The 113950-nt window shown below is 43.6% G+C and carries 117 protein-coding genes, 16 tRNA genes, 1 pseudogene and 2 riboswitches; of the genes and pseudogenes, 97 read left to right on the forward strand and 37 right to left on the reverse strand.

Annotated features, from left to right (window positions below):
• Window positions 1-110 precede the first annotated feature (110 nt).
• The 16 genes from H9659_RS05290 (at window position 111) to H9659_RS05365 (ending at window position 1584) form a co-directional block, all read left to right on the forward strand.
• Window positions 111-192: transfer RNA gene (locus H9659_RS05290), tRNA-Leu, on the forward strand.
• An 8-nt stretch (window positions 193-200) separates the two neighbouring features.
• Window positions 201-275: transfer RNA gene (locus H9659_RS05295), tRNA-Gly, on the forward strand.
• A gap of 38 nt (window positions 276-313) precedes the next feature.
• A tRNA-Arg gene (locus H9659_RS05300) sits at window positions 314-390 on the forward strand.
• An 18-nt stretch (window positions 391-408) separates the two neighbouring features.
• Window positions 409-485 (forward strand) — tRNA-Pro (locus H9659_RS05305).
• A gap of 11 nt (window positions 486-496) precedes the next feature.
• Window positions 497-572: transfer RNA gene (locus H9659_RS05310), tRNA-Ala, on the forward strand.
• A gap of 20 nt (window positions 573-592) precedes the next feature.
• Window positions 593-666, forward strand: a tRNA-Met gene (locus tag H9659_RS05315).
• A 6-nt stretch (window positions 667-672) separates the two neighbouring features.
• Window positions 673-749 (forward strand) — tRNA-Ile (locus tag H9659_RS05320).
• A 19-nt stretch (window positions 750-768) separates the two neighbouring features.
• Window positions 769-861 (forward strand) — tRNA-Ser (locus tag H9659_RS05325).
• 43 nt (window positions 862-904) lie between these two features.
• Window positions 905-979, forward strand: a tRNA-Met gene (locus tag H9659_RS05330).
• Between the two features lie 3 nt (window positions 980-982).
• A tRNA-Asp gene (locus H9659_RS05335) sits at window positions 983-1058 on the forward strand.
• A gap of 33 nt (window positions 1059-1091) precedes the next feature.
• Window positions 1092-1167: transfer RNA gene (locus H9659_RS05340), tRNA-Phe, on the forward strand.
• Window positions 1168-1172: 5 nt separating this feature from the next.
• Window positions 1173-1246: transfer RNA gene (locus H9659_RS05345), tRNA-Gly, on the forward strand.
• 4 nt (window positions 1247-1250) lie between these two features.
• Window positions 1251-1324 (forward strand) — tRNA-Ile (locus H9659_RS05350).
• Window positions 1325-1331: 7 nt separating this feature from the next.
• A tRNA-Asn gene (locus H9659_RS05355) sits at window positions 1332-1406 on the forward strand.
• Between the two features lie 6 nt (window positions 1407-1412).
• Window positions 1413-1503 (forward strand) — tRNA-Ser (locus H9659_RS05360).
• A gap of 9 nt (window positions 1504-1512) precedes the next feature.
• Window positions 1513-1584: transfer RNA gene (locus tag H9659_RS05365), tRNA-Glu, on the forward strand.
• A gap of 51 nt (window positions 1585-1635) precedes the next feature.
• On the opposite strand, the gene H9659_RS05370 is transcribed toward H9659_RS05365, so the two are convergent.
• On the reverse strand, window positions 1636-2364 hold the full coding sequence (locus H9659_RS05370; protein ID WP_191688912.1) for a TraR/DksA C4-type zinc finger protein: 729 nt from the start codon (window positions 2362-2364) through the stop codon (window positions 1636-1638).
• Window positions 2365-2575: 211 nt separating this feature from the next.
• A complete protein-coding gene (locus tag H9659_RS05375) occupies window positions 2576-3493 on the reverse strand; it encodes a 1,4-dihydroxy-2-naphthoate polyprenyltransferase (RefSeq protein ID WP_191688913.1) in 918 nt (305 codons plus the stop codon).
• A 157-nt stretch (window positions 3494-3650) separates the two neighbouring features.
• Here H9659_RS05375 and H9659_RS05380 point away from each other — a divergent pair, with 157 nt between their 5' ends.
• From H9659_RS05380 to H9659_RS05400, 5 genes are all read left to right on the forward strand, one after another.
• Window positions 3651-5039, forward strand: coding sequence for an isochorismate synthase (locus H9659_RS05380; protein WP_191688914.1), 1389 nt, complete (start codon window positions 3651-3653; stop codon window positions 5037-5039).
• Entirely contained in the window at window positions 5032-6750 is a 1719-nt protein-coding gene (gene menD, locus H9659_RS05385; protein ID WP_191688915.1) for a 2-succinyl-5-enolpyruvyl-6-hydroxy-3-cyclohexene-1-carboxylic-acid synthase, read from the forward strand. The genes H9659_RS05380 and menD overlap by 8 nt, the downstream gene beginning before the upstream one ends.
• Window positions 6740-7564, forward strand: coding sequence for a 2-succinyl-6-hydroxy-2,4-cyclohexadiene-1-carboxylate synthase (gene menH, locus H9659_RS05390; RefSeq protein ID WP_191688916.1), 825 nt, complete (start codon window positions 6740-6742; stop codon window positions 7562-7564). The genes menD and menH overlap by 11 nt, the downstream gene beginning before the upstream one ends.
• 17 nt (window positions 7565-7581) lie before the next feature.
• Window positions 7582-8400: a 1,4-dihydroxy-2-naphthoyl-CoA synthase gene (menB, locus tag H9659_RS05395; RefSeq protein ID WP_191688917.1), complete on the forward strand. Its 819-nt coding sequence runs from the start codon at window positions 7582-7584 to the stop codon at window positions 8398-8400.
• A gap of 63 nt (window positions 8401-8463) precedes the next feature.
• The gene (locus tag H9659_RS05400) at window positions 8464-9912 is read left to right on the forward strand and encodes an o-succinylbenzoate--CoA ligase (RefSeq protein WP_191688918.1); all 1449 of its coding nucleotides are present in this window, start codon (window positions 8464-8466) and stop codon (window positions 9910-9912) included.
• A 53-nt stretch (window positions 9913-9965) separates the two neighbouring features.
• On the opposite strand, the gene H9659_RS05405 is transcribed toward H9659_RS05400, so the two are convergent.
• Together H9659_RS05405 and yidD are read right to left on the reverse strand one after the other, a co-directional pair.
• The gene (locus tag H9659_RS05405; protein ID WP_191688919.1) at window positions 9966-10931 is read right to left on the reverse strand and encodes a metal ABC transporter solute-binding protein, Zn/Mn family; all 966 of its coding nucleotides are present in this window, start codon (window positions 10929-10931) and stop codon (window positions 9966-9968) included.
• A 92-nt stretch (window positions 10932-11023) separates the two neighbouring features.
• Entirely contained in the window at window positions 11024-11251 is a 228-nt protein-coding gene (yidD, locus tag H9659_RS05410) for a membrane protein insertion efficiency factor YidD (RefSeq protein WP_191688920.1), read from the reverse strand.
• A gap of 104 nt (window positions 11252-11355) precedes the next feature.
• Here yidD and H9659_RS05415 point away from each other — a divergent pair, with 104 nt between their 5' ends.
• The 6 genes from H9659_RS05415 to H9659_RS05440 all read left to right on the forward strand — a co-directional run bounded on the left by H9659_RS05415 (window position 11356) and on the right by H9659_RS05440 (window position 15169).
• The gene (locus H9659_RS05415; protein WP_191688921.1) at window positions 11356-11805 is read left to right on the forward strand and encodes a Dps family protein; all 450 of its coding nucleotides are present in this window, start codon (window positions 11356-11358) and stop codon (window positions 11803-11805) included.
• A gap of 60 nt (window positions 11806-11865) precedes the next feature.
• A complete protein-coding gene (locus tag H9659_RS05420) occupies window positions 11866-12039 on the forward strand; it encodes a putative motility protein (protein WP_191688922.1) in 174 nt (57 codons plus the stop codon).
• A gap of 131 nt (window positions 12040-12170) precedes the next feature.
• A complete protein-coding gene (locus H9659_RS05425) occupies window positions 12171-13490 on the forward strand; it encodes an NAD-dependent malic enzyme (protein ID WP_191688923.1) in 1320 nt (439 codons plus the stop codon).
• 61 nt (window positions 13491-13551) lie between these two features.
• Complete coding sequence (locus tag H9659_RS05430; protein ID WP_225217679.1) at window positions 13552-13902, forward strand: transposase; 351 nt, start codon at window positions 13552-13554, stop codon at window positions 13900-13902.
• 33 nt (window positions 13903-13935) lie between these two features.
• Complete coding sequence (locus tag H9659_RS05435; RefSeq protein WP_191688924.1) at window positions 13936-14391, forward strand: NUDIX domain-containing protein; 456 nt, start codon at window positions 13936-13938, stop codon at window positions 14389-14391.
• Window positions 14381-15169, forward strand: coding sequence for an alpha/beta hydrolase family protein (locus H9659_RS05440; protein ID WP_191688925.1), 789 nt, complete (start codon window positions 14381-14383; stop codon window positions 15167-15169). Before H9659_RS05435 ends, H9659_RS05440 begins: the two co-directional genes overlap by 11 nt.
• 41 nt (window positions 15170-15210) lie before the next feature.
• On the opposite strand, the gene pckA is transcribed toward H9659_RS05440, so the two are convergent.
• Complete coding sequence (gene pckA, locus H9659_RS05445; RefSeq protein ID WP_191688926.1) at window positions 15211-16797, reverse strand: phosphoenolpyruvate carboxykinase (ATP); 1587 nt, start codon at window positions 16795-16797, stop codon at window positions 15211-15213.
• Between the two features lie 167 nt (window positions 16798-16964).
• A riboswitch (SAM riboswitch) is annotated at window positions 16965-17081 on the forward strand.
• A gap of 194 nt (window positions 17082-17275) precedes the next feature.
• Between pckA and metK the strand changes: the two genes are divergently transcribed.
• A complete protein-coding gene (gene metK, locus H9659_RS05450) occupies window positions 17276-18481 on the forward strand; it encodes a methionine adenosyltransferase (RefSeq protein WP_191688927.1) in 1206 nt (401 codons plus the stop codon).
• Window positions 18482-18534: 53 nt separating this feature from the next.
• On the opposite strand, the gene H9659_RS05455 is transcribed toward metK, so the two are convergent.
• A complete protein-coding gene (locus H9659_RS05455) occupies window positions 18535-19047 on the reverse strand; it encodes a gamma carbonic anhydrase (RefSeq protein WP_191688928.1) in 513 nt (170 codons plus the stop codon).
• Window positions 19048-19152: 105 nt separating this feature from the next.
• On the opposite strand from H9659_RS05455, the gene H9659_RS05460 reads away from it, so the two are divergent.
• From H9659_RS05460 to nhaC (H9659_RS05520), 13 genes are all read left to right on the forward strand, one after another.
• Entirely contained in the window at window positions 19153-19947 is a 795-nt protein-coding gene (locus tag H9659_RS05460; RefSeq protein WP_191688929.1) for an alpha/beta hydrolase, read from the forward strand.
• A 17-nt stretch (window positions 19948-19964) separates the two neighbouring features.
• Window positions 19965-20492, forward strand: a complete 528-nt coding sequence (gene lepB, locus H9659_RS05465) for a signal peptidase I (protein WP_191688930.1) — start codon at window positions 19965-19967, stop codon at window positions 20490-20492.
• 92 nt (window positions 20493-20584) lie between these two features.
• A complete protein-coding gene (locus H9659_RS05470) occupies window positions 20585-20764 on the forward strand; it encodes a hypothetical protein (RefSeq protein ID WP_191688931.1) in 180 nt (59 codons plus the stop codon).
• Window positions 20765-20890: 126 nt separating this feature from the next.
• Window positions 20891-23032 carry an ATP-dependent helicase gene (locus H9659_RS05475; RefSeq protein ID WP_191688932.1) on the forward strand — a complete coding sequence of 714 codons (2142 nt, stop codon included), beginning with the start codon at window positions 20891-20893 and terminating at the stop codon, window positions 23030-23032.
• Window positions 23029-23400 (forward strand): fluoride efflux transporter FluC, encoded by a 372-nt coding sequence (locus tag H9659_RS05480; RefSeq protein WP_191688933.1) that lies wholly within the window; start codon window positions 23029-23031, stop codon window positions 23398-23400. Before H9659_RS05475 ends, H9659_RS05480 begins: the two co-directional genes overlap by 4 nt.
• Window positions 23397-23786 carry a fluoride efflux transporter FluC gene (locus H9659_RS05485; RefSeq protein WP_191688934.1) on the forward strand — a complete coding sequence of 130 codons (390 nt, stop codon included), beginning with the start codon at window positions 23397-23399 and terminating at the stop codon, window positions 23784-23786. The genes H9659_RS05480 and H9659_RS05485 overlap by 4 nt, the downstream gene beginning before the upstream one ends.
• 44 nt (window positions 23787-23830) lie before the next feature.
• A complete protein-coding gene (locus H9659_RS05490) occupies window positions 23831-25870 on the forward strand; it encodes a catalase (protein ID WP_191688935.1) in 2040 nt (679 codons plus the stop codon).
• Window positions 25871-26203: 333 nt separating this feature from the next.
• Window positions 26204-26551: an ArsR/SmtB family transcription factor gene (locus H9659_RS05495; protein ID WP_191688936.1), complete on the forward strand. Its 348-nt coding sequence runs from the start codon at window positions 26204-26206 to the stop codon at window positions 26549-26551.
• A 13-nt stretch (window positions 26552-26564) separates the two neighbouring features.
• Complete coding sequence (locus H9659_RS05500; protein WP_225217680.1) at window positions 26565-27860, forward strand: arsenic transporter; 1296 nt, start codon at window positions 26565-26567, stop codon at window positions 27858-27860.
• 26 nt (window positions 27861-27886) lie between these two features.
• A complete protein-coding gene (gene arsC / locus H9659_RS05505; RefSeq protein WP_191688938.1) occupies window positions 27887-28306 on the forward strand; it encodes an arsenate reductase (thioredoxin) in 420 nt (139 codons plus the stop codon).
• Window positions 28307-28532: 226 nt separating this feature from the next.
• On the forward strand, window positions 28533-29855 hold the full coding sequence (locus H9659_RS05510; protein ID WP_191689196.1) for an FAD-dependent oxidoreductase: 1323 nt from the start codon (window positions 28533-28535) through the stop codon (window positions 29853-29855).
• A 296-nt stretch (window positions 29856-30151) separates the two neighbouring features.
• The gene (locus H9659_RS05515; protein ID WP_191688939.1) at window positions 30152-30904 is read left to right on the forward strand and encodes a thermonuclease family protein; all 753 of its coding nucleotides are present in this window, start codon (window positions 30152-30154) and stop codon (window positions 30902-30904) included.
• Window positions 30905-31214: 310 nt separating this feature from the next.
• The gene (gene nhaC / locus H9659_RS05520; protein ID WP_191688940.1) at window positions 31215-32615 is read left to right on the forward strand and encodes a Na+/H+ antiporter NhaC; all 1401 of its coding nucleotides are present in this window, start codon (window positions 31215-31217) and stop codon (window positions 32613-32615) included.
• Between the two features lie 45 nt (window positions 32616-32660).
• Here nhaC (H9659_RS05520) and H9659_RS05525 read toward each other — a convergent pair whose 3' ends face one another.
• Complete coding sequence (locus tag H9659_RS05525; RefSeq protein ID WP_225217681.1) at window positions 32661-33191, reverse strand: isoprenylcysteine carboxyl methyltransferase family protein; 531 nt, start codon at window positions 33189-33191, stop codon at window positions 32661-32663.
• A 10-nt stretch (window positions 33192-33201) separates the two neighbouring features.
• On the reverse strand, window positions 33202-34278 hold the full coding sequence (locus tag H9659_RS05530; RefSeq protein ID WP_191688941.1) for a type III polyketide synthase: 1077 nt from the start codon (window positions 34276-34278) through the stop codon (window positions 33202-33204).
• A gap of 187 nt (window positions 34279-34465) precedes the next feature.
• Between H9659_RS05530 and H9659_RS05535 the strand changes: the two genes are divergently transcribed.
• Window positions 34466-34765, forward strand: a complete 300-nt coding sequence (locus H9659_RS05535) for a cupin domain-containing protein (RefSeq protein ID WP_191688942.1) — start codon at window positions 34466-34468, stop codon at window positions 34763-34765.
• Window positions 34766-34822: 57 nt separating this feature from the next.
• Here H9659_RS05535 and H9659_RS05540 read toward each other — a convergent pair whose 3' ends face one another.
• On the reverse strand, window positions 34823-35260 hold the full coding sequence (locus H9659_RS05540) for a YaiI/YqxD family protein (protein WP_191688943.1): 438 nt from the start codon (window positions 35258-35260) through the stop codon (window positions 34823-34825).
• A gap of 145 nt (window positions 35261-35405) precedes the next feature.
• On the opposite strand from H9659_RS05540, the gene H9659_RS05545 reads away from it, so the two are divergent.
• The 11 genes and pseudogenes from H9659_RS05545 (at window position 35406) to H9659_RS05585 (ending at window position 46084) form a co-directional block, all read left to right on the forward strand.
• Window positions 35406-35636 carry a hypothetical protein gene (locus tag H9659_RS05545; RefSeq protein WP_191688944.1) on the forward strand — a complete coding sequence of 77 codons (231 nt, stop codon included), beginning with the start codon at window positions 35406-35408 and terminating at the stop codon, window positions 35634-35636.
• Between the two features lie 383 nt (window positions 35637-36019).
• Window positions 36020-36154, forward strand: a pseudogene (locus tag H9659_RS15380) (IS5/IS1182 family transposase); the annotation flags it as partial.
• Window positions 36114-36263 (forward strand): hypothetical protein, encoded by a 150-nt coding sequence (locus tag H9659_RS05550; RefSeq protein WP_191688945.1) that lies wholly within the window; start codon window positions 36114-36116, stop codon window positions 36261-36263. The pseudogene H9659_RS15380 and the gene H9659_RS05550, both read left to right, overlap by 41 nt.
• A gap of 259 nt (window positions 36264-36522) precedes the next feature.
• The gene (locus H9659_RS05555) at window positions 36523-37905 is read left to right on the forward strand and encodes a leucyl aminopeptidase family protein (protein WP_191688946.1); all 1383 of its coding nucleotides are present in this window, start codon (window positions 36523-36525) and stop codon (window positions 37903-37905) included.
• 496 nt (window positions 37906-38401) lie between these two features.
• On the forward strand, window positions 38402-39355 hold the full coding sequence (locus tag H9659_RS05560; RefSeq protein WP_191688947.1) for a calcium/sodium antiporter: 954 nt from the start codon (window positions 38402-38404) through the stop codon (window positions 39353-39355).
• A gap of 266 nt (window positions 39356-39621) precedes the next feature.
• A complete protein-coding gene (locus tag H9659_RS05565; RefSeq protein ID WP_225217682.1) occupies window positions 39622-40230 on the forward strand; it encodes a protein kinase family protein in 609 nt (202 codons plus the stop codon).
• A 216-nt stretch (window positions 40231-40446) separates the two neighbouring features.
• Entirely contained in the window at window positions 40447-42717 is a 2271-nt protein-coding gene (locus H9659_RS05570) for an ATP-binding cassette domain-containing protein (RefSeq protein WP_191688949.1), read from the forward strand.
• A gap of 328 nt (window positions 42718-43045) precedes the next feature.
• Window positions 43046-44320 (forward strand): helix-turn-helix domain-containing protein, encoded by a 1275-nt coding sequence (locus H9659_RS05575; RefSeq protein ID WP_191688950.1) that lies wholly within the window; start codon window positions 43046-43048, stop codon window positions 44318-44320.
• Window positions 44321-44430: 110 nt separating this feature from the next.
• On the forward strand, window positions 44431-44829 hold the full coding sequence (locus H9659_RS05580) for a DnaJ family domain-containing protein (RefSeq protein ID WP_191688951.1): 399 nt from the start codon (window positions 44431-44433) through the stop codon (window positions 44827-44829).
• 34 nt (window positions 44830-44863) lie between these two features.
• Window positions 44864-45049 (forward strand): hypothetical protein, encoded by a 186-nt coding sequence (locus H9659_RS15640; protein WP_318240691.1) that lies wholly within the window; start codon window positions 44864-44866, stop codon window positions 45047-45049.
• A gap of 12 nt (window positions 45050-45061) precedes the next feature.
• Window positions 45062-46084 carry an MFS transporter gene (locus H9659_RS05585; protein WP_318240700.1) on the forward strand — a complete coding sequence of 341 codons (1023 nt, stop codon included), beginning with the start codon at window positions 45062-45064 and terminating at the stop codon, window positions 46082-46084.
• Between the two features lie 177 nt (window positions 46085-46261).
• On the opposite strand, the gene H9659_RS05590 is transcribed toward H9659_RS05585, so the two are convergent.
• Genes H9659_RS05590 through H9659_RS05600 form a run of 3 tightly spaced genes read right to left on the reverse strand, consistent with a single transcriptional unit; the run spans window position 46262 to window position 48739 of the window.
• Window positions 46262-47209 (reverse strand): TRM11 family SAM-dependent methyltransferase, encoded by a 948-nt coding sequence (locus tag H9659_RS05590; protein ID WP_191688952.1) that lies wholly within the window; start codon window positions 47207-47209, stop codon window positions 46262-46264.
• Window positions 47206-47784, reverse strand: a complete 579-nt coding sequence (locus H9659_RS05595; RefSeq protein WP_191688953.1) for a hypothetical protein — start codon at window positions 47782-47784, stop codon at window positions 47206-47208. The genes H9659_RS05590 and H9659_RS05595 overlap by 4 nt, the downstream gene beginning before the upstream one ends.
• A 52-nt stretch (window positions 47785-47836) precedes the next feature.
• Window positions 47837-48739 (reverse strand): cation diffusion facilitator family transporter, encoded by a 903-nt coding sequence (locus tag H9659_RS05600; protein WP_191688954.1) that lies wholly within the window; start codon window positions 48737-48739, stop codon window positions 47837-47839.
• Window positions 48740-49019: 280 nt separating this feature from the next.
• On the opposite strand from H9659_RS05600, the gene argH reads away from it, so the two are divergent.
• Window positions 49020-50345, forward strand: a complete 1326-nt coding sequence (argH, locus tag H9659_RS05605; protein WP_191688955.1) for an argininosuccinate lyase — start codon at window positions 49020-49022, stop codon at window positions 50343-50345.
• 279 nt (window positions 50346-50624) lie between these two features.
• Here the strand turns inward: argH and H9659_RS05610 are convergent, their stop codons facing one another.
• The gene (locus H9659_RS05610) at window positions 50625-51404 is read right to left on the reverse strand and encodes an enoyl-ACP reductase FabI (protein ID WP_191688956.1); all 780 of its coding nucleotides are present in this window, start codon (window positions 51402-51404) and stop codon (window positions 50625-50627) included.
• 173 nt (window positions 51405-51577) lie between these two features.
• Here H9659_RS05610 and H9659_RS05615 point away from each other — a divergent pair, with 173 nt between their 5' ends.
• Both H9659_RS05615 and H9659_RS05620 read left to right on the forward strand, forming a co-directional pair.
• Complete coding sequence (locus H9659_RS05615) at window positions 51578-51985, forward strand: YugN family protein (protein ID WP_191688957.1); 408 nt, start codon at window positions 51578-51580, stop codon at window positions 51983-51985.
• A gap of 90 nt (window positions 51986-52075) precedes the next feature.
• Window positions 52076-53629 carry an NlpC/P60 family protein gene (locus tag H9659_RS05620; protein ID WP_191688958.1) on the forward strand — a complete coding sequence of 518 codons (1554 nt, stop codon included), beginning with the start codon at window positions 52076-52078 and terminating at the stop codon, window positions 53627-53629.
• A 654-nt stretch (window positions 53630-54283) separates the two neighbouring features.
• Here H9659_RS05620 and H9659_RS15385 read toward each other — a convergent pair.
• Window positions 54284-54418, reverse strand: a complete 135-nt coding sequence (locus H9659_RS15385) for a hypothetical protein (RefSeq protein ID WP_404828973.1) — start codon at window positions 54416-54418, stop codon at window positions 54284-54286.
• A gap of 143 nt (window positions 54419-54561) precedes the next feature.
• Window positions 54562-54930, reverse strand: a complete 369-nt coding sequence (locus H9659_RS05625; RefSeq protein ID WP_191688959.1) for a putative periplasmic lipoprotein — start codon at window positions 54928-54930, stop codon at window positions 54562-54564.
• Window positions 54931-55126: 196 nt separating this feature from the next.
• Here H9659_RS05625 and brnQ point away from each other — a divergent pair, with 196 nt between their 5' ends.
• Both brnQ and H9659_RS05635 read left to right on the forward strand, forming a co-directional pair.
• Entirely contained in the window at window positions 55127-56455 is a 1329-nt protein-coding gene (brnQ, locus tag H9659_RS05630) for a branched-chain amino acid transport system II carrier protein (protein WP_191688960.1), read from the forward strand.
• 78 nt (window positions 56456-56533) lie between these two features.
• Window positions 56534-56947, forward strand: coding sequence for a pyridoxamine 5'-phosphate oxidase family protein (locus H9659_RS05635; RefSeq protein WP_191688961.1), 414 nt, complete (start codon window positions 56534-56536; stop codon window positions 56945-56947).
• A gap of 33 nt (window positions 56948-56980) precedes the next feature.
• Here H9659_RS05635 and H9659_RS05640 read toward each other — a convergent pair whose 3' ends face one another.
• Window positions 56981-58258: a GTPase gene (locus H9659_RS05640; RefSeq protein ID WP_191688962.1), complete on the reverse strand. Its 1278-nt coding sequence runs from the start codon at window positions 58256-58258 to the stop codon at window positions 56981-56983.
• Between the two features lie 166 nt (window positions 58259-58424).
• Here H9659_RS05640 and H9659_RS05645 point away from each other — a divergent pair, with 166 nt between their 5' ends.
• Together H9659_RS05645 and H9659_RS05650 are read left to right on the forward strand one after the other, a co-directional pair.
• Window positions 58425-59711 (forward strand): purine/pyrimidine permease, encoded by a 1287-nt coding sequence (locus H9659_RS05645; RefSeq protein ID WP_191688963.1) that lies wholly within the window; start codon window positions 58425-58427, stop codon window positions 59709-59711.
• Window positions 59712-59793: 82 nt separating this feature from the next.
• Window positions 59794-60987: an NAD(P)/FAD-dependent oxidoreductase gene (locus H9659_RS05650; RefSeq protein WP_191688964.1), complete on the forward strand. Its 1194-nt coding sequence runs from the start codon at window positions 59794-59796 to the stop codon at window positions 60985-60987.
• Window positions 60988-61043: 56 nt separating this feature from the next.
• Here the strand turns inward: H9659_RS05650 and ypfJ are convergent, their stop codons facing one another.
• Window positions 61044-61886, reverse strand: a complete 843-nt coding sequence (gene ypfJ, locus H9659_RS05655) for a KPN_02809 family neutral zinc metallopeptidase (protein ID WP_191688965.1) — start codon at window positions 61884-61886, stop codon at window positions 61044-61046.
• A 101-nt stretch (window positions 61887-61987) separates the two neighbouring features.
• Window positions 61988-62485, reverse strand: coding sequence for a TspO/MBR family protein (locus H9659_RS05660; protein WP_225217684.1), 498 nt, complete (start codon window positions 62483-62485; stop codon window positions 61988-61990).
• 130 nt (window positions 62486-62615) lie between these two features.
• Between H9659_RS05660 and H9659_RS05665 the strand changes: the two genes are divergently transcribed.
• Window positions 62616-63242, forward strand: coding sequence for an SIMPL domain-containing protein (locus H9659_RS05665; RefSeq protein ID WP_191688966.1), 627 nt, complete (start codon window positions 62616-62618; stop codon window positions 63240-63242).
• A gap of 167 nt (window positions 63243-63409) precedes the next feature.
• Complete coding sequence (cyoE, locus tag H9659_RS05670; protein ID WP_191688967.1) at window positions 63410-64324, forward strand: heme o synthase; 915 nt, start codon at window positions 63410-63412, stop codon at window positions 64322-64324.
• Window positions 64325-64742: 418 nt separating this feature from the next.
• Here the strand turns inward: cyoE and H9659_RS05675 are convergent, their stop codons facing one another.
• The 4 genes from H9659_RS05675 to H9659_RS05690 form a co-directional block, all read right to left on the reverse strand.
• Window positions 64743-65312: an SLOG family protein gene (locus H9659_RS05675; protein ID WP_225217685.1), complete on the reverse strand. Its 570-nt coding sequence runs from the start codon at window positions 65310-65312 to the stop codon at window positions 64743-64745.
• A gap of 15 nt (window positions 65313-65327) precedes the next feature.
• Window positions 65328-67280 carry a GTP-binding protein gene (locus tag H9659_RS05680; RefSeq protein ID WP_191688968.1) on the reverse strand — a complete coding sequence of 651 codons (1953 nt, stop codon included), beginning with the start codon at window positions 67278-67280 and terminating at the stop codon, window positions 65328-65330.
• Between the two features lie 81 nt (window positions 67281-67361).
• Entirely contained in the window at window positions 67362-67697 is a 336-nt protein-coding gene (locus tag H9659_RS05685; protein WP_191688969.1) for a DUF5658 family protein, read from the reverse strand.
• A 325-nt stretch (window positions 67698-68022) separates the two neighbouring features.
• Window positions 68023-68886: a YitT family protein gene (locus H9659_RS05690; protein WP_191688970.1), complete on the reverse strand. Its 864-nt coding sequence runs from the start codon at window positions 68884-68886 to the stop codon at window positions 68023-68025.
• 224 nt (window positions 68887-69110) lie between these two features.
• On the opposite strand from H9659_RS05690, the gene nhaC (H9659_RS05695) reads away from it, so the two are divergent.
• Window positions 69111-70589 carry a Na+/H+ antiporter NhaC gene (gene nhaC / locus H9659_RS05695; RefSeq protein WP_191688971.1) on the forward strand — a complete coding sequence of 493 codons (1479 nt, stop codon included), beginning with the start codon at window positions 69111-69113 and terminating at the stop codon, window positions 70587-70589.
• A gap of 56 nt (window positions 70590-70645) precedes the next feature.
• On the opposite strand, the gene H9659_RS05700 is transcribed toward nhaC (H9659_RS05695), so the two are convergent.
• Window positions 70646-71887, reverse strand: a complete 1242-nt coding sequence (locus H9659_RS05700) for an HTH domain-containing protein (protein ID WP_191688972.1) — start codon at window positions 71885-71887, stop codon at window positions 70646-70648.
• An 87-nt stretch (window positions 71888-71974) separates the two neighbouring features.
• On the opposite strand from H9659_RS05700, the gene H9659_RS05705 reads away from it, so the two are divergent.
• The 3 genes from H9659_RS05705 (at window position 71975) to H9659_RS05715 (ending at window position 75564) form a co-directional block, all read left to right on the forward strand.
• Entirely contained in the window at window positions 71975-73090 is a 1116-nt protein-coding gene (locus tag H9659_RS05705; protein WP_191688973.1) for a mandelate racemase/muconate lactonizing enzyme family protein, read from the forward strand.
• Window positions 73087-73773, forward strand: coding sequence for a GNAT family protein (locus H9659_RS05710; RefSeq protein WP_191688974.1), 687 nt, complete (start codon window positions 73087-73089; stop codon window positions 73771-73773). The genes H9659_RS05705 and H9659_RS05710 overlap by 4 nt, the downstream gene beginning before the upstream one ends.
• Window positions 73774-73881: 108 nt before the next feature.
• Window positions 73882-75564, forward strand: coding sequence for a methyl-accepting chemotaxis protein (locus tag H9659_RS05715; RefSeq protein ID WP_225217702.1), 1683 nt, complete (start codon window positions 73882-73884; stop codon window positions 75562-75564).
• Window positions 75565-75601: 37 nt separating this feature from the next.
• Here H9659_RS05715 and H9659_RS05720 read toward each other — a convergent pair whose 3' ends face one another.
• Both H9659_RS05720 and thpR read right to left on the reverse strand, forming a co-directional pair.
• On the reverse strand, window positions 75602-75769 hold the full coding sequence (locus H9659_RS05720; protein ID WP_191688976.1) for a hypothetical protein: 168 nt from the start codon (window positions 75767-75769) through the stop codon (window positions 75602-75604).
• A gap of 48 nt (window positions 75770-75817) precedes the next feature.
• Window positions 75818-76381 carry an RNA 2',3'-cyclic phosphodiesterase gene (gene thpR / locus H9659_RS05725; RefSeq protein ID WP_191688977.1) on the reverse strand — a complete coding sequence of 188 codons (564 nt, stop codon included), beginning with the start codon at window positions 76379-76381 and terminating at the stop codon, window positions 75818-75820.
• A gap of 112 nt (window positions 76382-76493) precedes the next feature.
• Here thpR and H9659_RS05730 point away from each other — a divergent pair, with 112 nt between their 5' ends.
• The 3 genes from H9659_RS05730 (at window position 76494) to H9659_RS05740 (ending at window position 79674) form a co-directional block, all read left to right on the forward strand.
• Window positions 76494-78578, forward strand: a complete 2085-nt coding sequence (locus tag H9659_RS05730) for a catalase (RefSeq protein WP_404828975.1) — start codon at window positions 76494-76496, stop codon at window positions 78576-78578.
• Window positions 78579-78677: 99 nt separating this feature from the next.
• Window positions 78678-79193 (forward strand): DUF3231 family protein, encoded by a 516-nt coding sequence (locus H9659_RS05735; protein WP_191688978.1) that lies wholly within the window; start codon window positions 78678-78680, stop codon window positions 79191-79193.
• A 163-nt stretch (window positions 79194-79356) separates the two neighbouring features.
• A complete protein-coding gene (locus H9659_RS05740) occupies window positions 79357-79674 on the forward strand; it encodes a thioredoxin family protein (protein ID WP_191688979.1) in 318 nt (105 codons plus the stop codon).
• 64 nt (window positions 79675-79738) lie between these two features.
• Here the strand turns inward: H9659_RS05740 and H9659_RS05745 are convergent, their stop codons facing one another.
• Window positions 79739-80014, reverse strand: coding sequence for an AbrB/MazE/SpoVT family DNA-binding domain-containing protein (locus H9659_RS05745; protein WP_191688980.1), 276 nt, complete (start codon window positions 80012-80014; stop codon window positions 79739-79741).
• A 208-nt stretch (window positions 80015-80222) separates the two neighbouring features.
• On the opposite strand from H9659_RS05745, the gene H9659_RS05750 reads away from it, so the two are divergent.
• From H9659_RS05750 to H9659_RS05775, 6 genes are all read left to right on the forward strand, one after another.
• Complete coding sequence (locus H9659_RS05750; protein WP_191688981.1) at window positions 80223-81083, forward strand: YitT family protein; 861 nt, start codon at window positions 80223-80225, stop codon at window positions 81081-81083.
• Window positions 81084-81173: 90 nt separating this feature from the next.
• Window positions 81174-81279: riboswitch (SAM riboswitch) on the forward strand.
• Window positions 81280-81355: 76 nt separating this feature from the next.
• A complete protein-coding gene (metA, locus tag H9659_RS05755; protein ID WP_191688982.1) occupies window positions 81356-82264 on the forward strand; it encodes a homoserine O-acetyltransferase MetA in 909 nt (302 codons plus the stop codon).
• A gap of 101 nt (window positions 82265-82365) precedes the next feature.
• Window positions 82366-82947 (forward strand): TetR family transcriptional regulator, encoded by a 582-nt coding sequence (locus H9659_RS05760; RefSeq protein WP_191688983.1) that lies wholly within the window; start codon window positions 82366-82368, stop codon window positions 82945-82947.
• A 131-nt stretch (window positions 82948-83078) separates the two neighbouring features.
• Window positions 83079-83426, forward strand: a complete 348-nt coding sequence (locus H9659_RS05765; RefSeq protein WP_191688984.1) for a DMT family transporter — start codon at window positions 83079-83081, stop codon at window positions 83424-83426.
• A 1-nt stretch (window position 83427) separates the two neighbouring features.
• Window positions 83428-83742, forward strand: coding sequence for a DMT family transporter (locus H9659_RS05770; protein ID WP_191688985.1), 315 nt, complete (start codon window positions 83428-83430; stop codon window positions 83740-83742).
• 58 nt (window positions 83743-83800) lie between these two features.
• Entirely contained in the window at window positions 83801-84697 is an 897-nt protein-coding gene (locus H9659_RS05775) for an RluA family pseudouridine synthase (protein ID WP_191688986.1), read from the forward strand.
• 81 nt (window positions 84698-84778) lie between these two features.
• Here the strand turns inward: H9659_RS05775 and H9659_RS05780 are convergent, their stop codons facing one another.
• Window positions 84779-85411, reverse strand: coding sequence for a spore coat protein (locus tag H9659_RS05780; protein ID WP_191688987.1), 633 nt, complete (start codon window positions 85409-85411; stop codon window positions 84779-84781).
• Window positions 85412-85558: 147 nt separating this feature from the next.
• Between H9659_RS05780 and H9659_RS05785 the strand changes: the two genes are divergently transcribed.
• The 3 genes from H9659_RS05785 to H9659_RS05795 all read left to right on the forward strand — a co-directional run bounded on the left by H9659_RS05785 (window position 85559) and on the right by H9659_RS05795 (window position 89928).
• Window positions 85559-86842, forward strand: coding sequence for a glycoside hydrolase family 18 protein (locus H9659_RS05785; RefSeq protein WP_191688988.1), 1284 nt, complete (start codon window positions 85559-85561; stop codon window positions 86840-86842).
• Window positions 86843-86986: 144 nt separating this feature from the next.
• Window positions 86987-88369 (forward strand): NADP-specific glutamate dehydrogenase, encoded by a 1383-nt coding sequence (gene gdhA, locus H9659_RS05790; protein ID WP_191688989.1) that lies wholly within the window; start codon window positions 86987-86989, stop codon window positions 88367-88369.
• A gap of 344 nt (window positions 88370-88713) precedes the next feature.
• On the forward strand, window positions 88714-89928 hold the full coding sequence (locus H9659_RS05795; RefSeq protein WP_318240692.1) for an argininosuccinate synthase: 1215 nt from the start codon (window positions 88714-88716) through the stop codon (window positions 89926-89928).
• A gap of 741 nt (window positions 89929-90669) precedes the next feature.
• Here the strand turns inward: H9659_RS05795 and H9659_RS05800 are convergent.
• A complete protein-coding gene (locus H9659_RS05800; protein WP_191688990.1) occupies window positions 90670-91470 on the reverse strand; it encodes a histidinol-phosphatase HisJ family protein in 801 nt (266 codons plus the stop codon).
• A gap of 99 nt (window positions 91471-91569) precedes the next feature.
• Between H9659_RS05800 and hisZ the strand changes: the two genes are divergently transcribed.
• The 11 genes from hisZ to rlmN all read left to right on the forward strand — a co-directional run bounded on the left by hisZ (window position 91570) and on the right by rlmN (window position 100389).
• The gene (hisZ, locus tag H9659_RS05805) at window positions 91570-92532 is read left to right on the forward strand and encodes an ATP phosphoribosyltransferase regulatory subunit (protein WP_191688991.1); all 963 of its coding nucleotides are present in this window, start codon (window positions 91570-91572) and stop codon (window positions 92530-92532) included.
• A gap of 15 nt (window positions 92533-92547) precedes the next feature.
• Entirely contained in the window at window positions 92548-93201 is a 654-nt protein-coding gene (hisG, locus tag H9659_RS05810) for an ATP phosphoribosyltransferase (RefSeq protein ID WP_191688992.1), read from the forward strand.
• Complete coding sequence (hisD, locus tag H9659_RS05815; RefSeq protein ID WP_318240693.1) at window positions 93179-94456, forward strand: histidinol dehydrogenase; 1278 nt, start codon at window positions 93179-93181, stop codon at window positions 94454-94456. Before hisG ends, hisD begins: the two co-directional genes overlap by 23 nt.
• A complete protein-coding gene (gene hisB, locus H9659_RS05820) occupies window positions 94453-95034 on the forward strand; it encodes an imidazoleglycerol-phosphate dehydratase HisB (protein WP_191688994.1) in 582 nt (193 codons plus the stop codon). The genes hisD and hisB overlap by 4 nt, the downstream gene beginning before the upstream one ends.
• A 25-nt stretch (window positions 95035-95059) precedes the next feature.
• Complete coding sequence (hisA, locus tag H9659_RS05825; protein ID WP_191688995.1) at window positions 95060-95770, forward strand: 1-(5-phosphoribosyl)-5-[(5-phosphoribosylamino)methylideneamino]imidazole-4-carboxamide isomerase; 711 nt, start codon at window positions 95060-95062, stop codon at window positions 95768-95770.
• Entirely contained in the window at window positions 95771-96523 is a 753-nt protein-coding gene (gene hisF, locus H9659_RS05830; protein WP_191688996.1) for an imidazole glycerol phosphate synthase subunit HisF, read from the forward strand.
• The gene (gene hisIE / locus H9659_RS05835; protein WP_191688997.1) at window positions 96513-97142 is read left to right on the forward strand and encodes a bifunctional phosphoribosyl-AMP cyclohydrolase/phosphoribosyl-ATP diphosphatase HisIE; all 630 of its coding nucleotides are present in this window, start codon (window positions 96513-96515) and stop codon (window positions 97140-97142) included. Before hisF ends, hisIE begins: the two co-directional genes overlap by 11 nt.
• The gene (hisC, locus tag H9659_RS05840) at window positions 97139-98224 is read left to right on the forward strand and encodes a histidinol-phosphate transaminase (protein WP_191688998.1); all 1086 of its coding nucleotides are present in this window, start codon (window positions 97139-97141) and stop codon (window positions 98222-98224) included. The genes hisIE and hisC overlap by 4 nt, the downstream gene beginning before the upstream one ends.
• Before the next feature lie 71 nt (window positions 98225-98295).
• Entirely contained in the window at window positions 98296-98637 is a 342-nt protein-coding gene (locus H9659_RS05845; protein ID WP_191688999.1) for a zinc ribbon domain-containing protein YjdM, read from the forward strand.
• 3 nt (window positions 98638-98640) lie between these two features.
• Entirely contained in the window at window positions 98641-98829 is a 189-nt protein-coding gene (locus tag H9659_RS05850) for a hypothetical protein (protein WP_191689000.1), read from the forward strand.
• Window positions 98830-99324: 495 nt separating this feature from the next.
• Window positions 99325-100389, forward strand: coding sequence for a 23S rRNA (adenine(2503)-C(2))-methyltransferase RlmN (gene rlmN, locus H9659_RS05855; RefSeq protein WP_191689001.1), 1065 nt, complete (start codon window positions 99325-99327; stop codon window positions 100387-100389).
• A 71-nt stretch (window positions 100390-100460) separates the two neighbouring features.
• Here rlmN and H9659_RS05860 read toward each other — a convergent pair whose 3' ends face one another.
• The 6 genes from H9659_RS05860 to H9659_RS05885 all read right to left on the reverse strand — a co-directional run bounded on the left by H9659_RS05860 (window position 100461) and on the right by H9659_RS05885 (window position 104370).
• A complete protein-coding gene (locus tag H9659_RS05860) occupies window positions 100461-100829 on the reverse strand; it encodes a hypothetical protein (protein ID WP_191689002.1) in 369 nt (122 codons plus the stop codon).
• Between the two features lie 108 nt (window positions 100830-100937).
• On the reverse strand, window positions 100938-101258 hold the full coding sequence (locus H9659_RS05865; protein WP_191689003.1) for a general stress protein: 321 nt from the start codon (window positions 101256-101258) through the stop codon (window positions 100938-100940).
• Between the two features lie 134 nt (window positions 101259-101392).
• Window positions 101393-101692 (reverse strand): hypothetical protein, encoded by a 300-nt coding sequence (locus H9659_RS05870; RefSeq protein ID WP_191689004.1) that lies wholly within the window; start codon window positions 101690-101692, stop codon window positions 101393-101395.
• Between the two features lie 20 nt (window positions 101693-101712).
• A complete protein-coding gene (locus tag H9659_RS05875; RefSeq protein ID WP_191689005.1) occupies window positions 101713-102282 on the reverse strand; it encodes an SCO family protein in 570 nt (189 codons plus the stop codon).
• Window positions 102279-103694, reverse strand: coding sequence for a sensor histidine kinase (locus tag H9659_RS05880; RefSeq protein ID WP_191689006.1), 1416 nt, complete (start codon window positions 103692-103694; stop codon window positions 102279-102281). The genes H9659_RS05875 and H9659_RS05880 overlap by 4 nt, the downstream gene beginning before the upstream one ends.
• 4 nt (window positions 103695-103698) lie before the next feature.
• Entirely contained in the window at window positions 103699-104370 is a 672-nt protein-coding gene (locus H9659_RS05885) for a response regulator transcription factor (protein ID WP_191689007.1), read from the reverse strand.
• A 174-nt stretch (window positions 104371-104544) separates the two neighbouring features.
• On the opposite strand from H9659_RS05885, the gene H9659_RS05890 reads away from it, so the two are divergent.
• From H9659_RS05890 to H9659_RS05900, 3 genes are all read left to right on the forward strand, one after another.
• On the forward strand, window positions 104545-105309 hold the full coding sequence (locus tag H9659_RS05890; protein WP_191689008.1) for a FixH family protein: 765 nt from the start codon (window positions 104545-104547) through the stop codon (window positions 105307-105309).
• A 73-nt stretch (window positions 105310-105382) separates the two neighbouring features.
• A complete protein-coding gene (locus H9659_RS05895) occupies window positions 105383-105712 on the forward strand; it encodes an ASCH domain-containing protein (RefSeq protein ID WP_225217686.1) in 330 nt (109 codons plus the stop codon).
• 10 nt (window positions 105713-105722) lie between these two features.
• A complete protein-coding gene (locus tag H9659_RS05900) occupies window positions 105723-106163 on the forward strand; it encodes a hypothetical protein (protein ID WP_191689010.1) in 441 nt (146 codons plus the stop codon).
• Window positions 106164-106265: 102 nt separating this feature from the next.
• On the opposite strand, the gene pepF is transcribed toward H9659_RS05900, so the two are convergent.
• The gene (gene pepF, locus H9659_RS05905) at window positions 106266-108092 is read right to left on the reverse strand and encodes an oligoendopeptidase F (protein ID WP_191689011.1); all 1827 of its coding nucleotides are present in this window, start codon (window positions 108090-108092) and stop codon (window positions 106266-106268) included.
• A gap of 89 nt (window positions 108093-108181) precedes the next feature.
• Entirely contained in the window at window positions 108182-108631 is a 450-nt protein-coding gene (locus H9659_RS05910) for a hypothetical protein (protein ID WP_191689012.1), read from the reverse strand.
• 156 nt (window positions 108632-108787) lie between these two features.
• On the opposite strand from H9659_RS05910, the gene H9659_RS05915 reads away from it, so the two are divergent.
• The 4 genes from H9659_RS05915 (at window position 108788) to H9659_RS05930 (ending at window position 111818) form a co-directional block, all read left to right on the forward strand.
• On the forward strand, window positions 108788-109270 hold the full coding sequence (locus H9659_RS05915; protein WP_191689013.1) for a PaaI family thioesterase: 483 nt from the start codon (window positions 108788-108790) through the stop codon (window positions 109268-109270).
• 62 nt (window positions 109271-109332) lie between these two features.
• Window positions 109333-109650 (forward strand): DUF4870 domain-containing protein, encoded by a 318-nt coding sequence (locus tag H9659_RS05920; RefSeq protein WP_191689014.1) that lies wholly within the window; start codon window positions 109333-109335, stop codon window positions 109648-109650.
• Between the two features lie 195 nt (window positions 109651-109845).
• Window positions 109846-111066 (forward strand): dicarboxylate/amino acid:cation symporter, encoded by a 1221-nt coding sequence (locus tag H9659_RS05925; protein WP_191689202.1) that lies wholly within the window; start codon window positions 109846-109848, stop codon window positions 111064-111066.
• Between the two features lie 134 nt (window positions 111067-111200).
• On the forward strand, window positions 111201-111818 hold the full coding sequence (locus H9659_RS05930; protein ID WP_191689015.1) for a YitT family protein: 618 nt from the start codon (window positions 111201-111203) through the stop codon (window positions 111816-111818).
• Here the strand turns inward: H9659_RS05930 and H9659_RS05935 are convergent.
• Window positions 111813-112187, reverse strand: coding sequence for a hypothetical protein (locus H9659_RS05935; protein WP_191689016.1), 375 nt, complete (start codon window positions 112185-112187; stop codon window positions 111813-111815). The genes H9659_RS05930 and H9659_RS05935 overlap by 6 nt on opposite strands.
• Window positions 112188-112336: 149 nt before the next feature.
• Here H9659_RS05935 and H9659_RS05940 point away from each other — a divergent pair, with 149 nt between their 5' ends.
• The gene (locus H9659_RS05940; RefSeq protein WP_191689017.1) at window positions 112337-113917 is read left to right on the forward strand and encodes a BCCT family transporter; all 1581 of its coding nucleotides are present in this window, start codon (window positions 112337-112339) and stop codon (window positions 113915-113917) included.
• The last annotated feature ends 33 nt before the right edge of the window (window positions 113918-113950 follow it).

Below are 113950 nucleotides of genomic sequence, written 5' to 3' on the forward strand. Positions count from 1 at the left end.
GCCATTAGCTCAGTTGGTAGAGCATCTGACTTTTAATCAGAGGGTCGCAGGTTCGAATCCTGCATGGCTCACCATTTCTGTAATTAGATTACAGATTATTTAGAGATTATGCGGGTGTGGCGGAATTGGCAGACGCGCTAGACTTAGGATCTAGTGCCTTCGGGCGTGGGGGTTCAAGTCCCTTCACCCGCATCTCTTATGCGGAAGTAGTTCAGTGGTAGAATACGACCTTGCCAAGGTCGGGGTCGCGGGTTCGAATCCCGTCTTCCGCTCCACTGCAATTTACTTAGCATACTTTATCAGTATCATATTTGCGCCCGTAGCTCAATTGGATAGAGCGTCTGACTACGGATCAGAAGGTTGTGGATTCGACTTCTGCCGGGCGCGCCAATTTTTATTTTTTTGGAACGGGAAGTAGCTCAGCTTGGTAGAGCACTTGGTTTGGGACCAAGGGGTCGCAGGTTCGAATCCTGTCTTCCCGACCATCTTTTAAAGAGGGGCCTTAGCTCAGCTGGGAGAGCGCCTGCCTTGCACGCAGGAGGTCAGCGGTTCGATCCCGCTAGGCTCCACCAATTTCAATAATCCATTTCATGGCGGCGTAGCTCAGCTGGCTAGAGCGTACGGTTCATACCCGTGAGGTCGGGGGTTCGATCCCCTCTGCCGCCATCCAAAGGACCTTTAGCTCAGTTGGTTAGAGCAGACGGCTCATAACCGTCCGGTCGCAGGTTCGAGTCCTGCAAGGTCCACCAGTATTGCTTACTATCGCACGGAGGTATACCCAAGTTCGGCTGAAGGGATCGGTCTTGAAAACCGACAGGGGTGTCAAAACCCGCGGGGGTTCGAATCCCTCTACCTCCTCCATTTTTATCAAGAAATTCTAAATGAGTTTTACAATTAACATTATCGCGGGGTGGAGCAGTGGTAGCTCGTCGGGCTCATAACCCGAAGGTCACAGGTTCAAATCCTGTCCCCGCAACCAAATGGTCCCGTGGTGTAGCGGTTAACATGCCTGCCTGTCACGCAGGAGATCGCCGGTTCGATCCCGGTCGGGACCGCCATTTCTTTTCATACATAGTCTATTGACACTATGTGGCTCAGTAGCTCAGTCGGTAGAGCAAAGGACTGAAAATCCTTGTGTCGGCGGTTCGATTCCGTCCTGAGCCACCATTCATGCGGGTGTAGTTTAGTGGTAAAACCTCAGCCTTCCAAGCTGATGATGAGGGTTCGATTCCCTTCACCCGCTCCATATTGGGCCTATAGCTCAGCTGGTTAGAGCGCACGCCTGATAAGCGTGAGGTCGGTGGTTCGAGTCCACTTAGGCCCATCATTATTCCGCAGTAGCTCAGTGGTAGAGCAATCGGCTGTTAACCGATCGGTCGTAGGTTCGAGTCCTACCTGCGGAGCCATATTACGGGGAAGTACTCAAGTGGCTCAAGAGGCGCCCCTGCTAAGGGTGTAGGTCGCGAAAGCGGCGCGAGGGTTCGAATCCCTCCTTCTCCGCCATATTTGTTTGGCCCCTTGGTCAAGCGGTTAAGACACCGCCCTTTCACGGCGGTAACACGGGTTCGAATCCCGTAGGGGTCATACTTAAAAGTTCCTGGATGCGATTTCGCATCCAGGAACTTTTTTTGTTTCTTATTTATCGATATAGCTGTCTTTACGGCGATATGGAATGTCGCCTAATTCGGATTCAAGGCCTTCTTCATCCAGTTCTTCTTCGTAAGCCAATGTTGTAGCTCCACGAATTATTCCTGAAGGTTCACCTTCTAAATTACTTGTCGCAATCACATCTATATCTTCCGTACTTTCGTCTTCAATCGAAGTGTCGTATAACGTTTCGTAGTCATCATGGTCTCCTGTGAAGTCGGATGGAGTTTCGGATGTTCCTGATTTTGCGATTTCTTCAAAGCTGTCTATGGGATCTTTAAATGCCCCTTCACGTCGATCCGCAAATGTATTTGGATTGGCCATCTTCAACAAGTCATCCTCCACTGGGCGGTCATCCGGCACTTCTTGTACAGCGTCATCGACACAAAACGTCGTATAGGGAATTGCTTCTAACCGTTCGAAAGGGATTTCTTTGCCGCATTCTTCGCATACTCCATATGAATCATTCTTCATCTTCTCTAATGCTTTCTGGACCTTCTCCAGCTCTTCATTTGCATGTGCATTCAGGGCTCTGTCTTTTTCACGGTCATACAATTCTGTTCCCATATCTGCAGGATGGTTGTCGTAAGTGGAAAGTTCGCCTATTTCTTCTTGTGGACTATCCTCTACGTCGGTCCTCTCTTTGGTCAGGGTTAGTTCATCCTGGAGACGAAGCAGCTCTTTTTTTAAAGTTGTCGTTTGTTCTTTTGTTAACATTACGTTCACGTCCTTTATGGATTTACGTTCTAGTATGATTCAGAACAGCAAAATTACTAGTACTTCAGCTGTTAATTCAATGATTTCCTTTTTCGCGGAGTTGTTAAACCTTTTGTTTTATCTTTGTGACATCTATAATTTCAGCCAAACGAAAGAGGCTGATACAGCAATCAGTTTTCACTGACTGTGTACAGCCTCTTTTAACAGGTCATTAGTTAGTTGTAAGATGCCCAATAAGTAACCCGATCGCGAGTAACAGACAAAAGAATGTGTTCGTTTGGGCAGTGTACTTCATTGCTGGCATTACCTGCAGAGGGAGCTCGAAATTCTTAAAGATTTGAATGGCGCTAATCGGTTTCTTAACACATAGGATTACAAGTAGGCTCCATGGCGTCAACCCGCCAAAAAGGACTAACGCAATAATCCAAGCGAATGCAAGGACAAAAAATCCGGTTTGAATGCGGATCGCATTGGCTCGTCCTAACAGAATGGCTAATGTTTTTCTTCCGCCTAGCTTATCGCCTTCCAAATCGCGGATATTGTTTGCCATCATGATTGCAGCAACGAGCAATACACTAGGAATCGACAGCAACACAGATCGTTCTGTAACCGTACCCGTCTGGATGTAGAATGCAATGAGGACCAATAGCATCCCCATAACAACACCAGAAAACAATTCGCCGAGTGGAGTGTAAGCAATCGGATAAGGTCCTCCTGTGTAGAAGTAGCCGATTGCCATGGAAATCAGTCCGACAACTGCCAGCCACCAGGAAGTCTGCATGCAGATGTAGACACCCAGTAGAACGGATACACCATATAAGAGAAGCGCCAGATTTAGAATCGTCTTCGGATTGACTTTATTACGTACGATTGTTCCGCCAATGCCGACCGAATCTTCTGTATCGAGCCCGCGCTTAAAATCGTAATACTCGTTAAACATATTTGTCGCCATCTGGATGAATACACTTGCGAGTAACATGGCAGCAAATAATAAGAAGTCCAGTTTCCCAAACGGCAATGCGAGCATCGTGCCCAGGAATACAGGAGCAAAAGCTGCAGTTAACGTGTGCGGACGTGTAAGCTGCCACCACATTCTCCAGCCCGTTTCAATTTTAATTGTATCTTGCATTTCGTTCTCTCCTTCTTTTAAACATGCAAGTCTTATTGTACTCTATTCCGCACAATTACGGAATCCTTCAGGTTCTTAAAAATGCGCCGTTGCCTGATTTCCGCTATAATGGAAGTAGAATTGGCACCAAGAGTTTGCCACATGAGGAGAGAATACTATGAATCGGAAGCTTACGGACTTGCCTAGCCGTGAAACAACGGCAGCTATGCCGCATGTCCGCTTCTTTACTGAAACTATTGAGGCGGGCGGAATATCACCGCTGTCTTTTTTTGAGGCAGGGGCGCTCATCAATGATTCTCATCGTTTTTATTGGGAAAATGCATCTAAAACAATGACACTTGTCGGGATTGGTCATGCGTTGACGTTAACCGATGAAGCTGGGACTGATCGTTTCGATGCGATTGAAACCAAATGGAAACACTATTGTGATGCACTTATTAAAGAAGATAAAGATATGGATCCTGTGTTGTTCGGTGGATTTTCGTTTGATGAAAAACGCTCATCCCGTCCTTCAGAGTGGGAGAAATTCCCGAATGCGCTCTTTGCTGTGCCTACCTTCCAGTTGAAGATAGAAAATGGAAAAACCCTTGTTGCTATCAATTTCGTCTCGGAAGAATCAGAAACGGTCCTTCAATTTGAAGCCCTTCGGAAGCAACGGGACCAACTTATCCATATGGCCCAAGTACAAGAATCTGTTTCAACGGAAAAGCCAGCTCTCGTATCGACGAAAGAGCTTAGAAAAGATCATTATCTAAAAGCGGTGAAACAGATTACAGAGAAAATCCAAAAGGGCGAAGCTGAAAAGGTAGTCATTGCCCGGAAATTAGCTCTGAAATTTGAGCATCCGATACGTCCGGTAGCTGCACTGCAATCCGTTTCGAACGAGCAGCGGGATAGTTATAATTTCGGAATGGAGAATGGTACGCAGTTCTTTTTTGGTGCAACTCCCGAACGGTTGATCGAAATAAAAGATGGACAAGCTTTTTCTGCCTGCGTTGCAGGTTCTATCAAGCGGGGAAGCAGTGCCGACGAGGACCAGCAGTTTGGCAATGAATTACTTGAAGACAAAAAGAACCGGGAAGAGCATCAATACGTTGTCGATATGATTACGGGTGTGTTCGACTCACTTTGTGCTTCCTTTACAGCTGCAACACGGCCTAAATTGATGAAAGTACGGGATATCCAACATTTGCACACCCCAGTTCAAGGCAGATTAGGTGATGAAAGTGGTATTTTCCAATTTGTGAAAGCCCTTCATCCGACACCTGCCCTAGGTGGTGTTCCTACACCCGTCGCAATGGAACTGATCCGTCAGGAAGAAGATCTCGATCGTGGGTATTACGCTGCTCCGATAGGATGGACAGATGCATCGGGGAACGGTGAATTCGCAGTTGCGATCCGTTCAGCATTGTTAGAACAGAAAAATGCATGGTTATATGCAGGCGGAGGGATTGTTGCAGACTCAGTCCCCACTCAGGAATACGATGAGACTTGGGTGAAATTCAGACCGATGTTACGGGCTCTTGGAGGTTCTTTAAATGGATAATCGTAAAACGTTGACGAATCACGTCAGAAGAATGGCGGAAAGTCTCGTTAAAATGGGTGTCGTCCATGCTGTCATCAGTCCAGGCTCGCGTTCGACGCCGCTTGCTTATGCCCTAGCCTCCACGGAACGGATAGAGACCCATTTACATGTAGATGAACGGTCTGCCGGTTTTTTCGCACTTGGATTAGCGAAGGCGACGCAGCTACCTGTCGTCCTGTTATGTACATCGGGCACAGCTGCATCTAACTATCATCCAGCCGTGACTGAAGCGTTTTACGCGCGTGTTCCGCTAATCGTCATCACAGCGGATCGTCCGCACGAATTACGGGATGTCGGTGCTCCGCAAGCAATCCGGCAAATAGGTATGTTTGGTCCTCACGTCAAATACGAGGTGGACTTGCCAATACCGGAAGATTCAGTTGCAGTGGATGACTATTTGGAACGGCAAATTGCTCGTTCTATAGGCATGGCGGTTACTGAACCAAAGGGACCGGTCCATCTCAATGCCCCATTCCGGGAACCGTTGCTAATCGATTTCGAACAAGAATTCCCTTCAGTTACGTTCATGGACAGGATTGCCGGTCACACATTTTTAACCACTGAGCAAAAGGACCAGGTAAGTGAATTGATCAGCTCTGCCACACGTGGCTTATTAGTGATGGGTGAGTGCCTTCCTGGGTTTGATAAAGGACAGGTTTGGGCATTTGCGGAAAGGATGAATTGGCCGGTGGTTTGTGATCCGTTATCCAATTTGCGATCGGAAGTTCCGGAAACTAGCCGTCATTTATGTATTGACTCCTACGATGCATTGCTGAAAAACGAATCTTTTGCAGCTCAAGCAGGACCTGATACGGTCATTCGCATTGGTCCTCAGCCGGTTTCTAAACCTTTGACATTATTTTTGAAGAAGGTACGGCCACAAACCTTTCTCGTTGTAGATGAATCCCCGATTTTCCGGGATCCGCTCGGAATTGCTACGCATCATTTACAAGTGAATGCGATGGAAGTTCTGTCTGTGGAAACGCGTACTCAGCAAGAGGCATCTTATACAGATAAGTGGAGTCAAGCGAATGAGATTGCCGCAGTGATGACAGAAAACTATCGGAGCGACGGAGTTCACGAAGGGGATTATGTAAGGACGTTACTGGCTTCATTACCTGATGGAAGTGATGTAATAAGCGGCAGCAGCATGCCAATCCGCGATTTGGACACGTATTTCCGACAGACGGCTCGCGACATTGCAATTTTCTCAAATCGTGGAGCTAACGGAATCGATGGGGTAGTGTCTACTGCTCTCGGTATTCAAACAGCACGAAAGCGGCCGACGTGGCTCCTAATCGGAGATTTGTCGTTTATGCACGATGTGAATGGATTACTGATTTCACGTATGCAGACAATGGATTTGACCATCATAGTGAGTAACAATGATGGGGGCGGCATTTTCTCTTATTTGCCCCAAGCGTCGATTCCGAATCATTTTGAACAGCTATTTGGCACACCAACCGGTTTGTCATTTGCTCCTCTTGCGGAGATGTATGGCATTCAATATGATTCCGTTTCATCGATAGAACAGCTTGAAAGTCAATTAGCAGAAGAGAAAAAAGGCCCTCTGAGAATCATCGAGATGATTTCAGTGCGTGAAGAGAATGTTCAGGCGCATCGGGAATTGTGGAATGCGATTGGAGAGGAGCTCGACCGTAATGGATTCTGATTGGATCACAGTCAATGGCCACGTTATGCATGTGCAGCGTAGCGGTGATGCATCGCTTCCGGTTGTGGTATTCCTCCATGGATTCACGGGGAGCACTGCTACGTGGCACACAATCATTTCTCTTCTTGAAGGGGAAATCCATGCTGTCGCAATCGACTTGTGGGGACATGGACGATCTGATCGCCCTGTAAACAGTTCCGATTATTCAATGGAGAGACAGACAGCAGATCTCGAGCAATTATTCAGCCAATTGGAGCTTACTCAGTTTACACTGGTCGGCTATTCCATGGGAGGGCGAACCGCATTAGGGTACGCTGTGTCTTATCCTAATCGGATACAACGACTAGTCCTGGAAAGTGCTTCTCCGGGCTTGAAAACCGATTCAGAGCGTGCAAATCGTAAGGAACGGGATGCCCAATTAGCGAATCGGCTTCTGTGCGAACCTTTCGAGGATTTCGTGGATTTCTGGGAAAACCTATCCTTATTCGACTCTCAGAAATCACTCTCAGCAGGACAAAAAGAAGCAGTGCGCAAGGAACGGTTGAACCAAGACCCACAGGGCCTCGCCAATAGCTTGATCGGTATCGGGACAGGGAGTCAGCCTTCCTATTGGAGACTTCTCACTGAGCAGATGTATCCCGTTATTCTGATTACAGGATCACTCGATTCAAAGTTCGAAACCATCGCTTTGGAGATGAAGAACTTACTGCCAGCGGTCCGCCATTTCTCTGTAAAGGATGCTGGACATGCAATCCACGTGGAAAAACCTCAAGAGTTTGCTACAATAATAGATGAGATTGTGAAACAAAATTGATTTTTAGGAGGAATACCATGACACGACAATGGGAAACACTTCATACATATGAAGATATCAAGTATGAAAAGTATAATGGCATCGCGAAAGTGACGATCAACCGTCCTGAAGTACGCAATGCATTCCGTCCGAAAACGGTAATGGAAATGATTGATGCTTTTTCTCGTGCACGTGACGACGAAAGTATCGGAGTCATCGTTTTAACAGGAGAAGGCGAAAAAGCATTCTGTTCTGGCGGAGACCAGAAAGTTCGCGGTCATGGCGGATATGTTGGTGAAGACGAGATTCCGCGTTTGAACGTACTCGATCTACAGCGTCTCATCCGTGTTATTCCAAAACCGGTTGTTGCTATGGTTGCGGGCTATGCAATTGGCGGAGGACATGTCCTTCATGTCGTATGTGACTTAACGATTGCTGCAGACAATGCGATCTTTGGTCAAACGGGTCCTAAAGTTGGGTCGTTCGATGCTGGATACGGATCAGGTTATCTCGCTCGTATTATCGGACATAAGAAAGCACGTGAAATTTGGTATTTGTGCCGCCAATACAACGCTCAAGATGCGTTGGATATGGGACTAGTCAACACAGTTGTTCCTTATGAGCAGCTTGAAGACGAAACCGTCCAATGGTGTGAAGAGATGCTATCCATGAGTCCGACTGCCCTTCGTTTCTTGAAAGCAGCGATGAATGCGGATACAGACGGTCTAGCAGGTCTTCAGCAATTGGCTGGTGACGCTACATTGTTGTATTACACATCTGACGAAGCAAAAGAAGGCCGCGATGCGTTCAAAGAAAAGCGCAAGCCGGACTTTGGGCAATTCCCACGATTCCCTTAATGTTTACGAAACGAAAAAACTGCCTATTGGGCAGTTTTTTCTTTACGGAAAGAAGGTACAAAAATGATACCCAATTGGTTATTAAAACGCGCAGCATTGACTCCAAATGCGCCTGCATTGAGCTTCCAAGGTCGCACATGGAGCTATCTTCATCTGAAAGAAGAAGCAATGGAAAGGGCAGGGAAGCTCCGTTCGCTTGGGCTTGACCCCGGCAGCCGTATTGCGTTACTCGGAGGAACGTCTGCCGAGATGGTGTTGCTAATCCATGGCTGTCTTCTTGCGGGGATAGAAATGGTGATGCTGAACTCAAGATTGACGTCTGAAGAAATCGAGTATCAGTTAAAAGATTCACAATCGGAATGGCTCGTATATGAAGAGGCTTTCCGGGAAAAAGCTTCTCAGCATGTATGTCAGTGTATTGTCTATGAGGAATTGTTACAACTGGAGCGGGTCCCCGTCCAACTGGAGCAAATGTGGGAAGAAGATCGTACGCTAACCATCATGTATACATCAGGAACAACAGGATTTCCAAAAGGCGTCCGGCAAACGGCAGAAAACCATACATCGAGTGCACTTTCTGCTGTGTTGAACAGCGGTTTGCACGATGGAGATGCATGGCTTCATATGATGCCTCTATTTCATATAAGCGGCTTCTCCATTTTAGCGAGAGCCGTTCTATATGGCTCCGAAATTAGGCTGTTTGAGAAGTTTGATGCCGCAGTAGCGGCTGAGGAAATAACTGCCGGGCGCGTATCCGGAATGTCTGTTGTGGCAGTGACACTCGAACGGCTGCTGACAGTCATTGAAAAAGACAAGTTACCTGTACACCCTAAGTTCCGTACATTGCTAGCAGGCGGCGGTCCGGTCCCCGTAAGCTATTTAAAGAGAGCTGAACAATGCGGACTACCGGTACTGCAAACATATGGCATGACGGAAACAAGCTCACAGACTGCGACGTTATCGGCTGAAGACGCATTACGGAAGCCAGGATCGGCAGGGAAGCCCCTTTTCTTCACAGACATTCAAATTGATGGGGTGAAAGAACCGTTTGAAAAGGGAGAAATTCTTATTAGAGGGCCACACGTGACAAAAGGATATATAGGAAAGCATACAAGTACGCAAACATTGCAAAATGGATGGCTCCATTCCGGAGATATCGGTTATTTCGATGATGAAGGATTTTTGTTTGTTTCAGATCGACGTTCCGACTTGATCATCTCAGGTGGGGAGAATATTTATCCAGCAGAGATAGAAGCGGTGCTTGTGGAACATCCTCAAGTAGTGGAAGCAGGCGTTTGTGCAATGGAGAGCGATGAATGGGGAGCCGTTCCTGCGGCTTTTGTCGTTACGCGGTCTGCTGTTGAAGAGGAAAGTTTGAGGGAGTTCTGTCAAACACGGCTAGCGTCCTATAAGGTACCAAAAGCTTTTCACGTTGTGGATGAATTACCTCGCAACGCATCGAACAAACTGTTGCGGAAGACCCTTCGTGAGAGTCTGACTTTAAGAAAATGAAACTAAAAAACTGGAGGAGTAAGGGGGAAGTGTCCCCTTACTCCTCCATCAGTTTAATTAAGCGCTTCAGACAAAACGTCTATATTGCGTTTCATCAACGAAAAATAATCTTCCTTGTTTGCAACATCCTCTTTTGTCAGAACAGATAAGTTATGAAGAATGGCGGAATCCGCACCAATCTCATTTTGAACGACTTTGGTCAGTTTCGAGCTCACGTTTTGTTCAAAAAGAATCGTCTTCACGTTCTTTTGTTTCGCTTCCTCCACGATATGTGCCAGTTCTTTTTGAGATGGCTCATTCTGTGTGTTGAGTCCGGCAATGGAAATTTGCTCTAATCCATATTGATCAGCCAGATAACCGAAAGCTGCATGAGAAACGAAGAATGTTTTAGAAGAAGCCTGATCGGCCATCGTCGTAAATTCTGCATCCAACGCTTCTAAGTCGCTTTTCAACGCTTTGAAATTCTCCTCATACAATTGTTTGTTCTCAGGAGCCTTCTCAATAAGCCCATCTCGAACGGCCGTAGCTAACTCCATACTAAGAACGGGAGAAATCCAAACATGGGGGTCCGTGGTGCTTTCATCATGCTCTTCGCTTTCATGGTCATGCTCCTCTTCGTCAGAATCATGATGATGCCCTTCCATCAGCTTTGAAGGATCAATCGTATCGCCTGTCGGAAGTAGCAAGACGTGTTGGTTCTTCAATGTTTTTTCTGCGTTTTCTACAAATCCTTCAAGTCCTAGCCCCACATAGAAAAACAAATCTGCATCTGCCAGTTTCATCATCTCTTTTTGGGTAGGATCGAATGTATGCTCATCCGTTCCTGCAGGGTAGATCGATTTTACAGAAACCGTGTCACCGCCAATTCGTTCTGTGAAATATTGCAGCGGATAAACCGTCGTATATACGTCCAGTTTTCCGGTGTCTGAATTACTTTCATTAGTCTCTTCTTTTTTCCCGCAAGCTCCTAGCATAAGCGTGAGAAAAAGGAGTCCTATAAGTATTCGTTTTCTTGTCATCTGTCTAAATCCTCCAATACGTAATCATTACGATTTAAAAAGTACTTCCCTATCATACTCGAAGGAGAAGTACTTGACAACTGAAAGATTTATTAGACTTTTTCCTTCTTCGCTGGGACAGGGTCAAATCCACCTTCGTGAAAAGGATGGCATTTTGAAATACGGACAATCGTCAGCCATAATCCCTTAAAGACACCATGCGTTTCCACTGCTTCGACGCCATAATGCGAACAAGTAGGATAGAATCTGCAAGAAGGGGGAGTCAGCGGCGAAATCATTTTTTGATAAAAGCGAATGAGCAGCAAAACAATCTTTTTCATATGAACCCGCTCCTAACGTATTGTACGTTTAGTTTAAACCGTTACGTGGTAAAATAACAGAGAGACGTATTAGACAAAATTTATCGAAAAGAGGTTTTTTCATTATGTCAGCAGAATTAATCAAAGAATTGAACACACAAGTATCTACTTGGTCAGTCATGTATACAAAGTTACACAACTACCACTGGTATGTAAAAGGGAAGCAGTTCTTCACATTACACGCTAAATTCGAAGAACTATATGACGAAGCTACGCAGCATATGGATGATATTGCAGAACGGATTCTGACTCTTGGAGGAAAACCGACTGCCACACTAACAGAACACCTGAATGAGTCTGTCGTAAAAGAAGCGGACGGCAGTGAAAAAGCTGAACAAATGGTGGCAACTATCATTAAGGATTTTGATGCGATCATGAAATCACTGAAAACAGGGATGAAATTGGCTGGCGATGCTGGCGACTTCATGACTGAAGATCTTCTGAATGCAATCTACCAAGGGATCGAAAAGCACCAGTGGATGCTCAATGCATTTCTTGGCGAGGACAACAATTAAGAACTAATCCTTCATGACCTACTATGCGTGCCGATAAATAAGGGGAGAGGAGCTGATTATTTGGACATTTCTTCCATCATGGCTGGCCAATTGCGGAGTCTCCAATCGACTGTGCAAATGACGATTCTGGACAAGGCAATGACTGCAAATGCATCGGCAGCGACTGAGATGCTTCAATCTCTGCCCGAAGCCGCTCATCCTTTTAAAGGTTCAGCAGTAGATATCAAAGCGTAACCGACAATGCATCCTTCAGTTTAAGGAGGATGCATTGTTTTTTCTATTTCATTGAACAAGTGAAAGCTGATGTGTAAAATAGGTCTGTGACTGAACTGTGACTATTCGATACAGAAAAAGGAGAAATTAGAATGACAAATACACCTTATTTACGGAATTTGATTATTGAAACCCCTTCAAAACCTGGCAATTTTGCAAAGGTTGCGTATGCGATTGGTCAGTTGGAAGGTGATATAGGTGATATCCAAACGATTAAAGTCGGCACATTATCTACAATCCGTGACGTTTCTGTGCAATGTAACGACGTCGAACAACTGGATAAGATTGTTGAGGCCATAAATGCGATTGGTGATGGGATACAAGTACAGGCAATCTCCGATGATGTATTGCGTGCGCATGAAGGCGGAAAGATACATATGAAAGGCAAGGTTGAAATCCGGTCACTTGGCGATTTGCGTCGTGTCTATACTCCAGGCGTTGCGAACGTGTGCAAAGTGATTGAAAAAGATCCTCAGCAAGCACAGTTTTTCACAGGGATTTCAAATACGGTGGCAATCGTAACCGATGGAACGGCTATTTTAGGATTGGGCAATATCGGTCCTGTTGCTGGGATGCCAGTGATGGAAGGAAAAGCGGTATTGTTCGATCAATTTGCAGGAATCAGTGGAATTCCGATTTTACTCGATACAAGTGATCCGGATCAAGTTGTAGAAACCGTAAAGCACATCCATCAAGGATTTGGCGGAATTCTTTTAGAGGACATCGGTTCACCTCATTGTTTCGAAATTGAAGATCGATTGAAAGCTGAGCTCGATATTCCGGTCATGCACGACGATCAGCATGGTACTGCAGTCGTTGCACTCGCTTCCACTCTTTCTGCATGCCGTCAAGCCGGTGTGAAACTGGAAGACTCAGTCGTCGGCCAAATCGGATTGGGAGCTGCAGGTCTTGCGATCAGTCGTATGATGATGGCATATGGAGTCAAAAAGATGCAAGGCATCGATATGAATGACAAAGCAGTAGAGCGGCTAGTTCAATACGGTGGCGAGTCTGTCGGGTCGTTGGAAGAAATCATGGCAACCAGTGATATCGTCATCGCAACAACAGGAGTACAAGGGTTGATCAAACCTGAAATGGTTCGTCCGGGGCAAGTTATATTGGCACTTTCGAATCCACATGCGGAAATTCAACCTGAAGTGGCACTTAAAGCAGGTGCTGCATTTGCGGCGGATGGACGTCTTGTCAATAATGTACTCGGTTTCCCTGGTATTTTCCGCGGGGCTTTAAATGCGAAAGCAACGAAGATTACATATGAAATGCTTATTGCAGCAGCACTTGCGATTGTGGATTCGACAAAACACGGAGATCTCGTCCCACATCCATTAGATCCGAATGTCCACCAAAACGTGGCGGATGCTGTTGAAAAAGTTGCGAATGCAAGCTTGCTGTAAATCGCAGCACATACTCCTCTGCGTATGACCCATACTACATGGAAAAAAGGATGGGATTACGTTGGCAGACGGAAAATATACGATGTATGTATCAGTTGCTCACCAGCAAATCAATATCAACAAGTACGATTCTCCATATGAATACGAAGTGAACATACCAAAGGAATATATTGAGATTTTTCATCACTTATTTGACCAGACCAACGAATTGGAATTTTTTAATTTTCTGAGAGCCCATTTACCGTATGTGCCTTATCATTATGATCGGGATAATCACAAAGTAGATCTTCGTTTATACAAGATGTATGCGCTCATCCACGAATTCACAGATGATGAATCCAGGGCAGTCATTGAACGAATGCCATTTTTCCAGCAGCAAGTGGTAACACATAAAGGTGCAGGAAATATGTAAGTGGGTGGATCAGGTAGATAGGGTGTGGAAGGAATGTTATCATTTGACGACTTGAAAGGTAGCCGTGTGGAGCTCGTTTTTGGCGAGCAGGAATTAGAAGCGCGTCACGTCCTTGTTGTACTCAAATACGAAGGTAAGTGGTTGTTGACTCCTCACAAAATTCGAGGGGTGGAATTCCCAGGGGGGAAGGCGGAACCTGGAGAAACGATTGAACAGGCAGCGATCCGGGAAGTGATGGAGGAAACAGGGGTGACGGTTGCGAACTTAGTGAAGTTTGCTGAATATGTTGTGTACACGGAACCTCCATTTTGCAAAGCTGTATTTACCGCAGATGTTGCCGGAATCGATGAACGCGCAGAACGTTTTGAAACGGACGGCGCACTTTGGTTTACAGATGAACAATTAGATCATTGTGAGACACTCAGTTTTCATATGAAAGATGAAGGTATGAAGGAATTGAGAAATTGGGTGGAACAGCATGCACACTGATGCTCAAATAATCTCAAGAAGATCCTATCCGTCACCGAATCCTTTAATTGAGCTCACTGAAATCACGTATTCCAGTGGCGGGTTAAAAGTGAAAGGGATGCTCGCTGAACCGAAAGAAGCCGGAAATTATGAAGGTCTAGTCTACTTGAGAGGGGGCATCCAACACATCGGGATGGTGCGTCCCGCGCGAATTGCACAATTTGCAACCCAAGGATTTGTCGTATTTGCTCCTTATTATCGTGGGAATCGAGGAGGAGAAGGGCGGGATGAGTTTGCGGGTGCGGATCTTCAAGATGCAGTCAATGCGGTAGATGTATTAAAGCAAAGTCCAAAGTGGAAAGAAGGAAGGGTTCATTTGTTTTCGTTCTCAAGAGGCGGAATTATGGCGCTATGGACAGCGATTTTACGCGATGACATTACTTCCTCGGTCCACTGGGCAGGTGTATCGGATGTTGTCTTTACGTATAAGGAGCGTGAAGACATGAGACGTATGATGAAGCGGGTAATTGGCGGTTCCCCGAATAATGCACCTGATGCATACAGGGAACGAACGGCGCTGTTTCGGGTGGAGGAGATGGATGCACCTGTACTCATCATTCATGGAATGAAAGATGAGAATGTGTCTTTTGAACAAGCCATTCTACTCGAGGACGCGCTCCGCGAACATCAGAAAACATATGAAACGTGGTATTTCCAAGACTACACTCATCACTTTCCATCTTGGCATAATGCACAAATTGTCAGAGACCTAACAAAGTGGATGAGAGCACAACCGTAAAAAAAGAACCTTCCGATTTGGAAGGTTCTTTCTTATCTCAATTAAATAATCGGGCCGCCCTTTTGAAGGATCTCTTCAGAAACGTGGCTGAACTTTTTGAAGTTGTCTTTGAATAGTTGAGAAAGTTCTTTCGCCTTTGCATCATACTCGGATGCATCGCTCCAGGCGTTACGTGGATTTAATACTTCACTTGGCACGCCTTCGATGTGTTTCGGAATCTGAAGTCCGAATGTCGCTGACGTTTCAGTTTCCACGTTATCCAATTCTCCGGATAGCGCAGCGCGAACCATCGTGCGGGTATGTTTCAGATCCATACGCTTACCAACGCCATAGACGCCGCCGGTCCAGCCAGTGTTCACGAGGAATACGCGTGAACCATGCTCGTCGATTTTCTTACCGAGCATATCTGCGTAGACCGTTGCAGGAAGAGGCAGGAATGGAGAACCGAAACATGTAGAGAATGTTGCTTCTGGTGATGTGATTCCACGCTCTGTTCCCGCAAGTTTCGATGTGAATCCGCTAAGGAAGTGATACATTGCTTGCTCTTTCGTCAATTTCGAGATTGGAGGAAGCACACCGAATGCATCAGCAGTCAAGAAGATGATTGTTTCCGGGTGTCCAGCAACTGAAGGGAGAACGATGTTGTCGATGTTCTCGATCGGATACGCTGCACGTGTGTTTTCTGTTAATGTTGTATCATCATAATCCGGTATGCGTGACTCAGTATCGAGTACCACGTTTTCCAGCACAGTCCCGAATTGAATGGCACCGAAGATTTCAGGTTCTTTTTCCGGTGATAAGTTGATGCATTTCGCGTAACATCCACCTTCAATGTTAAAGATGCCGTGATCTGACCAGCCATGCTCATCGTCACCGATCAGTTTACGGTTTGCATCAGCGGACAGCGTTGTTTTTCCTGTTCCTGACAAACCGAAGAATAGGGCAGCATCGCCTTTTTCACCGACGTTTGCTGAACAGTGCATAGATAGGATTCCATTTTCAGGAAGCAAGTAGTTCATCACAGAGAAAATCGATTTTTTCATTTCTCCAGCATATTCAGTACCACCGATTAGGACGATACGTTTTTCAAGGGAAATGATAACGAATGTTTCACTATCCGTTCCGTCAACAGCAGGGTCTGCTTTGAATGATGGCGCAGCAAGGATCGTGAACTGGGCTTCGTGCATCTTCAATTCTTCTTCAGTAGGGCGGATGAAGAGCTGATGAACGAATAGGTTTTGCCAAGCGAACTCGTTAATGACTTGGATGGATAGTTGTGACGCTTTGTCAGCTCCGGCAAATCCTTTGAATACGAATAGTTCCTCTTTTGCTTGAAGGTGGTTCAAAACCTTCTTATATAGATTGTCGAAGCGATCTTCTGAAATCGGACGATTAACAGAACCCCAGTCAATCTTATCTTTGGAAGTAGCTTCTTCAGTTATGTAACGGTCTTTAGGGGAACGGCCGGTATACTTCCCGGTCTGCGCTGTAACGGCTCCATCTGCTGAAAGCGTCGCCTCGCCGCGGGAAACTGCTTTTTCGACTAATACAGGTACAGATGGCTGCAATGTAATATTAGATCCGGAAAGAAGTTCTTTGAGTCCATTATCTATTTTCGCTGAAATCATATGTAGATACCGTCCTTTTCATGATTGCCCTTGTTGGGGCTGTCTTATTTTGAATTAGTATAACACATTAAGAATAATAAACTATACTAATTCAAAACTCAAGTGAGAACAACAAAAATAATTGACAAGAACTCTACTTTCTCGTAGCATAGATAGATGAACGGATACTCTTATCCCGAGTCGGCGGAGGGACAGGCCCTATGATGCCCGGCAACCTGCATGGACGTCCTTGTCCATGAAAAGGTGCCAAACCTGAAGCAGGGGGAAACCCTGGACGATAAGAGTGAAAGGTGCCTATGAACTCATGCCTTTCCTCATGTATGCAATACGTGAGTGGAGGGCTTTTTCTATTGTTTGCCTTTATCCTTGTGAACGTTGAACGTCGCTTCTCTTCAGGCGCGGGACGAAAACTGGGACAACGAGAGTACCGTATCACGAGTTCGCTGTAAGGAAACTTGCGGCTGAAGGAGGAAATCATATGACAAATCGACGACTGTTCACATCTGAGTCGGTAACAGAAGGCCATCCTGATAAGATGTGCGACCAAATTTCAGATGCGATTCTGGATGCGATTATCGAGGAAGACCCGAACGCGCGTGTAGCGTGTGAAACGACCATTACAACAGGATTAGTTCTCGTGATTGGAGAAATTACGACGACTACGTATGTCGATATTCCGAAAGTGGTTCGAGAAACCGTAAAGGAAATTGGCTACACACGAGCGAAATACGGATTCGATTACGAAACGTCTTCCGTACTCACCTCTATTGATGAACAATCACCTGACATCGCAGCCAGTGTCGATCGTGCACTTGAAGCACGTGAAGGCTTGATGGATGATGAAGAACTAGAAGCAATTGGTGCTGGCGACCAGGGACTCATGTTTGGTTATGCTTGTAACGAAACAGAGGAATTGATGCCTCTGCCAATCAGTCTTGCACACAAACTTTCACGTCAACTAACGAAAGTACGGAAAGAAGAAACACTTGACTACTTACGTCCGGACGGAAAAACTCAAGTAACAATAGAATATAACGAACAGAACGAACCGATCCGCGTAGATACGATTGTCATTTCTACGCAACATCACCCGGAAGTGACACTGGAGCAATTACAGCGTGAAGTAAAACAATACGTGATTGACGCAGTAGTACCAAAGAACTTGCTGGATGATGAAACGAAGTATTTCATCAACCCATCAGGACGCTTTGTCATCGGTGGTCCTCAAGGGGATGCGGGTCTTACAGGACGTAAAATCATTGTCGATACGTATGGCGGTTACGCACGTCATGGCGGCGGTGCGTTCTCTGGTAAAGACGCAACGAAAGTCGACCGTTCAGCATCATACGCAGCACGTTACGTAGCCAAGAACCTTGTCGCTGCAGGATTAGCGGAGCGCTGTGAAGTACAGCTGGCATATGCAATCGGTGTAGCTAAGCCTGTTTCGATTTCAGTGGATACTTTCGGGACAAGTGATATACCGGAAAGTCGTCTTGTAGAGCTGGTCAGAAACCATTTCGATCTACGCCCAGCAGGAATTATCAAGATGCTTGACCTCCGTCGTCCGATCTATAAGCAGACAGCAGCTTATGGTCACTTCGGAAGAACGGATATCGATCTGCCTTGGGAACGTACAGACAAGGCTTCTGCATTGAAAGAAGAAGTGTCTCAACTTAAAGGATAAGCATAAAAAAGCAAGGGAGCCGATTCAGCGCCCTTGCTTTTCTTATTTACAGCTTAGTTTTGATGGTTTTTATAATGCTTGCCTTTTTCTACGTAACTTTCGACGATTCTTTCCATATCCGCCCTATCTTCGTCTGTTAGTGCACGAACGACCTTTGCGGGGGAACCGAGTGCTAGCATACCAGCTGGAATCACTTTACCGGGTGGAACTAAACTGCCTGCACCTACAAAAGCACCTTCCTCGACTACTGCGCCATCGAGTATGATCGAACCCATCCCGACAAGTGCCCCTTTTTTAATCGTACAGCTATGTAACGTAACCTTATGGCCAATTGTGACGTCATCTTCTATGACTAATGGGTTGTTAGGACTCTGATGCAGACAAGATAAGTCTTGGATACTGACGCGTTTACCGATCCTGGTCGGCGCAACGTCTCCACGGATCACGGTACTGAACCAAACAGAAGAATCAGCGCCAATTGTAACGTCACCGCTGATAACAGCAAAATCGGCTACAAAAACGGTTTCATCGATGTCTGGCCAAACATCCTTATACGGAACAATCATGAAAATGCCCTCCTTGTTGTGCATTGATGTATAATAATCCTAACAAAGTTTTAGGACATGTACAAAAAGGAGTCTCAAGTATTGTAGTAAATGGAGGGAAGCGCTATGTGGAAATGGGAAGCAGACGGACAAGCAAAAGCAGTCATTGTCATTGTACATAACGCGTACGAAGACCATCAGCGATATGCATGGCTGATTCAAAAACTAAGAATTTCAGGGTTTGACTTGATTACAGGAGATCTGCCTGGTCATGGCGCGGATGATAACGGAAAGCCTCATGATGAACCATTCGAATCCTACGTGGAGTTTGCGAAAAAAATGATCGATGCGGGATTGAAAGAAAGTGTACCGGTCATTGTCGTAGCGCATGGTTTAGGTGCTACGATCATGATTCATTTACTTCAGAGACAGCGGATTGAATGTGCGGGACTGATTATCAGCTCACCGTGGCTTTCATTGATCCACCATCCGCCTAAGTTTACATCGATGCTGACACGACTAGCATCATCTATGAAGCTAGATCATGGAGTCACGTACGACATGCTCACGAAAAACCCTGAAGAGCGTCCGAAAACACGTATTTCATCCGACGTGAAATCGATTGTAACAGGCGGTTGGTACAAGGAACTCACATCTCTCATGAAAGGGACTCTCCAGACAGAGAAATCGATACAAGATGTTCCATTACTTGTACACACTGGCGGAGAGGATCAGGTGACAGATACAGCTGAGACAAAGAAATGGATGAAACGTCAAAATCTAAGTGAATTCCAGTATAAAGAGTGGCGTTATTTATATCATGACGTCTACCATGAGCCAGAACGTGAAGAGGTCTTTTTATATACAAAATCGTTCATCGATAATGTGTTGCGTTCACTCGGATATGTAATTGAAAATTGATAGACGGAGGGTCAACTATGGAAGCAGAGTCAAAGAAAGAATTTTGGTCATGGGGGAAGTCCCTGATTGTCGCAGTACTGATCGCATTTATCGTTAGACAATTTTTATTTACACCCGTCATTGTTTCGGGAGAGTCGATGGAACCGACGTACCATGATAATAATCGGGTCGTCATTTCAAAAATTTCATCACTGGAACACTTCGACAAAATCGTATTTCATGCACCAAACGCAGAAGAGGACTTCATTAAACGGGTAATCGGGTTGCCAGGAGATACAGTTGTAATGGAAAATGACGTGCTTTCCATTAATGGGAAAGAGTATCCTGAACCCTACTTGGACCAGAACAAAGAGGCACTACCAGACGGTCAGAAATTGACCCAGGATTTCGAAGTGAATGTTCCTGAAGGTCAATTGTTCGTGATGGGAGACAACCGTTCAAACAGTATGGACAGTCGGATCTTTGGCAGTATTGAAGAAGAATCCGTCGTTGGCAAAGTGAAATTCCGATTTTATCCATTCAATGAGATTGGGAATCCAAAGTGATCGGTTGTTCTGAACAGGTAAATTTCTCCTGATTAAGTCAGATGTTTTTGAGACATGCTACCGATAGACACCTTTGAAAAGGAGTGGCGGCAATGTCAGATAAGCAAACAGGTAAGAAACAACGTGCGAACGAGCAAACAGGCAGCATGGCTGGAACGGAATACACCGATGGTCAGCGACGAACCGATGAAGTCGCATCAACTTCATACACGGGAAGTGCTAAAAAGAAAGTCGACCTGCAAAATGATCGACTTGAAACAGGTGGCTTTTAACTAGCTGCAAATTATTACCGAACCTCTGCAGAAGTATGCAGAGGTTTTTTACTTCGTTCTAGTCTTCATATCGCATTTTTTGTGATAAGTTAATAGCAGCGAATTCTTAAGGGAGATTTGATGTGGATGGAAGATTTTTTTGAACGTAAAAAAAGACAACTGAATATCCAATTGAACGATGTGCAGAAACAGGCCGTCCAGACTACGGAAGGTCCACTGCTTCTTCTGGCATGTCCAGGATCTGGAAAGACGACGACTATAATTATGAGAATCGGATATTTAATAGAAGAACTCGGTGTTCAACCAAGGCGTATTAAAGCGATTACGTTCAGTAAAGCATCTGCGAGCGATATGCAGAAACGATTCGCTGCGTTGTTTCCTGATTTGCCGACAGCGGATTTTTCGACGATTCACAGCTTAGCCTTCACGATTTCTAGGAAATGGCTAGCGAAGCAAGGCCGCCAGTTTACGTTGTTGGAAGGATATCCGAAGCAGAACGCTTTGAAATCAGCATGCCGTCATGTCCTGAAAGAGAATGCGACGGAAGATCAGCTGAATGCGCTTTCGACTTATGTAAGCCTCATGAAAAACCAAATGATTCCTGCAGAAAAGTGGACGGAAAAGGACGAACCCTTCGAGCAGGCAGCAAAAATTGCACGTCACTATGAGTCAGTAAAGAATGCATCTGCAGATAGTGTACTGCTCGACTTTGATGACTTGTTATTAGCAGCTGAACAAGCAATGCGGACGGATGAAGATCTTGGAGCGGAATTCCAATCCAAATATGATTATATCCTGACGGATGAGAGCCAGGATACGTCGCTCGTCCAGCATAAAATCGTGGAACACCTGACAGCGATGCATGGGAATCTCTGTGTCGTGGCAGATGATGACCAATCCATCTATGCATGGAGAGGTGCAGATCCTGATTATCTAATGGATTTCAAACTCGTATATCCTGAAGCTAAGCTGTTATATATGGAACAGAACTATCGGTCCTCTTCTGAAATCGTCACCACTTCCGCATCGTTCATTAAACGGAATACAAAACGCTGGGAAAAGAAAATGCATACGGAAAACGGTTCAAAAGGAGCGATTCAGTTACGACGTCTCCATACGCCAAAGCAGCAACTGGAATATGTGACATACGAACTTCTTGCGGAAGAGGATTTAAGTGAAGTGGCAATTCTTTTCCGGAATAACGCATCCTCTACACCTTTTGTGAACGAACTTCATCGGAGAGGCATTCCATTTTACATGAAAGATGCGGACGATAAGTTTTTCTCCCACTGGGTTGTACAAGATATTCTCAATTTCATGCGGCTCAGTTTCAACTTGGAACGAAAAGATATTTTCGTGAAGGTTGCGGGAAAAATGCAATTGTTTGTATCGAATTCGACATTACAGCAGTTTGGACGGAGTACAATCGAGGGGAATGTATTTGAAGCTTTCCAAAAGATGGCGGTGTTAAAAGACAGCCAGGTGAGAAAGCTCGATGCGTATTTGGATGTATATAACAAGATACCGGAGATGCGTCCGGCCCAAATCATCCGCATGATTCGCTACGAACTCGGCTATGAAGACAGCCTGGTGAGCATGTCATCGAAGTTCGGATACCGTGCAGACAGTTTAACAGGTATTTTAGAAACATTGGAAGGGATTGCTGAACAGACGCGGACGATGATTGAGTTTGCAGAACAGCTGAAATCCCTTGAAGACGCCGTACAGGAAGCAAAACAAGAGCCTGTTGGACAAGCAGTGACGCTATCGACTTTCCATAGTGCGAAAGGATTGGAGTTTAAACGGGTGTTTATGATTGACCTAGTCAAAGGCATCATCCCGTCGGAAGAAGACCTTACGGAACCATCCTTATTAGAAGAAGCACGCCGCTTATTTTATGTTGGCATGACTCGAGCAAAAGAACGCCTCGAATTGTTGTCGTACTCCTCTGCAGACGGGAAGTCGAAGGAAGACTCCAAGTTTGTGAACGAAGTGAGAGGGATTTTGCTGCCGAAGCGCACCGATTCGACGAAACAAAAGAGCAGCTTGGTGAAAACGGCACCAAAATCCGTTGCAGTGAACCCGAATGGAATTGGAAATCCCGACCATTTGACAAAGGGGACACTTGTCAAACACCGTGTCTTTGGTAAAGGGGAAATCGTTGATGTGAGTACTGAAACCATCGAAATCCGGTTTGCTGCAGCTACGAAGCGGTTGGCATTACAACCCGTTCTAGAAAAGCGGATGTTGGAGAAGGCTGATTTATGAGAGGGGTATTCGCAATAGGTGCAGCGGGGGCAATTGGGGCATTAGCCAGAACTGTTATCGGCATGCTCGTTCCAGCAGCGAGTGGATTCCCCGTTGGAACATTTGTTGTCAATATTGTCGGGACATTCATTCTTTGTTTTCTTGTTGAAAGATCCCTTCACTGGACGCTTGTGAACAAAACGACGTACGACGCGATTACGATCGGTTTTCTTGGTTCGTTTACCACATTTTCTGCATTTAGTTTTGAAACGTTGACACTGTTACAAACGAATGTAGGAATGGCGTTGTTTTATGTGGGCGTCAGTCTAGTTATCGGTTTGTTCGCGGGTGCACTTGGAATTCGACTTGGCGGAAGGGGGCAGGAATGATGACGTGGGCAGATTTAGCAGCTGTTGGAGCAGGTGGTTTTGCAGGGGCGATCATTCGCTACCTGGTTTCCCGAAAATTGAATACACGTGCACCTGTTCCTTATGGGACGCTTGTAGTCAATATGTTTGGCTGCCTCCTCATCGGTCTCGTGGCTGGATTGCAACTCTCTCCAACGCTAACTTTTCTACTAGGTTCGGGCTTGGCGGGGGCATTGACGACATTTTCCACGTGGCTGAAAGAATTAGTAGGGATGGCAAGGTTACGGGAAGTAGGAAAGTCGAGTGGTTATTTAATGGGATCTATAATTTTGGGGATTGTATTGGTTTACGCAGGTTATATAGGTGGTACTTTTTTCAGCAGTAACGGTTTAGTGAGCTGCTGTTAGGGAATAGACTGGTGACAGATATTCTTGAATGGAGGCGGACCAGCTTGCAAAACGAAAATGAAGAACAAAACAAAAAACACCGTCAACTCGAGACATTTCGAACAGAAGACAAAAACAAATCGCTTACAACAAACCAAGGCTTGAAAGTGTCGGAGGACGAACATTCTCTGAAAGCGGGACAACGTGGACCGACACTCATGGAGGACTTTCATTTCCGCGAGAAAATGACCCATTTTGACCATGAACGGATCCCAGAACGCGTTGTACATGCAAGAGGATATGCGGCTCATGGTGAGTTTGAATTGTACGAATCGATGAGTGAATACACAAAAGCGGACTTCTTACAGACGCCAGGTAAAAAAACACCTGTTTTCACACGTTTTTCAACAGTGGCAGGCAGTAAAGGCTCTGCTGAAACCGTACGGGATGTGCGCGGATTTGCTGTGAAGTTCTACACAGATGAAGGGAACTATGATCTCGTCGGAAATAACATACCGGTTTTCTTCATCCAGGATGCTATCAAATTCCCGGACCTGGTTCATGCTGTAAAGCCGGAACCACACAATGAGATGCCTCAAGCGGCGTCGGCCCACGATACATTTTGGGACTTTGTTGCAAATAACCAGGAGTCCGCTCATATGGTCATGTGGCATATGTCGGATCGGGCAATTCCAAGAAGTTTCCGTATGATGGAAGGATTCGGGGTACATACATTCCGCTTTGTCAATGCTAAAGGGAAATCCCATTTCGTCAAGTTCCACTGGAAACCGAAACTAGGTGTGAATTCCCTTGTTTGGGATGAAGCCCAAAAAATCAGTGGTAAAGACCCGGACTTCCATCGCAAAGATCTGTGGGAATCGATAGAAAACGGAGACTATGCTGAATGGGAGCTTGGTGTACAGCTTATTGAAGAGTCTCAGGAATTCGACTTTGACTTTGATATATTGGACCCGACCAAACTTTGGCCAGAGGAAGATATCCCAGTCAAAATCATTGGGAAGATGACTTTGAATCGGAATGTCGATAATGTATTTGCAGAAACTGAACAGGTCGCTTTCCATCCTGGACACGTCGTCCCTGGAATTGACTTCTCGAATGACCCGCTATTGCAAGGTCGTTTGTTCTCATACACAGATACGCAGTTGATCCGTCTAGGTGGACCGAATTTCCATGAGTTGCCGATCAATCGACCGGTTTGTCCATTCCATAATAATCAGCGTGATGGCTATGGCCGTCAGACGATCAACACAGGACAAGTTTCCTATCATAAGAATTCGTTAGCAGATAACACGCCGTCGACTTCCACGGAAGAAGAAGGAGGATACGTTCATTATCAAGAGAAAGTGGACGGACGCAAAGTCGCTGCTCGCAGTGATTCGTTCAAAGATCATTTCTCACAAGCTAAATTATTCTGGAACAGTATGTCGGTTGTAGAGAAAAAGCATATTGTGGAAGCGTTCAGCTTTGAAGTAGGGAAAGTGAAAAACAAAGACATTCGTCAGCAAGTCGTAGATATGTTTGGTCATGTGGATAATGGTCTCGCTTCTGCAGTTGCTCATGCAGTTGGTGTACATGCTCCGAACGCAAGTGAAGAAAGCACCGTGACTAAAAGTTCCCCGGCATTGAGCCAAGAGAACAAAGCGAAATTACCGGATACGCGAAAAGTCGGGATTCTTATAGGAAATCAGTTCGAGGACTCCGAAGTGGAATCGATTGTAGAGGCTTGTCTAGAAGCGGGTATGGAGGTAGATTTAGTAAGTGAGAAGTACGGCAAGCTGACAGGAATGAATGGTTTAGAAGCAGAGGTGGACGAAACGTTCTTGACGATGCATTCCGTACTGTATGACGCCATCATTGTCGCAGGTGGAGATGCTGAGAATCCGCAGAAATTCAAAATGGATACGATTGACTTCATGAACGAAGCCTATAAGCACTTCAAGCCAATTGGCATTCTTTCAAAAGGTCAAGCATTTGCAGGTGATTCGATTGTAGAAATGACTGCCGGAGTAATTACGTATGAACAAAAAGACTTTGCTGCTCAGTTCGTCAACGCTGTAGCTGAACACCGTCATTGGGATCGATAAAATAGGAAGCGGCAGCTGTCCATCGGGCAGCTGACGCTTCTTTTGCTCCATTGTTCGCACGTTTAACCAGAGCGCAACGGAAGGAGTCTACTGACAAGGGAAAACGATTTTTTGAACAGGATTATTAATCCAATGATATTTTTTTGGAATGTCACAGGCTGATGGGAAAGAGCTAAATATAGCTTATGGATAGGAACTACGAGTTTATGAATGATTGGCTTTGAAAAACAAGGGCTGTCTTTTGGCAGCCTTTTTCACAATGCAAATAAAATTTCGCACTTGTTTATATAAGCATATGATTATATAATATTTAAAGTTATGGAGGGATGATAGATGGACGAATCAAAGATAGTAGAGGTACAGAAAGCATCGCAACTCTTGAAGTTGCTTGGAGACAAAACTCGTCTGACGATGATGAAGTTGCTTCAAACTCATGATTGCTGCGTGTGTGAATTTGTTGAAATTTTTAAGATGAGTCAACCTGCGATCAGCCAGCATCTAAGGAAGCTGAGAGACGTTGGATTGGTGAAAGAAGAACGCAGAGGACAGTGGATCTTTTACTCGATAAACAACAAGCACGAAGACTATCGTTTTGTTGAAAGCATCTTGAATCACTTGCCTGAACAAGATGGTCTGGTTGACGAATTGGAAGTGCAAGGTTTACGTATTTCTTGTAACTAAGGAGGAAAGTACATTGGGTTCAGTTTTTATCGCATCATTGATATTTGTGGTGACACTCCTATTTGTCATTTGGCAGCCGAAAAATTTGTCGATTGGCTGGTCAGCCTGCATAGGTGCTCTGGTCGCTTTACTTTTCGGTGTAGTTGACTTTGGAGATGTTGCTGATGTAACGGGGATTGTATGGAATGCGACGCTTGCTTTCATTGCAATTATCATCATTTCTTTAATATTGGACGAAATTGGATTCTTCGAGTGGTCCGCTCTTCATATGGCGCGATTCGCTAAAGGAAGCGGAGTCCGTCTGTTTGTTTACGTAAGTATTCTAGGTGCAGTCGTAGCGGCATTATTCGCAAATGATGGCGCTGCATTGATTTTGACACCCATTGTTCTGGCGATGGTCCGGAATTTGAATTTTAGTGAGAAAATGATTTTTCCATTTATTATCGCTAGTGGATTCATAGCAGATACGACATCCTTGCCGTTTGTTGTGAGTAACTTGGTCAACATCGTTTCTGCTGACTTTTTCGATATCGGTTTCGTAGAATATGCATCCAGGATGATTGTTCCGAATCTCTTTGCTTTAGTGGCAAGTATTCTAGTGTTGTATCTATTTTTCCGTAAAAGTATTCCAGGTAACTACGAAGTTGCGGCACTCAAAAAACCGAGTGAAGCGATAAAAGACCACAAGATGTTTCGATTATCTTGGATTGTTCTCAGCATCTTACTGATCGGTTACTTCACAAGTGAATTTATCGGGGTACCGGTATCATTCGTTGCAGGAATCGTAGCCTTATTCTTCTTGTACATGGCAAAAAGAAGTTCTGCTGTTCAAACGAAACAAGTGCTGAAAGGAGCACCGTGGGCGATCGTTTTCTTCTCGATTGGTATGTACGTAGTCGTGTACGGCCTGAAAAATGCGGGCTTGACGAGTGTGTTGGCGGATGTAATTCAATTGGCTGCCGACCAGGGCTTATTCACCGCAACGATGGCTATGGGCTTTATAGCAGCATTCCTTTCCTCCATTATGAATAATATGCCTACTGTGATGATTGATGCGTTAGCGATTGCGGAGACAACGACTTCCGGTCCGATACGGGAAGCTTTAATTTACGCGAACGTAATCGGGTCTGATCTTGGTCCGAAAATCACACCGATCGGATCCCTTGCGACTCTTTTATGGCTGCATGTCCTGTCTCAAAAAGGAGTGAAAATCAGTTGGGGAACTTATTTCAAAATCGGTATCATCCTGACAATTCCTACTTTGTTTGTTACATTGATGGGCCTCTATTTGTGGTTAATGGTAGTCTAATATGAAAAAAGAAGGGGATAATAGTAATGTCGAAAAAAACAATCTATTTCTTGTGTACAGGTAACTCATGCCGCAGCCAAATGGCTGAAGGGTGGGGAAAAAAGTTTCTTGGTGAAGATTGGGAAGTACTAAGTGCAGGTATTGAAGCGCACGGAGTCAATCCGAATGCGGTGAAGGCTATGAATGAAGTTGGCGTTGACATTTCGAGCCAAACTTCGGATATTATTGATCCGCAACTTTTAAATAATGTAGATTTCATTGTTACTCTTTGTGGGGATGCAGCTGACAAATGCCCCGTGACACCGTCTCATATAAAACGTGAACATTGGGGATTTGATGATCCTGCGAAAGCAGAAGGAACAGACGAGGTGAAATGGGCATTTTTTCAGCAGATACGTGACGAAATAGGTGCAAGGATTGAACTCTTCGCTAAAACAGGCAACTAAGGAATAAACCGTATAGGCTTCTTGCGGTTTTTCTAGTATGATATATAAGGATATGCTTATGTATAGATGTGCTGAACGTGAAATCTTATTCTGTCAATGTATTGCATCCTTTAATAATGAAGAGGCGAAAGTGATTGGATATAGTTTAATTATTTTATGAATATATGGAGGTATTACCTTGAAAAAACAAACTATTTGCTGCTCAACTGTTGAATTACCCATCCAGATGAAGAATAAGAATAACGGACACTCTTCGCTTCCAATTGTAATCATCGGAGCGGGTCCTATTGGATTAGCAGCGGCATCCCACTTAGCAAAAGCAGGAGAGGACTTTATCGTTTTAGAAGCTGGTCCGCATGTAGGACATCATGTTTTACAGTGGGGTCACGTTCGTTTGTTTTCACCATGGCAATATAATATTGATAAAGTAGCGAGAGAGCTCCTTGAAGAAGAAGGATGGGAAACACCTGCACCTGACGTACTCCCGACTGGCAAAGAGTTAGTGGAAAATTATCTGCTGCCGGTAGCAGAATTACCACAAATCGGTCCTTCAATCCGGCTGAATACAAAGGTGATTTCTATTAGTAGAAAAGGGCTTGATAAGATGAAAACAGCTAATAGAGAGGACATTCCTTTTGTCCTGTATATGGAAACTCAAGGGTTAACCAAGATGATTGAAGCAAAAGCTGTCATCGATGCAACAGGAACGTGGGGACAACCGAACCCTATGAATTCTGCTGGTGTTTGGACAACGGAAGAGAAGTCTTTTGAGAATCAGATATTTTATGGCATTCCAAATGTTAATGGCAAAGAGTATGAAAGGTACGTTGGAAAAAGAGTGGCTGTCATAGGTGGAGGACATTCCGCGATCAATACGATTCTGGAGTTATCTGAGCTGAATGAAAAACATCCCGATCTAAACGTTACATGGATTCTTCGTAAAAAAAATGTTGAAGAAGCGTACGGTGGAGAAGAGAAGGATGCCCTTCAGGCGCGGGGTGAACTTGGATTGCGCATTCATCAATTAGTAAATTCAGGACGTGTTCAGGTGTACACACCTTATAGAATCCATAGCGTAGAGAAAAATAAAGGCTCTTTAAAACTAAATGGGGAACTAAACGGAGAAAGCTTTTCAATTGAAGGACTTGATGAGCTGATTGTCAATACGGGGAGTCACCCTGACTTTTCTTTCTTAAGTGAAGTAAGGTTAAATATTGATGCAGCAACCGAGAGTATTAGCATGCTTGCTCCACTAATTGATCCAAACCTTCACAGTTGTGGTACGGTTCGTCCACATGGTGAAGAGGAGTTGAGACAACCGGAGAAGAATCTATATATAGTCGGCATGAAGAGTTATGGCCGTGCTCCTACTTTCCTAATGGCTACTGGATATGAACAAGTGAGATCAGTTGTAGCCTATCTGACAGGAGATTTCGAATCTGCGAAGAACGTGGAACTAGACTTACCCGATACCGGTGTGTGTAGTATAAACCTTGAATCTACAAAAAAGGATGAGACTTGCTGTAACACTATTACTGGAAACTGTTAATGGTGATTGTAATTGACAGAGATTATTTAACAAAAGAGTAGTTTTCGCTATCTACTTTGTATGGTTTTTTTAGAAAATTAGACCGGAGAAAACCAATATAAAGATGGATACTTTCATGAAAGAAACTTAACTGAATTTGAGTTGATAATTTAGTTGTGTAATATCAATACTGTTAAACCCATGAAGCGGGACATGAATTATTTGAGTGAGCAGATTCCTCTGAGGCGTCTGCTTTTCATTCGCCATACAACCTGCTAAACTTGTTAGAATGACGAATTGAGTGAGGAATGAACGAAATGGCACAAAAATCAAGAAAAACGAGTAAAGCTAAGGGGAGTCTATCGGCACTAGTGGTTGCGGTGATTCTCGCAGGAGCGTACTACATATTCTCTCCAGAAGAGGATGTATCTCCTTCAAGAGAAGGTCTGATCCCAGTTGAGTTAGTCAAAACGATTGACGGGGATACGATTAAAATTGTGTATGAGGGGAAAGAAACGAACGTCCGCTATTTACTCATAGATACTCCTGAGACGAATCATCCAAGATTGGGAAAGCAGCCTTTTGGTGAAGAAGCGAAGCGGCGAAATCAGGAATTGATAAATAGCGGAAAGCTGGAAATCGAATTTGACATCGGACAGAAGTACGATAAATATGGCCGATTGCTTGCCTATATTTACATAGATGGTGAAAGCGTTCAGGAGAAATTGCTGGCAGAAGGGCTTGCCAGAGTTGCGTATGTGTATCCTCCGAACACCCGGCATCTGGATGATTACGAAAAAGTCCAGAACGAAGCGAAGAAAAAAGGCATTGGAATTTGGACGTTAGAAGATTATGCAACCGATCGTGGGTTTGACAGTGACACCTATCCTGTAAAGGGAAATACTTCATCAAAACCAGAATCTGAAAAGCCATCCACACAGCCTACTGAACAGTTTGCAAATTGTACAGAACTCCGGAAAGTATACCCTGAGGGTGTAAAACAAGGCCATCCTGCTTACAGCGAACGGATGGACGGAGACAAAGACGGCGTCGCTTGTGAACCAAGATAAATAAAGTAGATGCTTGACAAACTATAAAGTCATGGTAAGATTTCAATAATCATTCAAACCGAAACGTAAATATTCATTCAAAGTGATGATGCAGTAGTGAACGAAGATCGCAGCAACTAGAGACTGGATAGGTGGTGCAAGTCCAGGCACTTCGTTCATGAATTACGTCAACAAGCAATCTTTGAATCCAATGAAGTGGATAAGCGATGTCAGCTTGTCAACATGGGTGGTACCGCGGAGAACTCCTTCGTCCCTGTCTTAGGGAACGAATGGAGTTTTTTTGTACGCAAAAACCGAGGGGGACACAGTCATGTTTCATATTCAGTCACGTATTAAGCCAACAGTATTAGAAGCGGCTCTTCTTATTTTTATTATCGTCACGATGATTAGTGTGAGCATTATATTTTTTGGTGCAGTGCCGCATTTACCGATTTTAGGCAGTATCTTACTGCTCATCGGCTATGGATTCGTAAAGAAAGTCTCATACAGGGAATTACAAGACGGAATGACAGAAGGTTCTGGGGCCGGAATGGGAGCAGTATTTTTGTTCTTCTTTATCGGCATGCTCATTAGCAGCTGGATGATGAGCGGAACGATTCCTAGCTTGATCAATGCAGGTTTTCAACTCATTACCCCTTCTTATTTCTACGCAATTGCATTTACGGTGACAGCAATTATCGGGATCTCCATCGGGAGTTCATTGACAACTGTTGCAACCGTAGGGGTAGCGCTGCTTAGTATGTCAGGAGTACTCGGTCTATCACCAGCCATTGCAGCTGGAGCCATTGTCTCCGGTGCATTCTTCGGGGATAAAATGTCTCCTTTGTCCGATACGACAAATTTGGCTTCATCGATTGTCGGTGTCGACTTGTTTGCCCATATTCGAAATATGATGTGGACGACTGTTCCTGCGTTTGTCCTTTCGTTTGGAATCTTTGCGATTCTTTCTCCATCAGCAGGGGATGCTAAATTAGACACGATCCAGTCTTTCCGCGAAGCACTTGCAGAAACCGGCCTTGTGAACTGGGTTTCGTTCTTGCCGTTAGTCATTCTTATTGTTCTAACGATCATGAAAGTGCCTGCACTTTTGACGCTCGCGGCTAGTACGGCTTCCGCAGTCGTCATCGGGTGCGCGTTGCATGCCTATAGTGTCTCACAAGTTTTTGCAATCCTCTTTGAGGGTTTCAAGTCGGAAACAGGTGTCGAAGCAGTAGACAGTCTACTAAGTCGCGGAGGCATCAGCAGCATGTTCTTCACGATTACGTTGGTCATCTTAGCGCTGACAATGGGCGGGTTGTTGTTTAAGCTGGGCATCGTACAGACGTTACTTGCGCAAGTGGAACAATCGCTACGTTCTGCAGGTTCGGTAATTGGGGCGTCAGCGTTAACTGCGATCAGCATAAATGTACTGATCGGAGAGCAATACTTATCCATTTTACTGACAGGCCAAGCATTCCAAGGACAGTATAAGAAATTAGGTCTTGCGAGCAAAAACTTGAGCCGGGTTATGGAAGATGCAGGGACGGTCGTTAACCCGCTCGTTCCGTGGAGCGTGTGCGGGATATTCATTGCAGATGTACTAGGTGTACCTGTAGTGGACTACTTCGGATTTGCGTTCTTCTGTCTGTTCTCACCGATCTTGACCGTTTTGTTCAGCGTGTTCGGTAAAACGTTGACATACGAAGACTCAGCAAAAGAATCCCATTCATAACATACAAAAAAGCAGTGGCCGCAAAACGTGAGCCACTGCTTTTATTTATTCCAATGAAAACTTTTCTTTATAATTGGTAGCGTCTTTTAACGCTTGTTCTTCTTGAGGGATGCGGACGGACATCATCCAGGCATTCAATAAGGTGAATACAATTGCAGTGAAATAAGCACCGAATATCATTGGCAGAACAAGAATTTCTGTCGCAACGATGACATAGTTCGGGTGCCGTATGAATTTATAAGGACCTTTCATGACAACATCGGCACCTGGAAGGATGATGATCTTGGTATTCCAATACTTCCCGAGTGAAGCGAGGCACCAAACCCGTAACAATTGAGTCAGCAAGAAGATTGTCAGTAACGCACCCCATATTGGAGACAAAGATGGCTTACGAATGACTACTTCCAGTAGGAAGGATACAAAAAATGCAGTATGAAGAAGTACAATTGCCGGATAATGACGCGCACCGACTTCATAAGCCCCTTGAGCTTTCATCCGTTTCTCATTGTTTTTCGCAATGACCAATTCCGTGAGCCGTTGGAGAATGACAATTGAAATTACAATCCAGAAGAACAAGTTGTCCACCTCATTCCCATTTCAACAATTGAAGTTCTCCGCAAAACCCAGGTCCAAGTGCAGCGAGCACACCATATTCCCCTTTTGCAGGCTTCGATTCCATAAATTCTTTCAGTACGTAAAGAACCGTGGGTGAGGACATGTTTCCGTTCATCCGCAAGACGTCCCTAGATATCTCAGTCATAGTATTGTCGAAGTGGAGAGCTTCTTCATAAGCTTCCAACACTTTTTTTCCGCCTGGATGTGCAACGAAATGGGAGATGTCTTTGTCTATGAGGTTGTATTTGTCTAGAAATTGATGGACAAAAGGTCCAAGCCAGTCGCTAATGATAGTAGGGATGCTTTTTGAAAAGACAACGTACAGGCCGTTATTTTTTACATCCCATCCCATAACGTCTTCAGAATCGGGCATCAGCTTTGACGTTGTCGCAACAATAGAGGGACGCACTTCCTGTGAACGGAACTTGGACCGGTCTCCAGCAACTAAGGCACAAGCGACTCCATCTGAAAATAACGAAACGCCGACGAGATTACTCTTTGAATAATCGTCTTTCTGGAACGTCAGACTGCACAACTCAATCGCCAGAACGAGGACGTTTGCTTCTGGGTATGCCAAACAGAATTCGTTGGCACGGCTTAACCCCGAAGCGCCGCCCGCACACCCGAGTCCCCAAAGAGGGATACGTTTTACATCGTCACGAAAGGGTAGCTTATTCATAATACGGGCATCGATACTTGGGGTGGCAATTCCGGTACTGGATACAAAAATAATGGCATCGATATCTTTGTAATCCACTTTCTGATCGAGCATGTCAGACTCGAGACACTTTGTGACCGCCACTGTCCCGTATTCAATCGCATGAGATATATACAACTCATTTCGCTCTTCAAAATCGTGGGCTTGCCCATACCAATCGAGCGGCATGCACACATTTCGCTGTTCGATATCCCCATTTTGAAACACAGTTAACAACCGTTCGATGTCTTTGAAACGTCCACTGAAAACGGAACGTGATAATTCAACGGCTTCTTCCTGTTTTATAAGATTAGGTGGTAAATGAGTACTGACGGATAAAATCTGGGGCATATGTGAACCTCCTATTGTCTTTACTTATATAATTTCCTAAATCCAGGTAATTCAAACTAGTTCGAACGCTAAATAAGTAAAATATACTGAAGTCTTGTACATTAGGTAGAAGCAAAGAAATGTGATCCTGTCGAAACGAATTGCACAGGAACGATTGCACTATAACAATTATGAAGGAGAGATTACCATGAAACTTATTGAAACACGCAGTCAATTATCCAGTAAGGCGAAGTCGGTTGAACAAGTATGTTCCATTCCAAATGCCAAGGTGCTGAACATCCAGCTACGTGCAGGTGAAGCGGTGGCGGAGCATGATTCTGATAGAGAAGTGCTGGTCATTGTGAGAAGAGGAAAAGTCCGTTTTACTGTCGAAGGCATTCCGGTAACAGTTTCGAAGGAAAATATCCTTCACATGGCCCCTTACGAAAAACATAGCTTGCTCGCAGAGACCGATGCGGATATCTGTGTCTTTCAAATCACACCTTAACGCAATCATGATATGTCGGATTGTAATAAAATATGCGACTTAGAGTGGAAGATATACTCAGTTTTGACGTGCGATCAGGTTCTTTAAACTACTTTGAAACGCTTCGTTTTGTTCGGCGGAGCGTTTTTTAGGCCCTTTTAATCGCCCGCCAGCTTGTCGAACTTTTTGAGCAAAGTGCCGGGAGTACAACAGCTGATCGATATTTGAATCTGTGTACCATCTGCCGTTTTGGTCAATCGGACGTCCGCCTTTAGCGAGTGCCATGGCAGCAAGACCATAATCTTGGGTCACAACAATATCGTCTTTTTGAATGCGGTTCACCAGGACAAAGTCAACTGCATCTGCCCCTTTAGAAACAACAATTGTCTCCGCACCCTCGCGAACCATTTCATGAGCGGTATCGCAAATGAGTAAGCAAGGAATTTGATGGACCTTTGCAGTACTGATTGTGATGTCCACTACAGGACATCCATCTGCATCGACTAATATTTTCATTTTTCTTTCACCCCACTTAGTTAGTAAGAGCGTATCACAGCATAGGATAAAAAATCATTTTTTCACTCTTTTCGATGTTTCAACAGAAGGTGTTAGGGAATACTTATAAGAAAAAATAGGTAATCTAAAGATAGGAGAGGATTTGATGAATACACCTGAGAATAGTCAAATGACGGTGGAAGAAGCTGAAGAGTATGGACGTCAGATGGATGCTAAAAATCGAGCATTAGAGAAAACGCATTATCTGGAGGAATCCCCTATTGAAGAAGGAAAAGTCACACCTCCGCTCTCCGAAGAAGAAATAAAAAAACGAACAGGCGCCGGGAATTTTGACAATGTCCAGGATTCAGGAGCGATGAACTCCATCAATAGCTAAACCATCCCTTCTATAGGGATGGTCAGACTGTAGACAAACTCCAGAAATCATGGGGCTTGTCTACAGTCTTTTTTCTTTTATTATGGAATTAACAATGAAAAGTTGATTTCCGCTGCGGGCGGACGCTTTTGACGGGGCTTGCTCTCAGCCAATCGAATCACGAAGAGTTCGATTGGCCGTGTTTAAGCGAATTTTTCTGAAATTAAGGCAGCACTCATCTTCCTCGCTTTGCTCAGTCCAGGGTCTTCGAAAACACCTGCTCCTAAGGCTTCGCTTTTACTCGCAAAAGCTGTTCTTCGTCAGAGCTTTCGCTGATTCCTCCGGAGTCGCCGCTCTCCGCTACAATCAACAGGATCTCCCAACTATCAAATGATATGATAGAAATGATGACGAAGAATCAAGTTAATGAACGAGCACAGATGGAAGTGCTTACGATCGAACAGGTAGTTTCGCAAGAGCAGCTGGTTCGTAAATTAGATGCAGAAGGTGATTTTTCCTTCATTTGTCCATTGGTTGAAAGAAGTGAATGTCTCATGGGAAATTCAGTTGATTGAAGTGCAGGACGGCGACTCCTGGGGATTAGCGCAGCGCGAAGACCCCGCAGAAGCGAAGCGACGAGGAGGCTGAGGGCAAGCCCCCGGAAAGCGCCCGTACGGAACGGAGATCAACGGCCTGTTATCCTTATTTTCAGAGTCAACGATGCAAAAAGACAAAAGGGTTGGAAATCAAATCGATATCCAACCCTTTTGTCTACAGTCTGCCATACCTTCTATAGGAATGGTTTTTTGGTTGCTATCAATTATTCGAATCCTCTGTTTTCGCATGGTACACTGGGGAGGAATCATTTGTTACATAACGATGCTATAAGAGAATGGGGAGAACAATAATGACTGAAGTGAAGCTGCTCTTTTCAACGGACCAAGCAATTCAACAGAATAAAGATTTGAAATCGTTTGCACAACAAGTACAACCTGGAGCTGGAAGTACAGTATTTTCTGAGGGGCAGCAATGGTATGTGATGTCGGTGAAAGACGGGAAATCAGGCTGTCTGGAAACCGTACGGTCAATGGCAGGAACTGCAGCGCGTGCATTGAGCCGTGCCAAGGTATCATCAGCAACATTAGAGGTGAATGCGCTAAGTGATCAATTTTTAGGTATGGATACTGAAGAAGTGGTCACCGCCTTTGTGGAAGGCTGGCATTTAGGAGCTTATCAGTTCCTCACATACAAATCCGATGCCGAACCGTTCAGCACTAAATTGACGATTGAGGACGCACCTGAGAAAGCCATTCAAACAGGGGAACAACGTGCTGAAGCGGTCTCCTATTCAAGGGATCTGATGAACGAACTATCGGATGTCCTGAATCCGGAATCCTATCCAGAGCGTTTGAAAGAGACATTCGAGGACACAGATGCAAACGTCATCGTTCATAACAAAGCGAAGCTGGAAGAGATGAAGATGAATGGAGTTCTAACTGTCGGCCGAGGAAGCCGGTATGCTCCGTCGTTTGTAGAAGTCTCTTATTGCCACAACCCATCGAAACCTTTGGTTGCACTTATCGGCAAAGGCGTCACATTCGATACAGGCGGTATCAGTTTGAAGAGTGGGAAAGACTTAAGTGATATGCGGATGGATATGGGAGGTTCTGCAGCGGTCGCTGGAGCTATGAAACTGCTAGTGGAAAGTGAAGCGGACGTCAATGTTGTGGCATTGATTCCAATCGTGGAGAATTCCCCAGACAACTTATCTGTTCTGCCAGGGGAAGTCATACAGTATAAGAATGGACACACAGTCCAAGTCGGCAATACAGATGCAGAAGGTCGACTGATTTTGGCGGACGCCCTGTTACGTGCGGCTGAGCTGAATGCAGCATATGTTGTGGATATTGCAACATTAACCGGTTCAATCGAAAATGCACTAGGCTCTGAGATTGCAGGTGTCTTTGGAGATGAAGAACTTGCTAGTAAAATGAAAGAAATCGGAGCGCAAAACGGGGACGCAGTATGGCCGATGCCACTGATCGATGCTTATGATGAGACTTTGAAAAGTGACTACGCAGATTTCAATAACATCAGCTCACTCAGTTTTGCGGGATCCATTACTGCGGCACTCTTCTTACGCCGTTTCGTATCACAAGACACACGCTGGCTCCACGTGGACATGGCAGGGATGATGCAAAAGACATCAAACTCCGGCTATTATCCGAAGACAGCAACAGGCTACGGAGCACGATTGCTGGCGGATTATGTTGCTGGAATTTCGAAGTGAATAGAACGAAACGGGTGACCAAAGCGCATTGTGAAACAGCAATGCGCTTTTTTATTACTGGGAATTTTATCTAACTAATTGACCGGAAAATGGTATCATAATTCTGTAAACTAGAGGCTTATGAATCTGATTAATGACAGAACTCTATTGTTTGACGAAGTTTTATGAAACATACAGGAACCATATTAATGACGATAAAGTGGAATGTTAATTCTCGTTGAAGATTGTCAGCGAACCAATCGAATTGGAACTTAATGATGTTGCTATGTACCGGTAATACGACAGTCAATCAGAGTACTCATGGAGCTGTAAAAAAGTGGATGTTGGGAAAGCGAAAAGGATATGAGGAGTATATAAGATATTCCGACGTAGACTTATCGTAAGTCCTAGAGGTGGTTTTACATTATACGTTTTATCCTCCATAATAAAAGGGTAGGAATGAAAGTGATTTGATAATAGTGAAAATACGTGAATGGTATAAGGAGAAAACAAATCAATGGCATATATTTTATTAATTGTAGGATTTGTATTGTTGATAAAAGGGGCTGGCTTTTTTGTAGACGGGTCTTCCAATATCGCAAGACTGCTTCAAGTTCCGCCTATTTTAATCGGTTTAACAATTGTAGCTTTTGGGACGAGTTCACCGGAAGCGACTGTCAGTATCATTGCAGCACTGGAAGGAAATGCAGATGTTGCAGTGGGAAACGTAGTGGGAAGTAATATTTTCAACATTACTCTCGTTGTAGGACTGGCTGCTTTCCTATATCCTTTAAAGGTTGAAAGTGAGACGATTAGAAAAGAAATCCCTTTTACCTTACTTGCAAGCGTGGTCTTGCTTATTCTAATGAGTGACATTGCCTTACAAGGGTTCGACAGTAACATGATTACACGTGGTGATGGGTTCATTTTCTTATTGTTCCTTTCCATTTTTATGTATTATGTTATTGAAATCGGCTTAAAAAGCCGGAAAAATGCAACGAACGAACCTGTGTCTGAGAACATCAGCTGGGGGAAAAATATAGGTATTACCATCATAGGGCTGGCGGCAATTATTTTTGGAGGAGACTTGGTAGTAAAGAATGGGACAGAAATTGCATACTCTCTAGGAATGAGTGAAACTTTAGTGGGACTCACAATCATCGCAATAGGTACCTCTCTTCCTGAACTGGTCACATCTATTTCAGCGGCATTGAAAAAAGAAAGTGAAATCGCTCTAGGGAATATTGTGGGGAGTAATATTTTCAACATTCTTTTTGTACTGGGGGCCTCGGCTACAATTTCTCCATTAGCGGTGAACGAAAAAGTATTTATTGATGTCGTGTTTATGATCATACTGACAATTGTACTATTGATTTTCTCCAGGACCGGTTTCAAAATTGGAAAGAGGGAAGGACTGGTTCTTGCCGGAGCTTACATTATTTACCTAGTGTATATAATATTACGGAATTAATGGAATCAGTCAAGATTTGACACGAAAGCAATTTAAAATTATAGTGAATATATATAATAATATATTCAACTTCCACTAAGGGGAGTAGCTGATACAGTAAAAGCCGTCAATACGGGATGTGAATCCTCGGCTTTATTGGCAACAGACGTTGTTTGCGAGACCTTACCAATTATTTGGTGAGGTCTTTTGTTTTATTTGAGACCTTATGACCGAAACTGGTTATAGCGTCTCTTTTTTATTTTTAGAAAGTTATGGGAGGTTTTCCTTTGAGCCATTATCTAGAACTTATAAATACCGTAATCATTAATAAGAAGAATCGTCTTATTAGCTATGACGATTCTTTAAAACTTGTCGGGACAGGGAGGAGTGCATTTGTTTTTAGAATGGCTTCATCAGAAAAGGCAATTAAAGTATTCTTTCCAGATTTTACGCACATTGCTCAAGAAGAAGCTGAAATCTATAAATCACTAGTGGGTATCACTTATTTTCCAACTATCCATGAAACAGGACTGAATTACATTGTGATGGATTACATCGAGGGGTACACGTTCTTTGAGTGTATGACCCATGGAAGAATCATTACCTCGGATCATATTAAAGAAGTGGATCGCGCCCTTTCACTGGCTTCAGCTCAGGGATTAAATCCGTCCGACATTCACTTGCGTAATATTATCATCACTTCTAACAATGAAATAAAACTTATTGATGTTGCGCGCTACAGACAAGTAAAAGTCTGCAATCAATGGAATAATCTTAAAAAGGCTCATCAGCATTTCTATTGCAAACCTTTCTTCTTGAAGAAGGTCCCTACCCCCTTTCTGAATATGGTGGCTTACCTTTATAAAAAAGGGTTTATCCCTTTCTTTAGATCGTAATAGTCCATCCGTATACTTCCACAATTAATATGAGGAAAATCTATATAGTAAGTTTTGCTAGGACTTTCACAACGGGTACTAATCTTGCTGAAAAGGATGTAGTGTAAGTTTGATTGAAACAGGGAAACTCTTTGCTATAGGGAATTATTTTATATTCTTTATGAACTAATTCACCTGTAAGCTGTGAAAAGTTGATAAGCAAGGGAGGAATATAAAGTGTCTGAAGCAAGAGATGAAATCATTTTAAGAGGCCTGCAAGAAAATAATTTGAAGAATGTGGATTTAAATATACCTAAAGAGAAAATAAATGTATTTACCGGCCTATCAGGTTCAGGAAAAAGCTCCGTTGTTTTTGACACATTAGCTACGGAGAGCAGACGACAAATGACGATGAACTACCCCCTCTATGTCAGAAATCAGATGCCCAGATATGAAAGACCCCATGCCGATCTCATGCAGCATTTGAGTCCTGTTGTCGTAGTCGAACAGAAACCTGTAGGAGGGAATTCCCGCTCAACCGTAGGCACCTATATGGATATCCATCCATTGATCAGACTGCTGTTCTCACGTATTGGCAGCCCGCCGATAGGCTCCGCTACGGATTTTTCCAGCCAAAGTTCTTTCGGCAAATGTCCCGAATGTAATGGGTATGGTGAGGTCATCGCACCGGATGTGGATAAACTCATTGACGTCAATAAGTCCCTTCGTGAATATGCTGTGCAATTCAAGCCGTTGTCCCCTTCCGGATGGCAAGGGAATTGGATGATGACGGGTGGATTGTTCGACCCCGACAAACCCATAAAAGACTATACTCAAAAGGAGTATGACCTGCTGGTATATGGTCCTCCGGAAGGCGAACGGGTCTTTGCGCCATTCCATACGAAAGACGGTCCGCATGATCATGAGTGGGATGGATTATTGCCAAGGTTCACGCGCCTCTACATAAACAGAGATGTCTCGAAGCTGAAACAAACCTCTCAGGAGGATGTCTTAGCCGTCTCCACACATACATTATGTCCGACCTGTGAAGGATCTGGCCTCAATCCAAAAGTTCTGGAATGTAAAATAAATGGATACAATATCGCGGAATATGACCAATTGGAACTGACTGACCTGCTTAGTGAACTTTCGAAAATAAAAGACCCAATTGGAAAATCGATTGCACAGCAGGCAATCCCCAACGTAGAACAACTCGTTGCCTTAGGATTGGGCTATCTGAGTCTTTCGAGAAAAACGGGATCGCTTTCAGGCGGAGAAGCACAGCGGGTAAAGATTGCTCGTCATTTAGGCAGCAGTCTGAATAACATCACTTACATTTTTGACGAACCTAGTGCAGGACTCCACCCGGAAGAAATCAATATGTTGATCCACATGCTGGAAAGTCTGAGAGATCATCATAATACGGTGGTTGTTATCGAACACAATCTCTCCATAATAAAAATAGCGGATGAAATCATAGAGATGGGGCCAGGAGCGGGTGTACATGGAGGACAGGTCGTTTACCAGGGGAAACTCGAAGGTCTGAAAAACTCTTCTAGCATCACCTCCCTAGAGCATAAGTTCACTGTCAATCGAAATCCAAGAATGCCTGAAAGCTATTATTCAATTGAAAATGCTAGCAATAATAACCTTAAAGATGTAAGTGTGGAGATTCCGGCAAACGTTTTGGTCTCGATATGCGGAGTGTCGGGATCGGGTAAAAGTTCTTTGATGTTTGAAGCGTTTTTAGAACAGTTTCCTGAGACGATAGCGGTTGGACAGGGCAGTATTGGAACCTCGAGCCGTTCAACACTTGCTACTTATATGGGGATCATGGATGACATTCGTAAGATTTTTGCAAAAGCAACAGGACAGCCGGCAGGACTATTCAGTTTCAACTCGCTAGGAGCATGTCCTGTCTGCGATGGTAAAGGAGTCACCACACCTGACGTGGCCTTTGCAGATCCAGTGACGGTTACCTGTGAATCGTGCGGAGGTACCAGATATTCAGAAGAAGCATTGTCTTATCGCTATGAAGGTAAAAATGTCATTGAGATTTTAGAACTCACAATAGATGAAACGAATCATTATTTTGAAATGCCGAAGATCAGGAAAAAAGTGGATACGTTGAAAGATGTGGGGTTAGAGTATCTGACATTAGGTCAGACAACAAGTTCTCTAAGCGGAGGAGAAGTGCAGCGTCTGAAATTGGCAAGTCACTTGAAAAATGAAGGACAAATCTATTTACTGGACGAACCTTCTTTGGGGCTTCATACAAAAGATAATGACAAATTATTAAACGTCTTTCAGAACCTTGTAGACAAAGGGAATTCCGTTATCATCATTGAACATAATCTGGACTTTGTTGCTGCGAGCGACTGGATTATTGAGATGGGACCAGAAGGCGGTAAAAAGGGTGGGCATGTGCTGTTTGAAGGAACTCCGGAAGACATGATGCAGGCAGATACGTTAACGGCAAAATGGATGAAAAACGCATCTTCCGTTTAAATCTTAATACGTGTCCCACTATACGAACAAAACGAGCTGGCCTAGGAAAATAGGTCAGCTCGTTTTGTTACTCATTCTAAATCCAACTTACGGACATACAATAATTTTTCGTTCAGGAAGAAGTAATCATGAGCTTGCACAGATATGCCACTGCTCTATAAACAGGCACTGAAAACTAACAAGTGCAGATAGTTAAAATGACCATCAAAGTGATGGTTTTTAATTTGTGTAAGTGGCGGGGAATTAGATTAATGACTACTTACGTTCTTCGGAGAATACGTAATAAAGAAACGAAATATTGTGATAAACTGAAGAAGGAGGTGCACAAATGAGTGATTACGATAGTAAGAACTGGGGACGGCTGATTAAATTCCATCGTCAGCAACAAGGATTGAAGCAAGATGATGTCTCGATGGGGGTTTGTACGCCTTCTTATTTGAGTAGGATTGAAAATGGTGTGGTCATTGCTGAACAGACTGTGTACGAAATGTTATTAGCCCGCTTAGGGATTGACCTAGCTCAAGAAAAAGATGATTTGGAGATGAAGCGCTCATTCTTTGAAAAGATATATGCAAAGCTATTATCGAATGAAAGCCTTATGGAAAACGAAATAAGTCAATTAAAATCTTTTCAGAAAGAGATTTTTCAACAAGAAATCGATTTGCTGGCTGGATTAGTTTACAGCCGTTATTTATTTTCTATCGATTGCTTGAATGAATCTCGGAAACTGCTTTTAAAAATCGAGCCGTTTGTCACATGGCATCAGGACAGAATCACTCAAATGTATATTGCTACTTCGACAAATCTTCATTTATCCTTCTTGGAGTTTCAGCAGATTATCTTAAGAGAGAAAGACCAACACGTTAGTAATTATATGAACACGGCCAATCGTTTTGAACAAGCGAATTATTATTATCACTTAGCTTTTGCACATCACCGTAATTATTCATTCCAACAAGCACTGGAATACATGAATAGTGCTTCCCAAGCATTTTCCCACCAATACAAGCCTCTCTTTCAACTAAAGTTATATTCCATGAAAGGAGTTATTTTGAATGATCTCCATCGATTCCAAGAAGCACTAGTGGAGTTTGGAGCAGGGCAGGACTTGTTGAGGAATGTAGACGTGGTACAAACACCTAAGCAATGGAGTTCTCTTTATAACAACATCGCTTATTGCTACGAGTGCCAAGGCTCATTTAGAAAAGCTATGTCTTATTACGAGCAAGCAAATCGTTTTGAAGAAGATTTACATACAGTGATTAACTGGATGCGGGCGAGTTATCAAGAACGGGATGAAGAAACGTTGAAGATGTTATTGAAGGCATACCCAAAAGATCGGTTCAACGTCACACATCATCACTATCAGCTGCTTCTTTTGAAATGTGCAAGTGAGGAAGACTTCGATCTTACTAAGTTGAAGGAGATTGAAGAACTCGTTTTCCCTTACTTCCAGCAGCAAGAGTATTATTCATTAACCTTGTTCTACGCTCCATTATGGGCGTCATTTTATGAAGAGCTTCATGCTTATAAGCAAGCAACTACCTGTTTCAAATATGCACTACTTGCAAGTGAAAAAGTGCGACAGCGTATGAGCAGCTAGGTGAAAGTTTGGACTTAAATATAGGAAATTGATCTTCACTATTTGTATAGCGTGGCATCCCAATCAAGCGATAGAAATCATTACTAGTCAGATGGAGGGAGCGAGTAAATATGAAAGAAAGCCATTTTCAAGAACCTTATAATGACTTGATGGGTGACATCATTAAGAAACATGCAGAAGAAGGTGGGATGGACAATTTACCTGGAAAAGGGAAACCACTCAGTCAAGACTACTTTTCAGGAGATACGCTGCAACACTTTCAACGGATAGCTAAGGACGCTGGATATAAGCCGCATTGGCTGAATTTGCAACAAGAAATTCGAGAGGACGTTCTACTTCTTGCTGATTGTTATGAGGCGGATATCACAGTGGACCTAGAAGAACGGTTAGAGGAAATCAATAAAAAGGTCACCAAATATAATCGATCATGTCCTCGTCCCATGCAAAAGGGGCCCGTTTCTTTGGAGACTATAAAAAATGTGTTAGCAAAACGAGGGGAATCCTTGTAGGGAGGAGATTTCTGCACGAAGGAGTCGTTTTACGTTGGGTACATTTAAGGAATGGAAAGACCCCGGCATATTACTGTCGTCCATCGCAATTTCCAATATTGGTAACTTTATTTATCTGATCGCGATTAATATTATTGTCTATCAACTCACCGGTTCTGCGGCAGCAGTTGCAGGGCTCTGGATTATTAGTCCGCTTACAAATATCGCCACTAAATTCTGAACAGGAAGCTATATAGACTATAGAAGTAAGAGAAAAATAATGATGACCACGTATATCATTCGGGGTGTGTTCATTAGTCTCATTCCGTTAGCTCCAAATATGGTCGTTGTATATGGAATCTTGGTGGTGCTAAGTATTGCGAATTCTTTCTTCCATCCGGTTTCTACGACCTATTTAACCATAGTGGTTCCGATTGAGAAAAGGAAGCGGTTCAACTCCATCCGTTCTTTTGCAAGTTCCGGCGCTTTCATTATCGGTCCAGCCATAGGAGGCGCGATGCTCTTTTCATTATCCTATGAACTTACGTTATGGTTCAACGCGATGTTATTTGTGGTAGCTGCACTGATGCTCCTATTGCTCCTGGAAAAAGAAGTGATTGATAAAAGTCAGATTCCTGCGTTGACGCTTCCGCAAGTAGTAAGTGATTTCACTGTTGTGAAGGATTTTGTGATAGCGAATCGGTATGTAACTGCTGTTTATCTAGGTTTCACTATGGTTATGCTCTTCTCTTTTACAATGGATACCCAAGAAGTCGTATTCACTCAACGGGTAATCGGTCTTTCTGAAATCGATTATAGCTTGCTTGTCAGTATTAGAGGTATAGGGTCTATGTGCAGCGCTATTTTGCTTACGATCTTTTCAACTAAAATTTCTCTGAGAACTATGATTTCCACGGGGCTGATTATGATGACGATAGGCTATGTGATTTACGCCTTTTCCTGGTCATTTTTATCAATCGTGATCGGTTTCTTGATTTTAGGATTCTTTAATGTATTTCTAAATGCAGGAATTATGACGTTTTATCAAAATCATGTACCGGTTTCCGTGATGGGGAGAGTAACTAGTATCTATCAGCTCCTGCAAAGCATTATGCAAGTTATATTCATCCTTGGCGTAGGTGTTCTAGGAGATGTTTTGTCTTTACGAGTGGTCATTGCGTCATTAGCGATTGTGATGCTTGTGACATCTGTTATATATGCAGTGTTAGTTCTAAGATCGGATAAAAAGCGATTTTTTGTAGAGGACAATAACTAACCAGGCTATTCAAAATGGAATGCATATCATGTTCAATGATTCATTAGCAATTTGCTAGCCATAGTTTAGGATTCAATGATCCTAAGCTTCAAGTGTCGTTCCATGTACTAGGAAAAAGAAAAACGAGCTGACCTGCGAAACTAGGTCAGCTCGTTTTGCTTTTGTTTTAATCTAATCTTACAAACACACGACAACTTCCCGTTCAAAGTGTGCTTTCTTTGCAATGCAGCGATCTTGTATTTTAAATCCTGCATCGATCAGCAGATCATCCATCGATTCGATCGTGACGATGACTAGTTTGTCTGTCAGAGTGCGGGCTGCCTGTAATATCGATGCTTGTTGCTCACGTGTAACGTGCGTGTACAAGTTATATGGCATATCGATGATCGCTGCGTCATAATGACCGGGGGCTTCTTCAATTGGACCGGGCGTTACCTTGCCCGTCAAACCGAAGTGTTCAAGATTTTTTCGTGAACCGAGAACTGCGAGAGGGTTAATATCGCGTCCATCCATGTCAATTCCCATTGATAACGCTTCAACAAGAACATTGCCGATGCCGCAGCACGGGTCAATAGCTTTCACGCCTTCAGGATGTGGTACGGCGATATTTGCAACCGCACGAGCTACACGCGTACTGAGTGCGGTCGAATACATTTCAGGCTTTTTAACGTGCAGATTCCAAACGGCAACACTTTCCGTCAAGTAGCCGAACAGATAACGATTTCCAATCTGGACAACGCCGTAAAGAATGTCCGGTTGGTCCAAATCTGCTTCACCTGGCATAGCCATTCCAATTTCGCGTTCCATTTTTCTGCGATCTGGATGTGCCAGTTTTGCAGTTTCACCAAGAGGCATTGTATTGAGGCAACGGATAAGGAAAGTCTGTCCGTCATCTGCAAAAGTAGAAGCAAACTCAGCCACTTCCTGAATGGAATCGCAGGTTACGAGAACATCTAACCGTTCCTTAATGAAAGGACTGCGGCTCGGGTCGATACATACCTCGCTCATGATGAAGTTTTCACTTGTGTCCTGATTAAAGAATGCGCGCATTTCGAGCCGGCACAAGTCGTGTTCATCGACGTGTCGGCTATATGTGTATAGGTGATTGACTGAAGTCTTGTTCACGCTTCTTCCTCTAATGCAACGAGCATGTTAAATACAAATTCATATACAAGTTCGAGTGTTTCGTTGAAAGTAAGAGTTTCGCTAAAACCAGTTACATAATCGAGAGCGATGTTCACGTCCCACAATCCATCATCAGCAGAAAACATCAAACTGCGCGTACCAGGTGCGGTTCCGAGTTTTGTATCGATATATTTCTTAATCCACTCTCCATGCTTTTTCTGAACCTGCAGTCCAAACAATGCAGTGATGGTGCCGAATACGTCATCCATCTCGAGAACGACTCCATCGATTCCAATTGTCGTAAATAACGCTTCTTCTGCGAACATGTAATCATTCGGGTGTGTCTTCACATAAGAGACAGCTAGTTCGCCAGTATTTGCAGGTGTTTCCAGCGGCTCATCGGTTTCTTTGTTTGACAGGCTGTACGTTGGAGCAAAAGCAGGTGCTTCAAGTATTTTCATATCTGGTGAAAGTAGCCCTTTCTTCACTAGAAACTCCTTCTGTAACGTGTTCAGCGCAATTTCTTCTTGTGCATTGTGTCCTGCCATATAATTTGTCATCCATTTTGTTATCATTCAACACAACTCCTTCGATACTCTTCAGTATACCTTAAAAGATAGGCGTCAGTCACTCGATCTCTGCATACCACGGGTTCACGTGGATAAGAACTTCGCCGACATCGGGATTCACATCTTTGATGGCATTTCTTAGAGTGCTCGTGATGTCATGGCCTTGTTGGATGGTGAGCTCCGCCGGAATACTGATACGAATATCCACAAGTACATAATGACCGTGTTCCCGCGCCCGAAGCCGGTCAATCCGTTTCACTTCCGGTACTCCTTCTATTACCTTTTTGAAGGTTAACAGCCGTTCTTCACTTACTGTCTTTTCCATCAGAATATCAAGCGCTTCTTTACCAATATGAATTGCGAGTCTTAATACGAGAATGGCAACAATCAGTCCAGCGAGAGGATCTCCGTAGGAAAGTATAGGAATGTCATAATGATAGCCGATTAATCCAAGACCGATCCCTACGACAGCAGCCAGGGAGGCATACACATCAGCAAGATGGTCATATGCAGTGGCAATGAGCCCTTTACTGTTTTCTTGCTTCCCGATTTTCATGGTGTAGAAATAGAGCACTTGTTTCCAAAGCATCGAAACGATTGCCGTTATCAATGCAAGAACGCTCGCTTTAGCAGGCTCTTCGAAAAATGCGATAATGGCTTCTATCGCAATGTAAATGGCTGCTGCCCCTAAAATCAAGCCGACGATTGCGGAGCTGATGACTTCTGCTTTTCCGTGACCATATGGATGATCTTCATCTGGCGGACGTTTTGAAAAGCGCATCGAGGTTAAGGCTGCGGCAGATGCGACCACGTCTCCCGCGTTATGGAATCCGTCTGCTAACAAAACAGGGCTGTGGAATAGATAGCCAACAACGATTTTCAGGATGGTGAGAAAGATGTTGCTGATGAGACTGACCCAAATTGCGATGAGGGAGGATAGTGAATGTGTCGTGTTTGTCATGAACTGAGGACCTCCAAGTTATAAAGTTGCAGAGAGGAAACAAAAACCCCTGACGCAGTTTCATCAGGGGATGGGGCCGGAAAATTATAGGATTGGTCATTAATAAGCAACGTATACATAGGAATCACTCGCTTCTTGAGAATTGCGTACCAATTAGTATACCTCTTTGACAAATACATTACAAGTTGAGAAGCTGGAAGGAGAACATTGCAAAAAGTGTGAGGATGAATTATAATTCATATATTATAATAATTATACATAACGATGGAGGATGAACTGCATGAAACTTTGGGGTGGAAGATTTTCTTCTAAAGAACACGAGCGCATGGAACAATTCAATACGTCATTACCTGTAGACAATCGATTGATTGAACAGGATATCGCTGGGAGTCTTGCTCATGTAACCATGTTAGTGCATTGTGACTTACTGACACCTGAAGAGGGTGAACTGCTCATCAAAGGTTTGGAAGAGATCCAACAGGATATTACGTCCGGAAAGCTATTAGTAGAAGGTGACTACGAAGATGTCCATTCGTTTGTCGAAGTGCAACTGACGGAGCGAATCGGAGAGACAGGGAAGAAACTCCATACTGCACGAAGCCGGAACGACCAAGTTGCCGTGGATATGAGGTTGTACGCTAAAGCTAAAGCGAAAGAAGTAGCCGATTTGCTTCAAAGCTTGATGGATTCTTTGGCTGCGAAAGGACAAGCGAATGATGTCATTATGCCCGGGTATACACATCTGCAACGAGCGCAAGTTATTACATTCAGTCATCATTTAGGTGCCTATGTCCAAATGTTTTCACGAGACAAGAAACGAATTGAAAATGCTGCGGAACTCATGGATGAAAACCCATTAGGTTGCGGCGCGTTAGCAGGAACGACACATGAAATCGATCGTGACGTGACTACAGCGCTCCTACACTTCGCAAAGCCGGTTGACAATTATATTGACGGCGTGAGCGATAGAGACTACCTATTGGAACTGATGTCCGATTTCTCCATCATTATGATGCACTTAAGCCGCTTAAGTGAAGAGCTTATTCTATGGAGCAGTCAAGAATTCAAATTCGTCACGATGTCCGATGCATTCTCAACTGGCAGCAGCATCATGCCACAGAAGAAGAATCCGGACGCAGCGGAACTGATCCGTGGAAAAACGGGACGCGTCTATGGTTCGCTATTCGCATTGTTGACAACATTGAAAGGCTTGCCGCTTGCGTACAACAAAGACATGCAAGAAGACAAAGAACAATTTTTCGACGCAGTTGACACCGTCGTCGATTGCATCGACATTATGTCCAGCATGATCGATACAATGCAAGTCAATGCCGACCAAATGCGTAATGCGGTTAAAGCCGGGTTCCTGAACGCAACAGAAGTCGCTGACTACCTCGTCAGCAAGGGCACACCATTCCGAGACGCCCACAGCATCGTCGGTCGTCTCATCATCTATTGCGAACAACAGCAAAAAGGCATTGAGGAACTGACGATCGCCGAACTCAAAAACTTCAGCGATTCTCTGGACGAAGACGTATTCGCCTATATCGACTACGACGAAATCCTGAACAAGGGCACAAAGAAGTTTATGAAAGTGGGCCAGTGATCTTCTAATTGTAACTTTTTAAACGGCAGTGATAGTAGAATATCTCATTAGTTTACGTTACTGAAGCGGAAGATGGCGACTCCTACAGAATAATATGGAAACAACCTAAGTTCGCCGCGTCGTGCGGCAATGGTTGCATGACTTACGCCCTGTAGGTCCGCGTCCACCTGCAAAGGAAATCAATACCGTTACTCTAGATTTCATCACAGAAAAAAGGCTGCCCGGAAATCAGTGAATACTGACCTCTGAACAGCCTTTTTAAATCAATAAAGTAACCAATTACCCCATAATGTTATAACCAGCATCTACATAAACCACTTCGCCAGTCACACCACTCGACAAATCACTTAACATGACCATGCTCATCTTCGCCACTTCTTCCAGCGTAATGTTTCTGCGCAAAGGCGCCTTCTCTTCAATCTCGTGAAGAATCGTATTGAACGATGGTACACCTTTGGCAGACAACGTACGAACCGCTCCAGCCGACACCGCATTCACACGGATATTCTCTTTACCGAGTTCATAAGCCAAGTAACGCATCGATGATTCAAGCGCAGCCTTTGCAACGCCCATTACGTTATAGCCATCCAACACACGTTCAGCGCCTAAATAACTCATCGTAATGATCGAACCGCCTTCAGTCATATAGCGACGCGCTTCACGAGCAGTTGCAACTAGGGAATACGCACTCGTATCTTGCGCAAACGCATAACCGTCACGTGACGTTTCCACAAAATCATTGTGCAGATCTTCCGCGTGGGCAAAAGCTACAGAGTGAACGACGCCATGAATGACGCCCACTTCAGAACCGATCTTCTCGAACGCAGAACGCATGCTTTCATCCTCATTCACATCACATTCAACAACTAAACGAGCTGTCAATTCATTCTTTTCAAGTGCCTTTTCAAGTTTTGCAAGAGACCGCTCTTTCCGGTAAGTGAAAATAACGTTTGCACCTACAGCGAAAAGTGTTTTCGCGATTCCCCAAGCGAGGCTCCGCTCGTTCGCGACTCCCATAACAACAATATTTTTCCCTTTAAGTTTCAGTAAATCTTCCATGATTCAGTGGCCCCCTTGAAATCGGTCTATAATAATTTTTTAGTTAGCAGTCAGTATCAATACCTGGTCACAAAATGATTATAGCACAGATTCTTTTTACAATTCCATCGGGAGTATGAAATGAAGATCACAGGTGACACTAAGAGAAACTTGCGGAAAAAGGAGTGCTCATTATGATTCGACTAAAGACAGGGCTAGAAGGTAGGAAAACACAATTTGGTGTCATTCAAAATCGACTTGAAGAATGCGGCTATCATCTCGGAGGGAATTGGGACTACCACACCGGTTTCTTCGATAGGGTCTTAAATCGGGAAGAAGGGGAGACCATCTACATCCGGGCACCATTTGACGTCATTGCTGGTATGCTGGATCAAGATAATGCATCCATCCAATTTAAAACTCCCTACATTATTAAGCATGTCGTCAATATCGGATTCGATTCGGAAGAAAATTCACTCTTGACATCTACATTCAACCAATTCCAAGAGCCTCTTGATAAGGACGGAAGAATTCCAGACAAATCCAAATGGCAGGAAATCGGAGTAAGAGAAGTGAATCGTCTTCTTGCAATTTTAGAATGACAACAGCAATGATTATATTCTGAAAAATGTCTATACAGAAGCTTCTGGTTCATGTACGGTATAGGTACAAAACCTATCAGGAGGCTTCTAATGATCAAGAAAATCATTTTCCCATTTCTTATCGTCGCACTCATATTTTCCATGTCCAGTCCCGCATCAGCAGGAAAAGTATTCAGTGATGTCGGTGACCAATACGCAGCAAAAGCTGAACTTGAATTTCTAGCTGAACAAGGGATTGTCACTTCAGGCCCATCCGTTGCGTATGGCATTAACCGTTCCATTACACGATTAGAAGCGTCTGAAATGCTCGTTCGTGCACTGAAACTGGACATTACTAATCGTCCTGATCCATCAGTAGTGGACGTGAAGAAAGGATCACCTGGCTATGAGTTCATCGCTACTGTAGTGGATGAAAAAATTATGGTCGGCAATTTGAAAGGACAATTCAATCCTGATTCCCTTTTAACACGCGCTGAAATGGCAGCAATTTTAGTCCGTGCATTCGATTTACAACAGCCAAACGGCTACAAGAAATTTCAATTTGTAGATGTGAACGTGAAGAGTTTTGCAGCGCCGTCGATTGCTATTCTCTTTGCAAATAACATCACATTCGGCTATCCGGACCATACGTTCAAACCTGCGATGACATTGACTCGTGCCCATTTCGGGATATTCCTCGCACGGATGCTGGAGCCCGAGTTTCGAGAAGCATTAACATGTTTCGAACCTGCAGCAAAGAAGACCCATCATGTGGATGTTGCAGTTACCACGCTATGGACGGCACCTAATGCTGCAAGACTCATTGACAAACCGGCTGTATCAGCGCCCACGGATATTCGGAAGTGGACGAAAACAATGACAATTCCGCAGAAACAATGGCTGGTCGGTAAAACAGAAACTCAAGCGCTCTACGGTCAAGAAGTAGTTGTGCTGAAGACTTCTGGAAATTGGCTGCAAGTAGCTGTTAAAGACCAGTATTCTCCTAAAAACAAATCAGGCTATCCAGGTTGGGTTCCTGCGTCCCATATTGAAGAGTCGTATGCTGATTATGGGCAGTGTGCAACTGCTATGGTGAAAGCCCCGATTACAAACTTGTATCACGCTGAGACAACAGCTCGGCAGTTCATGGAAATCAGTTTCAACACGATTTTACCGGTACTCGACGAACAAGGGGATTGGGTAAAAGTCCAGACAGCATCAGACGGAGTGAAATATGTAAAGAAACAAGATGTGAACGTGCTGAAAAAAGGAAGTGAAATTCCTGCTCCAACATCCGAGGATATTATGACCACCGCTAAAAAGTTTAATGGATTGGCATACTTATGGGCTGGTACTTCTGGATTCGGTTTGGATTGCTCGGGGTTCACATACTCTGTGTATAGACAGCATGGGATCGATATTCCCCGAGATGCGAGTGTCCAGGCTACACATGGAACAGCTGTGAAAAAGAGTGAACTTCAACCGGGTGACTTATTATTCTTTGCTTATAACAAAGGAAAAGGATCCGTACATCATGTCGGCATGTATATCGGAAATGGAAAAATGATTCATTCACCAAATCCAAAGAAAACAGTTGAAATCATCTCGATAGATGCTGAGCCATATCGTACCGAATTCTCAGGAGCCCGACGTTATTTGAAGTAAGAAAAAGACTTTAGACAAAAGGGTTGGCAATCAAAACGATTTCCAACCCTTTTATTTTTTTTGAGTTTTTGAGTATGAAGAGGAAAGAAAACAGACCGTTGATCTCCGTTCCGGGCGGACGCTTTCCGGGGGCTTGCCCTCAGCCAAGCGAACCGCGAAGGGTTCGCTTTGCCGTATTTCTGCGTACTTTGCAGAAATAAAGGCATCTGGCTGCTCCTAACGCTTCGCTTATAGTCGCAAGAGCTTGTTCTTCGTGACAGCTCTTCCTGCGGGGTCTTCGAAAATATGTGCTCCTAACGCTTCGCTTTTACTCGCAAAAGCCGTTCTTCGTTACGGCTTTCGCTGATCCCCAGGAGTCGCTGCCCTGCACTCCAATCAACTGAGTGTCCCGCCGAGCGCTTGAGATAGTCATTTAATTATCGTGACAGGAAGTAGCCATGTTCAGCTGGCAAGTTTTTCAGATTTTGGATAACGAAAGTAAGCATCGTCTGCATGGACAACTTTTAAGACCCATCAGGTTTGTCCATCGCATACTTTGTTCCCTTTGGCATAGGGAAATACACGTTCAATCGTCTCTTTCTGTTTTTCGTAAATTCCCTTGAATTCAAAATGAATATCATCTCGATTAAGACGACGGAATAGATGATGGGCACTCTAACTACCGAGTGTAAGTTCTCGACCAACGGATAGATAAAAAGCTGCATCCACTTTGCTGACAAGAGGGTCAAGGCAAACCAATTGCTCTATCGTCAAGATTTCCAGCTGTTCACGTTCATTGACTTGATCCATCGTCATCATACCCATCATTTCGTTTCGTAGTTGGAGACTCCTGTTGATTGGAGCGGAAATCAATATATTTAGAGTTAATTACGTTGTAAAAGAAAAAAGACTGCAAGTCCATTCGCTCTATAGCGAATGGGCTTTACGATGTGTTATTTCAGGGTGCCATTATATAACAGACCATCGTCATCTAAAGAAATCACTTTCAAACGATTTTCTTTTTTCACAAAGACACTTTTCACCGTTTTTCTGCCGCTTTCATCTTCAAAGAGAATGACCCGTGTTCCTGAGTTATCTGTCTCTACGATACCTTCGAGGCCATCAAGATCCGCAACTTCTGCAATCTTGCTGTACTCTTCAAAAGCCGTGAGATTGCTAGTGTCAGCTGAGGGATTGTTGACCGAGCTTTCTTCTAAGGAACCGGCGTTCTCGTCATCTGCGACCGGCTCTTGTGCAGGCTCATTACTTGTACAGCCCGCCAGCAAGAAAGTCAATGCACCTGCTAGTAGTAATTTTTTCATTTTAAATGACCTCCGTATTTGTTTTACCAATAAAGCATTTTAACGAGCCTTGCTCTAGATGGCAACTAAATAGGTTCCATAGTGACTGTACCCAAAACGATTTCGACAAAATCCTTTATAATTCGTTGAATGTTTGTTACGCTCTAAGGTGAGAAAAGATTGTATAATCCATTTATTTATAGTTTTTTGAGGAGTTGTGACAGTATTGACATTTAAAAAGAATTTCATTATCGGTCTGATGCTATTTGCGTTGTTCCTAGGTGCTGGAAATATTATCTTTCCACCGAAACTGGGTCAATTAGCAGGAAGTGACCTGGCAATAGCTATGTTCGGATTCTTAATAACGGGGGTTGGATTACCGCTTTTAGCGATTTTGGCGATTGCACATGCTGGAGGCGATTTACGCTCTATCGCAGATCGGGTTCATCCGGTTTTTGGTCTGGTTTTCACCATGATTGTGTATTTAGCAATCGGTCCGTTTTTTGGTATTCCACGGACAGCCACCGTTTCGTACGAAATCGGCATCATACCATTTTTATCTGGTGGGACAGCTGATGCACAATGGCCACTCGTTATATTCAGTATTCTGTTTTTTGCGATTACTATAGGGCTTGCCCTGAACCCTGCAAAACTCGTAGACCGTATCGGCAAGTTTTTAACTCCTATTCTGTTCTTGGTGATTGCACTTTTAGCCGTTAAGAGCTTTGTAGATCCGATTGGTTCTATTAAAAGTCCGGATGAGGGATTTGGCACGCATCCTTTCTTTAAAAGCTTTGTTGAAGGCTATTTGACGATGGATGTCATTGCGGCACTTATTTTTGGCAGTGTCATTACTTCAGCGATTCATGCGGAAGGTGTTAAAACTTCCAAAGGCCTCATGAAATCCATGATTATAGCAGGTAGCGTCGCCGCAATCGGTTTAAGCTTTGTTTACATATCGTTAGGTTACATTGGGGCGACAAGCATCGGATCGATCGGACTTCAAGAAAATGGTGGTATTGTCCTATCACTTGCTTCTGAACTGCTGTATGGGTCCTTTGGTCCGATTATATTAGCGGTGACCATCCTATTTGCTTGTTTGACTACTTCAGTCGGTCTCGTTTCTGCTTGTGCTCAATTTTTTTCACAAGCTGTGCCGTCACTATCGTACAAGAAATTCGTCGTGATTTTTGCCGTATTCAGCACTGTAGTAGCAAACGTAGGATTGACTCAGCTAATATCACTTTCAATTCCGGTGCTTTTGATGATTTACCCGCTTGCAATCGTTCTAATGCTTTTATCTTTTGTAGATAACGCATTCGGCAGAAGACCGGTTGTATATGTGCTTGCGTTATTCGGAACTGCACTTGTCAGTATTTTTGATGGTCTTGCGGGTGGCGGAATCGTGGTCGAACCGGTTGCCAATATCCTTCAGCATTTACCACTGTATGAGCAGCAGATCGGCTGGCTTTTACCTGCACTTGTAGGGGCTGGGATTGGTTATGTCATTACACTTGTGTCACCTGCAACAACGTCGAAACGGTAACACCGGCTCCAGCTCTATGTTTAATATTAGTCGATTGAAGGAAGACTAACGTTAACTGGACAAAAAGGAGAGGGTATTATGAACGCAAAAGAAACTGCACAACATATTTTGGATAACAGTCATATCGGAACGATGTCAACTGTTGAGGCGAACAAACCTTTCAGCAGATATATGACGTTTTACCATGAAGACTTCACTTTGTACACAGCGACATCTAAAAAAACTGAAAAAGTGGACGAACTCGAGAAGAATCCAAACACTCATATTTTACTTGGTTACAATGACGAAGGATACGGAGATGCTTTCTTGGAAATAGCAGGGACGGTCACGATTTCAGATGAAGAGCGACTCAAGGAAAAGGTATGGAATGATCATATGAAACCTTGGTTCGATGGTCCGGAAGATCCCGATTTAGTCATTTTAAAAGTAGTACCAGATTCCATGCGTGTGATGAACAAAAAAGGTGAAGATCCCCAAACAATCACGTTCTAACGCAAAAAGGATGAGCACTCTGCTCATCCTTTTTTACAGGTCTTTTTCGTATTCCTGACGTGCATCTTTCACTATGGCCTTTAACTCCTTTTCATCAGCTCCACGTAAAAAGTAGGCAACTGCAGCTTTTCCGATTGCATAGGTTCCGCCACTTGCAATACTTGCGCTAATAGCAGAACCTGCACCTGGAACGACGAGATTCGCAAATTTGCTCCCTTGTTGAGCAATCATCCGCAGCGTAAAACCGGTTGCACCGATTCCACCTAGGGAAACCAATACTTCACGCGCAGTTTTGAAATCGAGTTCACGGCCTGAGAGGTAGGCGATAATCATAAGCAAAATCGATTGCAGTGCAAGTAAAACTGCGATATCCGTTGCGATTAACGGACTCAGTGCGACTGTACCGGACAACGCCGTGAAGACTTTGATAAAGCGCGAAGCAATTCGTTCAGATATGGTGTTCAGTCGGATCGATAACCCGAGATGTATTGCCGCCCGGATGTCCAGGCTATCTTCTAAAAAATCGATCAGTTCCTCGATTCCGTAACGTCCATCAAATTCAATGGAGCGGTTAGCATCCTTTTCATCGGACCATTCGATGTAAGATGATACTGGCAGAAAAGCCGAAGCTTCCAGATCATTCTGTTCGAAAATCCTTTTTAGCTGTTCTGTTTTCTCTGTTATCAATTGAACTTTTGAAGCAGGATAGTTGTCAGGCTCTTTCAAACGAGAAGGATTTAAATCATCCACTTGTGTTATCACAGCAATAAGTGGAAGTCCTTCAGCCGCTTTTTTCATGATCTTTTTGGTTACCGCAACATCTTTATCGATATGAGCCCGTTCCGTCGCTTTTTGTAAAAATAGAACCGCATCCGGCTGGAACGACTGAATCACATCTTTTAATGTATCCTCAGCTTTTGTATCGAACGTTTCCGATTCCCCTATACCTCGAGTGTCAATCACCTCGAAGTAAACATGTCCATCCGCCTCGTAAGCATAGCGTCTTGCTTCTTTCGTGCCAATCTCCACTTCGCTCACTTCAGCTAGATAGCGACCACTCAAGGCATTTATGAGACTGCTTTTTCCTACGCCAGTCCTGCCGACTAATACAAAACGCGGCGGACGCGGATTTTTCAAGCCTTCCAATAAGTTATGTAATTCGTCATCATCCATCATGATCTCCATCATTTTCTTGCGCTGTTTCTCGGAAATTAAATTACCGGGAATTTTTGTGAATAGCTCTTCTACATAATTGGATAAATTTCCAATATGCTGTAGTCGCTGACGCATTTCGTCAAATTGGGAACCCATGAGCAATCATCCTCTCTCGATCGTTCTATATCTATCTTGTACCCCCAACTGTTCCAATTCAAGCGGTAACTTTCTTTTGTAATCGAAAGTGTCCCTAACGGAATGGTTCATTGCATGGTATACTGAGAAACGAAAAATTCGAGCGGATGCATTGGAGGGATTGCACATGAAACAACTTGCAGGAGGCATTCAATGGGCAGTATTTCTAATGGCTTCTTCCATCGCTGCACCGATTGCAATCGCCCACGTATTTGGAATGGATGCAGGGGATACCGCCCTGTTTTTGCAAAGGACCATTTTTGTATTGGGTGTTGCGTGTCTGTTACAAGCATTTATAGGGCATAAGATGCCAATCAACGAAGGACCCGCAGGTTTATGGTGGGGAATCTTTGTCGTGTATGCAGGGATGGTTGGCGTGTTTTACAGCACACCGGCAGATGCGCTACAGGCACTCCAAAGCGGCATGCTGTACAGTGGGGGATTGTTCATCATCCTTGCAGCAGCAGGCGTCATCACGAAAATGAAGAAACTATTTACACCCGCTATCACGTTTACGTATTTAATGCTGCTGATTTTGCAGTTAAGCGGAACGTTCATAAAAGGTATGGCAGGCGTGGAAACCGCAGAAGATGTAATCGACATTCGCATTGTAATGGGCAGCTTACTTGTGCTGATCATCACATTTGTTGCAATGGGCAACAAGAGAGAATGGGTTTCCAAATATGCAGTGTTGTTATCCATTGTGATCGGATGGGCGATTTTTACAATGATTGGACGTGCGCCCAGCATAGCAATCGTCTCCGATCAGATCATTGAACTGCCAAAAATGTTTGTCTACGGACCGCCCGTTTGGGATGGCGGTGTTGCAGTGACGGCAGTTTTCATTACCTTATTGCTGATCGCAAATATGTTAGCTTCCATTCGGGTCATGGAAAATTTACTTAAACAGAAGTTTTCTGTGCAAGTTGAAGATCGTGTTCGTCAAGGTTCATTTGTTTCGGGTATCAATCACCTTTTGTCCGGTGTGTTTTCTGCAATTGGTCCGGTTCCGATTTCAGGGGCTGCGGGTTTTGTTGGCACAACGGGGATGGCATCCATCTTGCCATTCATTGTGGGGAGTGCATTGATAGTTGTAATGACGTTTTTCCCGGCTGTCATGGCGGTTTTTGCCGCATTGCCAGCGCCAGTTGCATACGCTGTAACGTTTGCCATTTTCACGAAGATGGTGTCCATGGCGTTTTCGGAACTGGATGAGGATCCTGAAAAAGAGCGTGCCAGGAAAGCGGTAGCGATTGGTCTGATGACTGGAGTAGGGATTATGTTCGTCCCTGCAGCAAGCTTTGCTCAATTGCCAGCTGTTCTTGCTTCGGTATTATCCAATGGATTAATTACAGGTACGATTGTAGCGATTGTAGTGGAGCAATTATCTTTGCGACGTAGCAAATACCGGTAATAATTTTCGCTTTCCAGGTTTGTGTTCACTCCATTAGCGGGAATAGCCGTTAGAGTTGAACGTAAACGAGAGGAAGATACTTATGAAGCTGACGACAGGACAAACATATTGGGATAAAACAGCAAAACCAACATCAAGTTTTCCATCACTTGAAAAGAATACCAGTACAGACATCTTAATTGTAGGCGGTGGAATGTCAGGGACATTGGCTGCTTTCAAACTGGCATCTGCGGGGAAAAAAGTAACAGTCATCGACCGTGCTGAAGTTGGAAAAGGGAGTAGTTCAGCCAATACTGGACTGCTTCAGTATGCGAGTGACACGATGCTGTCTGAATTTGTTGACAAAATCGGGGAAGACGACGCGGTCCTATTCTACAGAATGTGTCTGGAATCCATGGATGAGTTAACTAAGATCGCTTCAACATTACCTGAAACCACCGGGTATCGTTTGCGCGACAGTATTTTCTATGCTTCCACGCCAAATGACGGAGATAAATTGAAAAGGGAGTACAGCTACTTAAAAAAACACGATTTTCCAGTAGAGTATTTAGATCATCAGAAGTTGGTGGAGGAATATGGTATCGACAAACCAGCAGCATTGCGTACATGGCATGATGCTGAAGTGAACCCTTACCAATTCATACAAGCATTGACTGCTGAAAATTTAAAAATGGGCGTTACCTATTTTGAACATACAGCAGTTGACATGGACTCCCTGACTGAAAATGCCATCATGAGTGAATCCGGGGCTCATATTTCATTCGACTCGATCATTATCGCAACCGGCTACAGCAAGCTTTATAGCGAGCTGAATGGCAAAGCGCAAATGAATCAGACATTTGCAATTGCGACAACACCGATAGATGGGGAACTTTGGAAAGATCAGGTCATGGTTTGGGAGACGAAAAAGCCGTATCTCTATTTCCGGACGGCACCTGGCGGCAGAATGATTGCTGGGGGATTGGACGAAGAATCGAGTGACCTTTATGATGATCCGTCAGTGATCCAACGAAAAGGTCAGGAAATCTTAGATGAAATTAAAGAAATGTTTCCACACATCGACGTGGAGATTGAGGATGCTTGGAATTCGTTATTTGGTATCTCCAAAGATGGGTTGCCGTTCATGGGGAGATCCCCTCATCAAGACAATGTCTATTACTTGCTTGGGTTTGAAGGCAATGGGACGTGTTATTCGATGGCAGGGGCTACAATCATTCAGGATCTGCTGGAGGGGACGCCTAATCCATACGCACACATTGTGAGACCAAGCCGATAAAAAACGTTCGAACCTGTCAGCAGTATGACAAGTTCGAACGTTTTTTAGTTCCGAATTCAGAAATTCATGCCTGCAAAAGTATTGCCGCCTTCGAGTGTTCCGGTTTCAAACCCTTTATAAAACCAATCTTGGCGCTGTTTCGATGTTCCGTGTGTAAAGCTTTCAGGAACAACATATCCTTGGGAACGTTTTTGAATCGTATCGTCACCGACTGCACTCGCTGCAGTCAAGGCTTCTTGTAAGTCACCTTTTTCGAGCAAATCCATTTGCTTTGCGCGTCCTGCCCATACACCAGCATAGTAATCGGCTTGCAATTCGAGCCTAACCGAGTACTTGTTGTATTCCTCTTTGCTTAAACGGTTTCGAAGTGTATTCATTTTGTCGCTTGTTCCGAGCAGTTTTTGCACGTGGTGTCCGACTTCATGGGCAATGACGTAAGCCATCGCAAAATCGCCAGGAGCTTGGAAATTCGTTTTGAGTTCATCGTAGAAACTTAAATCGATGTAAAGCTTCTCATCACCTGGGCAATAGAATGGCCCGACAGCTGAACTTGCTGTTCCACATGCAGACTGAACACTGCCTGTATACATGACAAGTGTCGGATCTTCGTATGTCTTTCCTTCCTCAGCAAATACGTCAGCCCATACATCCTCCGTATCGGCTAGAACAACTGAGACAAAGTCTGATAGCTCACGTTCTTCTGCCGTTTCTTCATAAGGCTGGTTTTGGGTCGTATCCTCACCAGTGATTGAACCGAGTAATTCTGAGGGATCGCCGCCTAGAAATAGCACAACGAGTGCAAGGACGACGGTTCCGATTCCGCCTCCGACAATTGCTGTTCCACCTCTGCCTCGCCGATCTTCTACATTTGAACTTTCTCTTCGTCCACGCCATTTCATGTGCATAACCCCTTGTATTCAATAATGAGTGCATTAGTTCTTAAGCGTTCTATACCCATAATTGAAGGGAACGTATCCTCATGTGGTAAAAACCTTGTGGATCATTTTCTGTTCAGTTTCCAAATGGAATAATTCAACATCCATGCAAACGAAACCCATCCCAAGTAAGGAACGAGTAATTTTCCAGCCAATTTGTCGACTTTGTTGAACTCATAGGCGGTTAAAGAAATCATCGCAAACAAAATAGTCATTTCGATAAGTGCTGTTCCGCGTAAATTCCATTTGAAAAAGAGAAAGGACCAGATGTAATTCAGTCCTAATTGCAGTTCATAGGGGGTCAGTACTTTTCGTGCTACGCTCGGCTTGGAATGCTGTTCTGCCCGGTATTTCGCATAGCCCATCAATCCATATAAAGCCGTCCAAGCGATTGGAAATACAGAAGGAGGCGGGCTGAACGAAGGTTTTTCCAGGTTGGCATATTGCTTTTGGGTATTTCGATTCGCTAGCCAGCCGGTTATCGAACCGCCGATAATAGGTACTAAAATATTCCTAGCTAATTTCCCCCGATTCATGGGTGCAGCCGCTTCAGGGTTTTTCAATTTTATCGACTCCTTTCAATTGTTTTTCTTATTCCCTGTATCGATCCAGTAAAACGGATGTGGCACCAGTTGAATAGTATAGGAAAGTAAAGGGTAGAGGGTTGCTAAACCACGGAAAGGGTGAAATGGTATGAGTATGCAACAAAGTCAGACGATGGTTGTCACGGGAACTGGAAGTGTCACGGGGAAACCTGATCTGGTCACCATTCAGCTTGGAATCACAACTCATGCGGAACAATTAGCTGATGCCCAAGCTGAAAATACGAAACGCTCCCAGTCAGTAGTTTCTCGGCTTTCCACGTTAGGCGTACAGGAAAACGACATACAGACTTCATCGTATACAGTTTCTCCCCAATATGATTACATCGATGGCCAGCAACGTTTTCGAGATTATGAAGTACATCATCAGCTTCGTGTGACTTCGAGGACCGTGTCGAACATAGGGGAGATCATTGACGCTGCCGTACTGTCAGGTGCCACAGAGGTGTCTTCCATTCAATTCGGAATCGAACAGATAACAGACCTTTATGAACATGCGTTAAGTAAAGCAGTTGAAAATGCGAAAGCTCATGCACAAGCGCTTGCATTAGCGGCTGAAGTAGTATTAAATCATGTACCTGTGACTATTCAAGAAAGTTTACAAAGTGATGCTGGACCATTTGCTGTTCAAATGGGGAAAATGGCCGCTTCTCCGCGAATTGAGCCGGGTACATTAGAAATAGGGGCAACTGTTACTGTAACGTATAGTTATCGTTAACCAAACAAGGATGAAAGAGGAGTCCACACCTTTGGAGAGACGGAATTCCAGAGAAATGTCACATTTTCTTCATTTCATGTCTTTCTGTTTCTGTCCGAATGATGATATAGTAGTATGGAGGAAATATGTCTTCTACCTTCTTATCATTCTTCAAAGGATGCGAACTTATGCAAAAAACAATGGAGCGAACTCTTGAAAAAGAACAGCATGCGTCAACGCTTGCTAGTGATCTGAAATACTTATTTAAAGGCCCTGTTCTCATTGCAAATATACTTCCTGTTTTCGCAGGGTTCTGGCTTGCTATCTATTTCTATGGCGGCACATTTGCGGAGTACATTTCTCTTTTTTTCTTAACGATGACAGGTAGTACAATGCTGATGGCTGGAGCTCTTACGCTAAATAACTGGTACGAAGTGGACTTGGACCGAGTGATGGCGCGTACTCAAAAACGACCTACTGTAACCGGTAATATATCTATGGAGACAATCCTTAAAATCGGGATCGGGTTATCCGTATTAGGGGTCATCCTGCTATACGCGGCTTCACCAAGTGCAGCAATTTACGGATTTGTAGGGTGGTTTACGTATGTCGTCCTGTATACGATGTGGTCAAAGCGGAAGTATACACTCAATACGGTTATTGGCAGTGTGTCAGGCGCTGTAACACCACTAATTGGCTGGGCAGCAGTAGGACCGTCTTATCACATGGTACCGATTGTATTGGCCATGGTCTTGTTCATCTGGCAGATGCCTCACACTTTCGCAATTGCCATTAAGAAAGTGGACGAATACCGTGCAGCAGGCGTTGCGATGCTTCCGGTTGTCAAAGGAATTCCTATGACCAAGCGTCAGTCGATCGTCTATAGCGCATGTCTATTGCCACTGCCATTTTTCCTGGCAGCATTCGGTACAGGTTTCATCGTACTGACGACGGTCATGAACGTCGGTTTCTTCATCCTTGCACTAGCAGGATTATTCATGAAAGATGATTACAAATGGGCACAATGGATGTTCCTATACTCCGTGAACTACATGACCATTTTCTTCATGTCCATGATCCTCATGACTACTTCAATTCTTTGATACAAAAAAGACAGAGTGCACGTGGAGGCCACTGAAAAAGTCCATTAATAGTTGGTTACGCGTGGGAGACTGTTGATTTGCGCTCCAGGCGGACGCTTTCCGAGGGGCTCGATTTCAGCCTCCTCGTCGCTACGCTTCTGCGGGGTCTTCAATCTTCGCTAATCCCTCCGGAGTCGCCGCCTTCTGCTCCAATCAACGGGGGTTCGTCATTCATCATTAGACAGTCAAAACCTTCTAATTGAAAAATAAAGAGCTCATCATCCATGAAACGGGTGATGAGCTCTTTACGTTTATTATATCATAAATGCATTACAGTCAGGTGGTGTCCCAATGATCTCTAACCAAGAAACCTTACAACTCAGTCCTTATATGCCTATCTACGATCTTGTTGTCCCCGCGGACAATATACTTCGTCAAATCAAAAATCCATGAAAGTTTCTTGCTCCGCACGCTGGATGTCTTCTGCAATGAGCTGCAGATCATCAGCAGAAATGGTTAAGACTTCATACGGTTGCTTCTCTGCAAACTTTTCAGCCATCCGCTTCATGAACTTCGGTGATCCATCGTTCTCTTCATCGTAAACGACAAGCAATCCGTCGGAATTCCTCAACAAGAACTTATCCCGCTCGATGAATTGCCAGGGTGCTTCGTATGGGCGCTTCGTCAAACTCACTTGGTAATCCGCCATAAGCTGAAGTTCTTCATAATCTTGCTTTTTCATATCGTTCCAATTTTTATCCTGCTCTAAAAATGGGGTGATGAGTGCCAGCTGAAGACTCGGATAGGTATTTCTCAACTCATCCACTACTTGTCCCGCCCACGTCTCACACCCAGGCTGACCGCTAATAATCACCCATTCCAATCCGTTCTCAACAAGTCCTTGAAGCCTGTCTGATAAGGCTTTCTTTATAATGTTAATGCCAGGATGATTGGCATCGAAAATACCGAGCTCGTGGGGTTTATATCCAGTGATAATGACTCGTTTCAAGAAATCACTTCCTTTCTACTCAACCTCACAATGCATGGCGGCTTTTGCTTCTTGCCAAGGAACCGCGTATCCTTTACCTTTTGCACAAAACACCGATGACGAAGAGTATTCCGGATCAGCCGATTTGTCGTACCCGATAAGTTCCGCCACTTCTTCAGGATTGTGACAAGCCCCATATCCGTCCAGTGTCAAAATGAGAACACCTTTGCCGCCTGTGTAGGAAGCGAATTCTGTACTGTAGTTCATGAATGTTGCAACAGGAACACGTCCAGTGACAATCGTTTGACTCCCGACAGTTTCAGGGGCATCAAAATTCCCATGGGCTGTTTGGATGTCTGTCAATGCACGTCCTATGAGATCACTGTCGATTTTCATCTTAAATTTATAGTACGGTTCAAGAAGCAGATTTCCAGCTTGTTCCAACCCTTGCCGAAGTGCTCGGAATAGGGCTTCTCTGAAATCGCCGCCAGAAGTATGCTCATTATGGGAACGGCCCGTCAATAATGTCACTGAAATATCGGTAAGCGGCGAACCCGTCAAGATCCCATGATGATCACGCTCAAACAAATGCTTTTCAATAACACGCTGGTGACCAGAGGAGAGGGCATCCGTATGACAACGGGATGTGAAGCGAATGCCTGAACCGCGCTCAGCAGGTTCCATTTTGACGTGCACTTCAGCATAATGTTTGAGCGGTTCGAAATGACCGTATCCTGTAACAGTTGAAGTGATGGTTTCTTTGTAAAGAATTGTGGGAATTCCGAACGTAACCGTCATATTGAATCGCTCTTGGACAATCTGCTGTAAAACCTCCAGTTGAATCACACCCATGACCCGGATTTCAATTTCCTGGCTGTGCTCATTCCAAACCGCGTGTAAAGTCGGATCCTCTGCATCGAGCATGCTGAATACGTTCCAGACGTCTTTACTGGAATAGGAAGCATCATACTGAACGGCAGCCTTAAGTGCAGGAACTGAACTGAATGATTGTATGTTATTTTCAAGGCCGAACGTCTCCCCGGCAGCAGCATTGTTCAGACCCGTTACAGCGACTAAGTCTCCTGCTGTCGCTTCAGGGATTGCGGTGAATTTGGTACCGGTATAGACTCTGATTTGAGTAATTTTTTCAGAAAGTCCTTTATTCGTTAACTCATCACGCACATGCAGTGTCCCATTTAGAATCTTCAAATACGTAATGCGCTGCCCATTTTCATCATGACGAATCTTATAGACGGATGCTGCAAATGGCTTACGGAACTCATCCGTTTTTGGACGATTGAGAAGATGGACGAATGAAGAAAAGAAAGGCTCGACACCAATATCCTTCAATGCAGATCCTTTTCCACAGGGGAAGACTTTTCCTTCCCACACAAGCAATTTTAACATCTGCATCCAGTAATCTGCATCATAACCACTGTTTAAATAATGATCGAGTAAAGAGTCATCAAGCTCCGCAAGCCACTCCACTAACTCCTCAGACATCGATCCGTCATTGCCGATATGTTCCAGATCGAAACAATCCACTGACAACGTTTCTTGGATTTCTCTCATAATGACAGCTGCATCAGCTGTTTCCCGATCCATCTTATTCAGGAATAAAAATGTGGGAACTTTTGCATCTCTCAATAATTGCCAAACGCGCTCCGTATGGCCTTGAACACCGTCAACAGCGCTCACCAATACAATTGCTGCGTCCATCACTTGAACCGCACGTTCCATTTCAGGGGAGAAATCGGCGTGACCCGGAGTATCGATCAGAGTAAATTGACTGCCTTCATATTCAATTTCCGCCTGTTCCGCAAACACAGTGATCCCTCGGGCACGTTCAATCGAATGATTGTCCAAAAAAGCATCTTGATGATCCACCCGGCCACGTTCCCGAATCTGTTTCGTCAAGAAAAGAAGTTGTTCCGAAAATGTCGTTTTCCCCGCGTCCACATGTGCGAGAATTCCTATTGTCTGTTTCATCTATGTACCCGCCATTTCACTAAGTCGTTGTATTGACAGTATAGCACCAACCCGATTTTAGATGAAATGCAGGACATGATTTTATCGGAAGTGGAGGGTCAACCATGCAATATGTAACATGGATATGATTGAATAGAGACCAACCGTAAATTGAAGAAGTTTATGAACGATAGGGGAACGAGCAAGAACTGATTGAAGAGTGAACAAACTAAGAGGGAATCCAAGTTTTACAAAATAATATTCGAAAATATTACGATCATACACGTATTTAATCAATGGATTTGCTTCCTCAATCAGATCAGAACGTAATCCGAAATCTGTAGCCAGGGCATCAAAGATAGAAAAGCCTAACAACACCCAAAGCAATCGGTTCGAACCAACTATGACCGAAGCCTCAATTCTTTTCACATCTTGCATAGTAATACTCCTTTCTGCTAAACATTGCTATTTGGCTTCAGCATGTATAACGGAAAGAACGTCTATACAAGGCGTTGGAATTTTAGCCAGATAAAATGGGAAGATATCAAACTTAAAACAGGTAAGAATTCCACTACTAGCACTCCCATAAAATGAATCCTTCAATAACATTAGGGGCGCTTGTGATAGAAGAATAATACTTAAAACGGATTGTTTTGTTCAATTCGCAAAGAACGAGTTATCTTATGCAAAGCAATAAGAAGAAAGTTAAAAGGGCTGTCCCAAGAGTCATGAGTATGACTTCTTGGAACAGCCCTTTCTTCCATCAATGGATCGCAGACTTGAACCGGGAACCGTGGGTCTCTTGCGTATCCATAATGGTCGTAAACGCAGAAGGATCTATATCGTGAACAATTTCTTTTAACTTCGTCAACTCAAGACGTGTCACCACTACATAGATGACATCCTTTTCATTGTCACTAAATCCGCCTTTACCATGCAACTTCGTCACGGAACGACCTAGACGCTTGCCAATCGCAGCAGCCATTTCTTCGTATTCATCCGAAACGATGATGGCTGCTTTTGTTTCATCGAACCCTTGAATTACTGCGTCTATTGCTTTCGCCGCTATGTAATAGGTCAAAATCGAATACATCGCTTTTTCAGGACCGAGCACAAATCCTGCCCAACCGAAGATAAAGATGTTAAGGAACATCACGAATTCACCAACAGAATAAGGTACTTTTTTCGTCAACAAAATTCCCAGTATCTCCGTTCCATCCAAAGCGCCACCGTTACGGATGACAATCCCTACACCTGCACCAAGAAGGATGCCTCCAAAAGCTGTCGCAAGAAGCGGGTCCGTCACAAAGGGACCGACTGCTTTCAATGGAAATTCAACGACAGCCAAAAATACGATGGCGAAAGTGGAAGAGAGAAAGAAATTTTTACCGATATGCTTGTACCCGAAAAATACAAAAGGGATGTTGAAAAGCAGAATCAGAATACCGAAGGGGATGTCGCTTAAATAATTGACGATCAGTGAAATCCCGATAATCCCTCCGTCAATGACGGAGTTCGGTATTAAAAATAGTTCCAATGCAACTGCTGCCAACCCAGCACCAAACGCGATAAATAAATATCGGCGTACGAAGTGCCAGAATGTCTCCTTTTTATGCTCCTTTTTCATAGGAAGTAACCACCTTTGTTCTATAGAATTGTGCCCAGATTCTTATCAATATCTGGGAAGGAGGGAGCTGAATAAGTGCAGACTCATTCTGATTTTACAAGTATACCATTGTAACCGTTTACAGAAAAACTATTGACAATGCTGAAATGCGCGTTTATTATTCGATTAACGACTATTAAGCGACATTTAGTGCTAGTCTGACATTTTACTGGGGGTGGTTCCAAATGGAACAGAGAAAAACTAGAGAGAAACGGGAGATTAATTTTTGGATGGCAATCCTGCCGCTAGTCATTATGATAGGTGTTATGCTTGTCACAGTGGTATGGCTCAAACAGGGCCCTCATATGCCGTTAATCGTTGGTACTTCGATTGCATCACTTGTCGCTTGGAAATATGGATTCAATTGGAAAGAAATAGAGGAAATGATGTATAAGGGAATCCGGCTTGCCCTCCCTGCAGTGGTCATCATCATGCTCGTCGGACTCACAATCGGCGCTTGGATGGGTGGCGGAATTGTCGCGACGATGATTTTTTACGGACTGAAGTTAATAACACCTGCTTGGTTCTTGGTCGCAATCATGATTATTTGTTCAATCGTCTCCCTAGCAATCGGAAGTTCGTGGTCAACGATGGCCACAATCGGTGTTGCGGGAATGGGAATAGGACTGAGTATGGGAATTCCAGCGGGCATGGTTGCTGGTGCTGTCATTTCAGGTGCTTATTTCGGGGATAAAATGTCACCGCTTTCAGACACGACGAACTTAGCTTCCGGCCTAACTGGGACAGACCTTTTCGATCATATCAAACACATGCTTTATACAACTATTCCTGCACTCGTCATTGCATTTGGTGTATTTACAGTGCTAGGCAGACGTTTTGCTGATGGGAATCTCGATATGGAGAACATCGCTCAAACTTCTAATGTAATGAAAGAGAGCTTTTTGATTTCTCCTTGGCTATTACTCGTGCCACTTGCAGTAATTGTGATGGTGGCGCTAAAAGTCCCTGCTGTTCCAGCATTGATTGTCGGAATCGTGATGGGCTTCCTTAGCCAAATCTTCATTCAAGGCGGATCAGTAACAGAGGCGTTAGTAGCTTTACAAGAAGGATTTTCTATTCAAACAGGCAACGAACTCGTCGACAAATTGTTTGACGGCGGCGGTTTGGATTCGATGATGTATACCGTATCGATGACAATTGTTGCGATGACATTTGGTGGCATTTTAGAGTATTCCGGAATGTTGAAAGCGATTATGGATCAGCTTATGAAAGTTGTAAAGTCGACATCTTCACTCATCATCTCAACGATTGGTGCGTGTTTCATGACGAATGCAACTTGTTCAGAACAATATATTTCGATTGTTGTCCCTTCACGTATGTTCAGTCAAGCCTATAAAGATAAAGGACTCAGTTCGAAAAACTTATCTCGTGCCCTTGAAGATGGTGGGACGTTAACGTCTGTATTCATCCCTTGGAATACGTGTGGAGTCTTCATACTCGGTACCTTGGGCGTGGGTGTAACAGAATATGGACCTTATGCAATCATAAACTTTGTCGTACCGATTCTTTCGATTCTCTATGCGTTGACTGGATTCTCGATTGTAAAAATGTCGGCCGAGGAAAAACAGCGTGTGGATGAAGAAGATAAGAAATTACTAGAGAATGCTTTAGAAGAAGAACAACAAGTACCCGTCCATTCTTAAAAAAAGAGGCTGTCCAGGAAATCAGGTAATTACTGATCTGCTGGACAGCCTTTTCTTTAATAGATCGGAAATTTGAGCTCATAAACAGAACGGGGCCTTCCTTGACGATATGTCATCTCTTCGCCTACTGTATTCGCATAATCACTCGAGAGTAACTTTTTAATCGTTCGTTCTGCAGTTCTCCGGGAAACTCCAAGGTGACTGGCCAAATCGTTTGCAGTGAATGAAGTCGACTGCCGACTTTGTCCGAATGTAGCAAGCTTCGATAAAACCGCTGGACTTAGAGCGGTCTTATCAGCAATATCAGTGAGTGCAGGTTCAATCACCCTCAATTCGATTGGATTTCCAGCCGGTTGGAAAAGGGTGTGCAGCTCTTTTTTTTCATCCAATAAGTAGGGGCCTGAGCTGGGTTCGGTTTGCATATACCGGAGTGCACTTGCAGCGTTTTCCTTTGCATCGGTAAGTGTCCGGCCGCTTCCGAAAGCTAACTGTCCGCTCAATTGTGCAGCGAGCTGCTGAAATTCCGGATTGTGTAGTGCTGTCTGAATAGCTCCTTGGGTAGTGTAAAACAAGATGCCTTCCTCTGTATGGATGCAATGAGCGTGCAACAGCTGCGCAAGTTTTTCAGACGTGTCCTTCAATTCAATAGTGGGAATGGATACACCTAAAATCCCCGCAGCAATTTTTGACGTTTCGCTTTTTTGTAGAAGAGCTTCTTGGCAAACACGGTCGATTGTTTTCAAAAATGAACTTTTCACACTGATCATCTTGAAAACAGGGACCGATTGTTCGACCAAACAATCATAAACTGCGTGCACACTCGTAACAGCGACATTTGAAGGGTTATTTTCATAAGCAGATGCATGAAAGTCAATAAGTTCTTGTAACGCATAATCTTCTTCCAACTGATAAATGCGAGGGCGTTGTCCATCCGCTTTGATATCCGCTAAAACGTTCTCAAAAACTCTGCGATCACGAACATCTATCGACATGTTTTCCAGTTCCAGCGAGTGGTGCAGTGAAATTGCAAGTAAAGTCGTTGTAATTTCAGTTTCATCTTGTTTCAGATAAATGGCGGGTACTGGAATCGATGCTAGTATTTCAGTGGAAGCTATGTAAGGGAGCGATCCTGAAAAAAGGATTGCGTCACAAGGAAGCAACTTTTTCAAGAGATCTGGTGATTCACTAGGCACGGTATATGGATATAAATCCAATACGAGTTCACTGCGTTGTTCGGTGAATTGAACAGCACGTTGGCAGAATTCCTTGGATCCGAAAATAGCGACTTTTGTTCTCATTTTTCAATCCCCTTTTTAATTAGCGACTATTTAACGACAATGATACAATGAAAAGGGGTACTTGCCAAGTAGAAAGGGGAGATTTTTATGAAAATTAAAGAAATTGAGATATTTGCTATTAGACTACCACTCCATGAGCCATTCGTCATTAGTTATGCAACATATGATGACATGCCTTCAATCATCGTAAAACTCACAACGGATACAGGAATCGTTGGGTATGGTGAAGCAGTGGCAGATGACCATGTTACAGGTGAAAGCTGGGAAGGCACATTTGCCGTTTTACGCCATACTCTAGCGCCGGCTGTATTAGGTCTTGATCCAGGTGAATTTGAACGTCTGCATGAAACGATGGACAAAGAGATTTACGGGGTTCCAACTGCGAAAGCGGCCATTGACATCGCTTGTTTCGATGCCGTTGGTAAAAGTCTCGGAATACCAGCCTATCAATTACTCGGTGGCCGTTACCATAGTGAATTCCCGATTACACATGTCTTAAGTATCGGAGAGCCTGAAGCGATGGCGGAAGAGGCAGCTCAACGCATGAAAGCTGGATATACGTCGTTTAAAATGAAAGTAGGAACAAATGCATCTGAAGACGTGAAGCGCATTCAAGCAGTTCGGGAGCGTGTAGGAGAGGAAATCGCCATCCGAGTCGACGTCAACCAAGGTTGGGTCAACAGTTCAACGACACTTCAGGCAATGAAGAAGCTGGAGTCTTGTCATCTGGACTGGCTTGAACAGCCTGTAAAAGCCGATGATATCGATGGATTGGTTGAGGTGAAATCGAAGAGTGCAACGCCTTTGATGGCGGATGAAGGACTTCGGGGATTCCGTGAAATGAGAGAAATCATCGCAAAGCGTGCTGCAGACAAAGTGAATATCAAGTTAATGAAATGTGGGGGGATGTATCCCGCAATGAAACTCGCACACATGGCAGAAATGGCAGGCATCGACTGCCAAGTGGGATCGATGGTCGAGTCATCAATCGGCTCAGCAGCAGGTTTCCACGTAGCATTTTCTCAAAAGGCAATCACAAGTGTTGAATTGACTGGACCCTTGAAATTCAGCAAAGATGTGGGTAACTTACACTATGATGTCCCCCATATCCGCTTGAACGAAAAGCCTGGACTCGGTATTGAAATCGATGAATCCGATTTAGCTGAACTGACAGTTTTTAGTGAAAAAGTGGTGTCTCTATGAACTCGGTAACCCTCAAGGATGGTACTTCACTGCCTGTTGTCAAGTTAACGAAGTCCGATTTGCCTGAAATAAAGCTGTTACAGACGAAAGTCATTGAGCATTTAACCGACAAAACATTTTTGCAACCGTTAACCGACGAAGAATTTGAATATATTTTAGAAGGAAACGGAGTCCTCGTAGGAGTACACGCTGAAGGCAATCTGATTGCTTTTCGTGCACTGCTCGATCCTGGTGATGATCCGGAACATTTGGGGGAAGATGCGGGCATTCCTCAAGAACAATGGAGTTCCGTCCTGTATTCAGAAATCACGAATGTCGATCCGGCATTTCAAGGGAACGGGTTGCAGCGTCAGCTCGGGAAGGTCGTGATGGAAGAAGTCGACACAGAACAGTATACGTATGTGTGCTCCACAGTTGCGCCGTTCAATATTGCGAGCATTAAAGACAAACTCGAGCTAGGGATGCATATCGCCGCACTTCGTGTGAAATACGAAACACTCACACGTTATATTATGATGAAAAATCTAGCAACTGAAGCGGCCGTTACAAATAACGATCCTATTGAAGTAGGAATGGGAGAGACAACAGAACAGCAGAAACTTCTACAAGCCGGGTGGATCGGAACTTCCATTCAATTGCGTGAGGAAGGATACACTGTCACGTACAAAAAACGAAAACGATAAGGTCTGTGTGAATAATGATTTTTTTCTGTTTCTAGACCTATACGCCTATCTATTAGTACGATATACTAAATCTATTCTACTATAGTTAGGTGGGTACATATTGTGAGAATGACTGTTGGAAAGAGACTGTGGTTTGGATTTCTAGCTGTATTGATCATTATGGTAGTGATGGGATCAGCCAGCTTTTGGGCGCTGACTACACTGGATCGTGAGTACAAAGTACTTATCAATGATCGGATTCAGAAAGTGATGCTTCTGGAGCAGCTGAATGCAATACAAAGTCAAAAGTCCAATGAAATACGTGGATACATGATTTTTGATCAGATCTCTTATTTAGAAAGTCGAGAATCCCTCATAAAAGAGTTCAAAGAGAAGTCGCAAACATTAGAAAAAATGCTGCATACAAAGAAAAACAAAGAACTGCTTTCGGAAATCATTAGCTCTTCCACAAGTTATGATGAGTTGACGGATAAAGCCATAAAAGGCTATCAAGTCGAGTCAAAAGAACGGGGAATCGAAGTTTCTTCACAAGCCTCCCTTTATCAAGACGTGATGGCTGGCCAGATTTCCGAACTGATTACTTCACAAGAAAAAGCCCGTGGTAAGGCGGAGAAAGACTTAGAGAAATCCATTCAGACGGTAAAACTAATGATTATCGCTATGGCAGTCCTAGCAGTAGTGGCTGGAATCGTTATTGCTCGGATGATCAGCAGGATGATTGCCCGTCCTGTCGGGCAGATGACAGAAGCATTTCAGCAAATCGCATCCGGTGACTTGTCGGCTGAACCGGTAACAGTTAAAAACAAAGACGAAATTGGCGATATGGCGACTGCATTTAACGGCATGTCGAGCAATCTAAGATCCGTCATGACACATGTCCGAGATTCTGCGCATCAGCTTGCAGCTCAAGCTGAACAACTTTCTGCTGGAGCAGAAGAAAGCTTGGCTGCCTCGGAAACGGTTGCCAGTATCGCTAAGCAAAGCTTACAAGCGAGTACTGACCAACAATCGCTCGTTTCCGAATCGAATGCTGCAATCGGTAAAGTTCTCAGTACCGTGGATACGATTTCTTCAGATAATGATGAAATGCTTAATTCTTCGGAAAAAGTAACGAAATTGGTACAAGAAGGTTCAGCTTCATTGGCAACATTTTCAGCTAAAATGTCATCAATCAGTTCTTTAATGAAGAACTCCTCGCGATCGATAACAGAAATGGCGCATCACTCGGAAAATATCCGTGGCGTAACTTCGATGATTACAGGGTTAGCGGATCAAACCAATTTACTGGCGCTGAATGCGGCTATTGAAGCAGCACGTGCTGGAGAACATGGAAAAGGGTTCGCCGTTGTGGCTGAAGAAGTTCGGAATTTAGCAGAGCAATCGAAACGTTCATCCGCTGAAATCGATCAGCTCATTGCTGTTATGATTGAAAATGTGAAGCAAGCTGTCGAACAAACAGAAGTGAGTGCAAGTCATATGCAAGAGGGGCTTGAAGTAACAGGCAGAACGAGTGAAGTGTTTGAAGAAATCGAAAGAGCTGCATCTGATGTAGATGAGCGGGTAAGTATGGTCGCGAAATCCATTAATAGGATGAAGGCCATGATCCAGCATGTTGTGGATCATGCGAATTCCATTGAATTGTTAGCTCAACAAGCAGCGGATGAAGCGGAATCGGCACGCGTGTCATCGGAGGAACAACTGGCTGTCAACGAAGAGATCTCCACGAGCGCCCAACTTCTTGCCGAACTTGCGGAGAAATTACAACAAAATATGAACCAATTTACGATATGAATAAACCGGCCTCCCTAGTTTACAGGAGGCCGGTTTTTTACTTGCGTTTTTCGTTTTGCTTGCGCTGTTTGACTAATGTCTCAATACTATCCAGTTCGCGTGCCATTTCTGCCCTCATTTCGGTAGCGGAAAGTTTCTGGTTTTTCGGTGTTTGAGGAAGTGAGGCTGCATTCTTTCCACCCTTTGCATGTTCATCGCGTCCCATAATCATGCTCCTTTCTTAAGGTTGCGTCGTTATGAGTATGTGCAAAATTTAGTCATCGATACGAAAGGAATCCACAAATGAAAATGAGTTTACAGGTGAATACTTAGGGGAACTAGATGGGTCAATTGAATAGAGAACCATCTCGGATACCTTCATAGTTAATGGCTCAAAATATTCCTGTTGTATTGGAACTGGAACGGCATCTTTTCTCTTTTTGGCTATGGTGATATGTGGTGTATAAGCTGCCGGAGCAGGTTTCTGTAATATGGATTCCAGGCGATCTCCAAGCAAATGATAAAGTTCAGTCAACTGCGGATTTTCTTGAACACTCAGATATACAACGCGAGGTCCTGAAGGATTTCCGAAAAAAGAGACGCCGTTTATGGAGAGGGGGAATCCGTACGTTTTAGTTGCAGCTTCTCCCATCTCTTGGTGTACAAGTTCAAGTTGAGAAGGGGTGAGGGCACCGAAAAAGAGCAGCGTGATATGCAAGTCATCTGGGTGCGGGATGATTTTATAGTGTGCAGTAAGTTCAAAACGATGGCTACTATCAGTGATTTTTTCTTTTACCAATTCAAATGGAATCGGTATGGCAGCAAAATAATGGGTCATAGGGAACCTCTCCTTAATGATTCTTAGTATAGCAAGTAATGAGTATTGTCATGTGTTAGGTAACCCGCCTGCTTGTAGTTGCATACACTATCAGGGAGCAAGAAATGATGTGATGAAAGGGGATTGCGTGAAGAATTCAAATGGTGAACTTCCTGGTATGCAGAACCAAAATGCTAAGCAGCGCCAATTAGAGGGGTACCGTGTCAATAACTTTGGGAAACCATTGACAACAAATCAGAGCCTTAAAGTATCTGGAGACGAACAGTCTTTAAAAGCTGGAGTTCGCGGCCCTACTTTGTTGGAAGATTTCCACCTGAGAGAAAAGATCACGCATTTTGATCATGAACGAATACCAGAGAGAGTTGTTCATGCCCGTGGTTATGCTGCCCACGGTGAATTTACTTTGCACAAATGTATGAAAGAATATACAACAGCGAAATTTCTTCAAGGAGCTGGGAAAGTAACTCCGTTGTTTACCCGATTTTCTACTGTAGTAGGAAGCAGGGGTTCAATGGAAACTGCCAGGGACGTGAGAGGATTTGCAGTGAAGTTTTATACCGAAGAAGGGAATTATGATTTAGTCGGAAACAATATACCGGTATTCTTCATACAGGACGCTATCAAATTTCCTGATCTTATTCATGCCGTCAAGCCCGAACCGCATAATGAGATGCCGCAAGCAGCATCGGCGCATGACACCTTTTGGGATTTTGTTGCAAACAACCAAGAGACGGCTCATATGATTATGTGGCTCATGTCCGATCGAGCGATCCCTACGAATTTCCGTAAAATGGAAGGCTTCGGTGTGCACACGTTCCGGCTCGTGAACGCTGAAGGGAAAGCGCATTTTGTGAAATTTCATTGGAAACCTAGATTAGGTGTGCACTCTCTTGTTTGGGATGAAGCCCAAAAGATTGGTGGGAAAGATCCCGATTTTCATCGTCGGGACTTATGGGAGACGATTGAAGCGGGTAGCTATCCACAATACGATTTAGGAATTCAGATGATTCGTGAAGAAGATGAGTTTATGTTTGACTTCGACATTTTGGACGCGACAAAACTTTGGCCTGAAGAAATTGTGCCTGTCGACTTGATCGGTACGATGACCTTGAATCGAAATGTCGATAATGTATTTGCAGAGACTGAACAAGTAGCATTCCATCCCGGAAATGTTGTGCCTGGAATCGATTTTACGAATGACCCGTTACTGCAAGGACGCTTATTTTCATATTTGGATACACAATTATTACGCTTAGGTGGTCCGAATTTCGCTGAAATCCCGATCAATCGACCCGTTTGTCCATTTCACAACAACCAGCGGGATGGATTCAGCAGACAACGTATTGACGTCGGGCAAGTCAGTTATCATAAGAATTCCCTAGCAGATAATACCCCCTCACCTACACCAGTAGATGAAGGTGGATATGAACATTACCAAGAAAAAGTGGAAGGGCATGTCATCCGCGCCAACAGTCCATCGTTTGACGACCACTTTTCCCAAGCGCGCCTATTTTGGAACAGCATGGCTCCTTATGAGAAACAGCATATCATCGATGCCTTCAGTTTTGAAGTTGCTAAGGTGAAAAGCCGATCTGTTCGTCAGCAAGTTGTAGATATGTTCTGTCAGGTGGATAGCGGCCTCTCTGCAGCAATTGCGACCGCGGTTGGAGTGAAACGACCGGAATGCACACCTGCAGACGTTACAGCCTCTTCTCCGGCACTGAGCATGAAGAAAACGATTTACGTACCGGATACGCTCAAAGTGGCGATTTTAATCGGTGAAGGATTTGACAGCACAGTCATTGGCAATGCTGTTAGATCACTTCGTAACTCAGGTGTCACAGTCGATATTGTAAGTGGAACGCTAGGGGCAGTTAAAGGTACCGCAGGGAAAGCTGCAATCGCAAATCAGACGTTTACAACTGCGGCGCCTGTTTTGTATGACAGTATTATCGTGGGCGGCGGCACGTCGAGTAATCCAGCAGAATTTAATAACAGTATGCAAAATTACATTGAGGAACAGTGGCAGCATTTTAAACCAATCGCTTTTACGAATGATGGTGCGCGGTATATTCCTATGACATCTGTCCAAGAAGGACCAGGAATTGTAATAGAGAAAAATGAATCTGATTTCAATAACGCTTATATCACTGCGTTAGCAAAACAACGCTTTTGGGAAAGGAATATCTTTGAATAATCCATATGATGTGTGTTCGGATTTTTTATATGAATAACTTTTCAAATTCTCCTCATCCTAAGGATGAACAAAGACTTTCTAAGAAATGAGGAGAATCGAATGGGAATTCTAAGTGGCAATCCGAAAGATCAGCCAATGCATTACGGTGAAGTCATCGGCTGTTGGGCATATGTCGGTGCAAACAAAGGATTGATCAGCGGGTATCAGACCTTTATAAACCATGCAGGGGATGAAGGGCTTAAAAAGCTCTTGCAAGAAGCGGTAGATATGATGAGAGACCATAACAAGCAAATTGAAGAAGTGTTGAAAGAAAATGGCATCATGCCTCCGCCAACGCTGCCAGACCGCCCAACTTGTTCTGCTGATGACATTCCAGCGGGAGCACGGTTCATGGATCCGGAAATCAGTGGAGCAGTTTCCATTAACGTCGGTCAGGCGCTTGTTTCCTGCAGCCAAGTCATGGGGCAATGCTTGCGTGAGGACATTGCGACGATGTTTGCCAAGTTCCATACTGACAAAGTCATGTTCGGTGCGAAGCTATTGAAATTGAATAAAGAAAAAGGATGGATCATTCCTCCGCCTATGCACTTAAGTGGACAACAGACCAAAGAGTGAAAGTGAGATCTGGCATATTCATCCCAAGAAATAGTAGGGTAGGGAAGAGCGTACGTCGCTTTCTTCTCTGCTTTTTTATATGGATAAAATAAGAAGAGTCGATCGATATTGCCTCTTCACTACATAGGAATGGTATACTAAATCGCATAAGGGGGCGAGTTAAATGGAAAAGTTACAGTCAGAAAAGCAATTTGAAGAACTGAAACAAGGAGAAAGAACGGTGTTTCTATTTTCCGCAGATTGGTGTCCGGATTGTCGTGTCATCGATCCGTTACTCCCAGGTATTGAAGCAGACTACCCGGAATATGAATTTGTGTACGTCGATCGTGATCAGTACATCGACATATGTGCAGAACACGATATCTTCGGGATTCCGAGTTTTCTTGTCTATAGCGGAGGCGAAGAAAAAGGTCGTTTTGTGAGTAAGTATAGAAAAACTCGTGAAGAGATTACAGCATTCCTGGATAATCCGGAAGCGTAAAAGAACAATGAAAAGGTTGCTGCATGAGAAGTCGTAGAGACTTCACGTGCAGCAACCTTTTTCATTACATACGAAAACCTTGTTTTACCTCTTCGAGAATAATTTCAGCACCAGACGGGCTAACGAACATACCGTTTGACAGTTCAAAATTGTCAGGAGTGATTTCTCCGGTAATCACACAAGCTTCACGAATCTTATAGCTTCTGAGAATGATATTCTCATCTTCCGTAAAAAATTCAAGTGGTTGTCCTTCGGGAAGTTTCATTGTCTCACGCAGTTCAATGGGGATCACTATTCTCCCTAGATGATCAACTTTTCTTATAATGCTTAAGCTCTTCATAAGAGAACCTCCTTCTATGGTACCTGAATTCTTCTATAATCATACAATTCCATATGGCAAAATGCAAAATAATGGTTGAATATTTGTCGAAAGTTCCTTAATTATGAATATTTGGAATGAAAGAACTTCTCTTTCGTTCCCTTAACAACAGCCACAACTGACACGTAATTTGATAGAATAGTACAGTTGGCATGAACGGAGGGACACGATGACATTTACTCAATTTAAGAAATCAGCGATTTTCGACTATCTCCAAATTATTGTAGGTTCGGCATTTGTCGGACTGGCATTTACTATTTTCCTATTACCATCTAGGATTGCTGCAGGTGGTGTTTCAGGAATAAGCACGATTGTTTATGAACTGTACGGATTTAACCCGGCGTATGTACAGTGGCTCATCAATATACCTTTGCTCATTTTAGGGATTGTCCTTGTGGGAAAAGAGTTCAGTTGGCGGACGATTGTGGGAACATTTTTTGTGCCTTTTTTCATTTTCCTGACGACAGATATTAACGTTCCCATTCATAACCCGTTATTGAGTTCTATTTACGGTGGAATTATGCTTGGTATCGGTCTCGGAATCGTTTATCGGGGAAATGGTTCAACTGGCGGAACAGCACTCATTGCTCAAATTCTGAAGAGATATACCAACTTTTCCAGTGGATTTGCTCAGCTGATCGTAGACGGTGCAGTCGTCATCATCTCAGCTTTCGTTTTCGATTTGGAACTCGCACTGTATGCCATGATGGCAATATATGTCACGAGTAAAGTGATTGACTTTGTGCAGCTTCAGACATCGCCTACGAAGCTCATCCTGATTATTACGGACCATGAGGAAAAAGTTCAAGCACTCATTAGTAGTGAGCTCAATCGGGGATTAACAAAAGTGAAGTCTCTAGGAGGTTACTCGAATCAGGAGAAAACGATGATCCTCTGTGTCGTTGAACAATCCGAAGCGATTTACTTTAAAAAGATTGTACAGGAACAAGAGCCGACCTCTTTCGTAATTTTCTTGAACGCATCGGAAATTCTAGGACGAGGTTTTTCAAGAGCCCAATATGACGATTGAACAATTGTTAGCCCGTAAGAAACCTCTTTTTTGTTTATGATAAGACTATACAAACAACCCGGAAATGGTATACTATTCAGTAATTGAATACGCTTATCGAGAGAAACCGAGGGAAATGGCCCGATGACGTTTCAGCAACCCCTGATGGATTCAGGAAGGTGCTACTTCCACAAGACTTTGTCTTGAGAGATAAGAGGAACGGCTACTTACTTCCACTTTCTCTCTTCGAGAAGGCGGGAGTTTTTTGATGGGCTGAATAGGAGTGAGGAATTATGCCAATTACAATACCTAAGCAATTGCCTGCAGGTGAATTACTGAAGCAAGAAAAGATATTTGTGATGGATGAAGACCGGGCTACTTCTCAAGATATTAGACCACTTCGCATACTCGTCGTGAATTTGATGCCTCAGAAAGAAAAAACGGAACTTCAACTTCTTCGATTACTAGGCAATACGCCCCTTCAAGTAGACGTCACTTTTTTACATACTGAAACGTATGTATCGAAAAATGTTAGTAAAAATCATCTGGATACATTTTATAAAACATTTCCTCAAGTGGAAAAAGAGAAGTTTGATGGAATGATCGTAACTGGTGCTCCTGTTGAGCAGATGGTATTCGAACACGTTGAGTACTGGAGTGAGATGCAGCGGATTTTGGATTGGGCAACAGAGCATGTGACTTCCTCCATGCACATTTGCTGGGGCGCTCAAGCAGCCCTGTACCATTACTATGGGATCGATAAATATCAGCTGCCTGCTAAGTGTTTTGGCATTTTTGATCATATCGTTACAGATCCTACAGTGAATCTTGCAAGAGGTTTCAATGATCTGTTTCCGGCTCCACATTCGAGGCATACAGGAGTTTCAAGTGAAGAAATCGAAGCACATGACGAGTTGGAGTTACTCGCTTATTCTGCTGAAGTGGGCCCTTTCATTGTCTTATCCAATGATGCTAAAAACATTATGATTACAGGTCACTTGGAGTACGATGCAGGAACCTTACAGGAAGAGTATGACCGGGATACTGCTAAAGGGCTTGAAATTGATGTTCCTAAAAACTATTTTCCGAACAATGACCCCACGTTGACTCCGCCAAATACATGGCGCTCCCATACTCATTTATTGTTTTCAAATTGGTTAAACTATTACGTGTATCAGCAAACACCATTTGATTGGAAGTAATCCCAGTCACATGATTATGAAGTGAAACCAGCTGAAGAATTTGCCATTCTCAGCTAGTTGTCATATAATGAATGACAGTCAGTCATTTGTGGAGGGGTTTTATGAACAAGAAAGAAAAAATTGTTCAGTCTGCGATTCAAGTGTTCACTGAAAAAGGTGTAGAAAAAACGACCGTATCACATATTGTAAAAGCAGCTGGGATTGCACAAGGCACGTTTTACTTATATTTCCCTTCTAAATTATCACTGATGCCGGCAATTGCAGAAGTGATGGTGCAGCTTACGTTAAAAACAGTCATAGAAGCTGTGGAAGAATCTGCATCATTCGATGAGCAGCTAAAGCAATTTGTAGATGCGATTTTTGCAGTGAATGAAGAACATCATGAGATTCAAGCGATGATCTATTCAGGTTTGGCATCTACGGAGCACTTGAAAGAGTGGGAAAATGTATACGCCCCTATGTACCAGTGGGTAAGTACAATTGTTGCGAAGGGGCAGGAGCAAGGAGCTATCCGAGGAGACAGTCATCCAGATCAGTTAGCAAAACTTATTATTGGACTGACTGAATCAGCAGCAGAGCAGATTTATTTATACGATGAAGAGGTTGACCAGGGAATTCGTGCTTCAGAGCAAAAAAAGGAAACACTGTTGTTTTTAACCTATGCATTGGGATATTCAAATTAAACGGACAGTAAGTAGGGGTCACGTTTCGTCTGCCACTCATGTATTGGCATTCGAAACGTGATCCTGTTTAAACGGACTAATACGGAATGAAATGAATGACAGTCAGTCACCTGAGAGAAGGAGTATTTCAAATGAAAAAAGAATGGCTTTATGTAGCAGCAACTAGTTTTTTTGAACTTGTATGGATTTTCGGTTTCAACGTGGCATCGGTATGGTGGCACTGGATCCCAATTGTCCTGTTCATCTTTGTCGATTTTCACTACCTATCCAAAGCGTGCGAGACGTTGCCAACAGGAACGGTATATGCCATATTTGCCGCGATCGGTACAATCGGTACTGCATTGATGGATGTATTTTTCTTTGAACAGACATTGAGTGGCGGTAAGATTTTCTTCATCGTCATCTTAGTGGCAGGTGTCATCGGTTTGAAACTTGCTGATGGACATGACGAAAAAAACGCAGCAGAAGGGAATCGTTAATATGGGGTGGTTATTTGTAGCACTAGCAGCCGGTTTTGAATTTACAGGAGTCATCGGATTGAACAAATATAGTAAAAAGAAGACCATTCCTAATGGTTTATTGTATTATGGCGGCTTAGGTTTATCGTTTGTATTTTTATATACATCATTCCAATACTTGCAAGTGAGTACTGCGTATGCCGTTTGGATCGGAATCGGAACAGCCGGTGCCGTCTTACTGAATATGATCTTTTTTGGGGAATCGAAGAGCTTTGCAAGAATCGTCAGTCTTGCATTAATTGTCGTTGGCGTCATTGGTCTAAAAGCATTGTCTTAAATCATGTTTGATATTTCGTTGAAGGTTGCGCATAATGAGAGAATAAGGAGACGTGACTATGCGAAACAACTCAAAACCACCAACGCAACAAGCAGCCGTTTTTAACGTGCAAAAGGAACAGACATTACTTCCTTTTTTGTTACAAGCTGTCCCGAAAAGCAGAAATGCAGTGAAGGGGATTCTTTCCAGAGGGCAAGTGTCTGTAAATGGAGTACCTACTACACAACATGATCTTTCATTGAGTATCGGGGATAAAGTTGAAATCATGACCAATCAAGCAGCAAAAAATGACAGTGAACTTACAGGTCTATCCATAATGTATGAAGATGACGCGATTATCGTAATCGACAAAGAAGCGGGATTATTATCGATGGCGGCAAAGGATAAAAAAGAAGTGACTGCTTTCAGCGAACTTTCTTCCTATGTAAAGAAAACGAATAGAAGCAATCGTGTTTTTATCGTCCATCGTCTTGACCGGGAAACCTCTGGCGTAATGCTTTTCGCAAAAACGGAAGAAGTAAAGAAGTTCCTTCAAGATAATTGGGAAGAGTCCGTACAAGAACGAGGTTATGTAGCACTTGTTGAAGGCAAAGTACGAAACGAAACGGGTGAGATCATCTCTTGGCTGAAAGAGACCAGAACATTCAAAGTCTATTCCAACCCAACGGATAATGGTGGGCAGAAAGCAATTACGCGTTATAAGCTGCTCCAAGCGAGTGCCCAGTTTTCATTACTTGAATTGAGACTGGAAACAGGTCGCAAAAACCAGATACGCGTTCACATGGAAGAAATCGGGCACCCTGTTGTTGGCGACAAGAAATATGGTGCTTCAACAAACCCGATTAAGAGGCTCGGTCTTCATGCCGTCAAGTTAACGATCATTCATCCACTAACGAAGGAGCAACACACGTTCATATCCGATCCACCGACTTCGTTCTATAAGAAATCGAAATAACCGCATGCGCCAACAAGGCGCTTGCGGTTATTTTTATGTTGCACAAGAGGTCGTATTTGAAATGCGATTCAAGTCATGACTTCATTGTAAAGGAGGCATACCTGGTTGACCTTGCGCTGGAGCAAATGCATTGAGCAGCTCCGTCATATCCTGTGAAGCGAGCTGAGGTACTTGATAGTAATGATGTTTGTTCTGATAAATGGACAATTCATATGCCATTTCAATACAGTTCGGAACCGAGTCAGCGAGTACCCTCCTAACAACCGGGTTACACACTTCACATGCTGCCATCGTTTTCATCGATGCTCCTGCTTTGGCAGAACTTAATAAGAAACCGGAAATGATTTCATCCGTAATTTCAGCTGCATTCATCATCGGCTTTTTCGGTTGGCCCGGCTTCATGCCATAGATGAAATCATTGCCTTCCTTCATCTTATAGCTTTGCGTTGGATGAGATGGATCATGTCCGGATTTAAAGCTCTCGACTGTGATATTGTATTCGTCCAATGTAAAACGGGACTGCCGATCCAAAATATCAAGCAACTCGGGGTCTTTTACATGTGGTCGAAGTAAAATCGCCTGGTTGAGAGCTCCAATTGTGCTGGACAAAACTTCATGAACATCGAATAGTTCATGTCCTCCGTGGTTCATGGATGGGGGAACTGTACCCGTGTGCATGTTTTGATGTGTCGTACCATTTTGATTTGTAGTCATTGTTTTCCTCCCTAACATATCGTGTTTTCGTTCACAAATAGTATGAGCTAACAGCATTTTTCTATCCCGTGGAATGATTTGCATGAATAGCAAGGGAGATGTTTTCATACAATGGATTACGATTTTGTATGGAAAGGTGTGCATAGAATGCAAATACACGTCGTTCAAAAAGGTCAAAGCCTTTTTTCGATCGGGAGACAATACGGAATTGGATGGCAAGAAATTGCCGAAGCAAATGGGTTGGGTAATGCTGGGAAATTGGCTGTTGGGCAAGCTCTTGTAATTCCAATAACAGGCAGTTATTATTGGGTTCAGCCAGGGGATACTCTATATGAAATCGCACGGCGAGAAAAGATGACCATTTCGGAGTTGGCCAACGTCAACCAAATTTCTCTATCAGCACCATTGACTGTTGGGCAAAGATTATATATCCCTCCTTCTCCGAAAACGCAGATCCAATCGCTACTCTACGTGGAACCGCGGACTCCAGTCTCGCAGGCGATGATTACTGAAACAGAAAAAAGAGTGGATGCACTCACGTATCTAGCTATGTTCAGTTATGAAGTGAAACGGGACGGAACGTTAAAAGCCCCTTCCATAGCCAATTTACCTACAATTGCTGCGAACGCAGGCGCGCTTAACGCGATGGTAGTTAGCAACTTGGAGGATTTCGCATTTAGTGCAGGTCTTGCCCACGACATATTTGTGAGCAGAGGGGTTCAAGATTTGTTATTCACGAACATCTTGGAAGTGGCTCAACAAGTGGGATACAAAGATATCCATTTTGACTTTGAGTTATTGTTCCCGGAGGATCGTGAACTATACAATGCGTTCCTCAGAAGAGCTAGAGATCGTTTCCATCCAGCAGGACTAACGCTTTCCACTGCACTTGCGCCTAAAGTGAGTGATGTCAAAACAGGCATTTACGGCGCCCATGACTATAAAGCTCATGGAGAAATTGTGGATTTTGTTTCTCTTATGACGTATGAGTGGGGATACACTTACAGCGAGCCACAAGCGGTAAGTCCCTTGCCTCAAGTGGAGAGAGTGGTAAAGTTTGCGGTGCAAGAAATCCCTAGAAACAAAATCTTTTTAGGTCAAAACTTATATGGCTATGACTGGTCAAAACCTTACCCGACACAAGGAGGGCAGCCGGCAAAAGCGATTAGCCCAAAACAAGCAACGGAACTCGCAATTCGAGAAAACGAAGCCATTTCGTATGACTATGTTGCACAGGCTCCATATTTTACTTATATCGATCAGAATAGTATTCAACATGAAGTTTGGTTTGAAGACGCTAGAAGCATCCAGGCTAAGTTCGACTTATTGAAAAGATACAACTTGCGAGGTATCATGTATTGGAAGTTAGGCTTGGCTTTCCCGCAAAATTGGCTACTGTTAGAAGACAATTTTAATATAGTGAAAAAATAGTTTGTACTTACCATATTCCAAGAAAACAGAGGTGATTTGATCCTCTGTTTTTGTTTGCAGATTAAAATGTATTTTCAAAAATATTCATTCTAGCGTATACTTACTAAATATAACGCGATAGATTGGGTATTAAGGGGGAAGCATATGACAAAACTGAATGTAGAACATATGGATGTACAAAGACGTTCAAATGATTATGTGCATCAAGTTTATGATCAGGTTAAAAGAAGAAATGCAAATGAAACTGAATTTCTCCAAGCTACACGAGAAATATTCGATTCACTCCGTCCCGTATTCGCTCAGCACCCTGAATATATTACAAGCGGAATTTTGGAAAGACTGACTGAACCGGAAAGAATTGTGGCGTTTCGAGTCGCTTGGGAAGACGATGCCGGAAAAGTCCACGTGAACAGAGGATATCGCGTTCAATTCAGCAGTGAGCTCGGGCCATATAAAGGTGGTCTTCGTTTTCATCCTTCCGTGAATAGCAGTATTATGAAATTTCTCGCCTTTGAACAAATTTTCAAGAATGCGTTAACTGGCCAACCGATTGGTGCAGGTAAAGGCGGTGCTGATTTTGACCCGAAAGGTAAGTCTGATCGGGAAATCATGCGATTCTGTCAAAGTTTCATGACGGAATTGAGTCGACATATCGGGCCGGATATAGACGTTCCTGCAGGTGATATCGGCGTTGGAAAGCGTGAAATCGGTTATTTATTTGGACAGTATAAACGGTTGAAAGGCGGATACGAAGCGGGAGTGCTGACTGGGAAAGATCCGAGTCATGGCGGAAGTCTAGGACGAAAAGAAGCGACAGGGTACGGAACAGTTTACTTTACCGAGGAGATGCTCAAGGAGTACGACATGTCGTTCAAGGATAAGACTGTTATCGTGTCAGGTTCCGGAAACGTATCGATCTATGCGATGGAGAAGGCCCAACAATTAGGAGCAAAAGTGATTGCATGCAGTGATTCTTCAGGCTATATTGTCGATAATGATGGAATAGATTTGGATTGTGTCAAGCAACTAAAAGAAGTGGACAATAAACGGATTCAAGATTATTTAAAATCACATCCGGAAGCTCGTTATTTTGAAGATTGCTCAGCTGTCTGGACAGTTCCTTGTGACATCGCACTTCCTTGTGCCACTCAAAATGAGCTCGATGAAGCGAGCGCGCATCTTCTGATTAAAAATGGAGTGACTGCTGTTGGCGAAGGTGCCAACATGCCTTGTACGAACGAAGCACTTACGATTTTTCAAGAACACGGGATACTTTTTGCGCCGGCTAAAGCTGCTAATGCAGGGGGCGTAGCCGTTTCAGCGATGGAGATGTCTCAGAATAGTATGAGACTCCGATGGACTGCTGAAGAAGTGGATGAACGTTTGAAAGTGGTCATGCGTTCGATATATGAAAGTTGTATGGATGCAGCAGATCGCTTTGGCAAACCGGGGAATCTTATTATGGGTGCAAACGTAGCAGGATTTTTAAAAGTTGCTGACGCAATGGCGGCTCATGGGTTAAGTTGATAGGTACAATCGGCACATCTTTTAATGTGTGCTCTGACTGTAGGTAAACTCCAGAAATCATGGAGGTGCCTGCAGTCTTTTTTTTACAATGGAATTATTATGATAAGTTGATCTTAGCAAAATCAACAGTATCTCCAACTATCCCAACTTATAGAGACTTTTTCAGTGACCTCATCTTTTAAGGTGAGTTTTTTGTCTTTCAATAACAATCGTTAATTGAAAATTGAACTGAATATTTCGCCTATTAAAAGAATCAGTATTTTCTCTTGCATTTGCTCGTCAGCATGTTATTATAAATATACTTTAGGATGTATAAAGATACATAAATTATGAGAGGGGTTTTTATGATGACGAAGAAAAAAGTGGTATTGGCATATTCAGGAGGACTCGATACATCAGTTGCGGTTCAATGGCTAACTGAGCAAGGTTATGCAGTTGTTGCATGTTGTTTGGATGTTGGAGAAGGGAAAGATCTGGATTTCATCCAACAGAAAGCCCTTCAAGTGGGTGCAATCGAGAGCTATGTGATCGATGCAAAAGCGGAATTCGCAAAAGATTATGCATTGCTAGCTCTTCAAGCGCGTACGCTCTATGAAGAAAAGTATCCACTGATTTCTGCATTATCCCGTCCATTGATTGCAAAAAAACTTGTGGAAGTCGCGCATAAAGAAAATGCAGTGGCAGTAGCCCATGGTTGCACAGGTAAAGGAAACGACCAAGTCCGTTTTGAAGTAGGCATTAAAGCACTGGATCCGACATTGGAAGTGATTGCACCTGTTCGTGAGTGGAGCTGGTCTCGTGAGGAAGAAATCGCTTATGCAAAAGAACACAATATCCCAGTTCCTATCGTGCTGGATAGTCCTTATTCGATTGACCAAAACTTATGGGGCCGCAGTAATGAATGTGGAATTCTAGAGGATCCGTGGGCAGCTCCGCCTGAAGATGCATATGGACTCACTTCATCCATTGAAGAAGCACCTGATCAGGCGGATATCGTCGAAATCACTTTTAAACAAGGTGTTCCTGTGAGCTTGGATGGCAAAGCATTTGAGTTGGACCAACTCATCCTTCACTTGAATGAGCTTGCTGGAAAACATGGTGTCGGCCGTATCGACCATGTTGAAAATCGTCTCGTCGGCATTAAGTCACGTGAAGTCTATGAATGTCCAGGTGCTATGACGTTGATAAAAGCACACAAAGAACTCGAGGACATTACTTTGGTGAAAGAGACAGCTCATTTCAAGCCGATCGTTTCTCAAAAGTTGAGTGAACTGATCTACAATGGTCTTTGGTTCTCACCATTACGCAGCGCATTGGAAGCATTCATCAAGGACACACAGCAAGTAGTGAACGGAACAGTGCGTGTGAAGCTGTTCAAAGGGCATGCGATTGTCGAAGGCCGTAAGTCGGACAACTCGCTCTATGATGAAAAGCTTGCGACGTATACGTCAGATGACGAATTCGATCAAGCAGCGGCTGTCGGGTTCATCAAACTATGGGGACTGCCAACAGAAGTCCATGCAGCTGTAAATAAGCAGCTTGTTTCAACTAAAGCTTAATTGAAAGGACCTTCCTAGCTATGGGAAGGTCCTTTCAGACTGTAGACAAACTCCAGAAATCATGGAGGTGCCTACAGTCTTTTTTCTTTTACAATGGAATTAACAATGAAAAGTTGATTTCCGCTGCGAGCGGACGCTTTCCGAGGGGCTTGCTCTCAGCCGCTTCCCTCGCTTTGCTCGGTCCAGGGTCTTCGAGCTTCGCTGATCCCTCCGGAGTCGCCGCTCTCCGCTACAATCAACAAGATCTCCCAAACATCAAATCAGATGATGGAAATGATGACGAAGAATCAAGTTAATGAACGGGAACAGATGGAAATGCTTACGATCGAACAGGTAGTTTCGCAAGACCAGCTGGTTCGTTAATTAGATGCAGCTAGTGATTTTTCCTTCATTTATCCATTGGTGAAAGATGTGAATGTCTCATGGTAAATTCAGTTGATTGAAGTGCAGGACGGCGACTCCTGGGGATCAGCGAAAGCAAAGCGTTAGGAAGCACGTGTTTTCAAAAAAAAACGGACTGAGCAAAGCGAGGACGATTAATGATGCCTTAATTTTAACGAAGTTCACTAAAATACGGCCAAGCCCCCGGAAAGCGCCCGTCCGGAACGGAGATCAACTGCCTGTTATCCTTCATTTTCAAAGGCAATGATCTAAAAAGACAAAAGGGTGGGAAATCAACTGATTCCCAATCCTTTTGTCTACAGTCTCTACCTTCCCGGCCATGGGAAGGTCTTTTTCTGATTAACGTAGTAATTTCTCAATAGAATGGAATTGAGGTTCTCCCTTGTCATAGGTCGCGATGAAGCGGAATCCGATATCGGAAGCGAGCTGGAGGCTTTTTCGAATGTCGAAACCGACATCAAGCGGTTTGTGGGCATCGGAACCGATCGTTAAGATTTCACCGCCACAGGCTTTATACAATTCAAGGATATCTGGGCTGGGCATTGCAGTAGGTAAGCCGTATCGCACACCAGATGTATTCATCTCAATTCCTTTCCCTCGAGGAATGATTTCGTTAAAAATTTCTTTTAAGCAAGCAAGGAAATCCTGGGATGGTACTTGTTTTGCATACCGTTTAATAAGATCCACGTGACCTAACACACTGTACGCGTCAAACTTGCGTATGCAACGAAGCAACTCTTGATAGTACGCGGTAAAAGCACCTTCAAGCGTTCGGTTTTCAAAAATAGCCCCGAAATGTAAATCTTGTTTTTCAACAGTATGAAGCGAACAAATAACAAAGTCGAACTGCTCATCTTGAATCAGCTTTGTATATCGATCGAGCAAGTGAGGCTGAACTCCAATCTCCACTCCGCGTTTCACTTGAATTTCATTTCCCCGGCGTTCTCGTAAAGACTCAATTTTTTCCTTGTATGCTTGCTGATCAAATTCAAAGACGAAATTCCTATCGGGATAATCATAGTCAACATGATCTGTAATGCAGATTTCGGTAAGCCCTTTCTGAATGGCGGATTGTATCATATCCTCAGGTGAAACCTCACAATCCGCTGAAAATGAGGTGTGCATATGATAATCGAACATAATATGAAAACTCCTTTCTGGTTGACATTTCTTAATTGTCTATTTATAGTACTAGATAACTTCATTGTAGTAAAGTGATAAAGTGAAAGGGGTGCTAGTTTGAGTAATCCATTCCAATCTGCAGAAGAAGAATTTGAAATACGTGAAGTCTTTCGGAACTCTTTTTTACCGAAAGGGTATCGCGAAGTCAATTTGCCGGTTCTAGAGAGTTATGAAACATATGAATCACTTAAAACCATTCAAAGTCGTAAAAGTCTTCTGAAGCTGATCGATCAAACAGGAGATATTCTCGTTTTGCGACCCGACGTTACGATTCCTCTCATGCGTGAACTTGCAACATCAGTTGAAAACTTAAGTGAAGAAGTCAGGTGCTGGTATGTGCAATCCGTCTTTCGTCAATCGGAGGATCGCGCTATTCCGACTGAACAGAGGCAAGCGGGAGTCGAGCTTTTCGGAAAACAATCTGCAGAAAATGACGCTGAGGTGATTATACTTGCTTGTCTAGCGCTGACTGAACTAGGACTCCATGAGTTTAAAATTGAACTGGGGCATGCGGGGATTTTACATGAACTGAATCGTATCCTTCACTTGACTGAAGAGGAACGCCTTCAAGTGAAGTCTCTCATTCAAATGAAAAACAGCAGTGAGCTGGCAAACTTTTTAAAACAAAATGATGTAGAAGAAGCAACGAGAGAATTGCTTCTTGAAACAGTTTTCTCATATGGGGAAGCCGCGTCGGTTTTCGACCGTTTTCGAGAAATTCCATTGAACAAGCAGATGTCTCCTATCATTCAACATATCGAAAAGGTTTTTGAATTAGTCGTTGCTTCAGGGTACGGAAATCATGTCACAGTCGACCTCGGCATGGTCAACGAAATGGACTATTATTCCGGAATCCAGTTTCAAGGATTCAGCACTTCAATCGGAAGACCATTACTGATGGGAGGGCGTTATGACGAGGTGAGTCAGAAATTCGGAGCCCAGTTACCGGCAGTTGGATTCGCTTGTGATGTGGAAGCGATCTTCATGGCTAAAAGTAACAAGTCTAGACAGGCTGAATGAAGGAGATGAAGGAAGATGGAACCGATGAAAATTGCTGTCGCGAAAGGAAGAATTGCAGAAACAGCGAGAGAACTTTTGTCTGAAGGCGGAATCGCTTTTCCAGACACATTATATGATGAGCGGAAGCTACTCATTAATAGTATAGATGGAAACTATCAACTGTTATTTGTAAAGGCATCTGATGTCCCGACTTACATAGAGAAAGGGGCAGCCGATATCGGTATCGTCGGGAAGGATACGATCATGGAAGATGGAAAAGACGTCTACGAGCTGCAGGATTTAGGATTCGGGAGTTGTCAGTTAGTCGTTGCTGGATTCCCCGGCAGTTTCCCCGAAGACACGAAATCGTTGACGGTTGCGACCAAATATCCCAGTATTGCCAAAACTTATTTCGATAAAGAAGGAATTCGTACTGAAATCAGCCGCTTGAACGGTTCAATTGAACTTGCACCGATAGCAGGTCTATCAGAGGTCATAGTCGACATTGTCGAAACGGGTTCAACCCTTCGCGATAACGGATTGGTTATCTTAAGGGAAATCGCGAAAGTGAGTGCGCGCGTCATTGTGAATAAAGCGAGTTATGCTACAAAAAATATTGAAGTTAAGCAATGTATTGAACTGTTGAAGAAAGGAGTGGATGACCGTCGTGCAGATAATCACAACGCGTGAGCAATTGAAACAGCGAATGGCACGAAAGTCGTCTGTTTCTTCTGTTGAGCCGGCGGTCAGATCGATTCTAGACGAGGTCAAACAGTTCAAAGATGCAGCACTTCTAGACTTAACCGAACGTTTTGATGGCGTTCAGTTACAAACACTCCGGGTATCTGAACAAGAAATCGAAGATGCTTATCAGGAGGTGTCCTCCACCTTACTTCAGGCACTTAGAGACGCAAAAGGACGTATTCAGCTTTTTCACGAACAGCAGAAAGAAGAGAGTTGGCGCATTGAGCCTGAAGAGGGCGTCTATTTGGGACAACAAGTACGCCCTCTCTCATCTGCAGGGATATATATTCCGGGAGGGAAAGCTTCTTACCCATCCACAGTATTGATGAACGCACTCCCTGCGAAAATAGCAGGTGTAAAGCGTCTCGTCCTCACAACACCGCCCCAACCGGACGGAACTGTCAATGCTGCTGTTCTTGTGGCAGCGGATCTATGCGGGGTTGACGAGATTTACAAGGTCGGTGGCGCACAAGCGATTGCCGCCCTTGCGTATGGTACAGAGACGATCCGACCTGTACACAAAATCACAGGTCCTGGAAATGCTTACGTGGCATGTGCAAAAAAGCTTGTGTTTGGTCACGTTTCAATCGATATGATTGCCGGGCCAAGTGAAGTATGTATTTGGGCAGACGGACAATCCAATATAACATTCGTCGCCGCCGATCTGCTTGCGCAAGCTGAGCATGATGAAGACGCGATGGCTTGTTGTCTTGTACCTTCCTTAAAGTATGCAAACGCACTTTCTGAGGAGGTCTATAGGCAATTGGAGCTCATGGAACGAAAAGAAATCGCGGAAAAGTCCATCCAAGCAAATGGCTGGATCGCTGTTGTGGAAATTGAAGACGAGACGATTGAGATCATTAATGAACTCGCACCCGAACATTTAGAAATCCTGACAGCTGATCCAGAAAGCAGACTAGACGACATCGAGCATGCTGGCGCAATTTTTCTCGGAGCATTCTCGCCGGAAGCACTCGGAGATTATATGGCCGGACCGAACCATACTCTGCCGACAAGTGGGACTGCAAAGTTTTCATCGCCATTAGGTGTGTATGATTTCGTCAAAAAGACGAGCATTATCCGATATAGCGAGGAAGCACTTGGACACGTTTCAGAACAAATAATTGAACTAGCGAAAACTGAAAGATTGCAAGGCCATGCACAAGCCATTCGAGTCAGGGCAGGGGAGGAATCCAGATGAGGACGTCGACAATTGAACGGAAAACTGCTGAAACGGATATCTCCATGCAGTTAGTGTTAGATGGTTCAGGAAAAAGTGACATCAATACAGGAGTTGGTTTTTTCAATCATATGCTTATTCTTACGACTATGCATGGAGGCATCGATTTACAAGTGACATGTAATGGGGATCTGGAAACGGACCAGCACCATAGTGTGGAAGATGTCGGAATCGCTCTAGGCACTGCTTTTAAAGAGGCGATTGGAACAAAAGAAAGCATTGAACGCTATGCATCCGTGACAGTTCCGATGGATGAAGCGTTAGCTGAAGTATCGATGGATATTAGTGGGAGATCGTTTCTCGTTTATAACGTATCAGGATTGAAGGATAAAATCGGGGCATTCGATACCGAACTAGCTGAAGAATTCTTTCTCGCATTTACCCGTCATGCAGAGGTGACGCTTCATATCAACTTACAGTATGGGAAAAACAGTCACCACATATTAGAATCCATTTTCAAAGGATTTGGCCGTGCAATCCGGGTCGCTGCCGCTAAGAATGGACGACAAGGAATTCCCTCAACAAAAGGCATGTTGTAATGATGGAGGAAAGGGGAGGTATTGAATGATTCTATTTCCAGCAATCGATATTCAAAATGGAAAGTGTGTACGTTTAGTCCAAGGAGATTTTAAACAAGAAACCATCTATCATGACTCGCCGCTTGAAGTCGGAAAAAAGTGGCTTGACCAAGGGGCTGAATGGCTGCATGTAGTCGACCTGGATGGCGCTAAAACGGGTCAATCCGTGAATCGTGAAGCGATTATTGAACTTGCAAACACCTTGCAGCTGCCAATCCAAGTGGGTGGAGGCATTCGTACTATCGAAGCGATCGAAGATTATTTATCCAATGGAGTCGAACGGATCATTCTCGGGACATCGGCTATAAAGGATCCCGACTTGTTGAAGCAAGCGGTTACCCGATATGGTAAACGGATTGCTGTTTCCGTAGATGCTAAAAATGGAAAACCGACGACAGCTGGCTGGACAGAAGATTCAACAACAGATGTGTCGACGTTAGTACGAGAGCTGGAACAGGCAGGGGTCCAAACCATCATCTATACAGACATAGCGAAAGATGGGATGCTCGCAGGACCTAATTTTGAAGAGCTTCAAAGTTTACAGAAAGAAACAGAGATGGATATTATCGCTTCAGGAGGCGTCACGACTGTAAGGGATATTGAAAAACTACAACAGGAATCCCTGTATGGAGCCATTGTCGGAAAAGCAATCTATGAAAACGGAACACGATTCCAAGAAATGATGGAGGTTTTATAAATGACTAGAAGAAAAATTATTGCCTGTCTGGATATCGATAATCGACGTGTTGTGAAAGGGAAGAAGTTCCAAGACGTAAAAGAATTAGGGGATCCTTTAGAGCTTGCGAAAAAGTACGAAGCAGAAGGCGCGGATGAATTAGTATTTTACGATATCTCTGCTTCAGTTCAACAACGCGGCATGTTTCTGGATTTGATCCGCCAGATTGGTGAAAGCATTGAAATTCCCTTCATTGTTGGTGGTGGGATCCAAACACTTTCGGACGTGGAACTTGCAATCGAAGCGGGAGCGGACAAAGTCTCCATAAACAGTGGAGCACTGAAAAATCCTGACTTACTTCGTGAAGCATCTGAGCGCTATGGTTCCAGCAGAATCATGTTGTCCATGGACGTCAGTCAATCTGAATCGGGTCAATGGACGGTATTTGCTAAAGCAGGTAATGAAGATACGGGAATGGATGCAATAGAATGGGCGAAAGAGGCTGAGCGGCTAGGTGCAGGGGAGATTGTTGTAAATTGTATCGATGAGGACGGAATGAGAAATGGATATAATCTGGAGCTCACAAGCTTGGTCGCAAATTCTGTTTCGATTCCGATTGTTGCAAGCGGAGGCGCAGGGAGTGCGCAGCATATCCGAGATGTATTTGAACAAACAAATGCTCAATCAGCACTCGTAGCCTCTGTTTTGCATTTCGGGATTGTGTCTTTAGACGACCTTCAACAAGTAGTTAAAGAGGGTTCTTATGGGGACTGATTCAATACGCTTTAACAGCGAGGGTTTAGTTCCTGCTATTATTCAAGATGCCCGGACCGGTGCAGTCCTCATGCTCGCTTATATGAATGAGGAATCGTTACAAAAGACAATTGATACAGGGGAAACGTGGTTCTTTAGCCGATCACGGAAAGAACTCTGGAACAAAGGAGCAACATCAGGAAACAAACAGATTGTGAAGCAATTGGACGTTGATTGCGACCGGGATACCATTCTGGTTCAAGTCGAATCAGCTGGCCCCGCTTGTCATCTAGGAACAGAAACCTGTTTTACTCATGACGAGCAACAAGACGTCCGAAAGCAACGTACTATTGTTCAACAAGTTGCACAGCAAATTCAAAATAGGAAAGACAATCCTCAAGAAGGTTCTTATACTACGTACCTCTTCCGTGAAGGAATCGATAAAATCTTGAAAAAAGTAGGAGAGGAGACGACAGAAGTAGTAATTGGAGCGAAGAACAATGATTTGGATGAAACTGCAAACGAGCTTGCCGATTTGACGTACCACATTCTCGTGTTGATGGAAGAGCTGGGGCTTTCAATTGACGACGTAAAAGCTGTATTGAAATCACGCAGACTGCAAGAGGAGGGAAGTCAGTGAATGCACTATGGAGTGACATGGTCAAACGGACGGAGCCATATACTCCAGGAGAACATGTGAATGGAGAAGAGTGGATTAAACTGAACACAAACGAAAATCCCTATCCACCTAGTCCTCGTGTGTTTGAAGCGTTGCAGCAGGAACTGACATCGAATTTACGAAAATATCCCGAGTCGGATCCAAAAGAACTGCGAAACACTCTCGCAGAATTACATCAAGTTTCTGCGGATCAAGTGTTCATAGGAAATGGATCGGATGAAGTACTGGCATTTTCATTCATGGCGTTCTTTTCACCAGGCAAGCCGATTGTATATCCTGCAGTCACCTATTCGTTTTATCCGACGTACGCAGCGTTATTCAATATTTCATACGACACGATTCCCCTTCAGGAAGACTTCACCTTGGATGAAAAAGCATTATATAAGTCAGAAGGGGGAGTTATCTTCCCAAACCCGAATGCACCGACAGGGATTGCATTACCGCTTGCAGGTGTTGAAAGAATTGTTAGTGAAAATCAGGGACGCATCGTTATTGTAGACGAAGCCTATGTCGATTTTTGCAGTGAGACAGCCATTCCTTTACTCGAGCGTTTTGACAATTTACTTATAATCCGTACGATGTCGAAATCCCGTTCATTGGCTGGCCTCCGAATTGGATATGCAATTGGTTCAACAGAGATGATTGAAGCTCTGAATCGCATTAAAAACTCGTTCAACTCTTATACGATCGATCGGTTAGCATTAGCTGCTGGCGTTGCTTCTGTTAACGATAAGGACTATTTCGGTGACACGATACAAGCAATTATCCAGACCCGTGAACAAGCGAAAAAGATATTCGAGTCCCTGGGGTTCACAGTACTACCCTCTGCTGCGAATTTCTTGTTTGTCCATCATCCGGAAATTCCTGCAAAACAACTCCACAAAAGCTTGAAATACAAACAAATCCTCGTCCGGCATTTTTCCAAGCCAGAGACCGAAGAGTGGCTGCGTGTCACAATCGGATCTGATGATGAAATGAAACAGTTCTTTGAAAAGTTATTTGAATTAGTGAGGATGTGGACAGACAAAAGTTCGGCATATTGACGTCTGAAATAGTTCTCACCTGGCTCAATTGTTTGATATAGTGGAGTCAGATAGAGAATGGGGGAAATATGATGACAGAACAATTACCGAATTGTCCTCAATGCGGCTCGCCGTACACGTATGAAGATGGATTGCAATTCGTATGCCCAGAATGTGCATATGAGTGGACTGCAGGTGAAGAGCTTGTCCAAACAGAGCAATTGGATGTTAAAGATGCGAATGGCAATCCATTGCAAGATGGAGATACTGTCACAGTCATCAAAGACTTGAAAGTGAAAGGCAGCTCGTCTGTGCTGAAAATCGGCACAAAAGTAAAAGGGATTCGTCTTGTGGACGGCGATCATAACATTGATTGCAAAATCACAGGATTCGGTGCGATGAAATTGAAATCCGAATTCGTCAAGAAGGGTTAACCGATGATGAAACTATTCAATTCTAAAACAGTCGATATCGTTTTTGCAGTCCTACTCGGATACTTCGCATGGAACCGATATGCAGATGGACATACGGGAGTCGCCATTCTACTTGTCGTAATCGCATTGCTGAATATCGTAGCATTCATGGCTAAACTGAATATCGAGAAAAAAGTGAACCGGAATAAGTGACTGACAGCGACTCTTTACAGAGCGCTGTTTTTCTTTTGCAGAAGGATGTGGAGAGTACTGCATCGTTTAGAGAACGATTGAGAAGGAATAAGTAATTATAGTGTAAAAGGAAAGTGGTTATAAAGAAGAGAAAACTCTTATTCCGTTTACCGTATTTATGTGTAGAGGTATGACTTGCTTTCTTACTCAGCCATTACTCACCGCCGTTAACGGAATGACAGTATATGTGGTGGAGGATTGCCTATATCATTCTTGGAATCACCGGGACAGAACTACTTGGAATTATGGCCAAACAAAAAAATGGATGGTCTGTGCGGTACACTTACTCTGTTCATGCTGACTTTGGACAATTTATGTGAATGCAACAGTTGCTTGTGAAAACTAGAAAACTGTTTATTTTCAACGATGCCCATTATCTTGCAAAGCTGTTGTGTCTTAATGAACAATCCTGTACAATGGACGGATGAAATGCATTATCTGAAATGAGGATGTCTAATGAAAAAATCAATATATGGTCTAACGTTTGACCAACTTACCGATTGGCTTATTGAAAATGGGCAGAAGAAATATCGTGCCGTACAAGTTTGGGATTGGTTGTATAAAAAACGGGTCACTCAGTTTTCCGATATGAAGAACATCAATGGTGACTGTGTGGAATTGTTGGAAGCGAACTTTGTGATCCAGTCATTGGAACAAGCAGTGAAACAAGAGTCTGAAGACGGTACCATCAAGTTCCTTTTCAAAATGCAAGATGGTAACTTGATCGAAACAGTCTTGATGAAATTTCCATATGGCCATTCAGTCTGTGTGACGACTCAAGTCGGCTGTAACATCGGATGCAGTTTCTGTGCAAGTGGATTATTGAAAAAGAGCCGTGACTTGAACTCTGGAGAAATCGTCGAGCAGATTATGAACGTGCAGCATCACTTGGATTTGAAAGGCAATGACGATCGAGTGAGCCATATCGTCGTCATGGGAATCGGAGAACCATTCGATAACTATGATAATCTGATGAATTTCTTACGTGTTGTTAACGACCAAAAAGGTTTGATGATCGGCGCCCGTCACATAACTGTATCGACAAGTGGATTGACACCAAAAATTCGTGATTTCGCAAACGAAAACATCCAAGTCAACTTGGCCGTATCATTGCACGCTCCGAATAACGAGTTGCGTACTCGCATTATGAAAATCAATCGGGCATACCCAATCGAAAAATTGATGGATGCCATTGACTATTACTTGGAAACGACGAACCGACGAATTACTTTTGAGTATATCTTGTTGAATGACGTGAATGATCATGTCGCTGAAGCAGAACAACTCGCGAAATTGCTTTACAACAAACGTCACTTGTCGTATGTGAACTTGATTCCGTATAATCCGGTCGATGAGCATGACCAGTACACGAGAAGTGAGCCTGAGAATATCAAGAAATTCTATGAGACGCTTAGGAAGAGGAACATTGTGTGCGGCGTGCGTATGGAGCAAGGTACGGATATCGATGCGGCTTGCGGTCAATTGCGAAGTAAGCAGATTAAGAAGGAAAAAGCATTGTAATTTACTTGATCTGCAACTAAAAAGCAGAACGTGGGAGTGTTTGAACTCCACGTTCTGCTTTTTGCTGTCTTCTATTTGTTCTTCCCTATGAGGATTACGATGAATTGAACAATTAATCCTACACCTAGACTGAATGAGGAGAAAATATAGACGGAAAGGACTCCAATGGATTGTCCAAGTTCTCCTTCAATCGTAAGGATACTACGGAAAAATTCCTCAAAACTGATGATCATCCCCGCCATGAAGAACCAAAATGCGATAGGCAACTTGTAAAATAATAGCAATAACGCAATGAGTCCCACTGTTAATGCAAATACGGAAAAGGCAAGATAATTTTTCCAACCTAAATCCACTCCACTAATTGTACGAACACCGATAATAAAAAGTACCAACGTCGATAATCCAGTAAACAAACCGATTTTCCCTAAGTGACGGTCCATACGATGCACCTGCTTTCCATCCAACATCATACCGAAAATGGAACGTTTCTGCACACAAAAAAAGCACAACCTCGTGAACGAACGAGGTTGTGCGGATTACATATAGGCTTATTTGTTGGCAATAACGACAAGTTTCCCTTTGTCGAGTTCGCTCTCAGCTGCTGCTGCGTCTTCTTCAGTGAGACCAGCACCGTGCATCTTGCTGCGAAGTTCGTCCCCACGAGAGCTGAACATGTTCTTCATGGAATCGAGGAAGCCTTGCTCCTTCACACCAGCTTTTTCAGTGTCCAATGCGTCTGTAATATGATCTCCGCGTTTCTTATCATGTGCGAAAACATAAATTTCGTCATGAGTGTAACCTTTGGATGTTAGCTCATCTACTTTTGCCTTTGCTTGGACTGCGTTTTCTACATAATATTTTTCTACCATGTGTAAATCCCTCCAATAAGTAATTGCTTCTTTGTTGCTCTAGTGTATGTATACCACCATTGCATCCAGGTTAAACAACTATCGTTAAAATGGAGTTCAATCCATACGCAAGAGAAGGAAGAAAGAGTGAAGCATCAAAGATATAAATCGCCTCTTATACGTTTAAATGATTTCAAGAAAAAGGTTGGGTCGACATTGACATGGAACGACCGGACGCCTTGATTTGTATGAAGATAGAACAAGCACGTTCCATCTGAAAACGGTCGATAGGAACAGTCATGGATCGCATGGATAGGATAGGAATTTTGCTGCGAAACGATCTTGCTTTCATGCAGGGCTAGCGTGCAGACTGCTGTAGTTACCGTCTGCTCAATCCAACCTACTGACTTATGTGGAACCGTATAGGACAACGTCGCAATTGCTTCTGAGTCCAAAGAATCCCTCCTAAATCGTCTTATTTCATATAGTCTTTTACTGTTTTTAGTAAATCATGTACATAATCTTCATCAACATAGTTGAATTCACTGATCAGTTTACCATCTTTTGCAATCAGGTAAAAATTTGTTCCGTGGATGACTTGATCGGATGTTTCAGGTTTTTGGATGATCGTTTGGAAATTATCTCTGGCGAAGGTGGTGATTTCTTGAGCGGAATAGCCCGTTAGAAAATGCCAATTAGTTTCGTCGTCTGTGAACTGAGCAGCATATGCTTTTAACTTGTCCGGTGTATCCACTTCAGGGTCAGCAGTGAAGGAAACAAATTGGACATCCAAGTCGTGTTTCTTGAACTCTCGCTGCAATGTGGCCATTTCGGAAGTCATCGGAGGACAAACGGTTTCACAATTTGTAAATATGAAATCTGCTATCCAGACTGTATCTTCTAACTGTTTCAATCCGAATGCTTCCCCTTGCTGATCTATAAAAGTGAACGAAGAAATTTCTCTGATCGGTGTTTTAGGTGAAGAGCAGGAAGACAGTAAAACGATCACTGCTAGCATAATAGGGACGACTCGAGTTGCATTCATGTTGCCTCCTCCTCTTCAGTAAACATCGGTAAGTCAATTGTGACAGTCGTGCCAGTAGCAGGATCGCTGTCCATATTGAACGTACCGTGATGAAGTCGGACGATCTCTTTTACAATGGACAAACCAAGCCCCGTTCCACCTGTAGTCCGTGTTCTGGCTTTGTCTGTACGGAAGAAACGTTCTCCCATCCTACTTAAATCTTCCTTGGAAATTGTTAGTCCTTCGTTTTGGACTTCATAACGAACATTAGCACCGTGCTCAAATAATCGGATTTGAACAGTCCCGCCGTCAGATACGTACTTGACAGCATTATCAATCGTATTGTAAAAAACTTGTTGAATCCGATCAGGATCTCCGAGGATGATCAAGTCCTCTTCTACTTCAAGCTTGAGATGAATGGATCGAGACGATAAGTGGATTCGGAACAAATCCACAGTGTCGACTAGCACTTGTGCCACGACAATCGGTTCAGTATCAACAGTGAACAGTCCTTCTTGAAGATGGTTTAAATCAGTCAGGTCGTTGATCAATTTACTGAGTCTTGCGGTTTCTTTTTCAATGGTACTGAGGTAGTTCTCAGAATCCGGATTAGAATTTTGAGACTCGCTGATCTGTTTTAACGCATGCGTATATCCGCTAATGTAAGTGAGCGGCGTCCGCATTTCATGTGCCAGATTGCTTGTGAATTCGCGTTTTCGTTCTTCTTGTGCTTCCAGTGACGAGCTCATCGTATTGAAGGCCCGAGCTAACTGACCGATTTCATCGGAACGTTCTGTAGCCACCCTGCCCGAATAGTCTCCATGAGAAATGTTGGCAGCCAATCTTTCTAATTTCCGTAACGGACTGAAAAGGGAGCTCCATACGCGGTTGATAAGTAAGAAAAGTATCAAGAAGAATCCTGAACCTGCAGCGATCAGTAAAGGGATGCTTTCTTTGAACACATCTTGGATTGCAGCAAGAGGCACGTAGATATAAATAAAACCAATCAATGAATCTTTTCCTCGAATTGGAAAGATGGCTCCTAGAATTTCACGATCGAATTCTTCCACATATCCTTTTTTTACAACGTAGGACCCTTTTTCAAGAATTTTTCGATCCGAACGATCCACTAAGCTTTCGTAGTTAACTTGGTAAGGAAAGTAAGAGGATAGATCGTCAAGCTGATCGACAACAACAATTTCATATTCAGATACGACATTATACCATTGGATCTTTTCGATGATATCATCGCTTAGTTCTCCGAAGTGGTAGTGAGCGGCTGTTCGTTTTCCTTGATAGACAATCGATTCTTCAATGCTTTCCAAATACAATTTTGAATACAGGAAATGAATGAAGAAAAACGAAAACAGAATTGTAAATGCTAGGCTTAAAAAGAATAAGGATAAGATTTTTTTACTCAATGTCAGTTTCATCGGCTTAAACCTCGAATTTGTAGCCGATACCCCAGACAGTTTCTATTTTTCGACCTTCGTCACCTAACTTCAACCTCAACGTCTTAATATGTGTGTCGACGGTACGAACGCTACTATCGTGATCATCTCCCCAAACAATCTGGAGAAGTTCGTCTCGTGAGTAAACGCGTCCTGAATTTTTAGCGAGAACGTAAAGAATACCGAATTCTTTTAGTGTCAGTGACAAAGCTTTTCCATTCAATGTTGCACGGTGAGCTTCTTTATCGATTTCAAGTGGTCCGAATGAGAGTGCACTGTTTAACCCTTTCCGTTGGTAGGATCTGCGTAAGACAGAGGCTACACGTGCTAGTAATTCTCCTGGTAAGAATGGTTTTACAATATAATCATCACCATGTTTGAGACCTTTGATTTTATCCCATTCGTCACCCTTAGCCGACAAGAAGATAATTGGAAGGTCAATCGTTCGTTTCACTTCTTGAGCAAAGAGGAATCCATCCATATAAGGCATCATGACATCTGCTAAACAAAGATCTACCCGGATTTCATGCAGAAGGGAAAGCGCGTGAACTCCGTCTGTCGCTTCCACCACTCGATACCCATCAGCTTCTAAAAATGTACGGATCAGTTTTCTCATTTCTGCTTCATCATCGATTACCATAATTGTATACGACATCATTTGGTTTCCTCATTTCATCAATCGTTAATCAGTTCAGTTTCTCAAAAAACAGTGAACATTCCATGAAGTTTTCAGACTTCATCATTCCTTCGAATTTACTTAGTACAATGATGCTCATAACGTAATAATACTTGATAGCGGACAAACCGTTAAGCAAAAAGGAGCGAGATTCAATTGAAAAAAAGACATTTGGCAATTAGCACAGCACTCATCGCACTCTTAGCATCAGGATGCGGGCAAAATGATACAGAAACAAATGCAAGTGAGGACGAAGAAGTAGTGGTGGTCCCCATCTCCGTGGATTTAACCGTTCCTGAAACAGGAAAAGCGGGGGAAGCGATTCAATTAGAAGCTGCAGTCACTCAAGGTGATGAAAAAGTAACGGACGCAAATGAAGTTGAATATGAGATCTGGGAAGATGGAAAGAAAGAGGACAGCTGGAAGGTCAAATCGGATCAGAACACGGATGGTGTATACGAAGCGGAAGCAAAATTTGAGCATGATGGCGTATATCATGTGCAAGTCCACGTTACAGCGCGAGATATGCATACAATGCCGATGAAAGAAATCACAATTGGTGCAGGAACCCCTGATGATGAAGCTGAAAGCGAAGAAAGTCATGATCACCATGATAGTGCAGAAGGCTTCTCAATGCATTTCATGGAACCTGAAGCCGTGAAAGTGAATGAATCAGCAATGATGATCGTCCATTTGCAGCAAGATGAAAATCCGCTTGAAAAGGCACGCGTTCGACTAGAAGTTGTCGTGAATGACAAAAAGGATGAAGCGAAATGGGTTCAGTTAACCGAAGAGAAACCCGGCGAATATCATGGTGAAATGACATTTGACACAGCCGGAACAGCAAGTGTTACCGTCCATGTTGAAAATGATGCAGGCTTGCATGAGCACGAAACACACGAAATCACTATTGCAGAATAAAAGACTGTCATATTCGAAATTTCATCGAGAACTCTATATAATGTAGTAAATAGATGAAATGAGGGGATTTATAATGAACTATCCGGAAAAAACATGTTCCGTTGAAAGACTTGTCACAGTACCTGCAGATGTAGAAAAAGTACTGGAAGGTAAAAAGACTGCAACACGTAGAAATGGTGTTTACGCATACCCAGGTGAGATTATGGAGTTGGAAGGTAAGGAATTCAAAGTGGATTCACTTTACCAGCAAACACTGGGTGAAGTCACAGAAATGCATGCCCGTCAAGAAGGATTTGAAAGTTTAGACGCATACAAGCAATCGATTCTCGATATGCATGAAGGGATGAAATGGATTCCGACGATGAAAGTATGGGTGCACGAGTTTTCTCCCGTAACGAATTGATGGAAGTCATATGGACTTCTTCTATACAGTTATCGTCTACATTCATGTATTATCAGCAGTAGCCTCAGTAGGGCCGTTATTTCTGCTATTCCCGATCATTTCACGTGTCCGAATCGCGGTTTTGAGTGAGGCGGCAACTCTTCTCTCATTATTCAAATGGACAATACGCTTTGTGATGCATTCAGGACACGTCCTTGTAGTTTCCGGAGTGATCCTGATCTTGATTGGGCCCTGGCCATGGTATACTTCCTGGGTGATTGTCACGCTGGGCATTATGATGCTTTCGATTGTATTTCTCGCTAGCGGATTTTCCGTTATCTTGGACCGGTTTCCAAAAGAACCCGAGAATCGGGAAGACCTGTTAAAGAAGTTAACAAACACTTCGTGGCGGTACATAGGGTTACTCCTAATCATGCTCTATCTAATGGTTGCCAAACCGTCATTTTGGTGAAATCGACAAACTCAGGATTCTATATGATTTTTAAAATACAAAAAAGCAGCGGCTCAGTCAGTTCAAGCCGCTGCTTTTTCTGTATTTCAGTTTTCGTTGAGATTACTTAGCAGGTTGTGCTTCAGCATTGATTTCTTCTGTCAGTTGAACGAGCTGATCAATGAGATCGCCGATGTAAGCAATCGTATTGCGCAACGGTTCGTCAGTTGTAATATCGACACCAGCCATTTTTGAAAGTTCAGCTGGCGTTTTCGTACCGCCTGCTTGTAACACTTTCAACCAATCGTCGACAGCTGGCTGACCTTCATCCAACACACGTTTTGCAACTTCAGTGGAAATGGTGAGCCCTGCACTGTACGTATATGGATACAGACCCATGTAGTAGTGAGGCTGACGCATCCACGTAAGCTCAGCTCCTTCATTGATCTCTACAGTATCTCCCCAGAATTCTTCCAATACTCCGCGCTTCAGTTCGTTCAATATGGATGCATTGACGCTGCCGCCTGCATCGATTTTTTCGTAAACTTTACGCTGATATGCAGCTTCCAATAAGTGAGTCACGAAATTATGATAATACGTACGTGAAATGATGGATGAAATGACCCAGCGTTTGAACTTCAGATCCTCTGAATTCGAAAGAAGGTGGTTCGCAACGAGCATTTCATTCATCGTCGAAGGTGCTTCGATGAAATACGTCGATGGGCGTGAGTTGAACACGTTTTGGTGTTGATGGGCGTTATAGAAATGTCCAGCGTGGCCAAGTTCGTGCGCCAGGACGAATACATCTTCCATGCTACCTGTCCAAGATATCAGGATATACGGATGAGTGCCATAAGGACTTGAACAAAATGCACCTGTCGATTTGCCCTTGTTCTGTGCGAAATCTGTCCATCGTTCATCATACGAACGTTTCACCATATCCAAGTAGTCAGGGCCCATGATTGCAAGAGCATCATTGATATACTTCTTCGATTCTTCAACAGTGATCGTCGGTTCGTACGTAGCGTCTAATGGAACTTTCAAATCAGCAAACGTCATTTTGTCGAGCCCGTGCACGTCTTGAAGAAGTTTTGCATACTTGCGCATATGAGGAGCCAACTCGCTAGTGATCAAATCGATTTGACGGTGGTACATCGATTGGTCGACTTCCTGGTTGAACAGTAAGTAGTCAGTTACGCTCTCGTAGCCACGTAAATCGGATGTGATTTTCTCGAGTTGAAGATGAGAGTCATATGTTTTAGCTGTCGTATGCTGATAATCACGCAACTTAGCTGAAAACGCATCGAACGCAGCACGGCGTTTTTTCGTATCAGGCTCCGATTCCCAGCCACCTTCGAATGATACATAACTGAGAGGGTATGGTTTCCCATCGACTGTGAAATCCGGGAAATCCATATCGACCATTTTTGTAGTGTTATATAATCCGTAAGGTGCATCAAAAGCAGAAGAATAAGCAGCGAGTGCCTTTTCGACTTCAGGATGAAGGCGATACTGTTTTTCGCGAATGAGTTCCTTCAAATAATGGCTGTATTCTTCAGATTGCTCCATTGCTTGCTTTAAAACTTCCTCGGGCAGCTCCAGCAATTCACTCGTCACAAAAGAGAGTTGGCTTCCGACTTTAGCGGAGATTGAACCAAAGTGACTATCACGCATTTGTGCATCGTCGTCCGTCTGGTCAACACTCGCTGCTAAGCTTGAATATGTGCCAAGTGGAATGATCTGCATATAGATTGCTTCGAATTCTTTCAATACAGCCATTACATCTTCTGCTGATTGAATAGTACCTTGAAATTTCTTTGCAAGTGCTGCAACATCAGTTTGCAATGTTTCAAGCGCCTTGGAATAAGCAGCCTCCGTAGGGAATAAATCTTTTAGATTCCACGTTTCTTCTTGAGGTACTTCGGATCTTGGCGGTAATTGTTTAACCAATGAACTCTCTCCCTTATTTCGAATTCTGAACTATTTTCAGTATAAAACAAATAGAGTGAAATGTACAAAGATTTATAGAGTCCATTCATTTAGGAAGGGGAATGGCTCGATAGGATGAAGTTCACCATCCAATCCGCGTCAAATGGACCGTCCAGTACAGTATATTGCTCACCAGTTTCAGTGATGATCACACTGTCTTCCACCATGATGGTCACTAGATTTTCATCATGATCCTCAAGGCTGATCGTGAATTGGTTGAAATTCAATTCTTCCAACAGTTTTTGTGTATCCTCTTTCTGCAACTCATATCCACTTAGAAATCCCAGCAGACTGGCAATCTGTTCTTTGTCTGATGATACCCATGTAGGCTGTGTCCTATCCGTTGAAGAAGGTTTGGTGAAAATAAGTTGAGCTACATGGTCTTCATTCATTTGCAGCACTTCAGAGAATTTCTTCGCTGAAAATTCATTATTCGACTGGATCATGGCATAAGCTCCTCCTGCGAGTAGGAGAATTAGTAGAAACGCGCGTAATTTCATAGAAACGTCCTCCTTGTATCGTTCGTTAGTGTAGTATACGCATGCTCATGATCAGGTGGGATTCTAATCCGTCGCTAGTATATGCATGAGTCTGGTGGATAATTCGCAGAATTGTTGTGATATACTGATAGTCAAATAGGTGAAGGAGGAATTTGAATGGTACAAAAAGTGGAGTATGCGATACAGGACCGTTATCCTGATGACTTCTCATGGTGTTACGGATGCGGCCGGTTGAATAAAGAAGGACACCAATTCAGAACTGGTTGGGAAGGGGACCGAACAGTTACATATTATAATCCGGAACCTGATCACAAAGCGATTCCCGGATTCGTTTATGGAGGGATTATCGCATCGTTGGTAGATTGTCATGGTACAGGATCCGCTTCGTTAGCACTTCATCGGAAGAATGGATTCGAACCTGACGGAGAGGAACTGCCACCGAGATTTGTAACCGCTTCCTTATCCGTGAATTATATAAAACCGACTCCACAAGGGACTACTTTAAAAGCAATCGGAACCGTAGAGGAAATTCATCCTAAGAAATTCAAGGTGGCTGTGGAAGTTTTTGCAGATGGTGACTTATGCGCCACAGGAGAAGTCGTCGCGGTTGTCATGCCCGCTTCGTTCGGAGCAAAGTAAAATGAATCTTTTCTGTGTTTCACTCGTAAAATAACTAAGATCGAGTGAAAGGGTGAAAACCTATGGAAACGAAAGGTTTAAAGATACTCATACATGCCAGCGCATTTTTTGCTCCGTGTTTAGTGCCGGTTGCAATATACATCATGACGTTTTTTGTTGAGTTGGATGAACAAATAAAACGGTTATCGATCCAAGCACTGCTATTCCAATTGGTTATGGGGGCGTTAATCGTTATTTCAACGATCTTGTCGGTTATCCTTATTGGAATACCATTTCTGATCGGCTTCGTCATTATGACAATTGTCATTCCAATCATTGCAATTGTGAAAACACTCCAAGATGAGCCATACAACTATCCAATCGTGGGGCGTTGGTTCTGATTAGAAAAATAGTAGTTGTATTTCTATATTAGAAAAGTTATTATGGATAGAAATACACATGTGAAAACCTTTCCTAGTGTAATGGAACTCTAGGAAAGGCTTTTTTATAGATTTCAGTGAAAGCGTTTGCATGTATACATATACAATGGAATACAGTAGAAGACCAATGAAGAAAGGGAGGGACTGGAATTGAAAATACGTTTTAACCTGGGCACACAAATTTTTGTCGCATTTGTTTTAGCTATTATTCTAGGAAGTGTTTTCGGAAGTAAAATCGATTTCCTGCAGCCTCTCGGGGATTTGTTCCTGAGACTTATTAAGTTTGTCATTGCACCTCTTATTCTTTCAACGCTCGTAGTAGGTGTTGCGAGTATGTCAGATCCGAAACAGCTAGGTCGCATCGGTATCAAAACCATTGTGTATTACTTAGCCACAACAGCCATTGCAATCATTATTGGTTTGTCAGTCGCTTTTTTGATCAATCCAGGCACTGGAGTCAATATTTCTACAGAAGAGAGCAGTATACCGGAAGCTGCTGTCGCAGAACCGCAAAGCGCAATCGATACGTTTTTAAACATTGTACCTACTAATCCATTTGAGGCACTTGCTACGGGGAATATTCTCCAGATCATTTTCTTTGCATTGTTCATCGGGATTGCGATTACTATGATTGGTGAAAAAGCTGCTCCCGTGCTGTCTTTCTTTGAAGGTTTTGCTGAGATCATGTACAAAATCACAGGAATCATAATGCGTGTTGCTCCGTTCGGTATACTGGGGTTAATGGCCCCGGTCGTAGGGGAATATGGCTTATCCGTTCTATTACCTTTACTGAAAGTAGTGTTAGCAGTTTACATTGCGTGTATTGTGCATGCACTTATTGTCTACTCCATTGCTGTAAAGACAATGGGTAAACTAAGCCCGATCACATTCTTTAAAGGGATCTTCCCAGCTGCGCTTGTCGCATTCAGTACAGCCAGCAGTGCAGGGACACTCCCAGTAACTATCAAGAATACAACGGAGAATCTAGGTGTTCCGAAACGCATAGCGAGTTTCGTTTTGCCACTTGGAGCCACTATCAATATGGATGGTACTGCAATCTATCAAGGGGTTGCCGTGGTATTCATCGCACAATTCTTTGACTTGCAACTTACTTTCATGCAACTACTGACTGTCGTGTTAACAACAGTTCTAGCCTCGATTGGAACAGCAGGCGTCCCGGGTGCGGGAATGATCATGCTCGCTATGGTCCTGAACTCTGTGAATATGCCGCTTGAAGGAATCGCTCTGATTGCAGGTATCGACAGGGTGCTCGACATGATGCGGACATCTGTCAATATTGTCGGAGATGCTTCAGCTGCGGTTATTGTAGCGGGATCTGAAAGAGAAATAAAACCGATTGAACCGACTGTCAATTAAAGAAAGATTTAACACAAAAAGCGGCGTCCATTTCATATGGAAGCCGCTTTTTTCAATTGTCTCTACAGATTAGGAAAGTCTGGGCGTTTGCTGCCATATAGTTGTTAGAGAACGCACAGAGGTGGTGAGCGGAGATGGAAAGCGTTAAAAAGATAATCGCATTGGTTGTCGGAAGTGTTTTTTTGGCAATCGGCTTGAACCTATTTCTAATCCCTCAAGGATTGATGGAAGGTGGGGCACTTGGAATCAGCCTCATTGTCCACTACGTGACTGGGACGAAGGTGGGCTTGACGTTTTTGCTGATTAGCATCCCTATCTTTATGCTGACTTGGGTTGTCTATCGACCTTTTTTCTACAACGGTATCCATGGCATGCTAATTTCGGCGCTTGTCATTGACCTGTTCGCTCCACTTAAAGATGTGGCACATATTTTACAATCCGGACCGATTGCTAGTAGTGCAATTGGAGGAATCTTCATTGGGATTGGTACAGGACTCATGTTACGGCGCGGCATTAGTATTGGAGGAACGGACTTACTTGCTCAGCTTACAGCAAGAAGTTTGAAAATCAATTCAGGACTCATTATTCTGCTATTCGACATAATCATTGTAACGGTAGGAAGTCTTTCTGTTCCTAGGGTATCGCTCGTCCTCTCGCTGGTCACGGTTTGTAGTGTCGGATTAACAATTAGTGCTATTGTTTCTTGGAATGTAAAAACGGTTCAGTCAAATGACGTATTCAATAGGCTATGAAATTTCTTTCTCATGAGCAGAATTTTCTGCTCTCCGGAAACTTTGATACACATCTATTGTATTCACGAGGAATAATAGGAACACTAGGGCAATGGAGAACCACTTTATCCCATCGCCGCTTAAAGGAGACGCGACATCCGGGCGACCTTCATACAAAGAGTCAATCATGAACGTAAATAAGTGAATATCTAGAAGCAACGGGAATAGTGTACTCGTCCAAGCCATGTTGAGCAGCAATTTCCCTGCAGCTAACTGTTTGTTCCACATTCCATCCGAACTCTCATAAGCGCCTAGTACAATTTCGACAACCGTTAATAGAAGAAGAATAGGGATATAAAGTGATAACGCAAATTCATCAGCGCTTGTCATGAGATCACGTCCTTTTCATACAAATTGTATCCGTATTAAATAGGATTTAGTCATACAAATACAAATAGAAGACCATTGAAAATTGCATGTTATGTGTCCGGAAATGAGGGTATGAGACTAATATCTATAGAAAATAGGAGTCGTTGTCGTTGGAGAAAAAGTTTTGGAAGAATCCAGTGTTCGTAATATCTGCATCTGTCATTTTCATTTTAGTAGTACTTGGTGCAGTGATGAATGAAAAGTTTGGAACTGTAGCCGACCAGCTATATGAATTCACGACGAGGAGTTTCGGCTGGTTCTACTTGCTCGTGGTGTTTGCATTGGTAGTATTTCTGATTGGACTGGCAATCAGTAAATATGGCGCGATCCGTTTAGGCGGTGATGACGAACGACCAGATTTCCCATTCTTCACTTGGATTGGTATGTTGTTTTCCGCTGGTTTTGGAGTCGGTCTCGTCTTTTACGGTGTGGCAGAACCGATGAGCCATTACATCAATGCGCCTGTTTCAGGGGTTCAGCCTGGCACGGATGATGCTGCACGCCTTGCGATGGGTTATTCGTTTTTCCACTGGGGGATTTCGCAGTGGGCGATTTTCGGGTTAGTCGGTCTGGTCATTGCATTTTTACAGTTTAGAAAAAAGAAAGATGGACTTATTTCAACTGCATTGGAACCTGTAGTAGGGTCCAATAAGTACTTGAAGGGTGGAATTGACTCGTTTGCTGTCATTGCAACAGTCATGGGTATCGCGACTTCACTCGGTCTTGGTGTGCTGCAGATGAGCGGAGGGTTGGAGTATGCATTCGGCATCAGCAATACGTTCTTTCTCCAGTTTTCAATCATTGCCATAGTTTTTGTTGCATACATGACCTCGGCATCGACCGGTTTGGATAAGGGGATCCGCTATTTAGGCAACTTCAATTTAGGTCTCGCAATTGCTATGCTCGTCTTCTTTTTCATCGTCGGTCCGAAAGTCTTCATCTTAGATAGCTTTACACTAGCAATCGGAGATTATATTACGAATTTCATCCAATATAGCTTGCGCTTGCAGCCTTATGGAGAAGGGACATGGGTCCAGAAATGGACGATTTTCTACTGGGCATGGACCATTGCTTGGTCGCCGTTCGTAGGCGCTTTTGTTGCGCGTGTTTCAAAAGGGCGAACGATCCGTGAATTCATCATCGGGGTCATGGTACTTCCTCCGGTATTTGCCTGTATGTGGATCGCGACACTTGGTGGTACTGCTTTATACAGTGATTTGAAAAATGGGACAAACATTGCTGGAGCAGTCGACCAAGACGTGACGTCAGCCCTTTTCGCAACCTTCCAGCATATGCCGTTCACTGGTTTTTTAACGTTCCTGGCCATCCTTTTGATTTTCACTTTCCTTGTTACATCTGCAGATTCTGCAACATATATTTTGGCGAGTATGACAACAAAAGGGAGTCTGTTGCCCCCAATGATTGTGAAGATGACGTGGGGCGTGCTCATGTCAGCGATTGCTGCAGTGCTTCTGTATGCTGGTGGACTCGAAGCACTCCAGTCAGCTTCCTTAGTCTCTGCACTGCCATTCGGATTGTTTTTAATTATCATGCTTTTTGCCATGGTGAAGATGCTGAAGAAAGAACCGATTACAGTACGTCCTCGAGATGTACGCCGGTTTGAACGGATCGAAGCTGAGTACAATAAGAAGAAAGAACGAAGAAAACAAAAACAGAAGAAACAGACCTAAGGAAAGAATGCTCAATCCATAAAAAAACAAGCA

Origin of the sequence: Sporosarcina gallistercoris (genome assembly GCF_014836415.1) — a bacterium.
Classification (GTDB): domain Bacteria; phylum Bacillota; class Bacilli; order Bacillales_A; family Planococcaceae; genus Sporosarcina; species Sporosarcina gallistercoris.

Bases quoted from the DNA above. Each gene is read 5' to 3' on its own strand.
- H9659_RS05370 (WP_191688912.1), bottom strand. From the start codon at position 2,364: ATGTTAACAAAAGAACAAACGACAACTTTAAAAAAAGAGCTGCTTCGT.
- H9659_RS05375 (WP_191688913.1), bottom strand. From the start codon at position 3,493: ATGCAAGATACAATTAAAATTGAAACGGGCTGGAGAATGTGGTGGCAG.
- H9659_RS05380 (WP_191688914.1), top strand. From the start codon at position 3,651: ATGAATCGGAAGCTTACGGACTTGCCTAGCCGTGAAACAACGGCAGCT.
- menD (WP_191688915.1), top strand. From the start codon at position 5,032: ATGGATAATCGTAAAACGTTGACGAATCACGTCAGAAGAATGGCGGAA.
- menH (WP_191688916.1), top strand. From the start codon at position 6,740: ATGGATTCTGATTGGATCACAGTCAATGGCCACGTTATGCATGTGCAG.
- menB (WP_191688917.1), top strand. From the start codon at position 7,582: ATGACACGACAATGGGAAACACTTCATACATATGAAGATATCAAGTAT.
- H9659_RS05400 (WP_191688918.1), top strand. From the start codon at position 8,464: ATGATACCCAATTGGTTATTAAAACGCGCAGCATTGACTCCAAATGCG.
- H9659_RS05405 (WP_191688919.1), bottom strand. From the start codon at position 10,931: ATGACAAGAAAACGAATACTTATAGGACTCCTTTTTCTCACGCTTATG.
- yidD (WP_191688920.1), bottom strand. From the start codon at position 11,251: ATGAAAAAGATTGTTTTGCTGCTCATTCGCTTTTATCAAAAAATGATT.
- H9659_RS05415 (WP_191688921.1), top strand. From the start codon at position 11,356: ATGTCAGCAGAATTAATCAAAGAATTGAACACACAAGTATCTACTTGG.
- H9659_RS05425 (WP_191688923.1), top strand. From the start codon at position 12,171: ATGACAAATACACCTTATTTACGGAATTTGATTATTGAAACCCCTTCA.
- H9659_RS05435 (WP_191688924.1), top strand. From the start codon at position 13,936: ATGTTATCATTTGACGACTTGAAAGGTAGCCGTGTGGAGCTCGTTTTT.
- H9659_RS05440 (WP_191688925.1), top strand. From the start codon at position 14,381: ATGCACACTGATGCTCAAATAATCTCAAGAAGATCCTATCCGTCACCG.
- pckA (WP_191688926.1), bottom strand. From the start codon at position 16,797: ATGATTTCAGCGAAAATAGATAATGGACTCAAAGAACTTCTTTCCGGA.
- metK (WP_191688927.1), top strand. From the start codon at position 17,276: ATGACAAATCGACGACTGTTCACATCTGAGTCGGTAACAGAAGGCCAT.
- H9659_RS05455 (WP_191688928.1), bottom strand. From the start codon at position 19,047: ATGATTGTTCCGTATAAGGATGTTTGGCCAGACATCGATGAAACCGTT.
- H9659_RS05460 (WP_191688929.1), top strand. From the start codon at position 19,153: ATGTGGAAATGGGAAGCAGACGGACAAGCAAAAGCAGTCATTGTCATT.
- lepB (WP_191688930.1), top strand. From the start codon at position 19,965: ATGGAAGCAGAGTCAAAGAAAGAATTTTGGTCATGGGGGAAGTCCCTG.
- H9659_RS05470 (WP_191688931.1), top strand. From the start codon at position 20,585: ATGTCAGATAAGCAAACAGGTAAGAAACAACGTGCGAACGAGCAAACA.
- H9659_RS05475 (WP_191688932.1), top strand. From the start codon at position 20,891: ATGGAAGATTTTTTTGAACGTAAAAAAAGACAACTGAATATCCAATTG.
- H9659_RS05480 (WP_191688933.1), top strand. From the start codon at position 23,029: ATGAGAGGGGTATTCGCAATAGGTGCAGCGGGGGCAATTGGGGCATTA.
- H9659_RS05485 (WP_191688934.1), top strand. From the start codon at position 23,397: ATGATGACGTGGGCAGATTTAGCAGCTGTTGGAGCAGGTGGTTTTGCA.
- H9659_RS05495 (WP_191688936.1), top strand. From the start codon at position 26,204: ATGGACGAATCAAAGATAGTAGAGGTACAGAAAGCATCGCAACTCTTG.
- arsC (WP_191688938.1), top strand. From the start codon at position 27,887: ATGTCGAAAAAAACAATCTATTTCTTGTGTACAGGTAACTCATGCCGC.
- H9659_RS05510 (WP_191689196.1), top strand. From the start codon at position 28,533: ATGAAGAATAAGAATAACGGACACTCTTCGCTTCCAATTGTAATCATC.
- H9659_RS05515 (WP_191688939.1), top strand. From the start codon at position 30,152: ATGGCACAAAAATCAAGAAAAACGAGTAAAGCTAAGGGGAGTCTATCG.
- nhaC (WP_191688940.1), top strand. From the start codon at position 31,215: ATGTTTCATATTCAGTCACGTATTAAGCCAACAGTATTAGAAGCGGCT.
- H9659_RS05530 (WP_191688941.1), bottom strand. From the start codon at position 34,278: ATGCCCCAGATTTTATCCGTCAGTACTCATTTACCACCTAATCTTATA.
- H9659_RS05535 (WP_191688942.1), top strand. From the start codon at position 34,466: ATGAAACTTATTGAAACACGCAGTCAATTATCCAGTAAGGCGAAGTCG.
- H9659_RS05540 (WP_191688943.1), bottom strand. From the start codon at position 35,260: ATGAAAATATTAGTCGATGCAGATGGATGTCCTGTAGTGGACATCACA.
- H9659_RS05545 (WP_191688944.1), top strand. From the start codon at position 35,406: ATGAATACACCTGAGAATAGTCAAATGACGGTGGAAGAAGCTGAAGAG.
- H9659_RS05550 (WP_191688945.1), top strand. From the start codon at position 36,114: ATGCAGAAGGTGATTTTTCCTTCATTTGTCCATTGGTTGAAAGAAGTG.
- H9659_RS05555 (WP_191688946.1), top strand. From the start codon at position 36,523: ATGACTGAAGTGAAGCTGCTCTTTTCAACGGACCAAGCAATTCAACAG.
- H9659_RS05560 (WP_191688947.1), top strand. From the start codon at position 38,402: ATGGCATATATTTTATTAATTGTAGGATTTGTATTGTTGATAAAAGGG.
- H9659_RS05575 (WP_191688950.1), top strand. From the start codon at position 43,046: ATGAGTGATTACGATAGTAAGAACTGGGGACGGCTGATTAAATTCCAT.
- H9659_RS05580 (WP_191688951.1), top strand. From the start codon at position 44,431: ATGAAAGAAAGCCATTTTCAAGAACCTTATAATGACTTGATGGGTGAC.
- H9659_RS05595 (WP_191688953.1), bottom strand. From the start codon at position 47,784: ATGATAACAAAATGGATGACAAATTATATGGCAGGACACAATGCACAA.
- H9659_RS05600 (WP_191688954.1), bottom strand. From the start codon at position 48,739: ATGACAAACACGACACATTCACTATCCTCCCTCATCGCAATTTGGGTC.
- argH (WP_191688955.1), top strand. From the start codon at position 49,020: ATGAAACTTTGGGGTGGAAGATTTTCTTCTAAAGAACACGAGCGCATG.
- H9659_RS05610 (WP_191688956.1), bottom strand. From the start codon at position 51,404: ATGGAAGATTTACTGAAACTTAAAGGGAAAAATATTGTTGTTATGGGA.
- H9659_RS05615 (WP_191688957.1), top strand. From the start codon at position 51,578: ATGATTCGACTAAAGACAGGGCTAGAAGGTAGGAAAACACAATTTGGT.
- H9659_RS05620 (WP_191688958.1), top strand. From the start codon at position 52,076: ATGATCAAGAAAATCATTTTCCCATTTCTTATCGTCGCACTCATATTT.
- H9659_RS15385 (WP_404828973.1), bottom strand. From the start codon at position 54,418: ATGGATCAAGTCAATGAACGTGAACAGCTGGAAATCTTGACGATAGAG.
- H9659_RS05625 (WP_191688959.1), bottom strand. From the start codon at position 54,930: ATGAAAAAATTACTACTAGCAGGTGCATTGACTTTCTTGCTGGCGGGC.
- H9659_RS05635 (WP_191688961.1), top strand. From the start codon at position 56,534: ATGAACGCAAAAGAAACTGCACAACATATTTTGGATAACAGTCATATC.
- H9659_RS05640 (WP_191688962.1), bottom strand. From the start codon at position 58,258: ATGGGTTCCCAATTTGACGAAATGCGTCAGCGACTACAGCATATTGGA.
- H9659_RS05645 (WP_191688963.1), top strand. From the start codon at position 58,425: ATGAAACAACTTGCAGGAGGCATTCAATGGGCAGTATTTCTAATGGCT.
- H9659_RS05650 (WP_191688964.1), top strand. From the start codon at position 59,794: ATGAAGCTGACGACAGGACAAACATATTGGGATAAAACAGCAAAACCA.
- ypfJ (WP_191688965.1), bottom strand. From the start codon at position 61,886: ATGAAATGGCGTGGACGAAGAGAAAGTTCAAATGTAGAAGATCGGCGA.
- H9659_RS05665 (WP_191688966.1), top strand. From the start codon at position 62,616: ATGAGTATGCAACAAAGTCAGACGATGGTTGTCACGGGAACTGGAAGT.
- cyoE (WP_191688967.1), top strand. From the start codon at position 63,410: ATGCAAAAAACAATGGAGCGAACTCTTGAAAAAGAACAGCATGCGTCA.
- H9659_RS05680 (WP_191688968.1), bottom strand. From the start codon at position 67,280: ATGAAACAGACAATAGGAATTCTCGCACATGTGGACGCGGGGAAAACG.
- H9659_RS05685 (WP_191688969.1), bottom strand. From the start codon at position 67,697: ATGCAAGATGTGAAAAGAATTGAGGCTTCGGTCATAGTTGGTTCGAAC.
- H9659_RS05690 (WP_191688970.1), bottom strand. From the start codon at position 68,886: ATGAAAAAGGAGCATAAAAAGGAGACATTCTGGCACTTCGTACGCCGA.
- nhaC (WP_191688971.1), top strand. From the start codon at position 69,111: ATGGAACAGAGAAAAACTAGAGAGAAACGGGAGATTAATTTTTGGATG.
- H9659_RS05700 (WP_191688972.1), bottom strand. From the start codon at position 71,887: ATGAGAACAAAAGTCGCTATTTTCGGATCCAAGGAATTCTGCCAACGT.
- H9659_RS05705 (WP_191688973.1), top strand. From the start codon at position 71,975: ATGAAAATTAAAGAAATTGAGATATTTGCTATTAGACTACCACTCCAT.
- H9659_RS05710 (WP_191688974.1), top strand. From the start codon at position 73,087: ATGAACTCGGTAACCCTCAAGGATGGTACTTCACTGCCTGTTGTCAAG.
- H9659_RS05715 (WP_225217702.1), top strand. From the start codon at position 73,882: ATGACTGTTGGAAAGAGACTGTGGTTTGGATTTCTAGCTGTATTGATC.
- H9659_RS05720 (WP_191688976.1), bottom strand. From the start codon at position 75,769: ATGGGACGCGATGAACATGCAAAGGGTGGAAAGAATGCAGCCTCACTT.
- thpR (WP_191688977.1), bottom strand. From the start codon at position 76,381: ATGACCCATTATTTTGCTGCCATACCGATTCCATTTGAATTGGTAAAA.
- H9659_RS05730 (WP_404828975.1), top strand. From the start codon at position 76,494: ATGAAAGGGGATTGCGTGAAGAATTCAAATGGTGAACTTCCTGGTATG.
- H9659_RS05735 (WP_191688978.1), top strand. From the start codon at position 78,678: ATGGGAATTCTAAGTGGCAATCCGAAAGATCAGCCAATGCATTACGGT.
- H9659_RS05740 (WP_191688979.1), top strand. From the start codon at position 79,357: ATGGAAAAGTTACAGTCAGAAAAGCAATTTGAAGAACTGAAACAAGGA.
- H9659_RS05745 (WP_191688980.1), bottom strand. From the start codon at position 80,014: ATGAAGAGCTTAAGCATTATAAGAAAAGTTGATCATCTAGGGAGAATA.
- H9659_RS05750 (WP_191688981.1), top strand. From the start codon at position 80,223: ATGACATTTACTCAATTTAAGAAATCAGCGATTTTCGACTATCTCCAA.
- metA (WP_191688982.1), top strand. From the start codon at position 81,356: ATGCCAATTACAATACCTAAGCAATTGCCTGCAGGTGAATTACTGAAG.
- H9659_RS05760 (WP_191688983.1), top strand. From the start codon at position 82,366: ATGAACAAGAAAGAAAAAATTGTTCAGTCTGCGATTCAAGTGTTCACT.
- H9659_RS05765 (WP_191688984.1), top strand. From the start codon at position 83,079: ATGAAAAAAGAATGGCTTTATGTAGCAGCAACTAGTTTTTTTGAACTT.
- H9659_RS05770 (WP_191688985.1), top strand. From the start codon at position 83,428: ATGGGGTGGTTATTTGTAGCACTAGCAGCCGGTTTTGAATTTACAGGA.
- H9659_RS05775 (WP_191688986.1), top strand. From the start codon at position 83,801: ATGCGAAACAACTCAAAACCACCAACGCAACAAGCAGCCGTTTTTAAC.
- H9659_RS05780 (WP_191688987.1), bottom strand. From the start codon at position 85,411: ATGACTACAAATCAAAATGGTACGACACATCAAAACATGCACACGGGT.
- H9659_RS05785 (WP_191688988.1), top strand. From the start codon at position 85,559: ATGCAAATACACGTCGTTCAAAAAGGTCAAAGCCTTTTTTCGATCGGG.
- gdhA (WP_191688989.1), top strand. From the start codon at position 86,987: ATGACAAAACTGAATGTAGAACATATGGATGTACAAAGACGTTCAAAT.
- H9659_RS05795 (WP_318240692.1), top strand. From the start codon at position 88,714: ATGATGACGAAGAAAAAAGTGGTATTGGCATATTCAGGAGGACTCGAT.
- H9659_RS05800 (WP_191688990.1), bottom strand. From the start codon at position 91,470: ATGTTCGATTATCATATGCACACCTCATTTTCAGCGGATTGTGAGGTT.
- hisG (WP_191688992.1), top strand. From the start codon at position 92,548: ATGGAACCGATGAAAATTGCTGTCGCGAAAGGAAGAATTGCAGAAACA.
- hisB (WP_191688994.1), top strand. From the start codon at position 94,453: ATGAGGACGTCGACAATTGAACGGAAAACTGCTGAAACGGATATCTCC.
- hisA (WP_191688995.1), top strand. From the start codon at position 95,060: ATGATTCTATTTCCAGCAATCGATATTCAAAATGGAAAGTGTGTACGT.
- hisF (WP_191688996.1), top strand. From the start codon at position 95,771: ATGACTAGAAGAAAAATTATTGCCTGTCTGGATATCGATAATCGACGT.
- hisIE (WP_191688997.1), top strand. From the start codon at position 96,513: ATGGGGACTGATTCAATACGCTTTAACAGCGAGGGTTTAGTTCCTGCT.
- H9659_RS05845 (WP_191688999.1), top strand. From the start codon at position 98,296: ATGACAGAACAATTACCGAATTGTCCTCAATGCGGCTCGCCGTACACG.
- H9659_RS05850 (WP_191689000.1), top strand. From the start codon at position 98,641: ATGATGAAACTATTCAATTCTAAAACAGTCGATATCGTTTTTGCAGTC.
- rlmN (WP_191689001.1), top strand. From the start codon at position 99,325: ATGAAAAAATCAATATATGGTCTAACGTTTGACCAACTTACCGATTGG.
- H9659_RS05860 (WP_191689002.1), bottom strand. From the start codon at position 100,829: ATGGACCGTCACTTAGGGAAAATCGGTTTGTTTACTGGATTATCGACG.
- H9659_RS05865 (WP_191689003.1), bottom strand. From the start codon at position 101,258: ATGGTAGAAAAATATTATGTAGAAAACGCAGTCCAAGCAAAGGCAAAA.
- H9659_RS05875 (WP_191689005.1), bottom strand. From the start codon at position 102,282: ATGAATGCAACTCGAGTCGTCCCTATTATGCTAGCAGTGATCGTTTTA.
- H9659_RS05880 (WP_191689006.1), bottom strand. From the start codon at position 103,694: ATGAAACTGACATTGAGTAAAAAAATCTTATCCTTATTCTTTTTAAGC.
- H9659_RS05885 (WP_191689007.1), bottom strand. From the start codon at position 104,370: ATGATGTCGTATACAATTATGGTAATCGATGATGAAGCAGAAATGAGA.
- H9659_RS05895 (WP_225217686.1), top strand. From the start codon at position 105,383: ATGAACTATCCGGAAAAAACATGTTCCGTTGAAAGACTTGTCACAGTA.
- H9659_RS05900 (WP_191689010.1), top strand. From the start codon at position 105,723: ATGGACTTCTTCTATACAGTTATCGTCTACATTCATGTATTATCAGCA.
- H9659_RS05910 (WP_191689012.1), bottom strand. From the start codon at position 108,631: ATGAAATTACGCGCGTTTCTACTAATTCTCCTACTCGCAGGAGGAGCT.
- H9659_RS05915 (WP_191689013.1), top strand. From the start codon at position 108,788: ATGGTACAAAAAGTGGAGTATGCGATACAGGACCGTTATCCTGATGAC.
- H9659_RS05920 (WP_191689014.1), top strand. From the start codon at position 109,333: ATGGAAACGAAAGGTTTAAAGATACTCATACATGCCAGCGCATTTTTT.
- H9659_RS05930 (WP_191689015.1), top strand. From the start codon at position 111,201: ATGGAAAGCGTTAAAAAGATAATCGCATTGGTTGTCGGAAGTGTTTTT.
- H9659_RS05935 (WP_191689016.1), bottom strand. From the start codon at position 112,187: ATGACAAGCGCTGATGAATTTGCGTTATCACTTTATATCCCTATTCTT.